Source organism: Streptomyces sp. NPDC001663, from assembly GCF_042893105.1.
Taxonomy (GTDB): domain Bacteria; phylum Actinomycetota; class Actinomycetes; order Streptomycetales; family Streptomycetaceae; genus Streptomyces.
Genome location: NZ_JBIAUR010000012.1, coordinates 112454 through 227000, shown reverse-complemented (window position 1 = coordinate 227000; position 114547 = coordinate 112454). Strand labels below are relative to the sequence as shown.

102 protein-coding genes, 2 tRNA genes and 1 riboswitch (2 of these 105 cut by a window edge) are annotated in these 114547 nt (G+C 68.9%); of the genes, 59 read left to right on the top strand and 45 right to left on the bottom strand.

Annotation, left to right across the window (positions count from 1 at the left end; translation table 11 throughout):
* Positions 1 to 365, bottom strand: the 5' end (the start) of a protein-coding gene (locus tag ACFY1L_RS35100; protein ID WP_388833268.1) for a S1C family serine protease. The gene continues 1111 nt to the left of window position 1, outside the view; 365 of the gene's 1476 nt are visible here — the first part of the coding sequence; the start codon lies at positions 363 to 365; its stop codon lies off the left edge, out of view.
* 257 nt (positions 366 to 622) lie between these two features.
* Between ACFY1L_RS35100 and ACFY1L_RS35095 the strand changes: the two genes are divergently transcribed.
* The 3 genes from ACFY1L_RS35095 to ACFY1L_RS35085 all read left to right on the top strand — a co-directional run bounded on the left by ACFY1L_RS35095 (position 623) and on the right by ACFY1L_RS35085 (position 3335).
* Complete coding sequence (locus ACFY1L_RS35095; RefSeq protein ID WP_388833265.1) at positions 623 to 1450, top strand: glycerophosphodiester phosphodiesterase; 828 nt, start codon at positions 623 to 625, stop codon at positions 1448 to 1450.
* A gap of 156 nt (positions 1451 to 1606) precedes the next feature.
* Complete coding sequence (locus tag ACFY1L_RS35090) at positions 1607 to 2254, top strand: ATP-binding protein (RefSeq protein ID WP_388833262.1); 648 nt, start codon at positions 1607 to 1609, stop codon at positions 2252 to 2254.
* A gap of 91 nt (positions 2255 to 2345) precedes the next feature.
* The gene (locus ACFY1L_RS35085) at positions 2346 to 3335 is read left to right on the top strand and encodes a DUF5926 family protein (protein WP_388833259.1); all 990 of its coding nucleotides are present in this window, start codon (positions 2346 to 2348) and stop codon (positions 3333 to 3335) included.
* 244 nt (positions 3336 to 3579) lie between these two features.
* Here the strand turns inward: ACFY1L_RS35085 and ACFY1L_RS35080 are convergent, their stop codons facing one another.
* Together ACFY1L_RS35080 and ACFY1L_RS35075 are read right to left on the bottom strand one after the other, a co-directional pair.
* Positions 3580 to 4140, bottom strand: a complete 561-nt coding sequence (locus tag ACFY1L_RS35080; RefSeq protein ID WP_388833257.1) for a hypothetical protein — start codon at positions 4138 to 4140, stop codon at positions 3580 to 3582.
* A 56-nt stretch (positions 4141 to 4196) separates the two neighbouring features.
* Positions 4197 to 4862, bottom strand: a complete 666-nt coding sequence (locus ACFY1L_RS35075) for a bifunctional DNA primase/polymerase (RefSeq protein ID WP_388833254.1) — start codon at positions 4860 to 4862, stop codon at positions 4197 to 4199.
* A gap of 495 nt (positions 4863 to 5357) precedes the next feature.
* Between ACFY1L_RS35075 and ACFY1L_RS35070 the strand changes: the two genes are divergently transcribed.
* From ACFY1L_RS35070 to ACFY1L_RS35055, 4 genes are all read left to right on the top strand, one after another.
* A complete protein-coding gene (locus ACFY1L_RS35070; RefSeq protein WP_388833644.1) occupies positions 5358 to 6869 on the top strand; it encodes a PP2C family protein-serine/threonine phosphatase in 1512 nt (503 codons plus the stop codon).
* A gap of 88 nt (positions 6870 to 6957) precedes the next feature.
* A complete protein-coding gene (locus tag ACFY1L_RS35065; RefSeq protein WP_388833251.1) occupies positions 6958 to 8415 on the top strand; it encodes an aminopeptidase P family protein in 1458 nt (485 codons plus the stop codon).
* Positions 8416 to 8495: 80 nt separating this feature from the next.
* Complete coding sequence (locus ACFY1L_RS35060; protein ID WP_388833248.1) at positions 8496 to 9863, top strand: PLP-dependent aminotransferase family protein; 1368 nt, start codon at positions 8496 to 8498, stop codon at positions 9861 to 9863.
* 111 nt (positions 9864 to 9974) lie between these two features.
* A complete protein-coding gene (locus ACFY1L_RS35055; protein WP_388833245.1) occupies positions 9975 to 11207 on the top strand; it encodes an MFS transporter in 1233 nt (410 codons plus the stop codon).
* Here ACFY1L_RS35055 and ACFY1L_RS35050 read toward each other — a convergent pair.
* The 3 genes from ACFY1L_RS35050 to ACFY1L_RS35040 all read right to left on the bottom strand — a co-directional run bounded on the left by ACFY1L_RS35050 (position 11176) and on the right by ACFY1L_RS35040 (position 13540).
* Positions 11176 to 12015: a triphosphoribosyl-dephospho-CoA synthase gene (locus ACFY1L_RS35050; RefSeq protein WP_388833242.1), complete on the bottom strand. Its 840-nt coding sequence runs from the start codon at positions 12013 to 12015 to the stop codon at positions 11176 to 11178. The genes ACFY1L_RS35055 and ACFY1L_RS35050 overlap by 32 nt on opposite strands.
* A 9-nt stretch (positions 12016 to 12024) precedes the next feature.
* On the bottom strand, positions 12025 to 12963 hold the full coding sequence (locus ACFY1L_RS35045; protein ID WP_388833239.1) for an intradiol ring-cleavage dioxygenase: 939 nt from the start codon (positions 12961 to 12963) through the stop codon (positions 12025 to 12027).
* Between the two features lie 130 nt (positions 12964 to 13093).
* Entirely contained in the window at positions 13094 to 13540 is a 447-nt protein-coding gene (locus ACFY1L_RS35040; protein ID WP_388833235.1) for an ATP-binding protein, read from the bottom strand.
* Positions 13541 to 13786: 246 nt separating this feature from the next.
* On the opposite strand from ACFY1L_RS35040, the gene ACFY1L_RS35035 reads away from it, so the two are divergent.
* From ACFY1L_RS35035 to ACFY1L_RS34995, 9 genes are all read left to right on the top strand, one after another.
* Entirely contained in the window at positions 13787 to 14620 is an 834-nt protein-coding gene (locus ACFY1L_RS35035) for a hypothetical protein (RefSeq protein WP_388833232.1), read from the top strand.
* Between the two features lie 150 nt (positions 14621 to 14770).
* Entirely contained in the window at positions 14771 to 15511 is a 741-nt protein-coding gene (locus tag ACFY1L_RS35030; protein ID WP_388833229.1) for a YcnI family protein, read from the top strand.
* 117 nt (positions 15512 to 15628) lie between these two features.
* Positions 15629 to 16282, top strand: a complete 654-nt coding sequence (locus ACFY1L_RS35025) for an SCO family protein (protein ID WP_388833225.1) — start codon at positions 15629 to 15631, stop codon at positions 16280 to 16282.
* A gap of 26 nt (positions 16283 to 16308) precedes the next feature.
* The gene (locus ACFY1L_RS35020) at positions 16309 to 16731 is read left to right on the top strand and encodes a copper chaperone PCu(A)C (protein WP_388833641.1); all 423 of its coding nucleotides are present in this window, start codon (positions 16309 to 16311) and stop codon (positions 16729 to 16731) included.
* Positions 16732 to 16742: 11 nt separating this feature from the next.
* Positions 16743 to 18719 carry a copper resistance CopC/CopD family protein gene (locus ACFY1L_RS35015; RefSeq protein WP_388833222.1) on the top strand — a complete coding sequence of 659 codons (1977 nt, stop codon included), beginning with the start codon at positions 16743 to 16745 and terminating at the stop codon, positions 18717 to 18719.
* An 8-nt stretch (positions 18720 to 18727) separates the two neighbouring features.
* Positions 18728 to 20026, top strand: coding sequence for an iron uptake transporter deferrochelatase/peroxidase subunit (efeB, locus tag ACFY1L_RS35010; protein WP_388833219.1), 1299 nt, complete (start codon positions 18728 to 18730; stop codon positions 20024 to 20026).
* Positions 20027 to 20109: 83 nt separating this feature from the next.
* Positions 20110 to 21042: a prephenate dehydratase gene (gene pheA / locus ACFY1L_RS35005; RefSeq protein ID WP_388833216.1), complete on the top strand. Its 933-nt coding sequence runs from the start codon at positions 20110 to 20112 to the stop codon at positions 21040 to 21042.
* Between the two features lie 531 nt (positions 21043 to 21573).
* Positions 21574 to 22851: a serine--tRNA ligase gene (gene serS / locus ACFY1L_RS35000; protein ID WP_388833213.1), complete on the top strand. Its 1278-nt coding sequence runs from the start codon at positions 21574 to 21576 to the stop codon at positions 22849 to 22851.
* Positions 22848 to 23666: an HAD family hydrolase gene (locus tag ACFY1L_RS34995; RefSeq protein ID WP_388833210.1), complete on the top strand. Its 819-nt coding sequence runs from the start codon at positions 22848 to 22850 to the stop codon at positions 23664 to 23666. The genes serS and ACFY1L_RS34995 overlap by 4 nt, the downstream gene beginning before the upstream one ends.
* Before the next feature lie 37 nt (positions 23667 to 23703).
* Here the strand turns inward: ACFY1L_RS34995 and ACFY1L_RS34990 are convergent.
* From ACFY1L_RS34990 to ACFY1L_RS34965, 6 genes are all read right to left on the bottom strand, one after another.
* Positions 23704 to 23790: transfer RNA gene (locus ACFY1L_RS34990), tRNA-Ser, on the bottom strand.
* Between the two features lie 267 nt (positions 23791 to 24057).
* Positions 24058 to 24258 carry a hypothetical protein gene (locus tag ACFY1L_RS34985; RefSeq protein ID WP_388833207.1) on the bottom strand — a complete coding sequence of 67 codons (201 nt, stop codon included), beginning with the start codon at positions 24256 to 24258 and terminating at the stop codon, positions 24058 to 24060.
* Between the two features lie 115 nt (positions 24259 to 24373).
* A complete protein-coding gene (locus ACFY1L_RS34980; protein ID WP_222812275.1) occupies positions 24374 to 25093 on the bottom strand; it encodes an ABC transporter permease subunit in 720 nt (239 codons plus the stop codon).
* Positions 25094 to 25103: 10 nt separating this feature from the next.
* Positions 25104 to 26015, bottom strand: coding sequence for an ABC transporter ATP-binding protein (locus tag ACFY1L_RS34975; RefSeq protein ID WP_388833204.1), 912 nt, complete (start codon positions 26013 to 26015; stop codon positions 25104 to 25106).
* The gene (locus ACFY1L_RS34970) at positions 26012 to 26920 is read right to left on the bottom strand and encodes an ABC transporter permease (protein WP_388833201.1); all 909 of its coding nucleotides are present in this window, start codon (positions 26918 to 26920) and stop codon (positions 26012 to 26014) included. Before ACFY1L_RS34970 ends, ACFY1L_RS34975 begins: the two co-directional genes overlap by 4 nt.
* Positions 26910 to 27875, bottom strand: a complete 966-nt coding sequence (locus ACFY1L_RS34965) for an ABC transporter ATP-binding protein (protein ID WP_388833638.1) — start codon at positions 27873 to 27875, stop codon at positions 26910 to 26912. Before ACFY1L_RS34965 ends, ACFY1L_RS34970 begins: the two co-directional genes overlap by 11 nt.
* 236 nt (positions 27876 to 28111) lie before the next feature.
* Between ACFY1L_RS34965 and ACFY1L_RS34960 the strand changes: the two genes are divergently transcribed.
* The 7 genes from ACFY1L_RS34960 to ACFY1L_RS34930 all read left to right on the top strand — a co-directional run bounded on the left by ACFY1L_RS34960 (position 28112) and on the right by ACFY1L_RS34930 (position 34851).
* Entirely contained in the window at positions 28112 to 28954 is an 843-nt protein-coding gene (locus ACFY1L_RS34960; protein ID WP_388833199.1) for a M24 family metallopeptidase, read from the top strand.
* Positions 28951 to 30726, top strand: coding sequence for an SDR family oxidoreductase (locus tag ACFY1L_RS34955; protein ID WP_388833196.1), 1776 nt, complete (start codon positions 28951 to 28953; stop codon positions 30724 to 30726). Before ACFY1L_RS34960 ends, ACFY1L_RS34955 begins: the two co-directional genes overlap by 4 nt.
* A 130-nt stretch (positions 30727 to 30856) precedes the next feature.
* Positions 30857 to 31795, top strand: a complete 939-nt coding sequence (locus ACFY1L_RS34950; protein ID WP_388833635.1) for a MerR family transcriptional regulator — start codon at positions 30857 to 30859, stop codon at positions 31793 to 31795.
* 122 nt (positions 31796 to 31917) lie between these two features.
* Positions 31918 to 32466, top strand: coding sequence for an RNA 2'-phosphotransferase (locus ACFY1L_RS34945; protein ID WP_388833193.1), 549 nt, complete (start codon positions 31918 to 31920; stop codon positions 32464 to 32466).
* Between the two features lie 7 nt (positions 32467 to 32473).
* A complete protein-coding gene (locus tag ACFY1L_RS34940) occupies positions 32474 to 32932 on the top strand; it encodes a hypothetical protein (RefSeq protein WP_388833190.1) in 459 nt (152 codons plus the stop codon).
* Positions 32933 to 32984: 52 nt separating this feature from the next.
* A complete protein-coding gene (locus tag ACFY1L_RS34935; RefSeq protein WP_388833187.1) occupies positions 32985 to 33887 on the top strand; it encodes an LLM class flavin-dependent oxidoreductase in 903 nt (300 codons plus the stop codon).
* 76 nt (positions 33888 to 33963) lie between these two features.
* Entirely contained in the window at positions 33964 to 34851 is an 888-nt protein-coding gene (locus ACFY1L_RS34930; RefSeq protein ID WP_388833184.1) for an HAD hydrolase family protein, read from the top strand.
* A gap of 31 nt (positions 34852 to 34882) precedes the next feature.
* On the opposite strand, the gene ACFY1L_RS34925 is transcribed toward ACFY1L_RS34930, so the two are convergent.
* The 4 genes from ACFY1L_RS34925 to ACFY1L_RS34910 form a co-directional block, all read right to left on the bottom strand.
* Positions 34883 to 35941, bottom strand: coding sequence for a peptidoglycan DD-metalloendopeptidase family protein (locus tag ACFY1L_RS34925; RefSeq protein ID WP_388833181.1), 1059 nt, complete (start codon positions 35939 to 35941; stop codon positions 34883 to 34885).
* A 232-nt stretch (positions 35942 to 36173) separates the two neighbouring features.
* A complete protein-coding gene (cydD, locus tag ACFY1L_RS34920) occupies positions 36174 to 39674 on the bottom strand; it encodes a thiol reductant ABC exporter subunit CydD (protein ID WP_388833178.1) in 3501 nt (1166 codons plus the stop codon).
* Between the two features lie 71 nt (positions 39675 to 39745).
* Entirely contained in the window at positions 39746 to 40750 is a 1005-nt protein-coding gene (cydB, locus tag ACFY1L_RS34915) for a cytochrome d ubiquinol oxidase subunit II (protein ID WP_388833175.1), read from the bottom strand.
* A gap of 18 nt (positions 40751 to 40768) precedes the next feature.
* A complete protein-coding gene (locus tag ACFY1L_RS34910) occupies positions 40769 to 42277 on the bottom strand; it encodes a cytochrome ubiquinol oxidase subunit I (RefSeq protein WP_388833172.1) in 1509 nt (502 codons plus the stop codon).
* 235 nt (positions 42278 to 42512) lie between these two features.
* Between ACFY1L_RS34910 and ACFY1L_RS34905 the strand changes: the two genes are divergently transcribed.
* The gene (locus ACFY1L_RS34905) at positions 42513 to 42881 is read left to right on the top strand and encodes a cyclophilin-like fold protein (protein WP_388833632.1); all 369 of its coding nucleotides are present in this window, start codon (positions 42513 to 42515) and stop codon (positions 42879 to 42881) included.
* Between the two features lie 19 nt (positions 42882 to 42900).
* Here ACFY1L_RS34905 and hisC read toward each other — a convergent pair whose 3' ends face one another.
* Positions 42901 to 43980, bottom strand: a complete 1080-nt coding sequence (gene hisC, locus ACFY1L_RS34900) for a histidinol-phosphate transaminase (RefSeq protein WP_388833169.1) — start codon at positions 43978 to 43980, stop codon at positions 42901 to 42903.
* 421 nt (positions 43981 to 44401) lie between these two features.
* Between hisC and ACFY1L_RS34895 the strand changes: the two genes are divergently transcribed.
* The 3 genes from ACFY1L_RS34895 (at position 44402) to ACFY1L_RS34885 (ending at position 47858) form a co-directional block, all read left to right on the top strand.
* Positions 44402 to 45514, top strand: coding sequence for a LacI family DNA-binding transcriptional regulator (locus tag ACFY1L_RS34895; protein ID WP_388833166.1), 1113 nt, complete (start codon positions 44402 to 44404; stop codon positions 45512 to 45514).
* A 201-nt stretch (positions 45515 to 45715) separates the two neighbouring features.
* Positions 45716 to 46798: a metallophosphoesterase gene (locus ACFY1L_RS34890; protein WP_388833164.1), complete on the top strand. Its 1083-nt coding sequence runs from the start codon at positions 45716 to 45718 to the stop codon at positions 46796 to 46798.
* Positions 46799 to 46991: 193 nt separating this feature from the next.
* Entirely contained in the window at positions 46992 to 47858 is an 867-nt protein-coding gene (locus tag ACFY1L_RS34885; protein ID WP_388833162.1) for a hypothetical protein, read from the top strand.
* 135 nt (positions 47859 to 47993) lie between these two features.
* Here ACFY1L_RS34885 and ACFY1L_RS34880 read toward each other — a convergent pair whose 3' ends face one another.
* The 3 genes from ACFY1L_RS34880 to thiC form a co-directional block, all read right to left on the bottom strand.
* Positions 47994 to 48122 (bottom strand): hypothetical protein, encoded by a 129-nt coding sequence (locus ACFY1L_RS34880; protein ID WP_388833664.1) that lies wholly within the window; start codon positions 48120 to 48122, stop codon positions 47994 to 47996.
* A 39-nt stretch (positions 48123 to 48161) separates the two neighbouring features.
* The gene (locus tag ACFY1L_RS34875; RefSeq protein ID WP_388833159.1) at positions 48162 to 49538 is read right to left on the bottom strand and encodes a VWA domain-containing protein; all 1377 of its coding nucleotides are present in this window, start codon (positions 49536 to 49538) and stop codon (positions 48162 to 48164) included.
* 96 nt (positions 49539 to 49634) lie between these two features.
* Positions 49635 to 51455: a phosphomethylpyrimidine synthase ThiC gene (gene thiC / locus ACFY1L_RS34870; RefSeq protein ID WP_388833156.1), complete on the bottom strand. Its 1821-nt coding sequence runs from the start codon at positions 51453 to 51455 to the stop codon at positions 49635 to 49637.
* Positions 51448 to 51637, bottom strand: a riboswitch (TPP riboswitch). (Overlaps the previous gene by 8 nt.)
* 71 nt (positions 51638 to 51708) lie before the next feature.
* Between thiC and ACFY1L_RS34865 the strand changes: the two genes are divergently transcribed.
* Positions 51709 to 53298 carry a YibE/F family protein gene (locus tag ACFY1L_RS34865; protein ID WP_388833153.1) on the top strand — a complete coding sequence of 530 codons (1590 nt, stop codon included), beginning with the start codon at positions 51709 to 51711 and terminating at the stop codon, positions 53296 to 53298.
* Positions 53299 to 53510: 212 nt separating this feature from the next.
* Here the strand turns inward: ACFY1L_RS34865 and ACFY1L_RS34860 are convergent, their stop codons facing one another.
* From ACFY1L_RS34860 to ACFY1L_RS34845, 4 genes are all read right to left on the bottom strand, one after another.
* Positions 53511 to 53948 (bottom strand): SsgA family sporulation/cell division regulator, encoded by a 438-nt coding sequence (locus tag ACFY1L_RS34860; RefSeq protein WP_361267921.1) that lies wholly within the window; start codon positions 53946 to 53948, stop codon positions 53511 to 53513.
* A gap of 98 nt (positions 53949 to 54046) precedes the next feature.
* Positions 54047 to 54895: an IclR family transcriptional regulator gene (locus tag ACFY1L_RS34855; protein ID WP_388833150.1), complete on the bottom strand. Its 849-nt coding sequence runs from the start codon at positions 54893 to 54895 to the stop codon at positions 54047 to 54049.
* 312 nt (positions 54896 to 55207) lie between these two features.
* On the bottom strand, positions 55208 to 55420 hold the full coding sequence (locus ACFY1L_RS34850) for a DUF5326 family protein (RefSeq protein ID WP_190071059.1): 213 nt from the start codon (positions 55418 to 55420) through the stop codon (positions 55208 to 55210).
* Positions 55421 to 55569: 149 nt separating this feature from the next.
* On the bottom strand, positions 55570 to 55887 hold the full coding sequence (locus ACFY1L_RS34845) for a cupin domain-containing protein (RefSeq protein ID WP_361267927.1): 318 nt from the start codon (positions 55885 to 55887) through the stop codon (positions 55570 to 55572).
* A gap of 59 nt (positions 55888 to 55946) precedes the next feature.
* Between ACFY1L_RS34845 and ACFY1L_RS34840 the strand changes: the two genes are divergently transcribed.
* The 5 genes from ACFY1L_RS34840 (at position 55947) to ACFY1L_RS34820 (ending at position 59689) form a co-directional block, all read left to right on the top strand.
* Complete coding sequence (locus tag ACFY1L_RS34840) at positions 55947 to 56324, top strand: phage holin family protein (RefSeq protein ID WP_388833145.1); 378 nt, start codon at positions 55947 to 55949, stop codon at positions 56322 to 56324.
* A gap of 7 nt (positions 56325 to 56331) precedes the next feature.
* Positions 56332 to 56823, top strand: a complete 492-nt coding sequence (locus ACFY1L_RS34835) for a low molecular weight protein-tyrosine-phosphatase (protein ID WP_388833142.1) — start codon at positions 56332 to 56334, stop codon at positions 56821 to 56823.
* Positions 56820 to 57971, top strand: coding sequence for a cystathionine gamma-lyase (locus tag ACFY1L_RS34830; protein WP_388833139.1), 1152 nt, complete (start codon positions 56820 to 56822; stop codon positions 57969 to 57971). Before ACFY1L_RS34835 ends, ACFY1L_RS34830 begins: the two co-directional genes overlap by 4 nt.
* Before the next feature lie 241 nt (positions 57972 to 58212).
* Positions 58213 to 59118 carry a LysR family transcriptional regulator gene (locus ACFY1L_RS34825; RefSeq protein WP_388833136.1) on the top strand — a complete coding sequence of 302 codons (906 nt, stop codon included), beginning with the start codon at positions 58213 to 58215 and terminating at the stop codon, positions 59116 to 59118.
* Between the two features lie 88 nt (positions 59119 to 59206).
* Positions 59207 to 59689 carry an NUDIX hydrolase gene (locus tag ACFY1L_RS34820; RefSeq protein WP_351472992.1) on the top strand — a complete coding sequence of 161 codons (483 nt, stop codon included), beginning with the start codon at positions 59207 to 59209 and terminating at the stop codon, positions 59687 to 59689.
* A 14-nt stretch (positions 59690 to 59703) separates the two neighbouring features.
* Here ACFY1L_RS34820 and ACFY1L_RS34815 read toward each other — a convergent pair whose 3' ends face one another.
* Entirely contained in the window at positions 59704 to 61269 is a 1566-nt protein-coding gene (locus ACFY1L_RS34815) for a globin domain-containing protein (protein WP_388833134.1), read from the bottom strand.
* A gap of 415 nt (positions 61270 to 61684) precedes the next feature.
* A complete protein-coding gene (locus tag ACFY1L_RS34810; protein ID WP_388833132.1) occupies positions 61685 to 62317 on the bottom strand; it encodes an HAD family hydrolase in 633 nt (210 codons plus the stop codon).
* Positions 62318 to 62512: 195 nt separating this feature from the next.
* Here ACFY1L_RS34810 and ACFY1L_RS34805 point away from each other — a divergent pair, with 195 nt between their 5' ends.
* Both ACFY1L_RS34805 and ACFY1L_RS34800 read left to right on the top strand, forming a co-directional pair.
* Positions 62513 to 63379, top strand: a complete 867-nt coding sequence (locus ACFY1L_RS34805) for a GNAT family N-acetyltransferase (RefSeq protein ID WP_388833130.1) — start codon at positions 62513 to 62515, stop codon at positions 63377 to 63379.
* Positions 63380 to 63413: 34 nt separating this feature from the next.
* Complete coding sequence (locus tag ACFY1L_RS34800; protein WP_388833128.1) at positions 63414 to 63866, top strand: GNAT family N-acetyltransferase; 453 nt, start codon at positions 63414 to 63416, stop codon at positions 63864 to 63866.
* A gap of 56 nt (positions 63867 to 63922) precedes the next feature.
* Here ACFY1L_RS34800 and ACFY1L_RS34795 read toward each other — a convergent pair whose 3' ends face one another.
* Complete coding sequence (locus ACFY1L_RS34795; RefSeq protein ID WP_388833126.1) at positions 63923 to 65308, bottom strand: serine hydrolase domain-containing protein; 1386 nt, start codon at positions 65306 to 65308, stop codon at positions 63923 to 63925.
* Between the two features lie 70 nt (positions 65309 to 65378).
* Positions 65379 to 66857 (bottom strand): replicative DNA helicase, encoded by a 1479-nt coding sequence (gene dnaB / locus ACFY1L_RS34790; protein WP_388833123.1) that lies wholly within the window; start codon positions 66855 to 66857, stop codon positions 65379 to 65381.
* A gap of 461 nt (positions 66858 to 67318) precedes the next feature.
* Between dnaB and ACFY1L_RS34785 the strand changes: the two genes are divergently transcribed.
* Positions 67319 to 68656 carry an MATE family efflux transporter gene (locus ACFY1L_RS34785; protein WP_388833120.1) on the top strand — a complete coding sequence of 446 codons (1338 nt, stop codon included), beginning with the start codon at positions 67319 to 67321 and terminating at the stop codon, positions 68654 to 68656.
* 144 nt (positions 68657 to 68800) lie between these two features.
* Here the strand turns inward: ACFY1L_RS34785 and rplI are convergent, their stop codons facing one another.
* From rplI to rpsF, 4 genes are all read right to left on the bottom strand, one after another.
* Positions 68801 to 69247 (bottom strand): 50S ribosomal protein L9, encoded by a 447-nt coding sequence (gene rplI, locus ACFY1L_RS34780; protein WP_250073675.1) that lies wholly within the window; start codon positions 69245 to 69247, stop codon positions 68801 to 68803.
* 18 nt (positions 69248 to 69265) lie between these two features.
* Positions 69266 to 69502 carry a 30S ribosomal protein S18 gene (gene rpsR / locus ACFY1L_RS34775; RefSeq protein WP_003949403.1) on the bottom strand — a complete coding sequence of 79 codons (237 nt, stop codon included), beginning with the start codon at positions 69500 to 69502 and terminating at the stop codon, positions 69266 to 69268.
* Between the two features lie 82 nt (positions 69503 to 69584).
* A complete protein-coding gene (locus tag ACFY1L_RS34770; RefSeq protein WP_388833117.1) occupies positions 69585 to 70178 on the bottom strand; it encodes a single-stranded DNA-binding protein in 594 nt (197 codons plus the stop codon).
* A 77-nt stretch (positions 70179 to 70255) separates the two neighbouring features.
* A complete protein-coding gene (gene rpsF / locus ACFY1L_RS34765; RefSeq protein WP_005482942.1) occupies positions 70256 to 70546 on the bottom strand; it encodes a 30S ribosomal protein S6 in 291 nt (96 codons plus the stop codon).
* A gap of 286 nt (positions 70547 to 70832) precedes the next feature.
* On the opposite strand from rpsF, the gene ACFY1L_RS34760 reads away from it, so the two are divergent.
* The 3 genes from ACFY1L_RS34760 to ACFY1L_RS34750 all read left to right on the top strand — a co-directional run bounded on the left by ACFY1L_RS34760 (position 70833) and on the right by ACFY1L_RS34750 (position 73590).
* Positions 70833 to 71147 carry a hypothetical protein gene (locus ACFY1L_RS34760; RefSeq protein ID WP_388833114.1) on the top strand — a complete coding sequence of 105 codons (315 nt, stop codon included), beginning with the start codon at positions 70833 to 70835 and terminating at the stop codon, positions 71145 to 71147.
* A 179-nt stretch (positions 71148 to 71326) separates the two neighbouring features.
* A complete protein-coding gene (femX, locus tag ACFY1L_RS34755; RefSeq protein ID WP_099930055.1) occupies positions 71327 to 72448 on the top strand; it encodes a peptidoglycan bridge formation glycyltransferase FemX in 1122 nt (373 codons plus the stop codon).
* Between the two features lie 110 nt (positions 72449 to 72558).
* A complete protein-coding gene (locus ACFY1L_RS34750) occupies positions 72559 to 73590 on the top strand; it encodes an alanine racemase (RefSeq protein ID WP_388833111.1) in 1032 nt (343 codons plus the stop codon).
* Positions 73591 to 73703: 113 nt separating this feature from the next.
* Here the strand turns inward: ACFY1L_RS34750 and ACFY1L_RS34745 are convergent, their stop codons facing one another.
* Complete coding sequence (locus tag ACFY1L_RS34745) at positions 73704 to 75212, bottom strand: glycosyltransferase family 87 protein (protein ID WP_388833108.1); 1509 nt, start codon at positions 75210 to 75212, stop codon at positions 73704 to 73706.
* A gap of 131 nt (positions 75213 to 75343) precedes the next feature.
* Positions 75344 to 77971 carry a transglycosylase domain-containing protein gene (locus ACFY1L_RS34740; protein ID WP_388833105.1) on the bottom strand — a complete coding sequence of 876 codons (2628 nt, stop codon included), beginning with the start codon at positions 77969 to 77971 and terminating at the stop codon, positions 75344 to 75346.
* 352 nt (positions 77972 to 78323) lie between these two features.
* On the opposite strand from ACFY1L_RS34740, the gene ACFY1L_RS34735 reads away from it, so the two are divergent.
* The 4 genes from ACFY1L_RS34735 to ACFY1L_RS34720 all read left to right on the top strand — a co-directional run bounded on the left by ACFY1L_RS34735 (position 78324) and on the right by ACFY1L_RS34720 (position 82136).
* The gene (locus ACFY1L_RS34735; protein WP_388833102.1) at positions 78324 to 79007 is read left to right on the top strand and encodes a PadR family transcriptional regulator; all 684 of its coding nucleotides are present in this window, start codon (positions 78324 to 78326) and stop codon (positions 79005 to 79007) included.
* A gap of 44 nt (positions 79008 to 79051) precedes the next feature.
* Positions 79052 to 80134, top strand: a complete 1083-nt coding sequence (locus tag ACFY1L_RS34730) for an inositol-3-phosphate synthase (RefSeq protein ID WP_388833099.1) — start codon at positions 79052 to 79054, stop codon at positions 80132 to 80134.
* A gap of 86 nt (positions 80135 to 80220) precedes the next feature.
* The gene (locus ACFY1L_RS34725) at positions 80221 to 81483 is read left to right on the top strand and encodes an MFS transporter (protein ID WP_388833097.1); all 1263 of its coding nucleotides are present in this window, start codon (positions 80221 to 80223) and stop codon (positions 81481 to 81483) included.
* A gap of 125 nt (positions 81484 to 81608) precedes the next feature.
* Entirely contained in the window at positions 81609 to 82136 is a 528-nt protein-coding gene (locus tag ACFY1L_RS34720) for a hypothetical protein (protein ID WP_388833094.1), read from the top strand.
* A gap of 105 nt (positions 82137 to 82241) precedes the next feature.
* On the opposite strand, the gene ACFY1L_RS34715 is transcribed toward ACFY1L_RS34720, so the two are convergent.
* Entirely contained in the window at positions 82242 to 83684 is a 1443-nt protein-coding gene (locus tag ACFY1L_RS34715) for a CCA tRNA nucleotidyltransferase (protein WP_388833091.1), read from the bottom strand.
* 270 nt (positions 83685 to 83954) lie between these two features.
* Here ACFY1L_RS34715 and ACFY1L_RS34710 point away from each other — a divergent pair, with 270 nt between their 5' ends.
* The 7 genes from ACFY1L_RS34710 to trxA all read left to right on the top strand — a co-directional run bounded on the left by ACFY1L_RS34710 (position 83955) and on the right by trxA (position 93741).
* A complete protein-coding gene (locus tag ACFY1L_RS34710) occupies positions 83955 to 86345 on the top strand; it encodes a DUF6049 family protein (protein ID WP_388833088.1) in 2391 nt (796 codons plus the stop codon).
* 45 nt (positions 86346 to 86390) lie between these two features.
* A complete protein-coding gene (gene murJ, locus ACFY1L_RS34705) occupies positions 86391 to 88676 on the top strand; it encodes a murein biosynthesis integral membrane protein MurJ (RefSeq protein ID WP_388833085.1) in 2286 nt (761 codons plus the stop codon).
* A 138-nt stretch (positions 88677 to 88814) separates the two neighbouring features.
* Positions 88815 to 90533: a serine/threonine protein kinase gene (locus tag ACFY1L_RS34700; RefSeq protein WP_388833082.1), complete on the top strand. Its 1719-nt coding sequence runs from the start codon at positions 88815 to 88817 to the stop codon at positions 90531 to 90533.
* A 31-nt stretch (positions 90534 to 90564) separates the two neighbouring features.
* Complete coding sequence (gene sigM / locus ACFY1L_RS34695) at positions 90565 to 91290, top strand: RNA polymerase sigma factor SigM (protein WP_388833079.1); 726 nt, start codon at positions 90565 to 90567, stop codon at positions 91288 to 91290.
* The gene (locus tag ACFY1L_RS34690) at positions 91287 to 92207 is read left to right on the top strand and encodes an anti-sigma factor family protein (RefSeq protein ID WP_388833076.1); all 921 of its coding nucleotides are present in this window, start codon (positions 91287 to 91289) and stop codon (positions 92205 to 92207) included. Before sigM ends, ACFY1L_RS34690 begins: the two co-directional genes overlap by 4 nt.
* 191 nt (positions 92208 to 92398) lie before the next feature.
* Positions 92399 to 93367 carry a thioredoxin-disulfide reductase gene (gene trxB / locus ACFY1L_RS34685; RefSeq protein WP_388833073.1) on the top strand — a complete coding sequence of 323 codons (969 nt, stop codon included), beginning with the start codon at positions 92399 to 92401 and terminating at the stop codon, positions 93365 to 93367.
* A 41-nt stretch (positions 93368 to 93408) separates the two neighbouring features.
* Positions 93409 to 93741 carry a thioredoxin gene (gene trxA / locus ACFY1L_RS34680; protein WP_003991504.1) on the top strand — a complete coding sequence of 111 codons (333 nt, stop codon included), beginning with the start codon at positions 93409 to 93411 and terminating at the stop codon, positions 93739 to 93741.
* Between the two features lie 52 nt (positions 93742 to 93793).
* Here the strand turns inward: trxA and ACFY1L_RS34675 are convergent, their stop codons facing one another.
* From ACFY1L_RS34675 to rpmH, 9 genes are all read right to left on the bottom strand, one after another.
* The gene (locus ACFY1L_RS34675) at positions 93794 to 94411 is read right to left on the bottom strand and encodes a GNAT family N-acetyltransferase (RefSeq protein ID WP_388833069.1); all 618 of its coding nucleotides are present in this window, start codon (positions 94409 to 94411) and stop codon (positions 93794 to 93796) included.
* 329 nt (positions 94412 to 94740) lie between these two features.
* Entirely contained in the window at positions 94741 to 95841 is a 1101-nt protein-coding gene (locus ACFY1L_RS34670; RefSeq protein ID WP_388833067.1) for a ParB/RepB/Spo0J family partition protein, read from the bottom strand.
* Positions 95838 to 96911 (bottom strand): ParA family protein, encoded by a 1074-nt coding sequence (locus ACFY1L_RS34665; protein ID WP_361268410.1) that lies wholly within the window; start codon positions 96909 to 96911, stop codon positions 95838 to 95840. Before ACFY1L_RS34665 ends, ACFY1L_RS34670 begins: the two co-directional genes overlap by 4 nt.
* 298 nt (positions 96912 to 97209) lie before the next feature.
* Complete coding sequence (gene rsmG / locus ACFY1L_RS34660) at positions 97210 to 97926, bottom strand: 16S rRNA (guanine(527)-N(7))-methyltransferase RsmG (RefSeq protein ID WP_388833064.1); 717 nt, start codon at positions 97924 to 97926, stop codon at positions 97210 to 97212.
* A 119-nt stretch (positions 97927 to 98045) separates the two neighbouring features.
* Complete coding sequence (locus ACFY1L_RS34655) at positions 98046 to 98558, bottom strand: protein jag (RefSeq protein ID WP_388833061.1); 513 nt, start codon at positions 98556 to 98558, stop codon at positions 98046 to 98048.
* Between the two features lie 15 nt (positions 98559 to 98573).
* Positions 98574 to 99872 (bottom strand): membrane protein insertase YidC, encoded by a 1299-nt coding sequence (gene yidC, locus ACFY1L_RS34650; RefSeq protein WP_388833058.1) that lies wholly within the window; start codon positions 99870 to 99872, stop codon positions 98574 to 98576.
* A gap of 3 nt (positions 99873 to 99875) precedes the next feature.
* A complete protein-coding gene (gene yidD / locus ACFY1L_RS34645) occupies positions 99876 to 100253 on the bottom strand; it encodes a membrane protein insertion efficiency factor YidD (protein ID WP_361268001.1) in 378 nt (125 codons plus the stop codon).
* Positions 100250 to 100621, bottom strand: coding sequence for a ribonuclease P protein component (rnpA, locus tag ACFY1L_RS34640; protein WP_078912589.1), 372 nt, complete (start codon positions 100619 to 100621; stop codon positions 100250 to 100252). The genes yidD and rnpA overlap by 4 nt, the downstream gene beginning before the upstream one ends.
* Positions 100622 to 100642: 21 nt before the next feature.
* A complete protein-coding gene (gene rpmH / locus ACFY1L_RS34635; protein WP_015659252.1) occupies positions 100643 to 100780 on the bottom strand; it encodes a 50S ribosomal protein L34 in 138 nt (45 codons plus the stop codon).
* Positions 100781 to 101164: 384 nt separating this feature from the next.
* On the opposite strand from rpmH, the gene dnaA reads away from it, so the two are divergent.
* The 9 genes from dnaA (at position 101165) to ACFY1L_RS34590 (ending at position 114025) form a co-directional block, all read left to right on the top strand.
* A complete protein-coding gene (gene dnaA, locus ACFY1L_RS34630) occupies positions 101165 to 103138 on the top strand; it encodes a chromosomal replication initiator protein DnaA (RefSeq protein ID WP_388833053.1) in 1974 nt (657 codons plus the stop codon).
* 857 nt (positions 103139 to 103995) lie between these two features.
* The gene (gene dnaN / locus ACFY1L_RS34625) at positions 103996 to 105126 is read left to right on the top strand and encodes a DNA polymerase III subunit beta (RefSeq protein ID WP_361268008.1); all 1131 of its coding nucleotides are present in this window, start codon (positions 103996 to 103998) and stop codon (positions 105124 to 105126) included.
* 179 nt (positions 105127 to 105305) lie between these two features.
* Positions 105306 to 106181 (top strand): phosphogluconate dehydrogenase (NAD(+)-dependent, decarboxylating), encoded by an 876-nt coding sequence (gene gnd / locus ACFY1L_RS34620; RefSeq protein ID WP_388833049.1) that lies wholly within the window; start codon positions 105306 to 105308, stop codon positions 106179 to 106181.
* 52 nt (positions 106182 to 106233) lie between these two features.
* Positions 106234 to 107355 (top strand): DNA replication/repair protein RecF, encoded by a 1122-nt coding sequence (recF, locus tag ACFY1L_RS34615; RefSeq protein WP_388833045.1) that lies wholly within the window; start codon positions 106234 to 106236, stop codon positions 107353 to 107355.
* Positions 107352 to 107906, top strand: coding sequence for a DUF721 domain-containing protein (locus ACFY1L_RS34610; RefSeq protein ID WP_388833042.1), 555 nt, complete (start codon positions 107352 to 107354; stop codon positions 107904 to 107906). Before recF ends, ACFY1L_RS34610 begins: the two co-directional genes overlap by 4 nt.
* Before the next feature lie 398 nt (positions 107907 to 108304).
* Positions 108305 to 110365, top strand: a complete 2061-nt coding sequence (gyrB, locus tag ACFY1L_RS34605) for a DNA topoisomerase (ATP-hydrolyzing) subunit B (protein WP_388833039.1) — start codon at positions 108305 to 108307, stop codon at positions 110363 to 110365.
* 42 nt (positions 110366 to 110407) lie between these two features.
* A complete protein-coding gene (gyrA, locus tag ACFY1L_RS34600) occupies positions 110408 to 113002 on the top strand; it encodes a DNA gyrase subunit A (protein WP_388833036.1) in 2595 nt (864 codons plus the stop codon).
* Positions 113003 to 113020: 18 nt separating this feature from the next.
* On the top strand, positions 113021 to 113848 hold the full coding sequence (locus tag ACFY1L_RS34595) for a DUF3566 domain-containing protein (RefSeq protein ID WP_388833032.1): 828 nt from the start codon (positions 113021 to 113023) through the stop codon (positions 113846 to 113848).
* A 100-nt stretch (positions 113849 to 113948) separates the two neighbouring features.
* Positions 113949 to 114025: transfer RNA gene (locus tag ACFY1L_RS34590), tRNA-Ile, on the top strand.
* Positions 114026 to 114328: 303 nt separating this feature from the next.
* Here ACFY1L_RS34590 and ACFY1L_RS34585 read toward each other — a convergent pair.
* A protein-coding gene (locus tag ACFY1L_RS34585) for a DUF6344 domain-containing protein (protein WP_388833030.1) crosses the window boundary here: on the bottom strand, positions 114329 to 114547 show its 3' portion. It continues 102 nt past the right edge of the window; the window shows 219 of its 321 coding nt (coding positions 103-321); the start codon falls outside the window, past its right edge; its stop codon occupies positions 114329 to 114331.

Sequence of the window (114547 nt, the reverse complement as noted above, 5' to 3'; positions counted from 1 at the left end):
CGGCCGGACTTCGGGGAGGACGGCTGCTGCTGGTACGAGGAGCCCCAGCCGGAGTTGGAGCCGCTGCCGCCGTCGGCGTAGGACGGGGTGGCGGGCGGCGGGGGCGGCCAGGAGGCGTCCGGGGCCGAGCCTCCGGAGCCCTGCTGGGCGCCACTGGACTCCGTCGACGCGTACGCGGGCGCGTGCCCGGCGTGTACCAGCTCCTGCTCCTGGGCGCCGGAGGCGCTCGGAGGCGTCGGCGGGAGTGGAGTGGTCGGCGCGCCCCCGTCGGGGACGGCAGGTGCCGAGGGAGCGGGAGCGTCCACCGGCACGGGGGGTGCAGACGGGGCCGGGGGTACCGCGGTGCCCTCGTTCTCGGTGCTCACAGCTTCTCTCCTCGATCCACGGCTGTTGTTCTCGGTCGCACTCGGTCACGCCCGTTCACGTTGGTCGACGGTCCGTGCGCTGCAGCTGTGCATGTTCTCTTTGTATGCCGTCAGCTTTTCCCATGCGCCGTCAGGGCACCATAAGCGGTGCCTGTGGGTCCGCGGCCTTTCCTTATATAGGCCATGACAGGCAAAAGGGACGCAACCTCTGTTCCTCCGGTCGCACGACCACCCCCTCACGGTGGCACCATGACGCGGTGACCCACGCACGGCATCACCGGATTCAAGTCGTCGCCCATCGCGGAGCCTCCGAAGAGGCCCCCGAGCACACCCTGGCCGCGTACAAGAAGGCGATCGAGGACGGTGCGGACGCCCTCGAGTGCGATGTACGCCTGACGGCGGACGGCCATCTCGTCTGTGTTCACGACCGACGCGTCAACCGTACGTCCAACGGGCGGGGTGCGGTCTCGGCGCTGGAGCTCGCCGATCTCGCGGCGCTGGACTTCGGCTCGCGCAAGACGCGCGAGTTCTGGCGAACCCGCGACGAGGAGCCCGACTGGGAGTTCCGGCCCGAGGACCGCGAGGACACCTCCGTACTGACCCTGGAGCGGCTGCTGGAGCTGGTCGCGGACGCGGGGCGGCGGGTGGAACTGGCCGTCGAGACCAAGCACCCGACGCGGTGGGCGGGACAGGTGGAGGAGCGGCTGCTGATGCTGCTGAAACGGTTCGGGCTGGACGCCCCGGCCTCGGCCGCCGAGTCGCCGGTGCGCGTGATGAGCTTTTCGGCGCGGTCGCTGCATCGCGTGCGTGCCGCCTCGCCGACGCTGCCGACGGTCTACCTGCTCCAGTTCGTCTCGCCCCGGCTGCGCGACGGGCGGCTGCCGGCCGGTGTCCGGATCGCGGGCCCCTCGATCCGGATCGTGCGCAATCACCCTGCGTACATCGAGCGTCTGAAACGGGCCGGCCACCAGGTGCACGTGTGGACGGTGAACGAGCCCGAAGACGTGGACCTCTGCGTCGACCTGGGCGTCGACGCCATCATCACCAACCGCCCGCGCGCGGTGCTGCGCCAACTCGGCCGTTGACCGCTCATTGACATGTGTCACTGGTAAAGACCTGTGAAGAACCCTTGACCCTTCCACCCCACTGGCATCATCCTCCGATTCCGGACACCGTCGAAAACCAGCCACACGACTACAGGGAGTGCTCCGGCGCGTTCGGTCCGTATTCGATCGTTGCGAATGCGTCACCGGACCTGGATTGGCCGGTTTCCGGTACAGGCCAATGGGGCATCCACACCGTGGCGTGGGGCAAAGGAGGTCTCGGGGGTGGCGTTGGTGGTGGCACAGGAGGTGCCCACGTCGTCGAGCATGGCCGTACCCCATGGCCCTGCGGGCGTGGGGGAGGCGAGACACCGTATGCGCGAGCAACTGCGCACAGGCGGCGTCTCGGAAGCGGTCATTGACGATGCCGTACTGATTCTTTCCGAACTCTTGAGCAATGCGTGCAAGCACGGCCGGCCCCTGGGCGACGCCCTCGCCGGGGACGGAGACGTCCGGGCCGCGTGGCGCGTGGACGTGAGCGGACGGCTCACGGTGGAGGTGACGGACGGCGGCGGGCCCACCCGCCCGGCTCCGGCCACGCCCTCGGTCACCGCACACGGCGGCCGCGGGCTGAACATCATCACCGCGCTGGCCGACGACTGGGGCGTCCGCGACGACACCCGGGGCGAGGTCACGGTGTGGGTCGTCGTGCACGACGACGTTCATGATCCGGACGCCGGGCGCATCCGTGACAACTTCGCTACGCGCGTCACGACCCCGTCGGTCTCGAGGATTCCGGCCATGCCCGGCCTGGGCTTCGCGGACGCGTTCGACGACCTGGACTGAGCACCTGGCTGTCCACAGGTCCCCGTGGGTCACGGCGTGAACGGCTAGGCTCCCGCCGTACGAGACGAGCCGTAACCGGGAGACACCCACGATGGCCAAGAAGCGACCTCAGACGAAGGCCAAGCGCCCCCAGATCAGCGACGGCGCCCGCGCCGGAGGCGCTGATGGAGACTTTCCGGTTGTCGGCGCACGCGAACCCTGCCCGTGTGGCAGCGGCCGCCGCTACAAGGCCTGTCACGGACGGGCCGCCGCGCACGCCGTGACCGAGCTGGTGCATCGCCCCTTCGAGGGACTTGCGGGCGAGTGCGACTGGGTGGCGCTGCGCGAGCTGGTGCCGGCGGCGACCGTCGAGCTGCCGCTGAAGGGCGGCCTCCCCGAGGGCGTCCCCTCGGTCACGCTCGCGACGGTGCTGCCGATGGCCTGGCCGGCCCTGCGCCGCGACGACGGCTCAGTACTGCTGGGCCTGCAGAACGACACGGCGTCCGGCGACATCAGCCGCGACCTCGCCGACACCCTCCAGCGCGCACTGACTGCCGAGCCGGGCACCCCGGTCGAGGGCCGTCGCGCTCCCGCCGACGGTCCGCGGCTGCAGGATCTGCTCGACCCCGAAGGCGCGTTCGAGCCAGTTGTGCACAGCGGCTTCGAGTTCTGGGTCCCGGACTCCGAGAACGCCAGCCCGGAGGTGACCGCCTCCCTGGAGCGGGCCAACGCCGCGGCCATCCCGACCGCGAAGCTCACGGGCGTGGACGCCGCCTACTGGTGCGAGACGCCGGACAAGAACCACCTGCGCTGGGTCATGCCGCACCCGGAGGAGCAGCTTCTGGACGCCCTCGCGCGGCTGCACGCGGCGGGGCGGTCGAACCTCGGTGAAGGAACCCGCCTCGTGGGTTCCTTCCGCGCTCACGGGCTCACCGTCCCGGTCTGGGACCTGCCGAGCGGGGTCTCGGCGGAGGACATCGAGAAGCCGGCGGCAGAGTTCGCCGAGCGCCTCGCCGCGGCCCTCGCTTCGGACGCGCCGCTGACCCCCGACGAGCGCCGCGCGCGCGGCGGTCTCACCAACCGGCAGGTCACGCTCAGTTGACAGACGGTGACGAGACTCGGTTCGGCTGACCGACCGGTCAGCCGAACCGGATCTTGCGGAATCGGTGAGTCCGGTCACAAGTCCCGCTAGGAACAAGCAAATACGTGACTGGAAAGACCGGATCGAATTTGCGAACCGCGGATCTCTTGTTACCGTTCCAGTAGCCCGGTTGCTGGTGCATCCCCCGTCGCCAGCAACCGGGTCTTTTCATGTGCACGGTTCCTTGACGGAACGCAGCTGTCCGTCAACTGGCCCCCGGTTCCCCGGAGTTGCTCCCGGACCGCAGTAGCAGCGGCCCACTCCCGGCCCGTGGCGCGAATTCCGCAACCGCCGTGTAGGCGTCCAGCGCACCCTTGGTGCGCTTCCGCGGTGTCTCGCACATCTCCGGCTCGTCCCCGGCGCTCACGACGCAGTTCATCTGCAGGGTCCGGCCACCGGGCCCCATGAGGCTCAGTGCGGAGTCCAGGGCGTCACCGGTCGCGTTGCGGTAGTAGGTGCGCGCCCAGGTGTCCTCACCCTGCGTCAGCACACAGGTCTGCGCCTCGATGCCGTCGGGGGAGGTGAGTTGGGGGCCGCAGCGGGCGGCGGTGGCGAGGCCCAGGCCGAGCTGGAGGGCGGAGGCGGTGGGTGTCGCGGGAGGCGCCTTGGCGTCCTCGTCGCGCGGGGAGGAACGTACGGCTTCACGTGCGGGGGCACGTACGACGACGCGGCCTTCGTCACCCACCTGTCCCGCGGATGCCACGGCCAGCGGCAGCGCAATCGCGCACACCACGATGCCCGCGAGAGCGGGCAGACGGAGGTTCATACTCCGGAAGATAACGACCGCATCCGGGCGCGCCGTTCCGTGCGCGCCCGACACCCCTACAACTCGGGCGCGCTCACACCCGTACGAGTGAGGGCCTCGACCGCGGCGTCCACCACGGGCTCGACGTCGGGCACCCAGGGGGAGGCGGAGCCGGGCAGCGGAGCGCGCTCCCAGCGGATCTCGCCCTCGCCGGTCTCGGACGGGGGCAGGGCCAGGTAGCCGCCCTCGCCGTGGAAGCGGAGGGAGCCGGGGACGAAGTCCTTGGCGTAGAGGAGCTCGCCCAACTGCTCCATGGAGTACGGCTTCACCAGGATCGCCCAGCGGCTGGGCGAGGCCACGACCGGGCCGAGGCGCATGCCCATGCGGTCGAGCGCGGTCAGGGCGTGCGACGCGGCGAGCGCCGGCAGGCTCACCGCGCAGGGGGCCTTGCCGCCGGTGGCCAGGACGATCGGCGCGGCGGGCCGGTTGGCCCACCACCAGCGCACCATGCGGGCATCGGTGGTCGCCGCGAGGAGGCCGGGGTCGAAGGGATGCGCGCCGGGCACCGTGCACTCGGGGTCCGGGCAGCCGCAGCGGGAACGCCCCTGCGGGTCCGCCGCCACACCCGGGAGTACGGGCCACTGCCATTCCGTCGCGAAGGTCAGGGCCGCGCTGATCAACTCAGGCCTTCCGTCGCTGCGCTTGGACAGGAGCCTGCGTCGCTTTCCGAGGATCTCGCGCATGAGCGCTCGTTCCTTTCCGTTGCACCGCTGGCAACACCGTGGGGGCCACATCACATCGTGTGTCGATCACTTCACTGTGCGTACCTGTTGGCGCATCACACCCCTGCCTGAGGCAAGGGGAACCCCTATGGGCCGAACGTTGACTGCATCCGCGGCAGCCTCGTCCATGCTGCATCCATCAAAAGCATGGGCGTGGCGTGGGGGTGGCGAAGTCTGGCGTTTTGCCGTCCCGCGTATTTCTCTTCGCCTCCGCCACGGGAGGATGGGGCGCGGTCGTCGGTGGCTAAGACGCCCGGGTCGGTCACCAGGTTCCGGGTGGCTGTCAACCACCCCTGGCCTTCTCCGAGTACGTACCCATCACGACCGCTGTGACGCTCTGTGGAGCAAGGCCAGTCGACCGCAATACCCCGTTACCCGAGTCAGTTTTAAGCCAACTTTGCTTTTTGGCAAGGGGACCACTGGTAGCCCATGGACACCAGGAATCCCGGCAGGACAATGCTGGACATCCCCTCACGAGTGCGTGTACATGTGGAGACACTGCTAGCGGCGCAGAATGACATGGGGGTTTGCGATGCTTTTGAGCAATACGCACCGGTCGGAAAGCCGGACGCCATGAACGCCCCTCACGCTCCGAAAGTGGCCGGAATCGATTCAACGGTTCCCTCGCCCGCACACACTGTCGCGCCCGCGCCCCACACCTCGGGCACCTCTCCGGTCTCCCCGCCGCATCCACCGGGGGCGTTGCTCCAGGACCGGCTCGCCGGCTGGGTCTCCGACCTCACGACACTCCACGAACTCACCGAACGCCTGGCCCGCACGGACAAACTCGCCGACGCCCTGAGCGAACTGCTGCACGCCGGAGCCGCCCTCGTGGGCGCCCGGCGCGGTCTCGTCGTGCTGGAACCGGGCGACGGGCTCGGTCCGGACACGACGATCGGCCTGGGCCTCGCCCGCGCCGACCTCGGTCACATCGAGACCGTGCCGCGCAGCGCCATGTCGTACGGCCGCATCCTGGACGGACTGCCGGGCGCGGACGGTGAGATCGCGCAGCCGGACCTGTTCGCCGAGGACGGCCTCGACCCCCGGCACCGCGAGGTGGCCGCCCGCCTCGGCTACGCCGCCTGCTACGCGCTCCCCCTGGCCACCGAGTCCGCCGACCGTCTCGGCGCCGCCGTATGGCTGTACGACGAGCCCGCCGAGCCGGTCGAGCGCCAGCGGCACCTGGTCGGGCTGTACGCCCGTTACGCCGGTGAACACCTGGCCCGGCTGGTCGAGCTGGAGCGTACGCGCGCGTGCATGGCGACGATGGCCGAGGAGCTGCTGCCGTCCCGGCTCCCCCGCGTCGCCGGAGTGCAGCTCGCCGCCCGGCACCGCACCGGCCCGCGCGGGGGCGGCGACTGGTTCGACGCGCTGCCGCTGCCGGACGCGGCGCTGGGCCTCGCGGTCGGCTCCGTGACCGGTTCCGGGCCGAGCGCGGTCGCCGCGATGGGAAGACTGCGGGCCTCGCTCCGCGCGTACGCCGTGATGGAGGGCGAGGACCCGGTCGCGGTCCTGTCCGACCTGGAGCTGCTGCTCCGCCTCACCGAGCCCGCCCGCTCCGCGACCGCCCTTTTCGCGTACTGCGAGCCCTCTTTGCGCAAGATCACGCTGGCCGGTGCCGGGCACAGCCCGCCGTTGCTGATCGGCGATCGGCGCACCGAGTTCGTGGAGACGTCGGTTTCCGCGCCGCTCGGCATGCTCGCCTGCTGGGAGGCGCCGAGCGTGGAGTTCCAAGTGGAGCCCGGCGAGACGGTGCTGCTGTACACCGACGGCCTGCTGCACCGCACCGGCGACGCCACCGACCGCGCCTTCGCCCGGCTGCACGCGGCGGCGGCCGGCGTGCCGAGGGCACTGCGGCACGACCCCGACGCGATCGTCGACCAGGTGCTGCGGACGGTGCTGCCGGACGGGCTGGACGCGGCGGACGGCGAGGAGGACGTGGTCCTGCTGGCCGCGCGTTTCGAGTAGTCACGGGTAACAGGTCTTCCGGCCCTGGGCCCCCTTCCGTACGACCGTACGATGGAGGGGGTCCAGTGCCGTATCGAGGAGGATGACCGTGGCGGAGGAGCTCACCCCGGAGACCCCGGAAGAGAGCGAAGAGCCGATCAAGCAGCGCAAGAACGGCCTGTACCCGGGCGTGTCCGACGAGCTGGCCGAGAGCATGAAGTCCGGCTGGGCCGACACGGAGCTGCACGACCTGCAGCCGATCGCCCAGGCCGCCGAGACCGCCGCGCGGCGCTCCGCGCTTTCGGCGCGTTTCCCCGGTGAGCGACTGGTGATCCCGGCGGGCAATCTCAAGACCCGCTCGAACGACACCGACTACCCCTTCCGGGCGTCGGTCGAGTACGCGTACCTCACCGGCAACCAGACCGAGGACGGCGTCCTCGTCCTGGAGCCGAACGCCGAGGGCCACGACGCGACGATCTACCTCCTGCCGCGCTCCGACCGGGAGAACGGCGAGTTCTGGCTCTCCGGCCAGGGCGAGCTGTGGGTCGGCCGCCGGCACTCGCTCACCGAGGCGGAGAAGCTGTACGGCATCCCGGCCTCCGACGTACGCGAGCTGGCGGACGCACTGCGCGAGGCGACCGGTCCGGTGCGGGTGGTGCGCAGCTACGACGCGGGCATCGAGGCCGCCCTGACCGACAAGGTCACCGCCGAGCGCGACGAGGAGCTGCGGGTCTTCCTCTCCGAGGCGCGGCTGGTCAAGGACGAGTTCGAGATCGGTGAGCTGCAGAAGGCGGTCGACTCGACCGTGCGTGGCTTCGAGGACGTCGTGAAGGTCCTCGACAAGGCGGAGGCGACCTCCGAGCGCTACATCGAGGGCACGTTCTTCCTCCGCGCGCGCGTGGAGGGCAACGACGTCGGCTACGGCACGATCGCCGCCGCCGGGCCGCACGCGTGCACGCTGCACTGGGTGCGCAACGACGGGCCGGTGCGCTCCGGTGAACTGCTGCTCCTTGACGCGGGCGTCGAGACGCACACGTACTACACCGCCGATGTCACGCGCACGCTGCCGATCAACGGGCGCTTCAGCGAGATCCAGAAGAAGATCTACGACGCCGTGTACGACGCTCAGGAGGCCGGGATCGCGGCCGTGCAGCCGGGCGGCAAGTACCGGGACTTCCACGACGCCGCCCAGCGTGTGCTGGCCGAGCGGCTCGTCGAGTGGGGGCTGGTCGAGGGGCCCGTGGAACGGGTGCTGGAGCTGGGGCTGCAGCGGCGCTGGACGCTGCACGGGACCGGGCACATGCTCGGGATGGACGTGCACGACTGCGCTGCCGCGCGGGTGGAGTCGTATGTCGACGGGACGCTGGAGCCCGGGGTGGTTCTCACGGTTGAGCCCGGTCTGTACTTCCAGGCCGACGATCTGACGGTGCCGGAGGAGTACCGGGGGATCGGCGTTCGGATCGAGGACGACATTCTGGTGACCGAGGACGGGAACCGGAACCTCAGCGCCGGGTTGCCCAGGCGCTCGGACGAGGTCGAGGCGTGGATGGCCTCGCTCAAGGGCTGATACGAGCCGGATGGCCGGGTACCAGTGAGGTGCCCGGCCATTCACGTGCCTGGAATCACGAACCTAGGGGGAGGGTCGTCGTGGACGACTTCTGGTCCGGTGTCGGTGTCGATCTGCATCTGGAGACCGATGACGGTGACGGGCGCCGGGTCGGGCTCGAGCGGGCCCTTCGGGATGCTGTGCGGGACGGGAGGCTGGCGCCCGGGACGCGGCTGCCCGCCACCCGGCGGCTCGCCACCGAACTCGGCGTCTCGCGAGGGACCGCCAAGGCCGCCTACGACCAGCTCGTCGCCGAGGGGTATCTGACTGCTCGGCAGGGGTCGGGGACCCAGGTCGCCTCCTTGCCGTCCGTTGACGCCGATGCGCCGGAGGCGGCGGCACGCGCGCGTACTCCGCGTTTTGATCTGCGGCCGGGGAGTCCCGACGTGGGGGCGTTTCCGGCGGCGGCCTGGTTGCGGGCGCTGCGCCGGGCCATCGCCACCGCGCCGCTGCTTGCGTACGACTACGGGGATCCGCGTGGCCGTATCGAGCTGCGTACGGCGCTGTCGGGGTACCTGGGGCGGGCGCGGGGTGTCATCGCGCCGCCCGAGCGGATCGTGATCACCTCGGGGTATGTGCAGGGTCTCGCGCTCCTCACGCGCGTGCTGGACGGCGCCGAGATCGCCATGGAGGACCCGGGGCTGCCGTTCCACCGGGAGGTGGTGCGGCGCAACGGGGGGAGTCCGGTGCCGGTGCGGGTGGACGAACGGGGTTTGTGCGCAGGGGAGTTGGGCGACTTCAAGGCCGTCGTGGTCACCCCCGCCCACCAGTACCCGACCGGCGTCACACTGCACCCCGAGCGGCGGCGGGCGCTCACGGACTGGGCACGCGCGCGTGGCGGGCTGATCGTCGAGGACGACTACGACGGGGAGTTCCGCTACGACCGCCAGCCCGTCGGGGCGCTGCAGGGGATGGCGCCCGGGCAGGTCGTCTACCTCGGTACGGCCTCCAAGACGCTCGGGCCCGCGCTGCGGCTCGGCTGGATGGTGCTGCCGCCGCACCTGGTCGACGCGGTCGCCGACGCCAAGCTGCACAGCGATCACCACACCGAGTCCATCGGCCAGTTGGCACTCGCCGAGCTCATCGACAGCCATGCATACGACCGTCACGTGCGCGCGTGCCGGCTCAGATACCGCAGACGCCGGGACCAGCTCCTGGACCGGGTCGGCGGCCGGCACACCGTGCGCGGGATCGCCGCCGGGCTGCACGCGCTCGTGGAGGTCGCCGACGAGGCGGCCGTGCTGGAGCGGGCCGAGGCCGAGGGACTCGCCGTCGGACACCTGGGCGACCACTGGCACACGCCCGGTGAGGGACGCCCGCAGGGGCTCGTCGTCGGGTACGGGACGCCGCGGGAGCGGGCTTATCCGGAGGCGCTGGAAGTGTTGGGGAAGGTGCTGGTCGACAGCTGAACCAGGGCTGGGCGATCGCTGAATCAGGGGCTCGGCGAGCTGAATTGGGCCAGCGAAAGGCTCGCCCATTGGGTCTGCCCGTCGGCCCAATGTGCTTCTAGCGTCGTAGGCATGACCAATCGCCTCGTCCCGCCCGCGGGCCCCCAACGCGTCCTGGCTCTCGCCCAGTTGACGAACTCGATCGGCGACGGCGCCTACTACGTGACCTCGGCGCTCTACTTCACGCACGTCGTCGGGCTCGCCCCCGCGCGCGTGGGGCTCGGGCTGACCGTCGCATGGGCGGTCGGGTCGGTGGCGGGGGTGCCGCTCGGGCGGCTCGCCGACCGGCGCGGGCCTCGTGGGACGGCCGTACTGCTGGCGCTGGGAACTGCGGCGGCGGTCGGTTCGTTCCTGGTGGTGCGGGGGTTCGTTCCGTTCGTCCTCGCCGCCTGCGCCTACGCGACGGCGCAGTCGGGTCTGGCGGCGGCCCGGCAGGCGCTGCTGGCGGGGTTGGTGGCGGCCGGGGAGCGGACGGGACTGCTCGCGCATCTGCAGTCGACGCTCAACGCCGGGCTGGCGGTGGGCGCGGGGCTCGGCGGGCTGGCGTTGCAGGCCGGGACACGGGCGGCGTATCTCGCGGTGTTCGCGTTGGACGCCGTGAGCTTCCTGGTGTGCGCGGGCGTGCTGTCGCGACTGCCGGCGGTGGCGCCCGTGGCCGTACGGAAGCGGGACGCGCGCGGGGTGCTCCGCGACCGGCCGTACGCGGTCGTCGCGCTGCTCAACACCGTTCTGCTGCTGCGGATGCCGCTGCTCAGTCTGGGGCTGCCGCTGTGGATCGCGGAGCGGACCGCGGCGCCGGCCTGGCTGGTGTCCGCACTGTTCGTCCTCAACACCGGGGCGGTGATGGTGTTCCAGGTGCGGATGGCGCGAGGTGTCACCGGGCTCGCGTCCGCCACGCGTGCGGTGCGGCGGTCGGGGTGGGTCATGCTCGCGGCGTGCGCGGTGTTCGCGCTGTCGGCCGGTGCGTCGCCGTGGGTGGCGGTGGGCGCACTGGTGGCCGGGGCGGTGCTGCAGGTCGTCGCCGAGATGGGGCAGTCGGCGGGTTCCTGGCAGCTGTCCTTCGACCTGGCGCCGGCCGACCGGGTGGGCGAGTACCAGGGGTTCTTCGGGACCGGTGTGACGGTGGCGCGGACATTGGGGCCGCTCGTGCTGACGTCACTGCTGGTGGGGTGGGGGACGCCGGGGTGGCTGCTGCTGGGCGGCGCGACGGTGGTGGCGTCGTACGCGATGGGGCCGGCGGCGCGCAGGGCCGCCGGCCGGTCGGACCGGGCCGTCAGGCAGCCCGAGCCCGCGCTTGTGCGCTGAGGGGGAGGGAGTCCAGGAACAGGGCTCCCGCGAGCAGGCCCGCACTCCCCCGCGGGCTCCACGCGCGCGCGTGCAGGTCGGCGTCCAGCGCCACCAGCGCCCGCGCGCCCGCCTCGGTCGCCGCACCGCCCGCTTCCAGCACTCCCCGGGCGCCCGCCTGGACGTGCCGCAGCCCCAACGGGCCCGCGGTGTACAGCAGTTCCGTGTCCTGGAGGGTGGACATCACGGTGAGCAGGGCGTCCAGCCGTGCCTGTGCCTCGGTGGCGCCGGCCGAGCGGGCCGCGGCGAGCGCGTCCAACGCCCGCCGTACGTGCGGGAATCCGGCACGAGCCTCGCCCCGGGCACCGGCGGCACCGTACTTCGCGGAGATCGACGAACCGCGCGAGGGCCTTCGCGGGGCCCCCTTGTCGTTGAAGGCGGCGATCTTCTTCGCGGCGGCGGCCACGTCCCGAGCCCCGGCGCGGGGGTCGAGGGCGGCCGCCGCGACGAGGAAGCCGAGCGCCCACAGGGCGCCCCGGTGGCCGCCGCCCGCCAGGCCCACCGCGTGCTCGGTTGACCGCCCGATCGAGCCCAGCTCCGCGCGCAGCTGCGGGGTGGGCTCGCCGGTGCGGCGGGCGGCGGCGGCCATCGCCGCGAGGCCGGGCGCCAGCGCCTTGGCCGACCAGCGCAGGGAACAGTGATCTCGACGTCCGGCGGGTACCCCGAGGTCACGTGGGTCGGGCAGGCCCGGCTTGGGGGCCAGGGCCAGCTGCCCGGTCAGCGCCGTCACGGCGGCCTGCGCGAGCGTCTCGTCCTCGCGACTGCTCATGGCCGCGCCTTACGAGGAGGACGCCGAGGCCGAGGGGCCGGCGCTGTCGCTCGGGGCGTCGCTGGGCGGCGTACCCGTCGGGGCGTCGCTCGGCGGGGTGCCACCGCCGCCGCTGCCCGCGCCCGTGCTCTCGGCGTCCGGGTCGACGCCGAGGGTGAGGAAGCCCTTGTAGCCCTTGGACGGGTCCTTCTTGTGCACGGCCTTGAGGGTCAGCAGACCGCTGGAGGCGCCGCCGCCGTCGTAGACCATGTCGTCGGCGAGGACGGTGTAGCTGCCGGTGTGCTTGGAGTACGGCTCGAGCGTGAAGATCTCCTCGGCGATGTCGTCGGCGAAGAAGAGCTGGCCGGTGTAGTTGACCTTGCCGCCCTCGTAGGTGCCGTCCTCCTTCTCACCGCCCGTGTGCACCTTCACGTGGATGTGGCAGGTGCGCGGGGTGTACCAGCCCGGGAAGATCGTCTCGAACTTGACGACCCCGTTGGCGTTGGCGACCTGGTAGCCGCGCAGATAGGTGTTGTCGTTCGCGGAGTCGCCCTCCTCGCTCTCCGCGGGCGCGGAGCCGCCGGGGTTGGCGGTGGTGTAGCCGGAGTAGTAGCCCCAGGCGTCGCAGTGCCAGATCTCCACGGCCGCGCCGGAGACCGGCGTACAGCCGTCGGTGGCGTCGACGACCGTCAGACGCAGCGTCAGCGGGACGCCGGCCTTGCCCTCGGTGATGTCCTTCCGCACGAGCGCGCCGTCGAGGTAGTAGGGGCCCTCCGTGACGCTGGTCATCAGCGTCATGCACTCGCTGCTGGTGGAGGTGGCCGACGCGGTGGCCTCGGCGTCCGTGGTCGTGTCGGCGAACGCCGACTGGTAACCGGCGACGGCGAGCCCGCCCGCCGCGACCGTGCCGCCGGTCACCGCGATGGCGCGGCGCCGGCTGATCGACTTGTCTCTGTGGTTTCCCGTCATGATCCGGAACGTATGGACGCCGGCCGTCAGGGGTGTATGGCGGGCCTTGGAAGGAGCTGTGAATGCTGAGGAAGCTGAAGTTCCGGTTACCGCCGGGTGGTTACGGGGCTTTGTTTGAGCTTTGCGTGCTTCACACCGCCATCAGCGGTGCGTCCTCCCGCCACTTGAGGATCTTGTCGAAGCTCACCACCGCGCCGGCCCGCCCCGGCTTGTTGCCGATGTGGACGTGGTCGGCGAGCTCCCGGATCAGGCCCAGCCCCCGGCCGTGCTCCGCGTCGGGGCGGGCGGGACGCGGCGGCAGGGCGGCCGCGAACCCCGGGCCGGAGTCGGCCACTTCGATACGGCACTTCTCGCCGTCGAGGTAGGCGGTGACCCGGTACGCCTCCGAGGGCGCGCCGTGGGCGCCGACCGCGCCGTGCTCCACGGCGTTCGCGCAGGCCTCGCTGAGGGCGACGGAGAGGTCGTAGGAGATGTCGGGGTCGACGCCCGCCGTCTCCATCGTGCCGAGCAGCAGGCGTCTGGCGAGCGGGACGCTCGCAGCTTCACGCCGGAGATGGAGTGACCACCAGATGCTCATGCTCCAGCCTCCCGGCCGCGACTCGACATACCGTTTCTTATTGCCGCGAGTGGCCGGGTGTAAGCACGGAGTTGACGTGATGCCGCCCATATGGGCGATGCGTCCGGAACGGAATCGGTGTATGCACCGGAACGGAAACGGCGTATGTACGGGCGGTTCGTACCAGAAAGTGACCTTCCGGTTCGTACGGCATCTTGCGGACCTGCCGTATGGCACCCATAAGGCCAGTGCGATGATGAGCCCGCCATGACTGCCCCCCACCAGCGCACGGCGCGCTCCGGAAGGGATCTCCGGATACTGAGGGCCGCGGTGTTCGCCGCGGTCTGCGTCGTGCTGGCCGCGGCCGGTCACACACTCGCCTCCTGCGCCACGGTGCCGCTGTGGACGCTGGGCGCGGGATTCGTGGGGACCGCCCTGGTCGTGGTGCCGCTCGCCGGACGCGCACGCTCGCTGCCGGGGATCGCGGCGCTGCTCGCGGGCGGGCAGACCGTGCTGCACACGCTGTTCGGGCTGGGGCAGCACACGACGTCGGCCGGCGGGATGTCGATGCCGTCGATGTCCGACGCCTCCCTGGTCGAGCGGGCCGCGCGGCTCGTGTGCGGGACCACCGCGGCGGCGATCAGCCCCGCCCAGGCCCGCAGGATCCTCGCCGACGCCCGGCTCTCCCCGGACACGGCCATGGACATGAGCTCCATGCACCACCCGGCGGACGCCGTCTCCACCACCGCGACGTCCCCGGCCTCGCTGCTGCCGTCCCTGCCGATGCTGCTCGGCCACGTCCTCGCGGCGATCGCCGCCGGCTGGCTGCTGCGCCGCGGAGACCTGGCCCTGCTGCGGCTCGTCGAACTGTCCGCGCTGTCGGCGCATTCGGTCGCCGAAGGGGCGCTCGTACGCTCCCTGCGCGGGGCGCTCGCGCTGGTACGCGCCCTGCGTGCCGGGCTCCCCGGCGCGCCCGATGCGAGCCCGCGACCACCGCGCACCGCCCTGTTCGAGCCGCCGAAGCCCCGTGGCTGCGCACTCCAGCACACGGTGATCAGGCGCGGCCCGCCGGCCGCCGCCGCACTCGTCATCGCCGCCTGACGCGACGCGACCGCCACTCCGTGATTCCGGGGTCGAGGGGCCGCCGTCGTGCGGCACGCGCGCGTGCCCGTTGCTGACCGGCAGGTCATCTCCACGCACGCGTACCCCTCTTCAGCACCAGACCTCACTCGAAGTGGAGTGCACCCGTTCATGAAGGCTTCCCGTCTCGCCGCCACCGGCGCCGTCGCCGCCTCTGCCGTCGTCGTCCTGTCCTCGCCCGCCTTCGCGCACGTCAGCGTGCAGCCCGAGGGCACGGCCGCCAAGGGCGGTTACGCAGTCGTCGACTTCAAGGTCCCCAACGAGCGCGACAACGCGTCGACCACCAAGCTCGAGGTCAGCTTCCCGACCGACCACCCGCTGGCCTCGGCGATGCCGGAGCCGATCGACGGCTGGGACATCAAGGTCACCAAGGCCAAGCTGGCCAAGCCGATCGAGATGCACGGCGAGAAGATCAACGAGGCCGTCTCCAAGATCACTTGGACCGCGAGCGGCGACGGCATCAAGCCCGGCTTCTTCCAGAAGTTCCCGGTCTCCGTCGGCACCCTCCCCGAGGACGCCGACCAGCTCGTCTTCAAGGCACTCCAGACGTACGACAACAAGGAGGTCGTGCGCTGGATCGAGGAGACGAAGGAAGGAGAGGACGAGCCCGAGAACCCGGCCCCGGTCCTCGCCCTGTCCGCCGCCTCCGACAGCGAGCACTCGCACGGCTCGTCGGGCACCGAAGAGGCCAGTGACGACTCCAAGGACACCGAGAACACCGCCGCGGACACCTCCGTCTCCGCCGACAGCAGCGACACCACCGCGCGCGTGCTGGGCGTCGTGGGCATCGTCGTCGGCGCACTGGGCGTGGCGTACGGCGTGCTCGCCGGCCGTCGACGCACCAACGCCTGAGTTTCGTCCGCCGTGTGCACCGGAGTCGTTCGGCCGCGTACACCCTCGTACGAGGGCCTGCGCCCCGCCGTCCGACCCCGGTGCACACCGGATCTTTCACATCTGGGACATTTTTCTATGCGCAAGAAGACGTTCGCCGCGGCCGCTCTGCTCGCCGCAGCCTCCCTGACCCTCTCCGCCTGCGGCAGCGGCGACGACAGCAACTCGCCCGTCGCCGTGGTCTCCGAGGACACCTCGCAGAAGGCCGCGACGATCCTCGACAAGCCCTTCGAGAAGCCGGACCTCGTCCTCACCGACACGCACGGCAAGAAGTACGACTTCCGCAAGGAAACGGCGGGCAAGCCGACCTTGATCTACTTCGGTTACACCCACTGCCCCGACATCTGCCCCACGACGATGAGCAACCTCGCCGTCGCCAAGAAGCAGCTGCCCAAGGCCGAGCAGGACAAGCTTCAGGTGGTGTTCGTCACCACCGACCCCAAGCGCGACACCCCGTCCGAACTCGGCAAGTGGCTCAAGGGCATCGACCCCCAGTTCATCGGCCTGACCGGCGACTTCTCCACCATCCAGGCCGGCGCCCGCACCCTCGGCATCTCCATCGAGCCGACCCACAAGGACAAGAAGACCGGCAAGACGGTCTCGGTGCACGGCACCCAGGTCATCGCCTTCTCGCCGAAGACCGACGGCGGTTACGTCCTCTACGGCGAGGACACCAACGTCGACGACTACACCAAGGATCTCCCCAAGATCGTCAAGGGGCAGAACCCGTGAGGCGGCTCGCCCCCACTGCTCTGGTGATGACCGGTGCCCTCGCCCTCGCCGGCTGCGGCGGCTCCGGCGACGACAAGCCCGAACTGGCCGTCAGCGCCTCCTACATGCCCCAACCGGTGACGGACGAGATGGCCGCGGGCTTCTTCACCGTCGCCAACAAGGGCGGCGCCAAGGACGAGCTGACCTCCGTCACCAGCGGCGCGGCGGGCAGCGTCACCATGCACACGACCGTCGGGCAGTCCATGGAGGAGGTCGAGTCCCTCGATGTCCCCGCACATGGTCAACTCGTGTTCAAGAGCGGCGGCAATCACCTGATGTTCGAGAACCTGAAGCGGAAGCTGAAGCAGGGCGCGACGGTCACCGTCGAACTGCACTTCGCCAAGTCCGGCCCGATCAAGGTTGAGATGCCGGTCAAGTCGGCCACGTACAACCCCGCGACCGGCCACTGAGGGAGACCACCGTGACGCAGACCATCACCCCCCGCCGTGTGCGGACCCTGGTGCTGCTGTTCCTGGCCGTCGTCGGAGCGCTCCTCGCCGGTGCCGCACCGGCCTCCGCGCACGCCGCGCTGACCGGCAGCGACCCCGCACAGGGGGTGGTGGTCGACAAGGCACCCACCCAGGTCTCGCTCACCTTCTCCGAGAAGGTCGCCACGTCCGGCGACTCGGTGCGCGTGCTCGACCCCAAGGGCAAGCGCGTCGACAACGCCAAACCGACCGACGTCAGCGGCACGACGTACGCCGTGCAACTCAAGAGCGGCCTGGCCGACGGCACCTACACCGTGGCCTGGCAGGTCGTGTCGGCGGACAGCCACCCCGTCGCCGGCGCATTCACCTTCTCGATCGGCGCCCCCTCCAAGACCACCGTCGCCGCCTCCGGCCAGGAGGTCGGCGGCGGGGTCGTCGGCTGGCTGTACGGATTCGGGCGATATGTGTCGTACGCCGGCTTCATCGTCATGGTCGGCGGCGCCGCCTTCGTACTCGCCTGCTGGCAGCGCGGCTCGGGCGTCAAGGCCCTGCAGCGGCTCGTCGTCTCCGGGTGGCTCGCGCTCACCTCGGCGACCCTGCTGCTGCTGCTCCTGCGCGGCTCCTACACCAGTACCGGCAAGGTCGGCGACATCTTCGACCTGAACCTGCTCAGCCAGGTGCTGCAGACCAAGTCGGGCGCGGCACTGGTCTCCCGGCTGCTGCTGCTCGCCGCTGCGGCACTGTTCATCGCCGTGCTCTTCGGCGCGTACGACAAGCGGGAGGACGAGGAGAAGCGGGACCTGACCTTCGGGCTGGCGATCGGCGGATTCGTCGTGGCCGCCGGTCTCGCCGCGAGCTGGGCCATGGCCGAGCACGCCTCCACCGGGCTCCAGCCCGGCGTCGCGATGCCCGTCGACGTCGTCCATCTGCTGGCCGTCGCCGCCTGGCTGGGCGGGCTCACCGCGCTCCTCGTGGCGCTGTACCGCTCCGACACCCCGATCGAGTCGACAGCCGTACGGCGCTTCTCGCAGGTCGCGTTCTACAGCGTCCTCGCGCTGGTCGCGACCGGCGTCTACCAGTCGTGGCGCCAGCTCGGCTCCTGGTCGGCGTTCACCGACACCGCGTACGGGCAGCTGCTGCTCGTCAAGATCGGGCTCGTGGCGCTGCTCGTGGGCATCGCCTCGATCTCGCGGCGGTGGACGGCACGGCTGGCGGACACGGCCGTCGCGAAGCCGCGCAAGGCGAAGGGCGCCGCCGACGACGCCGCATCGGGCGCCGCTTCGGGCGAGAAGGAGCACGCCGCCGCCCGCGCCGGTGCCGCATCGGCCAAGAAGTCCGCGTCCGCCAAGACCTCCGGCGGCCCGGCATCCGGCGGCGACTCCAAGCGCGCCACACAACTCGCCCGGCAGCAGGCCGCCATCGACACCACCCGCCAGAAGCGGCAGCGCGACGCCGACCCCGACCGGTTCGGACTGCGCCGCACCGTGCTCGCCGAGGCCGGCGTCGCCGTCGTCCTGCTCGCCGTCACCACCGTGCTGACCCAGACCGAGCCCGGACGCACCGAACAGGAGGCCAAGGCGGCCGCCTCCTCCTCGTCCTCTTCTTCCTCCACGGCCGACTCGTCGTCCGGGGCGCTCACGCTGACCATGTCCTTCGACACGGGCGGCACGGACGGCAAGGGCGTCGTCTCGGTCGACCTCGACCCCGCGCGCGTGGGCGGCAACGAGATGCACGTCTACGTCCAGCGGCCCAACGGCCGCGCCTTCGACGTCCCCGAGGTGAAGGTCGCCTTCACCCTCGAGGCCAAGAAGATCGGGCCGTTGCCCGTCAACCCCGACCACGTCACCACCGGACACTGGACGGCGAACGGGGTCCAGATCCCCATGGCCGGCGACTGGAAGGTCGCCGTGACCGTGCGGACCTCCGACATCGACCAGGTGACCGTCTCCAAGAACGCGCAGATCGGCTGAACCGCACCATGGCTGACCAGTCCATCCCGGAAGCACCCACTCCCGAGGCGCCTCCCCAGGACACCGCCTCCCGGAACACGCCTTCCGGGGACGGCATTTCGCGGCGGAAGCTGCTCGGCACCGCAGGCGCCACCGGCCTCGTCCTCGGCGCGGCCGGTGGGGCCGTGGGCTATGCCGCCGCGCCCTCCGAGGCCACTCCGCTCAGCTCCCTCGGCGCGGACATGGCAATGTTTCACGGGAAACATCAGCCCGGCATCACCGACGGACTCCAGGCCAAGGGCCACCTCGTCGCCTTCGACCTGGCAGCGGGCGCGGGCCGCAAGGAGGCGGCAGCCCTGTTGCGCCGCTGGTCGGCCACGGCCGAGCGGTTGATGACGGGCGAGGCGGCCACGCACGACGACACGGACGTCGCCCTGGACGCCGGCCCGTCCTCGCTCACCCTCACCTTCGGCTTCGGCCACACCTTCTTCGCCCGCACCGGCCTGGAGAAACAGCGGCCCGTCTCCCTCGACCCGCTGCCCGACTTCTCCTCCGACCACCTCGACAAGGCGCGCTGCAACGGCGACCTGTGGGTGCAGATCGGCGCCAACGACGCCCTCGTCGCCTTCCACGCCCTGCGCGCGATCCAGAAGGACGCGGGCAGCGCGGCCCGCATCCGCTGGCAGATGAACGGCTTCAACCGCACACCGGGCGCCACGGCCCACCCCATGACGGCCCGCAACCTCATGGGCCAGCTGGACGGCACCCGCAATCCGAAGCCGACGGACTCCGACTTCGACAAGCGGATCTTCGTGCCCGCGTCCGGCTCGAGCGACCCGTCCTGGATGGCGAACGGCTCCTACGCCGTCGTACGCCGCATCCGCATGCTCCTCGACGACTGGGAGAAGCTGTCGCTCCAGGCCCAGGAGAACGTCATCGGGCGTCGGAAGTCCAACGGGGCGCCGCTGTCCGGCGGTTCCGAGACAACCGCGATGGACCTCGACAAGGCGGACGCCAAGGGCGAGTACGTCGTCCCCATCAACGCCCACGCCCGCATCACGCGGCCCGACCAGAACGGCGGGGCGGCGATCCTGCGCCGCCCGTTCTCGTACCACGACGGCTTCGACGCGGACGGTGTCCCGGACGCCGGTCTGCTCTTCGTCTGCTGGCAGGCCGACCCGCTGCGCGGCTTCGTGCCCCTCCAGCGCAAGCTCGACCGCGGCGACGCCCTGTCGAAGTACATCCGGCACGAGGCGAGCGCCCTGTTCGCGGTGCCGGGCGGGGCCGCGAAGGGAGAGTACGTGGGGCAGCGGCTGCTGGAGGGGTGAGACCCCGCCGGTTCGGAGCCGGTCGGGAGAGGCTGTCGTGAGATGCGTGAGCCCCGGTTCCGCAAGCCCATTAGGGTGAGGTCATGCCAGCGAGCTACGCGTATCTCGGCCCCGAGGGCACCTTCACCGAAGTCGCCCTGCGCACCCTTCCCGAAGCAGCCACCCGGGAACTGATCCCGTACGTGTCGGTGCAGTCCGCGCTCGACGCGGTCCGCGCCGGCGAGGCCGAGGCCGCCTTCGTGCCGATCGAGAACTCCGTCGAGGGCGGCATCACCACCACCCTCGACGAACTCGTCGCGGGCGCACCGCTGATGATCTACCGCGAGGTGCTGCTCTCGATCACCTTCGCGCTGCTGGTCAGGCCGGGCACGAAGCTGTCGGACATCAAGACGGTCTCCGCCCACCCGGCCGCCCAGCCCCAGGTGCGCAACTGGCTCAAGAACAACCTCCCGGACGCCCACTGGGAGTCGGCCGCCTCGAACGCGGACGCCGCACGCCTGGTCCAGGAGGGCCAGTACGACGCCGCGTTCGCCGGAGAGTTCGCCGCCGCCCGGTACGGCCTGGAGGCCCTGGAGACCGGGATCCACGACGCCGAGAACGCGCAGACCCGCTTCGTGCTGGTCGGCCGGCCCGCCCGGCCCGCGGCGCCGACCGGCGCGGACAAGACGTCCGTCGTGCTGTGGCAGCGCGACGACCACCCCGGCGGTCTGCGCGATCTGCTGGGCGAGTTCGCCACCCGCGGCATCAACCTGATGCTGCTGCAGTCCCGCCCGACCGGCGCCGGCATCGGCAACTACTGCTTCTGCATCGACGCCGAGGGCCACATCTCCGACCGCCGGGTGGCCGAGGCGCTGATGGGCCTCAAGCGGATCTGCCTGGAAGTGCGCTTCCTCGGCTCGTACCCGCGCGCGGACGTGGGCGTCGAGGACATCAGCGCACCGCGGCTCGGCACCTCGGACGAGGCGTTCGTCGCGGCCTCGGACTGGGTGGCGCGCTGCCAGGACGGCCGGTTCTGACCCCGGTCTTACCTGCAGATTTTAGTTATCCACAGAAGTTATCCACAGGTTTGCTTCTCGACCTGGGGACAAGTCGACAGTGAAGCGTGACCCTGTCGACAAATCGGCCCTCAGCCCTCCCTCGGGTTCACCGGCGTGCACATCACCCTTCGTCCACTCTTTTCCTTTGAGCAATCCTTTGGGGTGACCCATTTACACTCGAAAGTGAGGGTAAATGCGGTTTGCCCTGGGAATCCTTGGGTTCACGGCCACGTTTCGGATTGATCAATTCCGAAGTCCACAGATCATCCACACACCCTGTGGATAACTCTGGAGAGGGTGTGGATCGCTGTGGACAACCCGGCGCCAAGTCCCGTTCCCCACAAGGGAATCAGGTCAACCCGGCGCCCGGAGCCTCCCTCGTCCCAGGGAGTGAGACACTTTTTATTGACACGCTCGGCAATTCCCTCATGACGGAACGTAAGCCTCATTTCGGAACGGCTGGGAATGGTGAGTCGTGGGCCGTATCCCCGCACCGGTAGCCTTGACCGCGTGATTGACCTTCGCCTGCTCCGTGAGGACCCCGACCGTGTGCGCGCGTCCCAGCGCGCCCGTGGAGAGGACGTCGCGCTCGTCGACTCTCTCCTGTCTGCTGACGAGCGGCGCAGGTCGTCCGGCGTCCGCTTCGACGAGCTGCGTGCCGAGCAGAAGCAGCTCGGCAAGCTCATCCCCAAGGCCTCCGGCGACGAGAAGGCCGAGCTGCTGAAGAAGGCGGGCCAGCTCGCCGCCGACGTCAAGGCGGCCGACGCCGAGCAGACGGAGGCCGACGAGGAGACCAAGCGCCTCGCCCTCCAGCTCGGCAACCTCGTGCACCCCGATGTCCCGGTCGGCGGCGAGGAGGACTTCGTCGTCCTCGAGACGCACGGCACCATCCGTGACTTCGCCGCCGAGGGCTTCGAGCCCAAGGACCACCTGGAGCTCGGCGAGGCGCTGGGCGCGATCGACGTCGAGCGCGGCGCCAAGGTGTCCGGCTCGCGCTTCTACTACCTCACCGGTGTCGGCGCCCTGCTGGAACTGGCGCTGGTCAACGCGGCGATCGCGCAGGCCACCGAGGCCGGCTTCATCCCGATGCTGACCCCGGCGCTGGTCCGCCCGCGCGCCATGGAGGGCACCGGCTTCCTCGGCCAGGCCTCGGAGAACGTGTACCACCTGGAGAAGGACGACTACTACCTGGTCGGCACCTCCGAGGTCCCGCTCGCGGCGTACCACATGGACGAGATCCTCGACGCCGAGAAGCTGCCGCTGCGCTACGCCGGCTTCTCCCCGTGCTTCCGCCGCGAGGCCGGCACGTACGGCAAGGACACCCGCGGCATCTTCCGCGTGCACCAGTTCGACAAGGTCGAGATGTTCTCCTACGTCGCCCCCGAGGACGCGGAGAACGAGCACCGGCGCCTCCTGGAGTGGGAGAAGCAGTGGCTGACCGGCCTGGAGCTGCCCTTCCAGGTCATCGACGTGGCCTCGGGCGACCTGGGCGCGTCGGCCTCCCGCAAGTACGACTGCGAGGCGTGGATCCCGACCCAGGGCAAGTACCGCGAGCTGACGTCGGCCTCCAACTGCGACAGCTTCCAGGCCCGTCGGCTGTCGGTGCGGCTGCGTGACGGCAAGAAGGTGCAGCCGCTGGCGACGCTCAACGGCACGCTGTGCGCCGTACCGCGCACGATCGTGGCGATCCTGGAGAACCACCAGCAGGCCGACGGCTCCGTGTACGTGCCGAAGGTGCTGCGCCCGTACCTGGGCGGCCGGGAGGTCCTGGAGCCGGTCGCCAAGTGAGCGCCGCGTCTCCCTCCGGACCGTTCCCGTACAAGCTGATCGCGACCGACCTCGACGGAACGCTCCTGCGCTCCGACGAGTCGGTCTCGCAGCGCACCCGTGACGCCCTCGCCGCGGCCACCGCGGCGGGCGCCTCGCATATCGTCGTCACCGGCCGCGCGGTCCCGTGGACCCGGCACATCCTCGACGACCTCGGCTATGAGGGCCTCGCGGTCTGCGGCCAGGGCGCGCAGGTGTACGACGCCGGGGCGCACCGCCTGCTGACGTCGGTGACCCTGGACCGGCAGCTGGCGGGCGTGGCCCTGGCCAAGATCGAGGCGGAGGTCGGCCCGCTGTATCTGGCGGCCAGCCGTGACGGCCTGGAGGGCGAGGTGCTGGTGGGCCCGGGTTACGCGGTCACCGGCACCCTCCCGTCGACCCCGCTCACGGACGCGTCCGACCTCTGGGCGGCCCCGCTGAACAAGATCTACATACAGCACCCTCAGCTGTCCGACGACGAGCTCGCCGACGCGGCCCGCGAGGCCGCGGGCGGATTCGTCACGGTCGCAATGGCGGGCGAGGGCATCGTCGAACTACTGCCGCTGGGCCTGTCGAAGGCGACCGGCCTCTCGCTGGCGGCCCGGCGGCTGGGGCTGAAGGCAGCGGACACGATCGCCTTCGGTGACATGCCCAACGACATCCCGATGTTCGCGTGGGCGTCCCGGGGCGTGGCGATGGCCAACGCACACGAGGAACTGCGGGCGGTGGCGGACGAGGTGACGTCGTCCAACGAAGAGGACGGGATCGCGGTGGTGTTGGAGCGGTTGCTCGCCTGAGCTTCGTGGTTCTCTGCGCCTGAGCGCTCGGGACTTGCGGAGGATGCACGGATCGAACGTGCGCGGGGTGTGACCCCCGACCAAGGCTTAGCAAGCCAGTGCCTTACCACTCGGCCAATCCTCCGGGTGGGCGACCCACGCGAGAGCGACATCGCGTGCTCGAAGCGGTCGCCCCGGGCAACTCCGTGTGCGGAGCGGGTTCGACGGTGGGGTAACTACACCGGAGCCCGCCGCGGGCTGCCCTGACGGGAGCTGGACGTACTGTCGTGCATGGACATCGCCCGGCTCCTCTCCCAGAACGTGGCGCCGGAGTCGACGTCCGGCGGTGTGGACACAACCACTGTGCCTGTACGACGAGTTGGACGCCACCGAATAAATCGGCCGTACGAGGTCAGCGGCGCCGCCACCGTCGGCGGCGCCCCTTGCTGAAGAACCACCCGGCGGGCGGCTCGTCGGAGCGCCACGGCTGGGGCTCCGGCTCCTCGTTGCGCCAGCGGGCGGCGAGCATGCGGGCCCGGGCTGAGGGCTCGGTCGACTCGGCGGACCGTATGAAGTCGTCGTCCAGGACGAGGTCGTCCCAGTTGTCTGCCATCCCCGTTCCTCTCAGCCCAGCATTCCGTTTTGCCCAGTGTGCCCGTACAGAGGTGAAGCCTCCGTCAAAACCAGGGGCGCCCTCACAGGAACCGGGCGCCCCCCTCAGGAAGCCGTCACTCCTCTCCGGCCAGCGTCAGCGACCGCAGCTTCTGTCCCGCGTACCAGGTGGCCAGCACGGTCACCGCGATCAACAGCACCGTCGCGGTGGTGAGTCCGACGTCCGAGGTGACCAGGTCCCCGCCGGCGACCTTGTGGGCGACGGCCAACGACCACTGCTGGACACTGAGCGTGCGCGCGCCCGGCACCAGGGAGCCGAACAGCGCCTCCCAGACGAGCGCGTACACCAGCCCGAAGACCACCGCGTGCCGGGACACCGTGCCCAGCAGGAGGAACAGTGCCGCGTAGGCGATGGAGGAGACCAGGGCCGCGACCGTGTAGGCGACGGCGATCTGCTGGCCGTTGCCGTTGAGGATGAAGCCGGCGATCAGGGTGGGCAGCGCGGAGAACACCATGGTCACCGCGATCGCCACGATCAGCTTGGTGAAGATGATCGTCGGCCGCTTCAGCGGCTTGGACAGCAGGTACACCACCGAGCCGTCGTCGATCTCCGGTCCGATCGCGCCCGTACCGGCGATGACGCCGATGATCGGCACCATCGTGGCGAGCGCGAGCCCGCCCAGCAGGTCGGAGGCCGTCTGGTCGTCGGCGCCCGCGAGGCCGCGTACCACGACGGAGATCGCGATCAGCAGCAGGGGCAGGGCGCCCAGGATGAGAGCCCGGCGACGGCCGAGCAGGGCTCGGTAGGTAAGTCGGGCGACTGTGGGGTCGTACATCTTCGGCCTCCTACGCCGCGACCAGATACGAGAACACGGACTCGAGGGACTCGTCGGACGGCGAGACCGTCAGCAGCCGGATGCCGTGGTCGCGGGCGACCCGGGGCAGCAGCGCGGTGAAGCGGCCGAAGTCGACGGCCTGGATGCGCAACGCGCCCTCGGCGAGGTCGACTTCGATGCCCGACGTCGACGCGTCGGCGATCAGCGCGGCCGCGAGGGCGCGGTCGTCGCTGGAGCGCACCAGGTAGCGGTGCGGGCGGTCGGTCATCAGGCGGCGGATCTTGCGGAAGTCACCGCTGGCCGCGTGCCGTCCGGCGACGACGACCTCGATGTGCCAGGCGAGTTGCTCGACCTCTTCGAGGATGTGCGACGAGAAGAGCACCGTGCGGCCCTCGTCGCCCATGCGCCGCAGCAGCTCCATGAGCTGCATGCGCTGGCGCGGGTCCATGCCGTTGAAGGGCTCGTCCAGCAGGAGCAGCGACGGGTCGTGGACCAGCGCGGACGCCATCTTCACGCGCTGGCGCATGCCCTTGGAGTACGTCGAGATCTTGCGGTCCTGCGCGTACTCCATCTCGACCGTGGCCAGGGCCCGCCCGGCGGCCTTGGCGCCCAGGCCGTGCAACTCGGCGTTGGCGACGACGAATTCGCGCCCGGTGAGGAAGTCGTACATCGCCTCGCGCTCGGGGACGATGCCGATGTGCTTGTAGATCGACTCGTTGCGCCATACCTGCTGGCCGTCGAGGGTGACGGTGCCGGTGGAGGGGGCGAGGAAGCCGCCCATCATGTTGATGAGGGTGGACTTTCCGGCGCCGTTCGGGCCGAGCAGGCCCGTGACGCCGGGGCCGATCGTCATGGTGACGTCGTTGACGGCGACCACGTTGCCGAACCAGCGGGAGACGTGGTCGATGCTGAGCGTGGTCACAGTCCCACCTTCTTGTAGCGGCGCAGCAGGAGGCCGTAGCAGGCGGCGATCAGGCCCAGGACGACCAAGACGTAGACCGCGCCCTCGCTGTTGCTCGGGCCGACCGCTCCGGGGAACGCCGAGCTCGCGCCGAGGAAGGCGGACTGGACTCCGTCGATGAGCGTCACGGGCGAGAAGAGGCCGATCCAGGGGATGGCGCTCGTGCTGTTCTGGTTCTCGGCGATGGCCTGGAGGGTGGAGACGGCACCGTAGGAGATGGTCAGGACGGCGATGACGGCCGCGATGCCGAAGCCGCGGCGCGGGGTCACCGAGGCGATGACCAGGCCGATGCCGGCGAAGAGCAGTGAGAGCAGTGCCACGGACACGAGTCCCTGCGCGAATCCCTTGGTCTGGTCGGCGAAGTCGAGCTTGGCCAGCAGCGCGCCCGCATAGAGCACGAGCAGCGGGGCCGCGGTCAGGATGAACATCGCGGAGGCCAGCGCCGCGTACTTCGCGCGTACATAGTCGGCGGTCTCGATGGGCCGCGAGAAGTACAGCGGCACGGTCTTGAAGCGCAGGTCGCGCGAGACGGACTGGGGCGCCTGCGAGGCGACGTACAGGCTGATGACGGCCTGCATGATGATCGCGTAGCGCGTGTAGTCGACCGGCAGGTCCTTGGCCTTCGTGGCGACCGCGACGGCGACCATGATGGCCGCGGGCACGCACATCACCACGAACAGCAGCATCGGCAGCACCTTGGACTTGATGGAGCGTCCGAGGCCGTAGGAGCCGCGCAGGGACTGCGAGTAGAGGGAGCGGGTGGCGTAGGAGCGGCCCAGGCGGGGGCCGTCGTAGTTGCGGTAGCCGATGTTGTGGATGCGGGTCTGGTCGCCCGAGGGGGCGGTGACCGGGTGCTCAACTGCCATGGCCGACGGCCTCCTTCCGCTGCTCGTCGCTGTCCTTGAAGACCTCGGAGATGTGGTGCCTGCGCTGCTCCATGCGGACCAGGCCGAGACCCAGGTCGGCGACGACGTCGCGCACGAGGTCGTAGGTGTCCTCGCCCTGTGCGGTGAGCAGCAGGATGTGTCCGGCGCCCGGCAGGCCGTTGCTGCCGTCGAGAACCTCCACCCCGCGCGCGTCGAGCGCCTCGCGCACCGCGCGCGTGCCGTCCGGGTGCTCGTCGGTGTCGGTGACCTCGATCGCGAGGGTGGTCGTGGTCTGCGTGAAGTCCGTGGTGGAGCTGGAGCGCAGGAGCTTGCCGCCGTCGATGACGACGACGTGGTCGCAGGTGCGCTCGAGCTCGCCCAGCAGGTGCGAGGTGACCAGGACCGAGATGCCGAAGTCCGTGTGGATACGGCGGATCAGGCCGAGCATCTCGTCGCGGCCGACCGGGTCGAGGCCGTTGGTCGGCTCGTCCAGGAAGACCAGCTGCGGGTCGTGGACCAGGGCCTGGGCCAGCTTCACGCGCTGCTTCATGCCGGTCGAGTAGCCGCCGATGGGGCGGTAGCGCTCCTCGTACAGACCGACGTGGCGCAGGGTGTCCGCGGTGCGCTCGCGGGCGGCCGTGGGCGGCAGGCCGGACATGCGCGCCATGTGGACGACGAACTCGGTCGCCGAGACGTCCGGCGGCAGGCAGTCGTGCTCCGGCATGTACCCGACCCGCTCACGGATGTCGGCGCCCTTGGTGGCGACATCGAGTCCGAGCACTTCGGCGCGGCCCTCGGAGGCGGGGGACAGACCCAGCAGGATCTTGATCAGTGTGGACTTGCCGGCTCCATTGGCTCCGACGAGTCCGGTCACACCGGGCCCGACGTCCACGGAGAGCCGGTCAAGCGCGGTCACCCTGGGGAACCGCTTGCTCAGGCTTTCGGTCGCGATCACAGTCACGTCTTCGAAGGTAGTGACCTGGACCACGCCAGTCGTCAGACCGCAGAGCTGTCTTGGCCTCAGACTCCAGATGTACGGGTCCGTAGGGGAAACCCCTACCTGAGAGCTACGCAGAGTTATCCACAGCCCGGACCCCGCCTATTGACGCAGCCTCTAACAACTGTCACATTCACCAGTGTCAAGTTACGGGCACGTACCGCAGTCGAGGTGGACGAGGGTGGGGCGGTGGCATGACGACGGCAGTGGCAGGTGAACTCTCCGCGCGGCTGCGGGGGTTCAGGCAGGTGCAACGCCTCGCCTACGAGTGCGCGGAGGCGGTCGCCGCCCAGCTGCAGCCGGGCGTGACCGAGCGCGAGGCCGCCGGAATGCAGCGCGCCTGGCTGCGCGAGCGGGGCGTGCGGGACTGGTTCCATCTGCCCTTCGCCTGGTTCGGTGACCGCACGGCGTTCGTGAACTTCCGCATCCCGCTCCAGTTCTTCCCGACGAACCGGCGACTCGAGCCCGGGATGCCCTTCATCCTCGACATGGCCCCTGTGTACGAGGGCTGCACGGCGGACATCGGCTACTCGGGCTCCTTGGGGATCAACCCCGTGCAGGACAAGCTCATGGCCGACCTGGAGGCACACCGCGAGCTGATCCTGCGCGAGGTCCGCGAGCGGCGCCCGCTGCGCACGATCTACGAGGACGTCGACCGCCTCATGGTCCGCCAGGGCTACGCCAACCGGCACCGCGCCTACCCCTTCGGCGTGATCGCCCACAAGGTCGACCGGGTCAGGCAACGCCGCTGGTCACCCCACCTGTTCGGATTCGGCGCCCAGTCCCTGAAGGGGCTAGCGAGCGACGCTCTCCACGGCCACCGCGACGGCTGGTCCCCGCTGTGGTCGCCCTACCGCTTCTCCGACCATCCGCCGCAGCCGGGCCTGTGGGCGGTCGAACCCCACCTCGGCTTCCGGGGCACCGGCGCGAAGTTCGAGGAGATCCTGGTCGTCACCGACTCCAAGGACCCCGGGGAGAGCGCCTTCTGGCTGGACGACGATCTGCCGCACGTGCGGCGCTGGGCGGAGGACAAGTGACGGTGGCGCGGGAGGACGGCGGGTTGACGGGCGCGCGGGAGCGCCGGGTGCGGACCGGCGGCATCGAGCTGTGCGTCGCCGAACTGGGCGACCCCGGGCAGCCGACGGTGGTGCTGGTGCACGGGTATCCGGACAGCAAGGAGGTCTGGTCCGAGGTCGCGTCGCGGCTGGCCCCCCGCTTCCATGTCGTGTCGTACGACGTCCGGGGGCACGGCAGGTCGACGGCGCCGCAGCCCCTGCGCGGCGGCTTCACCCTGGAGAAGCTGACGGACGACTTCCTGGCGGTGATCGACGCGGTCAGCCCGGACCGGCCCGTGCACGTCGTCGGACACGACTGGGGCTCGGTGCAGTCCTGGGAGTTCGTCACCGTCCAACGCACCGAGGGGCGCATCGCCTCCTTCACGTCGATGTCCGGGCCGTCCCTCGACCACTTCGGCCACTGGATCAACGAGCGCCTGAAGAAGCCCACCCCGCGCCGCGTCGGCCAACTCCTCGGCCAGGGCGCCAAGTCCTGGTACGTGTACGCGCTGCACACGCCCGTGCTGCCCGAACTGGCCTGGCGCGGCCCCCTGGGCAAGCGCTGGCCGCGCATCCTGCAGCGCCTCGAGAAGATCCCCGGCGGCGGCTACCCGACCGCCTCACTGCCCCGGGACGCGGCGAACGGGGCGTGGCTGTACCGGGACAACGTACGTGCACGTCTGCGCCGACCGCGCCCCGACGCGTACGCACACGCGCCCGTGCAGCTCATCACGCCCCTGGGAGACGCGTTCCTTTCGGAGAGGCTCTACGACGAACTGGAGTCCTGGGTTCCGCAGTTGACCCGTCGCACGCTCCCGGCCAAGCACTGGATACCGCGCACCCGGCCCGACCAACTGGCCGCCTGGATCACCGAGTTCGTGACATCCGTCGAGGGAGGGAAGAGCGAGGTGAGGGCCACCGGCAAGTACGCCGACCGCTTCGGCGGGCAGCTCGTCCTGGTCACCGGCGCGGGCAGCGGCATCGGGAGGGCCACCGCGTTCGCCTTCGCGGAGGCCGGCGCGCGCGTGGTGGCCGTCGACCGGGATGCCGAGGCCGCCGCCCGCACCGCCGAACTGTCCCGCCTGCTCGGCGCCCCCAAGGCCTGGGCGGAGACCGCCGACGTCTCCGACGAGCAGGCCATGGAGAAGCTCGCCGACAAGGTCTCCGCCGAGTACGGCGTGGTGGACGTCCTTGTGAACAACGCCGGCATCGGCCTGTCCGGCTCCTTCTTCGACACCAGCCCGGAGGACTGGAAGAAGGTCCTCGACGTCAACCTGTGGGGCGTCATCCACGGCTGCCGACTCTTCGGCAAGCAGATGGCCGAACGGGGACAGGGCGGCCACATCGTCAACACCGCGTCCGCGGCGGCCTATCAGCCCTCCAAGGCGCTGCCCGCCTACAGCACCTCCAAGGCGGCCGTCCTGATGCTCAGCGAGTGCCTGCGTGCGGAGCTGGCCGGGCAGGGGATAGGCGTGAGCGCGATATGCCCCGGCTTCGTCAACACCAACATCACCTCGACCGCCCGCTTCGCCGGGGTCGACGCCGACGAGGAGAAACGGCGCCAGAAGAAGTCGGCGCGGCTGTACGGCCTCAGGAACTACCCGCCGGAGAAGGTGGCCGACGCGATCCTGCGGGCAGTCGTGCGCAACGGGGCCGTCGTACCGGTCACTCCGGAGGCCCGCGGCGCCCACCTCATGTCCCGCTTCACCCCGCGCGCGCTGCGGGCGATCGCACGGCTGGAGCCACCGCTGTGAACGCGCGAGGGGCCGCCGTCGTGCGCCGACGGGAGCACCGCGGCGGCCGTGGCGCGGTCCGCCGCTTCCGGTGGCGCAGGCTGACGGCGGACTCCCCGCGACGCAGCTCACCGGCCGCGGGGACAGCCGCGTGAGCGAGGCGGCCGCCTACCGGATAGAGGACCTCGCCCACCTCAGCGGCGCCACGGTCCGCACCATCCGCGCCTACCAGGACCGCGGCCTCCTCCCCCGCCCCGAGCGGCGCGGCCGCGCCAACCTCTACTCCGACGCCCACCTCGACCGCCTGCGCCGGATCGCCGACCTTCTCGACCGCGGCTACACCCTGGCCTCCATCAAGGAGCTCCTGGAGGCGTGGGACGCGGGCCGTGGCCTCGGCGGGGTGCTCGGGCTGGTCGTCGAGGTCGACGGCCCCTGGTCCGACGAGGAGGCGGTACGGATCTCCCGGGCCGAGCTGGACGAGCGCTTCGGCGGCTCCCCCGATGACGCGGCAGTCACCGATGCCGTCGAACTCGGCGTGCTCGAGCCGGTGCCCGGCGACGCGGACTCCTTCCTCGTGCCGAGCCCCCAAGAGCTCGCCGTGGCCGTCGAGTTGCACGCCGCGGGCGTCCCGCTGTCCGCGATCTCCGGCCATCTGCGGGAGTTGAGGGGTCAGGTCGAGCACATCGCGGCGCGTTTCCTGGAGTTCACCACCGAGCACGTCTTCGCCCGCTACCTGGAGGGACCGCACCGTCCGAGCGACGCGGAAGCGACCGAAGCGGCCGCACTCGTACGCCGGCTGCGACCGCTCGCGCAGAAAACGGTGGATGCCGAACTGGCGCGGGCCATGCGGCTGTTGGCGGTCCGGCAGCTGAGGCAGCACCTCGGCACCGGGGACGCCTCGCAGACCCGCCCGAGGTCACGCTCCGTGTCCGTGCCCGAAGAGACAATTCGGGAAGTGGAGCGGCTGGTTGGGCCGGAGCAAGCGGCGGAGTTCATCGCGCTGGCGGCTGAACGGGAGGTGCGGGCAAGGGCGTTGGACGCGCTCACGTCAAGGGAGGTGCCCCCAGTCGACCTTGACGAACGGGGCTGACATGTCGGGGAGTTGTCCACAGAACCGCCAACTAGCCTGTGGATAACTACAGTTGGTTGTGGATCAAACCTCCGCACCAAAACAAAATGCGTGATCCCCGTCTCTCGCGTCATGCTGATCGGATGGACGAAAGACGCACCGTGAAGGTGTCGAAGTACCTCTCCAAGCATTTGCGCCACCAGCCCGAGCGGATCGGGCTGACGCTCGACGAGGCCGGCTGGGTCGAGATCGACGAACTGCTCGCCGCGGCCGCAGCGCACAACTTCCGCATCACCCGGGACGAGCTGGACCACGTGGTCGCCGCCAACGACAAGAAGCGTTTCGCGATCGAAGGCACCCGGATCCGCGCCAGCCAGGGACACAGCATCGACGTCGAGCTCGGACTGCCCCCGGCACCCCCGCCGCCGTACCTCTACCACGGGACCGTGGCCCGGAACCTGGACGCGATCCGGGCCGAGGGGCTGCGCCCCATGAACCGGCACGACGTGCACCTCTCGCCCGATCGTGAGACCGCGACCCGTGTCGGTGCCCGCCGGGGCCGTCCGGTCGTGCTCTCCGTGGACGCGGGCGCCATGCACCGCGACGGCCACATCTTCCACGTCAGCGCGAACGGGGTGTGGCTGACGCAGGCCGTACCGCCGCAGTACCTACGGTTTCCCGAGCCGCACTGACTCCGGCATGATCAGTGGTATGGACCACTTGCCCACCACCGAGGCCGCCGTCACCTCCCTGCGCGCCATCGCCGCGGAGTACGTGCGTGAGATCGAGGTCACCCACGACATCGGCGCCGACCGGACCTCCCGCCGCAGCGCCGCGGGCGTCGGCGTCACCGCCGACCCGGACGGCTCCCTCCCGCACGAGGCCTACGTCGAGTTCGGCGGCCTGCCCCGGGTGAGCGTCCGCCTCTACCCCGACGACGACGCGCTGATCACCGTCGAGGGCGTCGAATGCCCCGACATCGCACGTGACGACGTGCCCGCCTTCGTCCGCTCCGTCTTCGACGACCGCGCCTTCGTGAAGGTACGCCGCTTCCCGCCCGGGCGCTTCCTGATCGTGCCGCTGCCCGAGGACCGTACGCACCGGGAGTACATGCCGATGCTGAGCCTCACTCCGTGGCTCAGCGGTCGCGTGCGATGACCGTCGGTGACTGTTTCACGTGAAACCCATTCGGCCGCTTACGCTCGAGGGCATGAGTCTGCGTCTGAGCACCGTGATCCTCCCGTACCGCCGATGGCACGAGGGGGCGCGTGAGGCATGGCAGCGCGCGGAGCAGCTCGGTTTCCACACCGCGTACACATATGACCACCTGTCCTGGCGCAGCTTCCGGGACGGCCCGTGGTTCGGTGCCGTGCCGACGCTGAGCGCGGCCGCTGCTGTCACCGACCATCTGCGCCTGGGCACGCTGGTGACCTCGCCGAACTTCCGGCATCCGGTGACGCTGGCCAAGGAGCTGATCTCCCTCGACGACATCTCCGGCGGCCGGGTCACGCTCGGTATCGGCGCGGGCGGCACCGGCTTTGACGCCACCGCGCTCGGCCAGGAGCCGTGGACGCCGCGCGAGCGCGCCGACCGGCTCGCCGAGTTCGTCCCGTTGCTCGACCGGCTGCTGACCGAGGACTCGGTGTCGTACGAGGGCGATTTCTACTCAGCGCATGAGGCACGCAATATTCCCGGCTGTGTGCAGCGGCCCCGTCTGCCTTTCGCCATCGCCGCGACCGGTCCGCGCGGGCTGCGGCTCGCGGCACGGCACGGGCAGGCGTGGGTGACCACCGGCGACCCGAAGCTGTACGAGAACGGCACTCCTGAACAGTCGATTCAAGCCATTCGTGGGCAGGCCGAGAAGCTGGCCGACGCCTGCGCCGGGATCGGCCGGGACGCGGCCGCGATGGACAAGATCCTGCTCACCGGTTTCACGCCGGACCGCGGCCGCCCGCTGGAGTCGCTCGACGCGTTCGTGGACTTCGCGGGCCGGCACCGCGAACTGGGCTTCACCGAGATCGTCGTCCACTGGCCGATCCCCGACTCGCCCTTCGCCGCCGACGTGAAGGTCTTCGAGCAGATCGCCATGGAGGCCCAGGTTCAGCTCGACTGAGCCGACGGGACACAACCATGCAGATGAGGACGGCAGCCACTCACATGTGCGGACTCCCGCACGGCCGTGCAGGCATATGCGGGAGAATGGGCCGGTGACCTCAGCGACTCGACAGCCCGAGACCCCGGCCGCCACCATCCCTCCTCGGCTCATAGCCACGGATCTCGACGGCACCCTGCTGCGGGACGACAAGTCGGTCTCCCCGCGCACGGTCGCCGCCCTCGCCGCCGCCGAGGAGGCGGGCATCGAGGTCTTCTTCGTCACCGGCCGCCCGGCCCGCTGGATGGACGTCGTCAGCGACCACGTACACGGCCACGGGCTCGCGATCTGCGGCAACGGCGCGGCCGTGGTCGACCTGCACGGCGGCCCCGGCGCCCACCGGTTCGTGAAGGTGCGGGAGCTGGCGCGGGACAACGCGCTGGATGCCGTACGGCTGCTGCGCGACGCGGCGCCGGGGACGGTCTACGCGGTGGAGCAGACATACGGCTTCTACCAGGAGCCGGAGTATCCGAAGCTGCACATGGAGATCCCGGACAACCTCGCTCCGGCCGAGGAGCTGCTGGCGCCGGACGGCCCCGGTGCCGCCGAGCCCGTGCTCAAGATCCTCGCCTACCACCCCTCGCTCGACCCGGACGGCTTCCTCACCACCGCCCGCCTCGCCATCGGCGACCGTGCCAACGTCACCCGCTCCAGCCCCAGCGCGCTGCTGGAGATCAGCGGCCCCGGCGTCTCCAAGGCCAGCACGCTGGCCCTGTGCTGCGCCGAGCGCGGCATCTCGCACGAGGAAGTCGTCGCGTTCGGGGACATGCCGAACGACGTCGAGATGCTCACCTGGGCCGGTCAGTCGTACGCGATGGGCAATGCGCACCCGGACGTCATCGCCGCGGCCTCGGGCCGGACGGTCGCGAACAACGACGACGGTGTGGCGGTCGTGATCGAGCGGATGCTGGCCGAGCGGCTGTAGGCCGCCCCCTTCGGTCGTCCGACGGGAACACTCATCCGACGGGAACACCTCGTGCCGCCAGCCACGGCACCGGATCCACCGCGGAGCCCGCCTCCGGCGTGACCCGCACCTCGAAGTGCAGATGTGGACCGGTGGAGTTGCCGGTGGTGCCCGACTGGCCGATCCACTGCCCGGTACGCACCTGTTCTCCCTCGTCGACGGTGACGGCGGCGAGATGGGCGTACTGCGTGCAGTAGCCGTCCCCGTGCTGGATCACGATCGCGATGCCGAAGGGGCCTCCGCACGCCACGCTCACCACGCGTCCAGCGCCGACCGCGCGCACCGGCGTCCCGATGGGCACCGCGAAGTCCTGCCCGGTGTGCCGGTTCACCCACCGTTCGCCGCCGCTGCCGAAGCCGGCGGACAGTTGGTAGGTCTCCACGGGCGCGACCCACGGCTGCGTGAAGGCGGTCTGCGGCTGGTCGAGCCGGACCGCGCCGCGGCAACTGCCGGCCGCGACCGAGGCGTTCGCCTCACCCTGCAGGCGGCCCCGCGCCTCCTCGAGTTTCTGGTCGATGGTGGCCTTCAAGGTGGCGAGTTCGTTCTTCCGCTGCTCCAGCGCCTGCCATGCCGCCGAGGCTTTCGACTCGTCCGCGGCGAGCCGTGCTTCGGCCCGGCGGTTCTTTCCGAGGGAGTTGGCGAGGGCCAGATTCGCCTGCGAGAAGATGTGCTGACCTCGCATCAGCGCGTCCGGAGTGTCCGCGAGGACGAGCTGCGCGGCCACCGGGAGGCCGCCGCCGTCGCGGTACTGGGCGCGCGCGATACGGCCCAGATCCTCGTGCAGAACTGCGATCTCCCGCCGCTGCCGGTCCAGCAACGTCTCGGCCCGCTCGGCCCGAGCCCGCTGCACATCAGCCTCCTGCCGGCCCGCCTCGTACTGCTGCGCCGCCAGGGCCGCGTCCTCGTAGAGGTTCGCGACCTGGGCACTGATCCCGGAGCCGGCGCCGCTGCCGTCGTCCTCGCCCGTCGCGTCGGTCGCCACGGAGGCGAACACGGCGAGCGCGCACAACAGCACCGGAACAAGCAGCCGACGTCGGCGGGATGAGCGCATGTCAGCGATCCTGGCCCGGTCCTGCTGCCAGAGTCCTGTTCAGGTCATTCGGCTGGGGGACCCGTTGCCACGGATGGCTCAGTACGGCGCCTGCCACACCACCTTCGTGCCACCGCCGCCTGCCCCGATGCCCGGTCCGTGCCGGCTGTCGCCGCCGAGGGATTCGGCGCGCCGCCCGAAATACCCGTGGCGGGCTAATCGGGGCCTCGCAATCCGCCGACGCATGCTGCCGCTACCCCGCCCCCACCAGCGACTCCGCCTCCGCTTCCCGTTCCACCATGCCCCACAGCGGCCCGGGCACGGCGGCCAGTTCCGCATAGGTCCCGCGCTGCACGACCCGCCCCTCGTCCAGTACGACGACCTCGTCCACCGCCTCCAGCCCGGCCAGCCGGTGGGTGATGAGCAGTGTCGTACGGCCCGCGGTGGCTGCCAGCAGGTCGGCGGTGAGCGCGTCGGCCGTGGGTAGGTCGAGGTGTTCGGCGGGCTCGTCGAGCACGAGGACGGGGAAGTCGGCGAGCAGCGCGCGGGCCAGCGCGAGTCGCTGCCGCTGCCCGCCGGACAGCCGGGCCCCGTGCTCGCCGACCAGCGTGTCGAGTCCGTCGGGCAGGCTGTCCGCCCAGTCCAGCAGCCGGGCCCGCTTCAGCGCGTCGCGCAACTCGTCCTCGGTGGCGTCCTTCTTCGCCAGCAGGAGGTTCTCCCGCACCGAGCTGTCGAAGAGGTGCGCGTCCTGCGCACACATCCCCACGAGTCGTCGTACGTCGTCGCCGTCGAGCGCGTACGCGTCCACACCGGCGAGTGTGTACGAGCCCGCGTCCACGTCCAGGAAGCGGAGCAGCACCTGTGCGAGGGTCGTCTTGCCGGACCCGGACGGCCCGACCACGGCGATCCTGCGCCCCTGGTCGAGCGTCAGGTCGAGGCCGGCGAGCGCGTCCCGCTCCTGCCCCGCATGCCGAGCGGTCAGGCCCTTGAGGAGGACCGGGAAGGGGGAGGCGGGCGCCTGCCGCGGCCGCTCCGGCTCCCGCACCGGCTCGGGCGCGTCCAGGACCTCGTACACGCGCTCCGCGCTCCTGCGCACCCGCTGCCGGTACTGCACGGCGAGCGGCAGCCCGAGGACGGCCTCGAAGGCGGCCAGCGGGGTGAGGACCACGACGGCCATCGTCACGCCGCCCAACCGACCGTCGGCGACCGCCTGCGCGCCCACGAGTGCCGTGGCAGCGACCGTCAGGCCCGAGATCAGCGCGGTGAGCCCGTCGCCGAGCGCGGTGGCGGTGGCGGCCCGCGAGGCGATCCGGGTGAGCGTGCCGTCAGCGCGCCGTGCCTCGGCGGTACGGGCGGGCAGGGCGCCGGCGACGGTCAACTCCGCGGTGCCGGTGAGCAGGTCGGTTACGCGCGTCGCCAGCGCTCCTCGGGCGGGGGCCAGCCTGTGCTCCGCGAGCCGGGCCACGGCGCTGGTGACCAGGGGGACACCGACACCGGCGGCCACCAGGCCGACCGCGAGGGCGGCGCCCGCCTCGGGCAGCAGCCACGCCGTGAAGGCGACGGATGCCGCGGACACGATCGCGGCGGCACCGGCGGGCAGCAGCCAGCGCAGCCAGTAGTCCTGCAGGGCGTCCACGTCGGCGACGAGCCGCGAGAGCAGGTCACCCCGGCGCGTACGGCGCAGTCCGGCGGGCGCCAGCCGCTCAAGTCGCCGGTAGACGGCGACCCTGGTGTCGGCGAGCATCCGCAGCACGGCATCGTGCGAGACGAGACGCTCGGCGTACCGGAAGACGGCCCGCCCGATCCCGAAGGCCCGCGTCGCCGTCACGGCCACCATCAGATACAGCACGGGCGGCTGCTGCGAGGCCCGCGAGATGAGCCACCCGGAGGTGGCCATGAGCCCGACGGCACTGCCGAGCGCGAGACTGCCGAGCAGCAGAGCAAGGGCGAGACGGCTGCGGCGGGGCCCGGACATGGCACGGACGCGGGCGAGGACACTGCCGCCGCTCTCCGCCGGCTCGGTGGTTGCGGACTCGCGCGGAGCGGCGACTCCGAGCGCCTCCTGTGCGGCCGGATGCACCGCGGGCGTCCTGCTCACGGCAGTAGCGGGAGTCGTCGGCTCCTCCAGTCGCACCACCCGGTCCGCCACTCCCAGCAGCGCCGGCCGGTGCACCACCAACAGCACCGTCCGCCCCACCGCCAGCCGCCGCACGGCCTGCACGACCTCGGCCTCGGTGGCCCCGTCCAGCGCGGCCGTCGGCTCGTCGAGGAGCAGGACCGGCCGGTCCGCGAGGAACGCCCGGGCCAGCGCGAGCCGCTGCCGCTGCCCGGCCGACAGTCCGGCACCGTCCTCACCGAGCACTGTGCCGGCCCCGTCGGGCAGCGCGTCCACGAACTCCAACGCCCCGGCATCCCCGAGCGCTCTCCGTACGGCGGCGTCGTCGGCGTCGGGACGCGCGAGCCGTACGTTCTCGGCGATCGTCCCGGCGAACAGGTGCGGCCGCTGCGGCACCCAGGCGATCCGCGACCGCCACTGCTCCCGATCGACGTCCGCGAGATCGGCTCCGCCGACTCGCACCCGCCCCGCGATCGGCGGCACGAACCCCAACAGCACATTCAGCAGCGTCGACTTGCCCGCACCGCTCGGCCCGACCAGCGCGACGGTCTCCCCGGGCTCGACGGCGAAGGACACATCCGCCACGGCCTCCTCGGACTGCCCGGGATACCGGACCGTCACCCCGTCGAAGGCGATGCGCCCCGTCGGTGCAGCCGCCGTACCCGACGCCGGCACGGGCGTCTCAAGGACGGCGAAGATCTCCTCGGCGGCCGCCAGCCCCTCCGCCGCCGCGTGATACTGCGCTCCGACCTGACGCAACGGCAGATACGCCTCGGGCGCGAGGACCAGGATGACGAGCCCGTTGTACAGATCCATCTCGCCGTGGACCAGCCGCATGCCGATCGTCACGGCGACCAGCGCCACCGAGAGCGTGGAGAGCAGCTCGAGCGCGAAGGACGAGATGAAGGCGATCCGCAGCGTCCGCATGGTCGCCTGCCGGTACTCGCCGGTGATGCGCTTGATCGACTCAGCCTGCGCCTTGGCTCGCCCGAAGACCTTCAGGGTCGGCAGTCCCGCGACCACGTCCAGGAAATGGCCGGACAGACGGGACAGCAGCCGCCACTGACGGTCCATCCGGGACTGCGTTGCCCAGCCGATCAGAATCATGAAGACGGGGATGAGCGGCAGGGTCCCCACAATGATCGCCGCGGAGACCCAGTCCTCGGTGACGATCCGGGCCAGCACCGCCACCGGCACGACCACCGCCAGCCCCAACTGCGGCAGATAGCGCGAGAAGTAGTCGTCGAGGGCGTCGACACCACGGGTGGCGAGGGCCACGAGCGATCCGGTCCGCTGCCCGCTCAGCCATCCGGGACCCAGCTCGACCGCACGCTCCAGCAACCGCCCCCGCAGCTCCGACTTCACCGCCGCGCTCGCCCGGTGAGCGGCGAGTTCAGTGAGCCAGGAGACCAGCGCGCGGCCGCAGGCGACCGCCGTCAACAGCAGCAGGGGAGTGCCGAGTTCAGCGACGGACAGCCCGTGCTGGAAGGCACCCACGACCACTTCGGCGATGAGCATCGCCTGGGCGATGACCAGTCCGGCGCCGACGGCCCCCAGGCCGACGACCGCTATCAGGAAGAGCCGGGTGGCTCGGGCGTATCGGAGCAGTCGTGGATCGATTGGTTTCACGTGAAACATGCCCTTCGGTCCAGGGAGGGTGTTTCACGTGAAACATCGTGGATCACCGTGAATCACCCTCCCGCCCGGACTCAGTGAGCGGCTTCGGCGATGTGCTGCGTGCCGATCCGCTTGCGGAACACCCAGTAGGTCCACCCCTGGTAGAGCAGGACGATCGGCGTGGCGATCGCCGCGCACCAGGTCATGATCTTCAGGGTGTACGGGCTCGACGAGGCGTTGGTGACCGTGAGGCTCCAGTTCTCATTGAGCGACGACGGCATGACGTTCGGGAAGAGCGACAGGAAGAGCATCGCCACAGCGGCCACGATCGTGACCCCGGACAGTGCGAACGACCATCCCTCACGCCCTGCCTGATTCGCCACCAGGGCGGCGACCAGCGCGGCCACAGCCACGATCAGCGCGACGAGGCTCTTGCCGTCGCCGCTTTCGACCTGCGTCCACAGCAGGAAGATCAGCGCCACAACGGCGGTGGCGAGACCGACCACCGTCGCCAGCCTCCGCGCCCGCTCCCGGATGTCACCGACCGTCTTGAGCGCCGTGAACACCGCCCCGTGGAAGGTGAACAGCGTCAGCGTCACCAGGCCGCCGAGCAGCGCGTACGGGTTGAGCAGGTCCCAGAAGTTGCCGACGTACTCGAAGTTCCGGTCGATCTTCACGCCCCGCACGATGTTGCCGAACGCCACGCCCCACAGGAACGCCGGGAACAGCGAGGTCCAGAAGATCGCGGTCTCCCAGTTGCGCTGCCAGTTCTCCTCGGGCCGCTTCGCCCGGTACTCGAAGGCGACACCGCGCACGATCAGGCAGACCAGGATGATCAGCAGCGGCAGGTAGAACCCGGAGAAGAGCGTGGCGTACCACTCGGGGAAGGCGGCGAAAGTCGCGCCGCCGGCCGTGAGCAGCCATACCTCGTTGCCGTCCCAGACGGGCCCAATGGTGTTGATCAGGACCCTCTTCTCCAGCCGGTCACGGGCGAGCAGCTTGGTGAGGATGCCCACCCCGAAGTCGAAGCCCTCCAGGAAGAAGTAACCGGTCCACAGGACGGCGATGAGCACGAACCAGACGTCGTGAAGTTCCATGACTCGATCTCCCTCGGCCTAGTACGAGAAGGCCATCGGCTTGTCGGCGTCACGGTCGTCGCCGCCGATCTTCGTGGGCGGGTTGAGGTCGGCCTCGGTGAGCTCGGGCGGTCCGGCCTTGACGTACTTCACGAGCAGCTTGACCTCGACGACGGCGAGGATGGCGTACAGCGCAGTGAAGGTGATCATCGAGGTGAGAACCTCGCCCTGAGAGACACCGGGGGAGACCGCCTGACGGGTCTGCAGGACGCCGTAGACGACCCACGGCTGACGGCCCATCTCGGTGAAGATCCAGCCCCAGGAGTTGGCGATCAGTGGGAAGCCCAGGGTCCAGATCGCCACGAGCCAGTACAGCTTGCTGAGCTTGGGGTTGAGGGCGTTGTTGCGGAAGAGGACCAGATGCGGCACCTCGTCCTCACCCACCCTCAGATGCTGCGGCAGCATGAACTTCTTGCGGGTCAGCCAGAGTCCGAGGATGCCGATGGCGAAGGACGCCATCCCGAAGCCGATCATCCAGCGGAACGCCCAGAAGGTGACGGGGATGATGGGCCGGTAGTCGCCGGGACCGTACTTCTCCTGCTCGGCCTTGTTGGTGTCGTTGATGCCGGGGACGTACGAGTTGAAGTTGTCGTCGGCGAGGAACGACAGTATCCCTGGGATGGACAGCTCGACGGTGTTGTGCCCCTTGCTGACATCGCCGTAAGCGAAGATCGAGAACGGCGCCGAGTTCTGGCCGTCCCACAGCGCCTCGGCGGCGGCCATCTTCATCGGCTGCTGCTTGAACATGACCTTGCCGAGGGTGTCGCCGCTGATCGCGGTGAGCAGACCGGCGATGACGACGGTGACCAGACCCAGCCGCAGCGAGCTCTTCATGACGGAGACGTGCTTCTTGCGGAACAGGTGGAAGGCCGCGATGCCGACCATGAACGCGCCGCCGGTCAGGAAGGACGCGCTGAGCGTGTGGAACGCCTGGGCCAGCGCGGTGTTCTGGGTCAACACATGCCAGAAGTCGGTCAGTTCGGCACGTCCCTTGGCCTTGTTGATCCGGTAGCCGACCGGGTGCTGCATCCACGAGTTGGCCGCGAGGATGAAGTACGCCGACAGGATCGTGCCGATCGAGACCATCCAGATGCAGGCCAGATGGATCTTCTTGGGCAGCTTGTCCCAGCCGAAGATCCACAGACCGATGAAGGTCGACTCGAAGAAGAAGGCGATCAGGGCCTCGAAGGCGAGCGGGGCACCGAAGATGTCACCGACGAAGCGCGAGTAGTCGGACCAGTTCATACCGAACTGGAACTCCTGCACGATGCCGGTGACCACACCCATCGCGATGTTGATCAGGAAGAGCTTGCCCCAGAACTTGGTCGCTCTGAGGTACTTCTCCTTCTCCGTGCGCACCCAGGCGGTCTGCAGGCCGGCCGTGAGGGCGGCGAGCGAGATCGTCAGCGGGACGAACAGGAAGTGGTAGACGGTGGTGATGCCGAACTGCCATCGCGCCAGTGTCTCCGGCGCCAGAGCCAATTCCACGTCGCAGTCTCCTTACGTCGCCGTGGTAGCGGCAGTTTGCCCCTTTTGTCACACACATCATTGGAGCAACCGGGACACGCTTGTGAACGCGTTCACATTCACAAGAAAATTATGACGCACCGATTATCGAAGCTCGAAGGGGGGTCCCACATAGGCCTCAAGGGTGCTTCGCCTGGGCCGTTCGGCACCCTCTTGGCATCGACTTCAACATCTTGTTGAATTGCCTGCCGTGTAGATACGGATCTCGTGGCCCGCCGGCCACCTCACCGCAACCCTCGACGACACCCCGACCGCCCAGGCCCTCGCCGAGGCGCTTCCTCTCGCCTCCACCGCCCGCACCTGGGGCGAGGAGGTCTACTTCGACGTGGGCGTCACGGTTCCACGTGAAACAACCGCCCAACAGGTCGTGGAACCGGGCACCGTGGCCTTCTGGGCGGACGGCGACGCCCTCGCACTCCCCTACGGGCTCACGCCGATCTCGCGAGGCGACGAGTGCCGCCTCGCGAGCCCGTGCAACCTCCTGGGCCACCTCGACGGCGACCCCCGGCTCCTCGCCACGGTCCGCGACGGCGACCCCGTGCGAGTGGAGTGGGTCGACGGCTAGGTCCACGACCCACGGACGCCTAGAGCTCCTTGCGGAACCCTTCCGCCACCTTCAGGAAGATGTCGTTCGCCTCGGTCTCCCCGACCGTCACCCGCACACCCTCGCCGGGGAATGGCCGGACCACCACGCCGTGCTGCTCGCATGCCTGCGCGAACGCGACCGTGCGCTCCCCCAGCCGCAGCCACACGAAGTTGGCCTGGGTCTCGGGCACCGTCCAGCCCTGGGCGCGCAGCCCGTCGACCACACGGGTCCGCTCGCACACCAACGAGCCGACCCGGCCGAGCAGTTCGTCCTCGGCCTGCAGAGAGGCGATCGCCGCGTCCTGCGCGAGCTGGCTCACCCCGAACGGCACCGCCGTCTTGCGCAGCGCGGCGGCCACCGGCTCGTGGGCGATCGCAAAGCCCACGCGCAGGCCCGCAAGGCCGTACGCCTTGGAAAAGGTACGCAGCACGCAGACATTCGGCCGCTCGCGGTACAGCTCCACGCCGTCCGGCACCTCGGCGTCGCGGATGAACTCGCGGTAGGCCTCGTCCAGCACGACGAGCACATCGCTCGGCACGCGGTCGAGGAACCGCTCCAGCTCGGCCCGCTTCACAACCGTGCCGGTCGGGTTGTTCGGGTTGCAGACGAAGATCAGGCGCGTCCGGTCGGTGACGGCGTCCGCCATCGCGTCCAGGTCATGCACGTCGCCCGGCGTCAGCGGGACCTGCACCGAAGTCGCGCCGCTGATCTGCGTGATGATCGGGTACGCCTCGAACGACCGCCAGGCGTAGATCACCTCGTCGCCGGGGCCGGCGGTGGACTGGATCAGCTGCTGGGCGACGCCGACCGAGCCGGTGCCGGTGGCCAGGTGGGTGAGCGGGACGCCGAAGCGGTCCGACAGCTCGTTCATCAGGCCCGTGCACGCCATGTCCGGGTAGCGGTTGAAGGACGAAGCCGCGGCCGTCACGGTCTCCATCACGCCGGGCAGCGGCGGATAGGGGTTCTCGTTGGAGGACAGCTTGTAGGCCACCGGGCCACCGGCCGCGGCGGGCTTGCCCGGCTTGTAGGTGGGGATACCCTCCAGCTCGGCGCGCAGCTTGGGGCTCGTCTCGCTCACCGCAGTCCTCCTCGTGACCACCACCGGCTTCCAATACTGCTCACCTTATGAGGATTGGGCGCCGCTGCGTACAGCTGAGGGCAGACCTCCTCTGCCGGGAAGCTCCACCCCACCCGTCACATGCGCATCAGGGGCATCACGCACCAAGGCGCACGAATCGGGGGGCGCGATCACATATATCTGCGCGCCGGTGGCTCACGCCCTGGCGCGCATCACCCGTGCAGGTGAGTTGAGACCTCTTCGAAACATCGGACACTTGGCAGGCTCATGCGTGCCGACAAGTCACGTAGCACCATTGGATCGTTCAACTGACTTTGTTTCAAAGGTAGTTGACGGTAAATGACCATGCAGAAACGTGCCTGTCAACGCGTGCATATGCGTCCGCCCTACCCCACTGCATGAGCCCTACTATCGGCTCGCCATGACAGCAGCAGGGAAGCACCAGGTGAGCCGCGCGGAAACCTCACGTCGAGGCAGCCGGCCGGGCCGGGCGGGCATCAGAGACGTGGCCGCCGCCGCCGGAGTCTCCATCACGACCGTCTCCGATGCCCTAAACGGCAAGGGCCGGCTCCCGGACGCCACCCGACGCCACGTCCGCGAGGTCGCCGACCGGCTGGGCTATCGCCCGTCGGCGGCGGCCCGAACCCTCCGTACCGGCAAGTCCGGCCTCATCGGCCTGACCGTGACGACGTACGGGGATGAACCTTTCACCTTCACCGAGTTCGCGTACTTCGCGGAGATGGCGCGCGCCGCCACCTCGGCCGCGCTCGCCCGCGGTTACGCCCTCGTGATCCTCCCCGCGACTTCGCGCCACGACGTGTGGTCGAACGTCGCACTGGACGGCACGGTGGTCATCGACCCCTCCGACCAGGACCCGGTGGTCAGCGAACTGGTCCGGCAGGGTTTACCGGTCGTCTCCGACGGCCGCCCGGCCGGCTCGCTCCCGGTCACCGCGTGGGTCGACAACGACCATGAAGCCGCCGTACTCGGCATCCTCGACCACCTGGCCGACGCCGGCGCCCGCCGCATCGGCCTGCTGACGGGGACGACGACGGACACGTACACCCATCTGTCGACCACGGCGTACCTGCGCTGGTGCGAACGCGTCGGCCAGGACCCAGTGTACGAGGCCTACCCGGCGCACGACCCGTGCGCGGGCGCCGTCGCCGCCGACCGGCTGCTCGCCCGGCCCGACCGGCCCGACGCGGTCTACGGACTGTTCGACCCGAACGGCACCGACCTGCTCGCCGCCGCCCGCCGCTACGGTCTGCGCGTACCGGACGACCTGCTTCTGGTGTGCTGCAGCGAGTCGACCGTGTACGCCAACACCGAACCGCCCATCACCACGCTCTCACTGAAGCCGCGCCGGATCGGCACGGCCGTGGTCCAGCTCCTCATCGACGCCATCGAGGGGGTCGAATCGGACCAACCGGTCGAGCAGGTGATACCGACGGAGCTGATCGTGCGCACCTCGTCCCAGCGGCGTTCGCCGCGGACGACCGTCAGCCCGCCCCGATCGCCCGAAGAGGAATAGAACAAGCGCTGTCAGCAGGCGGTCGAAGCCCTGCCCAATCGGGGCGAAAGCCGCGGTGAACAGGACTCTTGCTCCGATTCACCACCCCTGGGTCATCACATGGCGCGATCCACATTCCTATGATGGGCCCACGACACCGCGGGCCGCTGCGACCAGGCAGTCCGATGCGGTGCAGATGCGGCGCGATGGTGGAGGGGTCTGATGACTCAGGGGGCCGGTCAGGGACCCGAGGTGGAGCGGACGGCGACGTTGCGCGACTTCCGGGTACCTGCGTACGTCCACGAGACCGGTCCGTACGGCCACAGCACGCTCCCCGGCGACGTCGCCAGACCCTTCGACGGGTCGGCAGACGTCCCGGAGGGATACACGCCGACGCAGCGCGACCTGCCCGTCGTCAACCGCGGTGACACGCTTCAGGTGAGCGTCGATCCCGCGTCCCTGGCGGCCCCTCAGCAAGGAGAGGGCGCAGGTGCGTTGTACGTCGTCGGAGACGTGCACGGCTATCTCGACGAGCTGGTGGCCGCCCTCCAGCAGCAGGGCCTCATCGACGCCGCCGGGAACTGGAGCGCGGGCACCTCCCGACTGTGGTTCCTCGGTGACTTCACCGACCGCGGTCCCGACGGCATCGGCGTCATCGACCTCGTGATGCGGCTGTCCGCGGAGGCCGCCGCGGCCGGCGGCTACTGCAAGGCCCTCATGGGCAACCACGAGCTGCTGCTGCTCGGCGCCAAGCGGTTCGGCGACACCCCCGTCAACTCCGGTGCGGGCACTGCCACCTTCCAGGCGGCCTGGCTGCTCAACGGCGGCCAGAAGACCGACATGGACCGCCTCCAGGACCACCACCTCCAGTGGATGGCCCGCCTCGACGCCGTCGAAGAGGTCGACGGCTATCTGCTCGTCCACTCCGACACCACCGCCTACCTCGACTACGGCGACTCGATCGAGGCGGTCAACGACACGGTCCGCGAGACGCTCACGCGCAACGACGCGGACGAGTGCTGGGACCTGTTCCGCAAGTTCACCAAGCGGTTCTCCTTCCGCGACGAGGGTGGTGCAGACGCCGTACGCTCCCTGCTGAATACGTACGGCGGCGCCCGCATTGTTCACGGTCACAGCCCCATTCCGTATCTGCTGGGCGAGGTCGGTTCCGAGGACGGCGAGGACAGCGCGGGGCCCGTGGTCGAAGGGCCGCACGTCTACGCAGATGGCCTGGCCATCGCCATGGACGGCGGAGTGACCATGGCCGGAAAGCTGCTGGTCCAGCAACTTCCCCTGGATATCTGAACGTTCACAGGGCAGGCGACCCCCCACGGAGGAATCGCGATAAACGGCCCAGGCCAGGGCCCAATTTCCGGAAACCCCCTGTCACCGCGTGCCGTCACCGCTCTACCATCGGCTTATCCGTAGCAGGCTCCCCTCCGTTTCTGCCCGACGGCTCGTTGTCATGCGAGCCCCAAGCCCTACGGAGCATCGGGGGATGCACATGAACAGCGTTCCGCAGCACCTGCTGAGCGAGGACCGCCAGGAGTACGAGCGGGTCCTCGATGAGGCGCTGCGCTCCGCCCCAAACCGCCCGGAACTGGCCGCTGTAGGTCAGCGGCTCAACCCCGAACAGCTGCGCACCATGGCGCTGAACGCCACCGCACTCATCACGGTGGCCGCGGCGACGGAGTACCAGCACTACGTGAAGGTTCGCGAGGAACTGCGCCAGCCGGCGTCGTCCACCCCGCCGTCCACCCGTGAATCCGGCTCCGCGGAGTCGGGTGCGGGCGCGATGGGGCTCGCCACCACCCTCGGCGAGGCAGCCGAGCCCGCCGGTGCGGGCGCCGTCGCCGTCGCCGCCGTCCTCACCCCCGTGCTGGCCGGCACGGCCGCGGTGATCTTCCTGCTCGTCGGCTACATCATCAAGTCGCTCGACTCCAAGCAGGTGTTCGGCAAGACCATGATCACCGCCGGATGGGTGTTCGGCGCGATGACCGCTGCCGCGATCCTCGTCGCCGCCGTCGGGCTGCTGCTCACCGCCCTGCGCAACAGGCCCTCGCTCGAGGCCGGGCCGTACGGGGAGCTGAGCGGGGAGGTCGCCCGGGCCAGGGAAGCCTGGCGCGAGGCGCTTCTGGAGCGCGGCGTCCTGCCGTTCCTCCGGGAGGCGCTCGCCGACCCCGGCGCCGCGGCGGCACTGCACAGCACGACACCGCCGGCGCCGAGCCGCATCCCGCACCTCGGCTACAACCGCCCGGGCTTCAGCAGCCCGGACGACGGCCCGGCCCCCGGCCCGCGCCCGAGCTTCACGAGCCCGGACTACACCAGCCCGGACTTCGGAGGCCCGGAACACCAGCCGGAGTAACGCTCGGCTTGCGCCCTCCGCAACAGGGAGGCCCGTGAGGGTCCGCCGGGGGAGCGCAAGCCGAACACCCGGGCCCGCGCCGCCTCCCCGAGTCCAGGACGGTTCGGGGGCGCGAGCCCTCTCGGCTGCCCTGGCTCAGTTCGCGATCGGCAGGTACACCCTGTTGCCGGCCGCCGCGAACTCCTTCGACTTCTGGGCCATGCCCTCCTCGATCTCCTCCTGGCTCCCGCCGTGCTCACGGCGGATGTCGTGGGAGATCTTCATCGATGACAACCACACGCCTGAGATATCCGGGGCGCAGGATCAAAGAATGCCTGCCCGACCGGCAGCAGCAACCCAGGTCGGGAACTCGGACAGAAGCCGATCGTAGAGGTCCTGGTCGGGGACTGAACTGATGTCGTCAACGGCGAAGAACCCCACGTTGTCGACGCGGCGGCCGGGCAGGGTGTCGAAGCGTTCCAGCACTCCGTAGTTGGACCGTCCCAAACCCACGAACTGCCAGAAGATCGGTTCCTCAACCGCTTCCCGGAGCTCCCGCTCGATCGCGGAGTTGCGGTAGACGCCTCCATCGGAGAAGAACAGCACCAGGGTGGGGACAGGGGCCGGTTCTTCCCGGACATACGCACGGACTTCGGCGATCGCCTTCTGTTCTTCGTTCTGGATGCCGACCGTACGCATGTCGACCTGACCGGCTTCCAGTCCCTTACGGGGTTTCTTGCTTCTGCGGAAGAGGCTCAGTTCTCCTACCCGGACGTGAAGCCGCAGCCATTCGGGAAGGTCTCTCAGACGCAGGTCAGGCAGCCGTGCCGCGTTCGAAGCGAACGTCCAAGCCTGCATCTCACCATCATCGTCAAGCTGTGCGGCAACAGCCGCCATACGCTCGACTACGTCGGCCACGACACCCTTGGAATACAGGAAAGACATGGAACCGGATGCGTCCAGGACCAGGATGACGCGTGCGGTGACCCCGACTGCTCCATGCTTCCTCAGACTGACCGCCACCTGCTCCTTGCGCAGGGAGAGACGCTTGCGCATGTCGACGGGCAACTGCTCTTCGCCGTTACCAAGGTGCGGGCCGGCAGGCGTCTTGGCAGGGAGGGGTGATGCGAGAACAGGTGCCGTCGGCAGAGCGGACGTGTCCGGAGGGGCATCGTCAACAGTGATCCCGAAATCGGTGGCCAGCCCAGCGAGCCCGGAGGCATAGCCCTGCCCGACTGCTCGGAACTTCCACCGCCCCGCTCGTAGGTACAGCTCACCGCCGATGAACGCGGTCTCCGTCCCAGCCTCCATGTGGAACCGCGCGATCTCGGTCCGCGTCGCGGGGTCCAGCAGTCTCAAGGTCAGTCCAGGCACCTGACCGAACGTTCCGCCGTCGGCCGACGCCCCCAGTACGACCCGTTCGACGGCCGGTTCTAGCGAGCTCAGATCCACCTCGATCGCGTCGGTCAGGACACCCCCGGCACTCTGCTTCCCGAGATGCGTCACCGCGTTCGATGCATGTCGCGGCTGGTTGTAGAAGACGAAGTCACCATCGTCACGAACGCGGCCTGCCGCAGTGAGCAGCAACGCCGATGCGTCGACATCGGGCACATCAGGTCCCTCGGACCAAGCCAGCTCAACGCGCACTGCCGGAACATCGACGGGAAGGTTGGCGCCCTTGCTCAGTGCTCTCGCTGTCATGGAGTCAGTCTGCCCAGCCGAGAGAGCCGAAGGGCCGGCTTCCCGAGGTCTCAAGGGAAGCGATGCCCCGGAGAGCCGGGGCATCGAACCCTGTTCTCAGTCCGCAATCGGCAGGTAAACCCTGTTCCCGCTGGCCGCGAACTCCTTCGACTTCTGGAGCATCCCCTCAGCGACCTCCTCAGCCGTCGCCCCCGCAGCCGCCGTACCGCCGAACTGCGCTGTGATGCTTTGGCTGATCTTCATCGAGCAGAACTTCGGCCCGCACATCGAGCAGAAGTGGGCGGTCTTGGCCGGCTCCGCAGGCAGGGTCTCGTCGTGGAACTCCCGTGCCGTGTCCGGGTCCAGGGCGAGGTTGAACTGGTCCTCCCACCGGAACTCGAAGCGGGCGTCGGACAGCGCGTCGTCCCACTCCTGCGCACCGGGGTGCCCCTTGGCGAGGTCGGCCGCATGGGCGGCGATCTTGTAGGTGATGACGCCGGTCTTGACGTCGTCCCGGTTGGGCAGGCCCAGGTGCTCCTTGGGCGTGACGTAGCAGAGCATCGCCGTGCCCCACCAGGCGATCATCGCGGCGCCGATGCCGGAGGTGATGTGGTCGTACGCCGGCGCGACGTCCGTCGTCAGCGGGCCGAGCGTATAGAACGGAGCTTCATCGCAGATCTCCTGCTGAAGGTCGATGTTCTCCTTGATCTTGTGCATGGGGACGTGTCCCGGGCCCTCGATCATGGTCTGTACGTTGAAACGCTTGGCGATCGTGTTGAGTTCCCCGAGCGTCCTCAACTCCGCGAACTGCGCCTCGTCGTTGGCGTCCGCGATCGAACCCGGCCTGAGGCCGTCGCCCAGCGAGTAGGTGACGTCGTAGGCGGCCAGGATCTCGCAGAGTTCCTCGAAGTTCTCGTACAGGAACGACTCCTTGTGGTGCGCGAGGCACCACGCGGCCATGATCGAACCGCCGCGCGAGACGATGCCGGTCTTGCGGTTCGCGGTGAGCGGGACGAACGGCAGGCGGACACCCGCGTGGACGGTCATGTAGTCCACGCCCTGCTCGGCCTGCTCGATGACCGTGTCCTTGTAGATCTCCCAGGTCAGCTCCTCGGCGCGACCGTCGACCTTCTCGAGGGCCTGATAGAGCGGCACCGTGCCGATGGGGACGGGGGAGTTGCGCAGCACCCACTCGCGGGTGGTGTGGATGTTGCGGCCGGTGGACAGGTCCATGACGGTGTCAGCGCCCCAGCGGGTCGCCCAGGTCATCTTCTCGACCTCTTCCTCGATAGAGGAAGTGACCGCGGAGTTGCCGATGTTGGCGTTGACCTTCACCAGGAACCGCTTGCCGATGATCATCGGCTCGATCTCCGGGTGGTTGACGTTGGCCGGCAGCACCGCGCGCCCCGCCGCGATCTCCTCGCGGACCACCTCGGGCGACACGTTCTCGCGGACGGCCACGAACTCCATCTCCGGCGTGATCTCACCGCGGCGCGCGTACGTGAGCTGGGTGACCGCCTTGCCGTCGCGGCTCCGGCGCGGCTGGCGCGGCCGCCCCGGGAAGACCGCGTCGAGGTTGCGCAGACCACCTCGCGGTGAGGTGTGCTTGATCCCGTCGTCCTCGGGACGGACGGGGCGGCCCGCGTACTCTTCGGTGTCGCCGCGAGCGATGATCCAGTTCTCCCGCAGCGGAGCGAGCCCCCTGCGGACGTCGGTCTCGACGAGCGGATCGGTGTACGGGCCCGACGTGTCGTACAGCGTGACCGACTGCCCGTTGGTGAGGTGCACCTGACGGACAGGCACGTGCAGATCGGGGCGTGAGCCCTCGACATACGCCTTGTGCCAGCCGATGGACTTCCCGGCCTCCTGGGACTTTTCACCCGCGATGGGCTGTTCGTCCTGGCTGGAGGCAGGCGTGCGTGCGTCCTTGTTGGTCATGAGACCTACTCCCTACGCCGGCATTACCCGGTAACAGGTTCGGCGGTCGACGCAGCGGTTTCCGTCTGCCGACGTTTCGTGGGGAACATCACTCGACTTCGGTGATGTTCCACGTGAAACATCGCTGGGACGGAGGTCAGCGCCCTCTCAGCCCGGTGCTCCGAGCTCCCGCGTGTGCAAAGGTGCCTCCACGCTAGCGTCAATTCGGGCGCGGTGAACAGGGGGCCCCTGTCGTTCTTGCGATGATCGGGCGGTGACCACGACACATCAGCCCCCGTACCCACCACCCGAGCCGCCCCGCCGGCCCGGCTATGGCAGCGGCCCCGGACACGGCAGCGGCCGTGCCGACAGCCGCGGATACGGCAGCGATTTCGACGGTGCACACGATCACGATTCGGGACACGGCCACGAGTCCGGACACGGCCATGGATCCGGACACGGCCATGGATCCGGGCACGGTCACGGACCCCGGTCGGACGGCGGACACGGGCACGATCACGGCGACCATGGACACGGTCCCGGCTCCGGCGGCGGGCACGGGCACAGTCACAGCCACGGTCCGGCAGCTCCCGTCTCCAAGCACCTGCGCAAGGTCATCGCGGCGATCCTCATCCCGTTCGCCGCGGCCGTCGTGGTCGGGCTCGTCGTGCTGTGGCCCGGCGGTGCCCCTTCGCACGAGCGCACCGGAGTGGGCTTCGACCGGCAGACCCAGCAGGCGACCGTCACCAAGGTCGTGAGCGTGAGCTGCAAGTCGGTCAACGCCTCGGGCGAGACCCCGACCGGCGACACCTCCACCGCCGAGGGCTCCTCCGCGAAGCAGGAGGCGAACGGCACCTGCAAGAAGGCGACGATCCGCGTCGACTCCGGCAAGGACAAGGGCCGTACCTTCACCGAGATCGTGCAGCCGGACCAGTCACGGCAGTTGCACGAGGGTGAGAAGGTCGTGGCCGCCTACGAGCCCTCGGCGCCCAAGGACCTGCAGTACTCGGTCACCGACGTGAACCGCAGGTTCCCGATGGCGCTGCTCGCCGGCATCTTCGCGCTCGCCGTCGTGGTGGTGGGCCGGATGCGCGGCGTCATGGCACTGGTCGCGCTGGCCGTGAGTTTCCTGGTGCTGACGTTCTTCATCCTGCCCGCGATCCTGCAGGGTTCGAATCCGCTGCTGGTGGCGGTCATCGGGGCGAGCGCCATCATGCTGATCGCCCTCTACATGTGCCACGGCCTGTCGGCTCGTACGTCCGTGGCCGTGCTGGGCACGCTGCTCTCGCTGGTACTGATCGGCTTCCTGGGATCGGGGTTCATCGGCTGGGCCGCGCTCACCGGCAACACCGACGACAACACCGGCCTGATCCATGGCCTGTATCCGTCGATCGACATGAGTGGTCTGCTGCTCGCGGGCGTCATCATCGGCTCGCTCGGTGTCCTCGACGACGTGACGGTCACGCAGACGTCGGCGGTCTGGGAGCTGCACGAGGCCAATCCGTCGATGGGCTGGCGGGGGCTGTACCGGGCGGGCATCCGCATCGGCCGCGACCACATCGCGTCCGTCGTCAACACACTCGTTCTCGCCTACGCGGGCGCCGCGCTGCCGTTGCTGCTGCTGTTCTCCATCGCGCAGAGCAGTGTGGGGACGGTCGCCAACAGCGAGCTCGTCGCGGAGGAGATCGTGCGCACGCTGGTGGGCTCGATCGGCCTGGTCGCCTCCGTGCCGGTCACAACGCTGCTCGCGGCGCTGGTGGTCGCGGCCGACCGTCCGGGACCGGAGCAGGCCGCGACGGCGGCCGTCACGGCACCGGCTCAGGCGCAGACCCGCACGGGGCACGGCCGCCGCCGCAAGCGCTGAGGCGAACGGCACGTGCGCCGCCGGGGCGCGCGGGTGGAAGCGGTCCGACAACTGCCGCCCGGGCAACCGAGGAAAGGCGTCCGACGGCCGCCGAGGCACCCGGGGAGAGGATCCGGTGGCCGCCCGGCCCCGGCTCGAGGAGAAGCGTTACTGCACACCCCCAAAGCCCGCGCTGAAGCGTTCCGCCGACTCCGCGTCGTGCCGCTGCCGTTTCAGCCCGCGCTCTGCTCCTCCGCCAGGATGCGGTCCAGCGCCTCGTCGAGGTGGGCGTCGAAGTCCGCGAGGGAGCCCTCCTGACCGAGCGGCACCAGCTTGTCGGTGCGGTCGAGGAAGGCGATGAGAGGCGCCGTGGACGAGCGGAACAACGCCTGGTCGCAGCCGACCTGAAGCCGGATCAGTACCTCTCCCAGCGAGTCGGGTTCGGCGGGCGAGACGCGCACGTCGCCCTCTCCGCACGGCCTACCGACCCCGTCGATCAGCAGCTCGCGACCGAACGCCCAGGTCACCGGGGCATCACCGGGGAGATGGAAGGTCAGCCGTACGGCATAGGGATCGCAGGTCTCGTAACGCAGTTCCACCGGGATGCGGAAGGAGAGCTCCTCGGAGACGAGGAAGCTCATCATGACCTCTGCCTGTACGGACTCGCGCATCGCCTACCCCGTCATTGTGAAGCCGACTGGCTGGGAATGATCCCGGACACTGGTGGAATCTTGCTGAACGTACACGGCAGATCACAAGGAGTGAGTTTTCAGATACTGATAGAGATCGCGAGCGATCCCAGCAGTCGTCCCACTTCGCTCTGCAACTGCTGCGCCGCGGAAAGCAGCCGATCAGCCTGATGAGAAGGCAGCGAAATGGCCATCGTCGCGGCCGTGGTGCCCACGGTGATCGGAATCGCCGCGCACACCGTCCCCAGCGCGTACTCCTGCCGCTCCGTGACCGGTTCCATGCGCCGCATCCGCTCCAGCCGGCGGAGCATGGTGTGGTTGTCACGCACCGTGTACGGGGTGATGGACTGCACGGGGTACCGGTCGAGGTGGTCGCGCCGGGCGTCGTCGTCCAGCTGGGACAGCAGGCACTGCCCGATCGCGTGCGCGTGCGCGGTCTCGCGGAAGTCGGCCCACTCCTCGACCGCCGGGTTGCCCGGGGTGTCGGAGACGCACCTGAGGTCGATCTCGCCGTCCCGGTACAGGGCGTAGTAGACGGGCACGCCGATCGCGTCCCGCCAGTGGGCGAGTGCGTCGACGATCACGCTGCGACGTTTCTGCTCGGCTCCGCTGCTGCTCAGCCGCGCGGCGGCTTCACCGAGGAAGAACAGCCCCTTGTCGCGATGCAGATACCCCTCGTGCACGAGGGTGCGCAGTAGGTGGTACGCCGTGGGGAGCGCCAGGCCGGTCTCGCGGGCCAGCTGTTTTGCAGGTGCTCCGTGTTCGTGTCCGGCAACGCATTCCAGGAGGCGCATGGCCCGCTGGACGGATCCGATGAGGGTCGCGGACTGTGCGGGTGCGGCAGGAGGCGCCGGGTGCGTCGGTGCCGGGTGTGCGGTCCGCTGTGACGGCGCCCGAGGTGCCGACGCTGCCGTCGCACGCTCCTGCATGGAGGGGCCCGGCTGCTCGGGGGGCCGGATGCGGCGTCCCGGAGGCGGGACTTCGGCCCGGGCCGGGGTTGGGGGTACGTGGGGATCCGTGAGTGCGGTGTCTACCGTGGCCAAGGGTCACTCCCGAAGCGCGAGGGGGCAGCCCGTGCTGGGGGAACACGGGAGGGGGTGTACGCCGCTCGCGGGGTCGTCCCCGCGTCGAATTCCGGACTCTAACCGCCCACCACCGCCTGGGGACGGCCTGCCCGGAAAACTTCCCTCGCGCGAGGGAACCGGTGATTCCTGTTACCGGTCACCGGTTTCCCAGGGCCCTCACCAGTCGCTGCGTGACGAGGAGCTCGACATGAACTTCCGTACGACGTAGATCAGTCCGCCGACCAGTGCCACGAAGACCAGCAGCTTGAAGAGCAGTCCGATGACGAAACCGACGACGCTCGCTATCAGCCCGCCGAACACAACCAGGGCGATGACCGGCACCGCGATCCACTTCACCCACCACGGCAGTCCCGCGAAGATTTCTCCCATTGCCCTAGTCCTTACCTCTCCGCCCAACTGCTGTGCAGGGGCCCATTGATGTCCTGCACTCGATGCTAGGGCCGGGAGGGGTCCCGGCGGGGGCCTCGCACCCCTTGTCCTCCCCTGATCGATCCCCTAGGGAACCCCGAGACGGCGGCTCAGCTTTCCGGCGGAGAGAACACCACGAGCACCCGCAGGTCCTCGCTGATGTGATGGAACTTGTGGGCGACACCGGCCGGCACATAGATCACGCTTCCGCGCGCCACCTGGGTGGTCTCCAGGCCGACGGTGATCGCGGCGCGGCCGCTCACAACGAAGTAGACCTCGTCCTGGTTGTGAGGCTTTTGTGGATCATGCTCGCCCGCGTTGAGCGCGTACAACCCGACCGACATGTTCCGCTCACGCAGAAACTGCAGGTAGGCACCCTCGTTGGCGGCGCGCTCCGCCTCCAGTTCGTCCAGCCGGAATGCCTTCATCGCCGTTGCCGCCCTCGTCCCACTGCTCGTAGCCGATCTCGTCTGCCACGATCAGACACATGAAGAATTTCGTAGTCAAGACGATCGCCAACGCGGGTGCCCTGGCGGTCGCCGTATGGCTGCTCGACAAGATCACCCTGACCGGTGACAGCACGGGCAAGAAAGCCGGCACCCTGATCGTGGTGGCGCTGATCTTCGGTCTGGTGAACTTCCTGGTCAAGCCGATAGTGAAGCTCCTGAGCCTTCCGCTGCTCATCCTGACCCTCGGCCTGTTCACCCTGATCGTCAACGCCCTGATGCTGCTGCTGACCTCGTGGGTGGCCGACAAGCTCGACCTGAGCTTCCACGTCGAGGGCTTCTGGACCGCGGTCCTGGGCGGCCTGATCATCTCGATCGTCTCCTGGGCGCTGCACGTCGTCCTGCCCGACGAGGACTGACCAGGTCATGACCTACCGCGTCTGCTTCGTCTGCACCGGCAACATCTGCCGCTCCCCGATGGCCGAGTCCGTCTTCCGCGCACGCATTGCGGAGGCCGGGCTCGACGGCCTGGTCGAGGTCGACAGTGCCGGCACCGGCGGCTGGCACGAGGGCGACGGCGCCGATCCCCGCACCGTCTCCGTCCTCGAGGGGAGCGGCTACGACAGCGGTCACAGGGCCCGCCAGTTCCAGGCGTCCTGGTTCGCCCGCCTCGATCTCGTGATCGCCCTCGACTCCGGCCACCTCAAGGCCCTGCGCCGCCTCGCGCCCACCCCGGAGGACGCGGCGAAAGTGCGACTGCTTCGTTCCTACGACCCTGCAGCGGGCGACGACCTCGACGTACCGGACCCGTACTACGGGGGCAGGGACGGCTTCGAGGAGTGCCTTGAGATGGTGGAGGCGGCGAGCGAGGGTCTGCTCGCCGCGGTGCGCGAGCAGGTGGAGGGATGTGCGGCATGAGTGATTCCGCTGCGGGCAGGTCTTCGGGCGACGGTGACGGCACACGCGTGGTGCGCGCCGGGCTGCCCGAGCCGGTGAAGTACGAGCCGACCCTGCCCGGCCCGGCGTTCGCCGCTCACTACCATCTGCCGGGCGAGCCGACCGGGCCCTACACCTACGGCCGCGACGAGAACCCGACGTGGACCCTGCTGGAGCGCGCCGTCGGCGAGCTCGAGGCGCCCGGTCAGGACGGCGTGGAGACGCTCGTGTTCGCCTCCGGGATGGCCGCCATCTCTGCGGTGCTGTTCTCGCAGCTGCGCGCCGGCGACACGGTCGTACTGCCCAGCGACGGCTACCAGGCGCTGCCTCTGGTTCGCACGCAACTGGAGGCGTACGGCATCGAGGTGCGCACCGCACCGACCGGGAACGACGCCCAGCTCGGAGTCCTCGACGGCGCGAAGCTGGTGTTGCTCGAGACGCCGTCCAACCCCGGGCTCGACGTGTGCGACATCCGGCGCCTTGCGGAGGCGGCACACGCGCATGGCGCGCTCGTCGCCGTCGACAACACGCTCGCGACCGCGCTCGGACAGCGCCCGCTGGAGCTCGGCGCCGACTTCGCCGTGGCCAGCGGCACCAAGCAGCTCACCGGGCACGGGGACGTCCTGCTCGGCTACGTCGTCGGTCGTGACGCCGAGGCCATGGCCGCCGTACGCCGCTGGCGGAAGATCGTCGGCGCGATTCCGGGGCCCATGGAGGCCTGGCTCGCGCACCGTTCGATCGCCACGCTGCAGCTGCGCGTCGACCGGCAGAGCTCGACCGCCCTGGCCGTTGCCGAGGCGCTGCGGGAGCGGCCCGAGGTGACCGGCCTGCGCTACCCGGGGCTGCCCGACGACCCCTCGTACAAGGTCGCTTCGCAGCAGATGCGCCGTTACGGATGCGTCGTCTCCTTCACGCTGCCCACGCGCGCACGTGCCGACCGTTTCCTCGACGCGCTGCGGCTCGTGGACGACGCGACGAGCTTCGGCGGGGTGCGGTCCACGGCCGAGCGGCGCGGACGGTGGGGCGGGGACGCGGTGCCGGAGGGCTTCATCCGGCTCTCAGTCGGTGCCGAGGACCCCGAGGACCTGGTGGCGGATGTGCTCCGCGCGCTGGACGAGTCGGCGGAATGACCACTTCAGGGCCTGCTTCACGGACGCCCCGCCGGTGTCCGGCTACGCACAACGGACGGTCCGAGCCTCCCCCCTCGTGGCTCGGACCGTCCTCGGTTCTGCGCGCGAAGAACCGCGCGAACAAGGCTAGTTGACTCTGTGTCAGTGTCCAATCACAGTAGCGACAGAGACCTATCGACTTATTTATAGTTGGGCCCTGCCTGGGGCCGGGAGAAGGGCAGGGAACTGGGGAGGGCGAACCATGGATCTGGCCTTGCTGCGCACTTTCGTCACGGTGCACCGGGCCGGCTCCTTCACCCGTGCCGCCGCGTTGCTCGGCCTGTCACAGCCGGCCGTGACCTCCCAGATCCGCACGCTGGAGCGGCAGCTGGGCCGCCCCCTGTTCCTGCGGCAGGCCCGCGGAGTGACCCCGACGACCATCGGGGACGAGCTCGCGCACAAGGCCGCCCCACATCTCGACGCCCTGGTGGAGATCGCCGAGACCGGCCTCGACGACGAGTCCTCCTTACGGACCCTGCATCTCGCCGGCCCCCCCGAGTTCACCGCCGCACGGGCCCTGCCCGCCCTGACGGAGCTGACCGGCGAGGACGGCCAGGGCTTCGCGCTGCGCGCATCCTTCGGGAACGCCGAGGAGGCCCTGGAGGGACTGGCCGCCGGGCATCATGATCTGGCCATCAGTACGGCCCGTCCGCGCGGCGCCCTGCTCACGGCGACTGCGCTCTGCGACGAGGAGCACGTCCTGGTCGCCTCCCCGGGCCGGGCCGAGCAGATCGGCCCGGGGAAGCCGCGCCACAAGGGGGCGCCCGCGCTGGAGGACGTCCCCCTCATCGAGGTGCACGAGTCGCTGCCCTTCGTCTCCCGCTACTGGGCCTCCGTCTTCGACTCCCGGCCTGCCGCCCCGGGCACGGTCATCGTGCCTGATCTGCGCGCGGTACTGGCCTGCGCCGTCGCGGGCGCGGGGCTCGCGGTGCTGCCCCGCTATCTGTGCCGGACCGCGCTGGAGCGCGGCGAGGTCGTCGCCCTGCACGACCCCGCGGTGCCGCCGCTGCGGACGTACTTCCTGGTGGTCCGTACCGGCACGCTCGCGATGCCGCACATCGCGCGGGCTCACGAATGGCTGCTGCGGGCGGCTGCCGACTGGTGCTGACCAGCACTTTTCCGGCCGTCACGGGGCGAGTTCGACCGGTGACATCCCGCGATGTTTCACGTGGAACCAACCGGGCCACATTTCTCCCATGACCGTCCGACCCGTGGTCAAGCGCACCGCTCGTGCCGTTCTGCTGGACGGCGACAACCTGATCCTGATCAAGCGCACCAAGCCCGGTGTCGATCCCTACTGGGTCACGCCCGGTGGCGGGGTCGAGCCCGGGGACACGACCGTCGTCGACGCCCTGCACCGCGAGGTGTACGAGGAGCTGGGCGCCAAGATCACCGATGTGGTGCCCTGCTTCGTGGACACCGTGGAGCACATCGGGGAGGACGGCGGCGCGACCGGCGTGAAGGTGCAGCACTTCTTCGTCTGCCGTCTGGAGTCGATGGACCCGTCCCTGCGGCACGGTCCAGAAGTCGATGAGCCCGCCGGCGAGTACGAGATCGTGCGGGTGCCCTTCACCCGCGTCGGTATCGCCTCTGTCCATCTCGTACCGCTGTCCCTGCGGCACTACCTGGACGGCAACATCGAAGGCGTACGCGCCATGCACGCCCCGGACCTGGGCTGACACCCGGCGGCGCGTCAGCTTCCGGTGGCGACCAGTTCCTCCACCGAGTCGTGCCGTATGCGCTCCGACGGGATGCCGATGTTCCTGAGGGCGTCCACACCGCTGCGGATCATGCCGGGCGGGCCCGAGAGATAGGCGTCGTACTCGTTCCACGGGCCGTACTCGCGTATGGCGTCAGGGAGCTGGAGATGGGCCTGCTGGTCGATGACCGCCCGGACCGAGAGCCAGGGGTGGGACTGCTGGAGCCTGAGCATCGTGTCGATGTCGTACAGGTCGTGGTCGGTTCGGGCACCGTAGAACACCTCCACCGGCCGCCGTTCGCCGTGCTCGGCGACGTCCTCGACCAGTGCCTTGATGGGGGCTATGCCGGTGCCGCCGCCCAGGCACAGCAGACCACTGTCCGAGGTGTGGTCGACGGTCATCGAACCGGCCGGCGGGCCGAGGCGGATGATGTCGCCGGGCCGGGCGCGGTGCACCAGGGCGTTCGACACCCAGCCCGCGGGGACGGCCTTCACGTGAAACGTCAGCAGGCCGTCGGAGCGGGGTGTCGAGGCGAAGGAGTAGTGCCGCCAGATCCTCGGCCACCACGGCGTCTCCAGGCTCGTGTACTGGCCTGCGAGGAAGGGGTAGGGCTGGTCGGGCCGGACGGTGAGCACGGCGACGTCCGGGGTCCTGAGGTCGTGCGCGACGATCTCGGCGTACCACCAGGCGGGAGCGCGCAGTTCGTCCGCGGCCGCGGCGTCGATCATGACCTGCGAGATCGTCGTGTACGCCCGCACCCAGGCCGCCTCCATCTCGGCGTCCCAGATGCCGGAGGCGTACTTGCTCAGCGCGCCGATGAGGCACTCGCCGACTGCCGGGTAGTGCTCGGCCTTGGTGCCGTACTTGCGGTGACCGCGACCCAGGTTCTGCAGATACGCGACAAGGACCTCGGTGTTGTCGATGTGTTCGGCGGCCGTGAGCAGCGCCTTGAGCAATCGGTCCCGCTGGGTGTCCATGGCGGCCGGGAACAGCGACCGCAGTTCCGGGTGGCGCACGAAGAGCAGCGCGTAGAAGTACGAGGTGACCTTGTCGGCGATCGGGGCGACCTCGGCCATGGTCCGGCGGATCAGGAGGGCGTCCGGTGACGCGTTCTCTGCCTGGGCATGCACGCCGGCCTGTGGCTGCGGTGCTGACGGGGTGGACCGCTGGGCAGGCACGTGCAGGCCGTCCGTGAGCGCCTGCGTGGCCGTCGGCTCTGACGCAGGGGGCTGAGCGGCAGTCTCGGTTGCAACGGGGTGGGCCGAGGCACCGGTTGAGGCGGACGAGGACGCTCCTGCGGTCGCGGCGGACCGGCCTGTCTCAGCAGTGAAGGCGAGCTCGGCAGGTCGTGCGGCCTGCGTGGTGTCCTGCGCCGACTGCTCGTCGTCGGTGTCCGTCGTGGTCCGGCCCACCGGGCGCATCGCGGCAAGGCGGCTGCCCTCGGCCGCCTCGCGCCCGCTGCCCGGAGTCGTCTCCGGCTGCTTGTGCGGCGTGAACCAGCCGCCGCCCCCGCCGCCGGAAGTGCCGTTGTCGGCCGACGCGGTGGTCGGAGCGTCCATGGTGTGCCTCGCCTCGAACATCTTTCGGTCGGTCTGCGCACTTCCTCGGTCGGAAGATGCCTGCTTTCCCCCGTAGACGGCTTGCTTTCCCCGTTTCGTTCCGCGGCCAATGCGGCCACATTCAACCCGTATTCGTGATCCGTACGGACAAGTAAGGCGAGAGTGTGACATTGGCCGCAGTGCTCTCACCGCAGCATCCCATCCACGTGGACGCCTCGGCCGCATAACCGAAAATGCGGGTCTTCGATCTCTCCGTCCCGTTAGGCTGCGTTGCCCTGCTCTCGGTCCGCACCGGGTGGGTCCATCTCTCGCCCGGAGGCGAACCGGAGTCGACCCTACCGGCCACCGCTCCGATCACAAGTCCCCCCTGCCTCCACCACGAATGTGACAGGGGGCGAACCATCAATTCCTTCAATTACCGGGCGCGGCGCACCAATTCATAGGCTTCCCACAGATCCCCGCCCATGTACGAGTGTGTAGCGAGACCGGACAGATGGCGGTCCGCATTGACCGCTACGGAGACCGGCACCACACCGAACAGGTCCCTGTCCGACATCGAGTCGCCATAAGCAATGCAGTCGGCACGCGTGACCCCGAACTCCCTGCACAGCCGGTCTGCGATTTCGACCTTGGCCGCGGCACTGAGCACTCCGGCCGGATCCACGGGCTCGGTGAACGGCACTGCGGGAAAACGGGATCCGAACGCCGCGTGCGCTCCCCAGCCGGTCAGCCGCTCCACGAAAAAGGATGGCGAGAGGGATACGACGGCGCAGTAGTCGCCCCGCTCACGGATCTCCGCCCAGACGTCGCGAATGCGCTCCAGCCACGGAGCTCCTTCGAAGGCTGCCGTCACATGCGCCTCGGTGAGATCCGCCCAGAGCGCATACACCTGAGCTGCATACTGCGGCGGGTCTATGAGTCCCGCGGAGATCGCCTGATCGAGCGCGACCGTCTCGGCTTCCAGCCCCAGTTGCCGTGAGATCTCCACAGGAGACGAGGTGCCGCGCAGCAGTGTGCCATCGAGGTCGAAGAGGTGAAGTCTCGCCATGGGAGCCGAGGTTAATGGGCCCGACGTCCGACTCCTCTGGCACACCCCCGGATGCCCGGCGTTCGCCGGTGTTTCACGTGAAACACCCAGCTACTGTCGGCACGCTGTGCGCCAGGCCATGACATGGCCAAAAGCTCTTGCTTCTCACTGGAAACGGGTGGACGCCGAGGGCACCTGTCGGACAGCCTGACCTGCGTGTCGACTCCTTCCCTCGCCGCTCTCCCCATCCGCCGTCTGACGCCTCGCGATCTCACCGCCTGCGCCGACTTGTCCGAGGACCGGGGGTGGCCGCGCGAGGAGCACAAGTGGGGCTTCCTGCTCACGGCCGGGAAGGGATACGGCATCGACGATCCGAACGGCGGCCTGGTGAGCGCCTGTGTGGTCACCGAGTACGGGCCGCAGGAGCGCCCTGATCTCGGAGCCATCGGCATGGTGCTCGTCGCCGAACGGCACGCCCGTCAGGGCATCGGACGTCACCTGATGCGGCACGTCGTCTCGGCGATGGGCAGCACCCCACTCACGCTGCACTCGACGCCGTACGGCCGTCCCCTCTACGAGGAACTCGGCTTCAAGGCCACAGGCCGGGCCGAGATGCTGCGCGGACACTTCACTCCCGGCGGGACGGTGCCCGAGGTCGCCACGCGTGCCGCCACGGCCGAAGACCTGACCGCGATCCTCCGGCTCGACGAGGAGATCTTCGGGGCCGACCGCACCCACATCATCACGCGGCTGCCCGCCTTCGCCGACCAGTTGCGCGTCGCCGAGGAGAACGGCCGACTCACCGGGTACGCGGCCGCCTGGCCCAACATGGAGACCCATGTCGTCGGTCCGCTGATCGCCCGGGACACGGAGACGGCAAAGGCGCTCATCGCCTCGCTCGCCGCCCATACCGACCGCCCCCTGCGCACGGACATCGACGTACGGCACGAGGAGCTGCTGGCGTGGGCGAAGGAGCGGGGCCTGGTCTCCGTCGCGTTCAACTCGGTCATGACCTACGGGATCCCGGAACTGCCCGGCGACTGGACCCGGCGATTCGCTCCACTGACGGTGGCCGCAGGCTGAACTCCCTACGCCCGGCCGTACGTAAGGTGGAGCCATGGGAGATCTTGAAATTCGGCCCGCCGAAGCGGACGACGTGCCCGCGATCGTCGCCATGCTCGCCGACGACCCGCTGGGCGTCCAGCGCGAGTCACCGGACGATCTGACCCCGTACTTGGCCGCGTTGGAGCGACTCACCTCCGACCAGAACCAGCATCTGGTCGTCGCCGTCCGCGACGACCGAGTCGTCGGCACGCTTCAGCTCACGATCATCCCCGGTCTGTCGCGACGCGGTGCCACCAGGTCGATCATCGAGGGTGTCCGCATCCATGCCGATGAGCGCGGCAGCGGTCTGGGCACGCAGCTCATCGAGTGGGCGATCGACGAATCCCGGCGCCAGGACTGCCAGTTGGTCCAGCTGACCTCCGACAAGACCCGCACCGACGCCCACCGCTTCTACGAACGGCTTGGTTTCACGGCCTCACACGTGGGCTTCAAGCTCCAGCTGTGAGGCCATGAACCGAAGTCATGTTTCACGTGAAACAGGGCGCCCGTCGGCGACGGTGACTAGCCGATCCCCCGCCATCCGTCCGGGTCCACCCCACCGGGCACGGAAGCCTCCTCGTCGTACGGCTGACGCGTGAACACGAACGACCCGAGGTCCAGATGGCTCACGGTCCCGTCCGGGCGCCGTACGGCCCTCAGGAGCTCTCCGGCGTAGTAGCCCTCGAGTCCGGTCCAGGTGCCCTCGCCGTTCGCTCTGAAGCGCGAGCGGCGGCCGCTGCCGGCGAGCGGCTCGAGCGAGACGCCTCCGTCGGCCCCGAGCCGGAGGGCGAACGCATGCGTTCCCCAGTACCACGGTCCCGCCAACTCCAGTACGGACGGGTCGACTTCGGGCAGTGGCTGCCAGGGTTCGGGAATCCGCGGCTCGGCCTCGGCGACGATCCGTACGAGGTCCGCTCCGACGGCGCCCATTAGAGGGCCGGACGTGCAGTTGGCCAGCACGACGGCCGCGACATCGTCCTCCACGCTGATCGTGAGGTTCGCCAGAAAGCCCGGCAGTGACCCGGAGTGCCCCACGAGCAGCCGCCCGTCCCGATGCTGGATCTGCAGCCCGAGTCCGTACGCCGCTCCGTCCACGACATCCGCTGCCTCGGCCGGCGCCGCAGGTGTCCGCATCTCTCTCACGGTCTCGGCGCTCAGCACCCGGTCGTCCCCCTGCGTCAGGAAGGCGGCGAAGCGCGCCAAGTCACCTGTGGTGGACCAGAGTTGACCGGCCGGTGCCATGCGTCCTAGATCCTCGGCCGGTTCGGGCAGCATGACGTCGGCCCAGGGGTGCACGGCCCAGCCACCCGCATGGGGTGCCTGCGGGTGAGCGCTCGTACGGTCGAGGCCCAGGGGTTCGAGCACTTCACGCCGAAGTACCTCCTCCCACGGTGACCCTCGCAGCTTCTCCACGAGTGCACCCAGCACGGTGTAGCCGGGGTTGGAGTAGTGGAAACGACGGCCCACGGGATGCAGGAGAGGCTGCTCGCCCAGGACATCGGCGAGTTCGGGGCGAAGAGATCCCGGCGTGCGCTCCCACCAAGGCGCGGGCGACTCCGCCGCCAAACCGCTCGTGTGGGCGAGGAGGTCGGCGATGGTGGCCTCCCCCGCACCGGTGCCCGGCAGATGCTTCTCCAACGGGTCACCGAGGTCGAGGGCGCCCTCGTCGCGCAGCCGCAGTACGAGCACGGCCGTGAAGGTCTTGGTGATCGAGCCGATGCGGTACTGCACGTTCTCGTCCGGCCCGTGTCCGTCCACCGAGGTCCGCGCCCCGTGCCACACCGCCTGTCCGCCCCGCACCACCGCCGCGACCAGCGACGGTGCACGCCCTTCGGCCTGGGCCACGGCGATCCGGTGCAGCAGTGCCCGACGTGTACCGGGAAGCAGCTCTTCCTGAGATGTCGTCATGCTCCCAGTCCATCCCGCCGGACGCTCGGCCGTCGAGCGCATTTGCCCCGGGGGACGCCGGACCGGCCGATCAGGTCTGTGCCATGTCCACGAACCGCGAGTAGTGACCCTGGAAGGCAACCGTGATCGTCGCCGTCGGGCCGTTACGGTGCTTGGCCACGATCAGGTCGGCCTCGCCCGCTCGCGGCGACTCCTTCTCGTACGCATCCTCACGGTGCAGCAGGATGACCATGTCGGCGTCCTGCTCGATGGAACCGGACTCACGCAGGTCGGAGACCATCGGCTTCTTGTCGGTGCGCTGCTCGGGGCCACGGTTCAGCTGGGACAACGCGATGACCGGGATCTCCAGCTCCTTGGCCAGGAGCTTGAGGTTACGGGACATGTCCGAGACCTCCTGCTGACGGTTCTCGGCACGCTTGGAGCCGCCGGACTGCATCAGCTGGAGGTAGTCGATGACGACAAGCCTGATGTCGTTGCGCTGTTTCAGGCGGCGGCACTTGGCGCGGATCTCCATCATCGACAGGTTGGGCGAGTCGTCGATGAAGAGCGGTGCGGCCGAGACGTCCGGCATGCGCCGGGCCAGGCGTGTCCAGTCCTCGTCCGTCATCGTGCCGGAGCGCATGTGGTGCAGAGCGACACGGGCCTCGGCGGACAGCAGACGCATCGCGATCTCGTTGCGGCCCATTTCGAGGGAGAAGATGACGCTCGGCAGGTTGTGCTTGATGGACGCGGCCCGGGCGAAGTCCAGCGCGAGCGTGGACTTACCCATGGCGGGACGGGCCGCGATGACGATCATCTGGCCCGGGTGCAGGCCGTTGGTGAGCGAGTCGAAGTCGGTGAAGCCCGTGGGCACACCGGTCATCTCGCCGCTGCGCGAACCGATCGCCTCGATCTCGTCGAGCGCGCCCTCCATGATGTCGCCGAGCGGCAGATAGTCCTCGCTGGTGCGCTGCTCGGTGACCGCGTAGATCTCGGCCTGCGCCCGGTTGACGATCTCGTCGACGTCGTCGTCGGCCGCGTATCCCATCTGCGTGATGCGCGTGCCCGCCTCGACCAGGCGGCGCAGGACCGCCCGCTCGTGGACGATCTCCGCGTAGTACTCGGCGTTGGCCGCCGTCGGCACGGTCTGGACGAGCGTGTGCAGATACGATGCGCCGCCGACCTTGTTGATCTCACCGCGCTTGGTGAGCTCCGCGGCGATCGTGATGGGGTCGGCAGGCTCGCCCTTGGCGTAGACGTCGAGGATCGCCTGGAAGATCGTCTCGTGCGCCGGCTTGTAGAAGTCGTGGCCCTTGAGGATCTCGACGACGTCCGCGATGGCGTCCTTGGACAGGAGCATGCCACCGAGGACGGACTGCTCGGCATCGAGGTCCTGCGGCGGGACGCGCTCGAAGGAGGTGCCCCCACCCTCCCACTCGCCGTTGTCCCGGCCACGGTCGTGCTGGTCGTCTCGCCCCCGGCCCCCGTCGCCGCGTCGGCGGGAGGCAGGCAGACGATCGCTTGGACCGCTGTCGGCCCACGGGTCGTCCAAGGGCTCGGAAATACTCACCGAGCCACCTCCTCCCGTCCGCCGCCGAGCGGACCTAGCCGTGCCATCTTTTCTACGGCACGGCACTGACAAATGAGAGGCCCAACTCCGGTTCTGGCACGTCGGTTTTCTGGCGGTTTCCCGGCCGACGCGAGGAGTGGGCGCCGGACCACGTTAGGCCTGCGGGCACCGTCAGCCAATCTGGTTATCCACAGGCCATGTGGACGACGGCCCGGATGCTGTGGAGAACTCCGCAAAACCTGTGCACGACACGGTGGACAGCCCTGTGAACAAGCCTCACCATCTCCGGTTACACCCATCTTGAACTGCAACTTTCCCGTCCACCGGTTGTGCAGAAGAAAAACTTCCCCAGTCGGACCAAGATCCCTTCGAACGGTATGCGAAAGAGCACACGACGACAGGAGAGGTAAGGACCACAAACCCTTTGCATCTCTTACCTGTGGACGATTAGATTGATGCTCATGACACAGGCTCCCGCGATCCCCAAGGCCACCCGGCGGCAGCACGACCGAGAGATCGTCGCACTGGCCGTCCCGGCCTTCGGCGCACTCGTCGCCGAGCCTCTCTTCGTCATGGCCGACAGCGCGATCGTCGGTCATCTCGGCACGGCACAGCTCGCCGGATTGGGCGTCGCCTCGGCCCTCCTCACGACAGCGGTCAGCATCTTCGTCTTCCTCGCCTACGCCACCACGGCAGCCGTCGCCCGACGCGTCGGCGCCGGCGACCTCCAGGCCGCCATACGCCAGGGCATCGACGGCATCTGGTTGGCGCTCCTTCTCGGTGCCGCCGTCATCGCCTTCGTCCTCCCCACGGCACCGTCCCTTGTCGAACTCTTCGGCGTTTCCGACACGGCCGCCCCGTACGCGACCACGTATCTGCGCATCTCGGCCCTCGGCATCCCCGCCATGCTCGTGGTCCTTGCCGCGACCGGTGTCCTGCGCGGCCTGCAGGACACCAGGACGCCGCTCTACGTCGCCGTCGCGGGCTTCGTCGCAAACGCCGGACTCAACGCCGGTCTGGTCTACGGCGCCGACCTCGGCATCGCGGGCTCCGCCTGGGGAACCGTCATCGCGCAGTGCGGCATGGCCGCGGTCTATCTCACCGTGGTCGTCCGCGGAGCCCGTAGACACGGCGCCTCACTACGCCCCTACGCGGCGGGGATCAGGGCCTCCGCACAAGCCGGCGTGCCCCTGCTGGTCCGCACTCTCTCGCTGCGAGCGATCCTGATGATCGCCACTGCCGTCGCCGCCCGCCTCGGCGATGCCGACATCGCGGCACACCAGATCATTCTTTCCCTGTGGAGCCTGCTCGCCTTCGCCCTCGACGCCATCGCCATCGCCGGTCAGGCCATCATCGGGCGCTATCTCGGAGCCGGGGACTCCCAAGGTGCCCGTGATGCCTGCCGCCGCATGGTGCAGTGGGGAACCGCGGTGGGCATCACCCTCGGCGTGCTGGTGGTGCTCGCCCGGCCGGTGTTCCTGCCGTTGTTCACCAGCGATGGTTCGGTGAAGGACGCTGCGCTTCCCGCCCTGCTCGTAGTGGCCCTCTCCCAGCCGATCTGTGGCGTCGTCTTCGTCCTGGACGGCGTCCTGATGGGAGCGGGCGACGGGCCGTATCTGGCCTGGGCCATGGTGGTCACCCTTGCCGTCTTCACCCCGGTGGCGCTGCTCATCCCGGCACTCGGCGGCGGTCTCACCGCGCTCTGGGGCGCCATGACGCTGATGATGGCGGTGCGCATGCTGACCCTCTGGGTGCGGACGCGCTCGGGCGGCTGGATCGTCACGGGCGCCACCCGCTGACTGTTTCACGTGAAACCGACGTTTCACGTGAAACATGCGCGCTGTCGTACCAAGCCCGAGCACAAAGGGCTGGGGTACGAAGAAGGGGCCGCACCCATGACGGGCACGGCCCCTTCTCTCAGCTGTTCAAGCCGAGCGCGGCGATCAGGCCGCGACAACCTCGATGTTGACCTTGGCGGCAACCTCGGGGTGCAGACGCACGGACGTCTCGTGGGCGCCCAGGGTCTTGATCGGCGAACCGAGCTCGATGCGACGCTTGTCGACCTCGGGGCCGCCCGAAGCCTTGATCGCGGAAGCGATGTCGGCCGGGGTGACGGAGCCGAAGAGACGGCCGGCGTCGCCGGAGCGGACGGCCAGGCGGACCTTGACGCCCTCGAGCTGGGCCTTCACAGCGTTGGCCTGCTCGATGGTCTGGATCTCGTGGATCTTACGAGCACGACGGATCTGCTCGACGTCCTTCTCGCCACCCTTGGTCCAGCGGATCGCGAAGTTCCGCGGGATCAGGTAGTTGCGAGCGTAACCGTCCTTGACGTCGACGACGTCGCCCGCGGCACCGAGGCCGGAGACCTCGTGGGTGAGGATGATCTTCATGTGTCGGTCACCCTTCCCTTATCGCGCGGTGGAGGTGTAGGGCAGCAGCGCCATCTCACGGCTGTTCTTGACGGCCGTGGCGACGTCACGCTGGTGCTGCGTGCAGTTGCCGGTCACGCGGCGGGCACGGATCTTGCCGCGGTCGGAAATGAACTTCCGCAGCATGTTCGTGTCCTTGTAGTCCACGTACGTGACCTTGTCCTTGCAGAAAGCGCAGACCTTCTTCTTAGGCTTGCGCACAGGCGGCTTCGCCATGGTGTTTCTCCTGTGTGATCAAGAAGTTTGGGTGCGACCCACCCTCGCCCCGATCAAGCCCGGCAACCCGGGCCCGAAGGGCTTAGAAGGGGGGCTCGTCCGAGTAGCCGCCGCCACCGCCGCCGCCGGAGTTTCCACCCCAGCCGCCGCCACCGCCGCCGCCCTGGTTGCCACCGGCGGGAGCGCCGGTCGCCCACGGGTCGTCGGCGGGAGCACTGCCGCCCTGCTGACCGCCGCCGGAGCCACCGCCCCAGCCGCCGCCACCCTGGCCGCCACCGCCGCCGTAACCGCCCTGGCCCTGCCCACCGCGGCCAGCGGTCTTGGTGACCTTGGCCGTGGCGTTGCGCAGGCTGGCGCCGACTTCCTCGACGTCCAGCTCGTAGACCGTGCGCTTGACGCCCTCACGGTCCTCGTAGGACCGCTGCTTCAGCCGGCCCTGCACGATGACGCGCATGCCTCGCTGGAGCGACTCGGCGACGTTCTCCGCCGCCTGACGCCAGACCGAGCAGGTCAGGAACAGGCTCTCGCCGTCCTTCCACTCGTTGGTCTGACGGTCGAAGGTACGGGGAGTGGACGCGACACGGAACTTCGCGACCGCCGCACCGGAAGGGGTGAAGCGCAGCTCGGGGTCATCGACAAGATTGCCGACGACCGTGATGACGGTCTCGCCTGCCATGGGGAACCTCTCGGCGGGTTTGCTCTGGCTGCTTGGTTGCTGCTACTCGAATCCCGAGATCAGCTGAGCTGGAGAGCTCAGTGGGTCTCGGGGCGGAGGACCTTGGTCCGGAGGACCGACTCGTTCAGGTTCATCTGGCGGTCGAGCTCCTTGACGACCGCAGGCTCGGCCTGCAGGTCGATGACCGAGTAGATGCCCTCGGGCTTCTTCTTGATCTCGTACGAGAGACGACGACGGCCCCAGGTGTCGACCTTCTCGACCTTGCCGTTGCCCTCACGGACGACGGAGAGGAAGTTCTCGATCAGGGGGGCGACGGCGCGCTCCTCCAGATCGGGGTCGAGGATGACCATCACCTCGTAGTGACGCATGTGGAACCCACCTCCTTTGGACTCAGCGGCCACGGTCGTTCCGTGGCAGGAGGGTTGTGATGCGTACGCAACGGTATCGGTCGCCACTGACAATCGGGGGTCGGTGAACGACATCCCCGGGCTGGCCTGGGCATATCCCTGGCTCTGTCTGGGCAAACACCGGTGCAGACGGTACAGAGTACCCGCACACCGGCTTCCGGTTGAAATCCGGCCGCGGGGACCGTCAATCTGTACACATCGGGTGTGTATGGCGCTACGATGCGCCGCCTTTCGCAGGAGGTGCCCTATGGCACAGGCATTGCGACCCAACACCGTCGGAGGCCTCTTCGCCACGGACGGCAAGCCCCACCCGCTCCAGGACACGCTGCTCGCGGTGACCCTGGTGCTCGGTGTGACGGCGTTCGTGACGGGCTTCTTCGACAGCCTGCACCTGCTCAGCTCCTGGACCGGCCTGGTGGGAGTCCTCACCGGCGCGTACGGCCAGTGGATCTCGGTGACGACCCGCGAGCGCTTCGGACTCATCCTGGGTCTCGGCGCCTCAGCGGTCGGCTTCTTCCTCGGCATGGCGCACGGCGGCCTCTTCGGCGGGGTCATCGGCTGACGCCAGGGACACCGTCTCCCGAACTCCACATAAAGGACCACGCAACGCCTCGGCGGCCCCCGGGCCGGGGCGCAGGTTCCGTACGCCCAGTCGGGGCGCTCGCAAGGCGCAGTAGGCTTCGGCGCGAGAGCCGGAGCCCCTGTACCCATGGGGACACACCAGCCCGAGGAGCGCCCCGAATGAGCCTGACCCTGAGGACGATCAGCCGCGAGCAGCATCTGGCATACATCCAGAGCCTGCCCTCGGCGAGCCACATGCAGGTTCCGGCCTGGGCGGACGTCAAGGCGGAGTGGCGCTCCGAAAGTCTCGGCTGGTTCGACGAGCGCACCGGCGAGATGGTCGGCGCGGGCCTCGTCCTCTATCGCCAACTGCCCAAGATCAAGCGCTACTTGGCCTATCTGCCCGAGGGCCCGGTCATCAACTGGTTCGCGCCGAATCTGACCGAGTGGCTGGAACCGATGCTCGCGCACCTCAAGCAGCAGGGCGCCTTCTCCGTGAAGATGGGCCCGCCGGTGATCATCCGGCGCTGGGAGGCCGGCTCCATCAAGCAGGGCATCCAGAACCCGGACGTGAAGCGGCTGCGCGACATCGAGGCCGACTTCATCGAGCCGCGTGCCTTCGAGGTCGCCGACAAGCTGCGCCGGATGGGCTGGCAGCAGGGCGAGGACGGCGGGGCCGGCTTCGGTGACGTACAGCCCCGCTACGTCTTCCAGGTGCCGCTGGCGAACCGCTCCCTGGAAGAGGTCCACAAGAACTTCAACCAGCTGTGGCGCCGCAACATCAAGAAGGCCGAGAAGGCCGGCGTCGAGGTCGTCCAGGGCGGCTACCAGGACCTCGAGGAATGGCAGCGGCTGTACGAGATCACGGCTGTGCGCGACCACTTCCGGCCCCGCCCGCTGTCGTACTTCCAGCGCATGTGGACGGCCCTCAACACCGAGGACCCCAACCGCATGCGGCTGTACTTCGCCCGGCACAACGGCGTGAACCTGTCGGCGGCGACGATGCTGATCGTCGGCGGGCACGTCTGGTACTCCTACGGTGCCTCCGACAACATCGGCCGTGAGGTCCGGCCCTCGAACGCGATGCAGTGGCGGATGCTGCGCGACGCCTACGCGCTCGGCGCGACCGTCTACGACCTGCGCGGCATCTCCGACTCTCTGGACGAGACCGACCACCTCTTCGGCCTGATCCAGTTCAAGGTGGGCACGGGCGGTCAGGCGGCCGAGTACCTCGGTGAGTGGGACTTCCCGCTCAACAAGCTGCTCCACAAGGCGCTCGACATCTACATGTCGCGCCGCTGAGCCCCACCGGCCCCGGCCGTTTGCTTCGATAGCTCCGACAAGTCCGACAGCTTCGTTCGCTTCCATACCTCTGATACACCGCAGCCACGAGAAAGGTTCCAGGTCCGGCCATGGCGCTCACGCTCTACGTCGACACCGCGCGCTGGCGTGCGCACCACAAGCACGTGCAGGACCAGTTCCCGGGCCTCGTCCCGGTCTGCAAGGGCAACGGCTACGGCTTCGGGCACGAGCGGCTGGCGGAGGAGACCACACGGCTGGGCTCCGACATCCTCGCCGTCGGCACCACCTACGAGGCCGCGCGCATCAAGGACTTCTTCGGCGGAGACCTGCTGGTGCTGACGCCGTACCGCCGTGGCGAGGAGCCCGTCCCGCTGCCCGACCGGGTCATCCGCTCGGTGTCGTCCATCGACGGCGTGTACGGCCTCGTGGGAGCCCGCGTGGTCATCGAGGTGATGTCCTCGATGAAGCGGCACGGCATCAGCGCCCAGGACCTCCCGCAGCTGCACGCCGCCATAGAGAACGTCCGTCTCGAGGGCTTCGCCATCCACCTGCCGCTGGACCGCACGGACGGCTCGGACGCCGTGGAGGAGGTCATCGGCTGGATGGACCACCTGCGCGCGGCCCGACTGCCGCTGCACACGATGTTCGTCAGCCACCTCAAGGCCGAGGAACTCCACCGGCTGCAGCAGCAGTTCCCGCAGACCCGCTTCCGCGCCCGCATCGGCACGCGGCTCTGGCTGGGGGACCACGAGGCCACGGAGTACCGCGGGGCGGTCCTGGACGTCACTCGCGTCGCCAAGGGCGACCGCTTCGGCTACCGCCAGCAGAAGGCGGCCTCCGACGGCTTCCTGGTGGTCGTGGCGGGCGGAACGTCGCACGGGGTGGGCCTGGAGGCCCCGAAGGCGCTGCATGGCGTCATGCCGCGCGCCAAGGGCGTTGCCCGGGCCGGCCTCGCCACGGTCAACCGGAACCTTTCTCCGTTCGTCTGGGGAGGCAAGCAGCGCTGGTTCGCGGAGCCGCCGCACATGCAGGTCTCGATCCTGTTCGTGCCGTCGGACGCCCCCGAGCCGAAGGTCGGCGAGGAGCTGGTGGCCCATCTGCGGCATACCACCACGCAGTTCGACCGGCTCGTCGACTGCTGAGCGACACGCAGACAGCCGAAAGGCCGTACACGGAACCTTCCGTGTACGGCCTTTCGCTTGAGCCGATGCGGACCTCTACCTGGTTCGACTACGGCCGCCCACACCCCGTTCGCTCAGAGCGAACTGTCCGTGGACGACGCCGTTCCGCGATTGCCCCACTCCACCTGCGGCCCGTCGAGGTAGGCCGCGTGCCGCGGTGGATGGGACGCCGCGCCGAGGACGAAGACGTCCTCTGCCCCGTCCAGCACGCCCCCTGACGGGTCGTCGTCGCCGGCCCGGCGTACGGGATCCCGCTCCGGCATCAGGATGTCGCGCACGACGACGACGCACAGGTACAGCGTCCCCAGCAGGTGCACGCCGATCGCCCAGTGGTAGCCGTCCTGCGGCAGTCCCTTGTGGGCGTCACCGCTGGTCGTGTACGCGAGGTACATCCAGATCCCGAGGAAGTACGCGACCTCGCACGCCTGCCAGATCAGGAAGTCCCGCCACTTGGGCCTGGCCAGCACGGCCAGCGGGACCAGCCACAGGACGTACTGCGGCGAGTAGACCTTGTTGGTGAGGATGAATGCCGCGACGATCAGGAACGCGAGCTGCGCGAACCGCGGACGGCGTGGAGCGGTCATCGTGAGCACCGCGATACCCACGCAGCAGAGCACCACCAGCGCCGTGGCGAGGTTGTTCACGGTGTCGGTGGTGAGCGGGTCGGTCGAGTTCTGGGCCATGATCAGCCAGAAGGACCCGAAGTCCACGCCCCGGTCATGGCTGAACTTGTAGAACTGCGACCAGCCGTCCCAGGCGAAGAGCATCACCGGCAGGTTCACGACGAGCCAGGCGACGATCGTTCCGCTGAGGGCCTTGCCGAAGTCCCGCCACTTGCCCGCACGCCAGCACAGCAGGAACAGCGGGCCGAGCAGGAAGACGGGATAGAGCTTGGCGGCCGTGGCGAGCCCCAGGAGGACTCCGAAGGCCACGGAACGGCCCCGGGACCACGTCAACATCGCCGCGGCCGTCAGAGCGACGGCCAGCAGGTCCCAGTTGATGGTGGCGGTCAGTGCGAAAGCGGGCGCCAGGGCGACCAGTAGACCGTCCCACGGCCGCCGGGCGTGCGTACGGGTCACGCACACGGCGATGACGGCCGTGCACACCATGAGCATCCCGGCGTTGACAATCCAGTACCACTGCTCCTGGTCCTGGATGCTGCCGCTGCCCGGCGTGAGCCAGGAGGCGACCTCCATGAACACACCGGTCAGCACCGGGTATTCGAGGTACGGCATGTCGCCGGACAGCTTGTCGAAGTACGGCACGAGACCGTCGGCGAAACCGCGCCCCTGATAGAGATGCGGGATGTCCGAGTAGCACGCCTTCGTGTACTGCGAGCTGGCGCCGAAGAACCAGGCACCGTTGTAACAGGGCGCCTTCTGGACTAGGCCGAGGGCGAACATGCCGATCGCGACGAGCGCGACGACCCGGACGGGAGTCCACCAGGACGTCCCGAGCAGGGCGCGCCGCCCGAGGGGGCCGCCGATCAGCTCGCTGCCGGACCTGGCGACCTCGTCCTCCTTGGTCGGCCGCACCGGCTCCGGCTCGTGCACGCTCGCTTGCGTCGATTCTGCGCTGGGCATGCCGCACATCCTGCCGTACATGTCTAGGAATACGCCGAGGGCCGTCGCACCCACTCAGGTGCGACGGCCCTTGTTTCACGTGAAACGTGTGGATGTTTCACGTGAAACACCCGTGCTGGGCATTTGGGCGGCTAGCCGGTCGAGCCTCCGAAGAGGCCTCCATTGCCGTTCCCTCTGGTGTTGCCGTTTCCGGACGTCTCCGTGGCCGTCGGTGTCGACGTCACGCCTCCGTCCGTCCCTCCGGTGTCCGTGCCTCCTGTGTCGGTGCACTGCCAGCTGAACTTGCAGGACTCACTCGCCGTGGGCGTCGGACTCGTCAGCGTCTCACTGGGCGTCGGAGTCGGCGTCGGGCTCGTCAGCGTCTCGCTGGGCGTCGGGGTCGGCGTCGGGCTCGGAACGTCGTTGATGACCTCGCCGATGGGCTCGGGCGTCGGGAAGTCCTTCACCGGCTCGTTCTTCAGCGCGTCCGCCATGTAGTCGTGCCAGATCTGCGCCGGGAACGAAGCACCGTGGATCTTCTTCTGCCCGCCCGTTCCGTACATCTCCAGGAAGGTGCGGTTCTTCTTGGTCTCGTCGTCGTCGTACCGGAACATCGTGATCGACGTGGACAGCTGCGGGGTGTAGCCCACGAACCAGGCGGACTTGTTGCCGTCGGTGGTACCGGTCTTGCCGGCCACCTGCCGTCCGGGCAGCTGGGCGTTGGTACCCGTACCCTTCTCGACCACGGTCTTCAGCACGTCGGTGACGTTGTCGGCGACCTTCGGGGTGAACGCCTCAACGGGCTTGTCCTCGTGCGTGAAGATCGTGCCGTCCTTGCTCGTCACCTTGGTGACGGAGAACGGATCGTGCCGCTCACCGCTGGCCGCGAAGGTGGCGTACGCCCCCGCCATGCGGATCGCGCTCGGGTCGGAGATGCCGATGGAGAAGGACGGGTAGTTGGTGCCCGCCAGGCTGTCCTTTTTGAGGCCGGCGTCCATCGCCGCCTCCTTGACCTTGTCCAGCCCGACGTCCATGCCGAGTTGCACGAAGGCGGAGTTCACCGATTCCCGCATCGCCTCACGCAGGGTGATCCGGTACTTGGGCGGAGTGCCGTACGACTCGTTGCCGTCGTTGGTCTGCAGCCACTCCTCGCCCTTCTCGTTCTTCCAGGTCGTTTTGTCGTAGTCCTGGATCTTCAGCTTGTTCTTGCCGCTGTACAGGCTCTGTGGTGAGACCTGGGTGCGCTCGTCCTGCGCCTGTTCCGTTCCGAGGCTCGGGTCCTTGACACCCCACTTCATCGCCGCGGCCAGCACGAACGCCTTGAAGGTCGAACCGACCTGGGCGCCGGTCACGTCGGCGTTGTTGGTGAAGTGCTTGGTCGCGTCCTCACCGCCGTAGATGGCCTTGATGGCACCGGTCGTCGGCTCGACGGAAGCACCGCCGAACTGGACGTGGGTGTCCGTCTTCGGGCGCTCCTTGGGCTTGATGTTGGCCTTCTGCACGTTCTCGACCGACTTCTCGAGCTCCTTGACCTTCGTCCTGTCGAAGGTCGTGTAGATCGAGTAGCCACCCCGCTGTAGGTCGTCGGCGGAGATGGTCGTGTTGTTGACCAGATACGCCTTGGCGAGGTCGACGAGATAACCGACCTGGCCACTCAGTTCGTTGTTCGAGCGCGGGTTCTGCCATTTGGGGAGCTTGGTGAACTTGGCTCGTTCCGTGGCGCTCAGATGGCCGTACTCGACCATCTTGTCCAGGGTGTTCTGCATCTGCACCAGGGCCCGCTTGCTGTTGGCCTGGGAAGTGGCGGACGAATCGAGGGACGTCGCGCCCGCCGGGTCGTAGTACGTGGCGCCCTTGAGCATCGCCGCCAGGAAGGCGCACTGGCCGGCGTCCAGGTCGACGGCATCCTTGTTGAAGTACGCACGCGCAGCCGCCTGGATCCCGTAGGCCCCACGGCCGTAGTACGCGGAGTTCAGGTAGCCGGCCATGATCTCGTCCTTCGACTTGGTGGTGCCCACCTTGATCGAGACGAAGATCTCCTTGAACTTCCGCGAGATCGTCTGGGACTGGTCGTCCAGCATCGCGTTCTTCACGTACTGCTGCGTGATGGTGGAGCCACCCTGCGTCTCACCGCCCCTGGCCATGTTGAACATGGCGCGGGCGATGCCCTTCGGGTCGATGCCGCTGTCGGTGTAGAAGGTCTTGTTCTCCTGCGAGATGACGGCGTACTGCATGTTCTTGGGGATCTGCGAGAGGTTGACGATCTGACGGTTCGTCTCACCACCCGTGGCGACCATCTCGCTGCCGTCGGACCAGTAGAAGACGTTGTTCTGCGCCTTCGCGGTCTTCGCGAGGTCCGGAACACCCACCATGGCGTAGGCGATGCCTGCGACGGCCACGATGCTGCCGAAGAACGCGATGAACAGGCCGGTCACCAGCTTCCACGACGGCAGCCAGCGCGCCGCGCCGTACTTGCCAGCCCGCGGATAGTCGATGATCCGCTTCTTGCCGGGAGGCGCCGCGCGCCCCCGGCCCCGGCCGGGTTCGGGCGCTCTGCGGCGACCGCCCCCACTTCTCTGTGCCGCGCGGCGGGCTTCGGCACGGCCGCCGTACGGCCGTCCCTCGTCAGTCGACCCCTGGCCCAGTCCGTAATCGGCCGGGGACCCGGTGGCGCCTCGCGGTGCCGCGCGGCGGCCGGAGGACGAGCCGGACTGGCCGCGTCGGGCCGCGGCACGTCCGCCTCCCTGCGGCTGCGGCGGTTTGCGACGGTGCTCGCTCATCGAACGACTACTCCTCGGGCAGGCGCACCTTTGCGCGCCTGGAAACGGCGGCTGGTTTCCGGTCCCCCCGAAGTACGGATGTGGTCGATCCCGCATTCATCCGTACGGCACCCGGGACGCCGACGCCCCCTCGCGTCACTCGGCTCCCGGTGGTGTGCATGGCGCACAGACTACGCACCGTCAAACCACACCGAGCCTCGAAGTTCACCCCAAATCAGGCAACTCGCCTCGGATGAATAAGTGATGTGATCCCGTTCACCGTCTCCCCACTTGTCGCATCCGGAAGGCCGTTCTATCGTCTTGATGTATCGAGTCGATACATCGGAGCGAGATAAGACGAGGAGGCGAGGGGATGAGCCGGCGTTCCGGGATCCTCGAGTTCGCCGTACTCGGCCTCCTCCGCGAGTCCCCGATGCACGGCTATGAGCTGCGCAAGCGGCTCAATACGTCACTGGGTGTGTTCCGTGCCTTCAGCTACGGGACGCTGTACCCCTGCCTCAAGACGCTGGTCGCCAACGGCTGGTTGATCGAGGAGTCGGGGAACGCTCCTGAGGACGCCCTCGCCGCACCACTCGCAGGGCGTCGCGCCAAGATCGTCTACCGGTTGACGGCGGAAGGTAAGGAGCACTTCGAGGAGCTGCTCTCACAGACGGGCCCGGACGCGTACGAGGACGAGCACTTCGCCGCCCGCTTCGCCTTCTTCGGGCAGACATCGCGTGACGTACGCGTGCGCGTTCTGGAAGGCCGCCGCAGCCGGCTGGAGGAGCGTCTGGAGAAGATGCGCCTCTCCTTCGCGCGCACCCGGGAGCGCCTCGACGACTACACGCTTGAGCTCCAGCGCCACGGGATGGAGTCCGTGGAGCGCGAAGTGCGCTGGCTGAACGAGCTCATCGAGAGCGAGCGGGCCGGACGGGACCTTCGTGGTTCCGCCTCCGGGGGGTCCGCTCAACATGACAACACCACTGGAGCGCCGGGCGTCCTGCCCCGGCCCGGGGACACCCCCGGGCCGGATACGCCCGACGACACCGCCACGTGAGAGCCCAGTCGGGGCCTCACTCGCACACACAGGGAGCAACCGGAATGGGTTCGGTTCGCGTAGCCATCGTCGGCGTGGGCAACTGCGCCGCGTCGCTGGTGCAGGGAGTCGAGTACTACAAGGACGCCGACCCGGCGTCGAGGGTCCCCGGCCTGATGCACGTCCAGTTCGGCGACTACCACGTTGGTGACGTCGAGTTCGTCGCCGCCTTCGACGTCGACGCCAAGAAGGTCGGCCTCGACCTCGCGGACGCGATCGGCGCCTCCGAGAACAACACCATCAAGATCGCCGACGTGCCCACCACCGGTGTCACGGTCCAGCGCGGCCACACCCTCGACGGCCTCGGCAAGTACTACCGCCTCACCATCGAGGAGTCCGCCGAGGAGCCGGTCGACGTCGTCCAGATCCTCAAGGACAAGCAGGTCGACGTCCTCGTCTGCTACCTGCCCGTCGGCTCCGAGGACGCGGCGAAGTTCTACGCCCAGTGCGCCATCGACGCCAAGGTCGCCTTCGTCAACGCCCTTCCGGTCTTCATCGCCGGCACCAAGGAGTGGGCGGACAAGTTCACCGCGGCGGGCGTCCCGATCGTCGGTGACGACATCAAGTCGCAGGTCGGCGCAACCATCACGCACCGCGTGATGGCAAAGCTGTTCGAGGACCGCGGCGTCGTCCTGGACCGCACGATGCAGCTGAACGTCGGCGGCAACATGGACTTCAAGAACATGCTCGAGCGCGACCGCCTGGAGTCCAAGAAGATCTCCAAGACGCAGGCCGTCACCTCCCAGATCCCCGACCGGGACCTCGGCGAGAAGAACGTCCACATCGGCCCGTCCGACTACGTCGCCTGGCTCGACGACCGCAAGTGGGCGTACGTCCGCCTCGAGGGCCGCGCCTTCGGCGACGTCCCGCTGAACCTGGAGTACAAGCTCGAGGTCTGGGACTCCCCGAACTCCGCGGGTGTCATCATCGACGCCCTGCGCGCCGCGAAGATCGCCAAGGACCGCGGCATCGGCGGCCCGATCCTGTCGGCCTCCAGCTACTTCATGAAGTCCCCGCCGGTCCAGTACTTCGACGACGAGGCCCGCGAGAACGTCGAGAAGTTCATCAAGGGTGAGGTCGAGCGCTAAGCGCTGACAAAACTGCTCCTGCCAGGGCGTCGAGGGTCCCCGGGGTGTACACCCGGGGACCCTCCCCGTATGTGAGGCTGTGCCCCATGGCCGTCGTCCGTGACCTGCGCGTTCTGCTCCGTTTCCAGAACTTCCGACGCCTGCTCTCCGTACGACTGCTCTCCCAGGGCGCCGACGGCGTGTACCAGGTCGCGCTCGCCGCCTATGTCGTCTTCTCACCGGAGAAACAGACCTCGGCCACCGCGATCGCCTCCGCAATGGCCGTCCTGTTGCTCCCGTACTCCCTCGTCGGCCCTTTCGCCGGCGTCCTCCTCGACCGCTGGCGCCGCCGTCAGGTCTTCCTCTACGGCAACCTGCTGCGCGCCGTGATGGCGTCGGCAACGGCCGTTCTGATCCTCAGTCACGTCCCGGACTGGCTCTTCTACGTCTCCGCGCTGTGCGTCACCGCCGTCAACCGCTTCGTCCTGGCCGGACTGTCCGCCGCGCTGCCACGCGTCGTCGACGACGAACGCCTGGTGATGGCCAACTCCCTTTCCCCGACCGCCGGTACGCTCGCCGCGACCGCGGGCGGCGGGCTCGCCTTCGTCGTACGGCTGGTGGTGGCGGACTCCGACGCCGCCGTGGTGCTGGTCGGCGCCGTCCTGTACCTGTGCGCGGCACTCGCCTCGCTGCGCCTGGCACCGGAACTGCTGGGGCCGGACACCGAGTTGGTCCAGCCGAAACTGGCCACTGCGCTCGCCGGAACGGCCCGCGACCTCACCGCAGGTGTACGTCACCTCGCCTCACCGCCACGCCGGGCGGCCGCGTGGGCGCTCGCCGCGATGACCCTGATGCGGTTCTGCTACGGCGCCCTGCTGGTGATGCTGCTGATGCTGTGCCGGTACGCCTTCTCCTCCAACACGGACGACGGACTGCGCCTGCTGGGGCTGGCGTTGGGGACTTCCGCCGCCGGCTTCTTCGCGGCGGCCGTGGTGACACCCTGGGCAGCGGGACGGCTCGGCCCGATTCGCTGGATCGCCGTGTGCGCCGCAGCCGCCGCAGTGCTGGAACCCGCCCTCGGCCTCCCGTTCGCCACCGTCCCCATGCTGGTCGCGACGTTCGTCCTCGGCCTGACCACCCAGAGCGCGAAGATCGCGACGGACACGGTCGTGCAGTCCTCGGTCGACGACGGCTTCCGCGGGCGGATCTTCTCCGTCTACGACGTGCTGTTCAACATCGCCTTCGTCGGCGCCGCGGCGGCGGCTGCCCTGATGCTCCCACCTGACGGCCGCTCAGTGACGCTGGTGGTCACAGTCGCCGTTATCTACGGGGCAGTTGCTGGGGCTATGGCCCGCTTTGAACGTCGGTAAGTGTCACATCAAAGCCACAGAGTTCCCCCTAGTCGCAGAAGTGTCAGTGCGGGCCTGTAACTTACCTGCGTCTTATGCGCCTCTTATGTGCGCCGCTCACCTACCTGTTCTAGGGGGACCCCTAAGTGACCACTCCGCCGCCTCAGGGCCAGAACCCGTTCGCACAGGGCCAGCAGCCCTACGGCCAGGCCCAGGGCCAGGCCCCGTACCCGCCCCAGGGTGGCCAGCCGCAGCCCGGTCAGCCGGGGGTTCCCCAGCAGGCGCCCTACGCGCCGTTCCCCAACCAGGGCGCACCGGTTCCGGCCGCCGCCCCGGCTGGCCGTCGCCTGGGCAAGAAGGCCATACGCTTCATCGGCATCATCGTCGTCGCCGTCATCGTCGGCCTCCTCAAGTTCGGCGCGGGCTGGTTCCTGACCCGCGACGACGCGGAGACGACGTCGGTGGGCTCCTGCATGCACAACGACGGCTCCAACACCAGCCCTGACCTCAAGGAAGTCGACTGCTCTTCCACGGACGCCCAGTACGAGGTCGTCCAGAAGTTCGACGGTTCCAGCGACGACAGCAAGTGCGAGGCCGTCACGGCGGCGACGATCTCGTACATCCAGTACGGCGGCGGCCACGACGTGGTGCTCTGCCTGAAGGAAACCAAGTAACACCGGAGCCGGCATGCGCTGAGGGGTGGTGTTTCACGTGAAACACCACCCCTCAGCGCATCCGGACGTCATGTTTCACGTGAAACATGACCCCGCTTCGCAGGCTCAGCTCTGCTCCGCCCACCACTCCTTGAGCGCAGCCACCGCCGCGTCGTATTCCATCGGCCCGTTCTCCAGCCGTAGTTCCAGCATGTGCTTGTACGCACGGCCGATGACCGGTCCAGGCCCCACGTCCAGGATCTCCATGATCTGGTTGCCGTCGAGGTCCGGGCGGATCGCGTCCAGCTCCTCCTGCTCCTGGAGTTGAGCGATGCGCTCCTCCAGGCCGTCGTACGCGCGCGACAGCGCCGCCGCCTTGCGCTTGTTCCGTGTCGTGCAGTCCGAGCGGGTCAGCTTGTGGAGGCGGTCGAGGAGCGGGCCGGCGTCACGGACATAGCGGCGGACCGCCGAGTCCGTCCACTCGCCGGTGCCGTAGCCATGGAAGCGCAGGTGGAGTTCGACCAGACGCGAGACGTCCTTCACCAGTTCGTTGGAGTACTTGAGCGCTGTCATGCGCTTCTTCGTCATCTTCGCCCCGACCACCTCGTGGTGGTGGAACGAGACCCCGCCGTCCTTCTCGAAGCGGCGCGTGCGCGGTTTGCCGATGTCGTGCAGGAGCGCGGCCAGGCGGAGGGTCAGGTCGGGGCCGTTCTCCTCCAGGGCGATCGCCTGCTCCAGGACGATCAACGTGTGCTCGTAGACGTCCTTGTGACGGTGGTGCTCGTCGCTCTCCAGCCGGAGGGCCGGCAGCTCGGGCAGCACATGGTCGGCAAGGCCAGTGTCGACCAACAGCGTCAGGCCCTTGCGCGGATTGGAAGACAGGATCAGCTTGTTCAGCTCGTCCCGTACCCGCTCCGCCGAGACGATCTCGATCCGCCCCGCCATCTCCTTCATCGCCGTCACGACCTCGGGAGCCACCTCGAAGTCGAGCTGCGCGGCAAAGCGCGCGGCCCGCATCATCCGCAGCGGGTCGTCGGAGAAAGATGCCTCGGGCGTGCCCGGGGTGCGCAGCACTCGCGCCGCGAGGTCGTCGAGTCCACCGTGCGGGTCGATGAACTTCTTCTCCGGCAGCGCCAGCGCCATGGCGTTCACGGTGAAGTCGCGCCGGACGAGGTCTTCTTCGATGGAATCGCCGTACGACACCTCGGGCTTGCGCGAGGTCCGGTCGTAGGCCTCCGACCGGTAGGTCGTCACCTCGATCTGGAAGCCATCTTTCTGGGCCCCGACAGTGCCGAAGGCGATGCCGACCTCCCACACGGCGTCCGCCCACGGCCGGACAATCTTGAGTACGTCCTCGGGGCGGGCCTCGGTCGTGAAATCGAGGTCGTTGCCGAGGCGGCCGAGCAGTGCGTCCCGGACCGAGCCGCCGACCAGCGCGAGCGAGAACCCGGCCTCCTGGAAGCGGCGGGCGAGGTCGTCGGCGACAGGGGCTACTCGCAGCGGTTCACTCGGCACGCGGAGCTGCTCCTGACTCAGGGCACTGGAAGTGGCTTCGTTGGCGTTCGGCACAACAAAAGAGGGTACGTGGCCCGGGCTACGGCGAGCGCCTCCATTAAACGTGCACATCTACGCTTGGACGCATCCGTCCCAACGTGCACAAGGCCAGCCCTTGGGCACGTACGAAAGCACTCATCTTCATACGTGTACATACCGGACGGCGGGGCGCTGTCCCCCCGATCTTGTGGACCAGTCCGCGGCACTTACCCTCAGCGCGCATCGTTACCATGCGTGGACGCACATTCCGACGACCACTGACGACGACGAGGGACGGGCGAGCGCGTGGCCGAGGCGGCAGACTTCCTGAGGACGAGTCCCTCACCTGCCCGCCGCTGGCTGCGGCGCACCGGAGCACTGCTCGCAGGGGCGCCTCTGCTGGTCGGCCTGTTCCAGCTGCCCTCCGCCGGTTCTGCTGCCGCGGTCGGCCGGACGTCGTTGAAGGACGCCTCCGGCTCGGGCTCGGTGGCCGTAGCCCTCGACTCGCTCAGCCCCGGCGTCCCCACGGACGGGGACACAGTGACCGTGTCGGGCACGGTGACCAACAACGGCAAGCAAACGGTCACAGGCGCCCACGTGGGACTGCATGTGGGCCCCCGGCTGAGCACGCGCTCGTCCGTCGACAGCGTCGCCAAGGACAGCGACGACGTGCAGGGTGCGACGAGCCCGGAGGTCGGCGGCAAGTACGTCGAGAAGTTCTCCAAGCTCACTCCGGGGGTCGCCGAGCACTTCAGCATCTCCGTGCCGGTCGACAAGCTGAACCTCGGCGGCGACGGCGTCTACCAGTTCGCCGTCTCGCTCTCCGGCCAGACCTCTGCACAGCCGTGGAACCAGGTCCTCGGCAGCCAGCGGACCTTCCTGCCGTGGCAGCCCGACGAAGCCGACACGAAGACCAAGACGACGTTCCTGTGGCCGCTCATCTCGACCGTCCACATGACGGCAGAGACGGCGTCGAACGAGCAGCAGACGCCGGTCTTCCTCAACGACGACCTCGCCGAGGAGATCTCCCCGGGCGGCCGTCTGGACGAGATGCTGTCGCTGGGCAAGGACCTCGACGTCACCTGGGTGATCGACCCGGACCTGCTGGCCTCCGTCGACGCGATGACCCGCAGCTACAAGGTCCGGACCGACAGCGGCGCCACCACGGCGGGAACGCACCAGGCGATCGCCAAGCAGTGGCTCGCCGAACTGCAGGACACGGTGGCCGGCCAGGAGGTCGTCGCCCTGCCCTTCGCCGACCCGGACCTGGCCTCCCTCGCCCACAACGGCACGAGCGTCACCGGCTCGCTGAGCCATCTCAAGGAAGCCACCGACGTCGCAGCCACCACGGTGAAGACGGTCCTCCACGTGACACCGAGCACCGACTTCGCCTGGCCGGTGGAGGGCGCCGTCGACCCGTCGATCGTCAAGGTCGCCACCTCGGCCGGCGCCGACAAGGTGATCGCGCGCAGCGACAGCCTCCAGGAGACCGGCGGCCTGCCCTACACTCCCTCGGCGGCCCGCCCGATCGGCGGCGGTACCACAGCGGTGGTCTCGGACGCGCGCCTGTCGACGGTGTTCCAGGGCGACCTCACGAAGGCGTCCACATCCACACTCGCCGTGCAGCAGTTCCTCGCCCAGAGCCTGACGCTCAACGCCCAGAGCGACAGGCAGCGCAGCATCGTCGTCGCCCCGCAGCGCATGCCGACGGCACGCCAGGCCCAGGCGATGGCGGAGGCACTGACGGACCTCCAGGGTGGGAACTGGTCCGAGGCCCAGAAACTCACGTCGGCCGCCAAGGCCAAGCCGGATCCGGGCGCCACGACAAAGGTGCCGTCGACATCCGCGTACCCCTCGTCGCTGCGCAAGCGGGAGCTGCCCCGCGCGGCCTTCGCGGAGATCGGTACCACTCAGGACAAGCTCGACAACTTCAGGGTGATCCTCACCGACGAGTCCCGGGTGGTGACCCCCTTCGGCCGTGCCATGAATCGCGAGATGTCCTCGTCGTGGCGCGGCCGCCCGACCGACGCGGAGAACTTCCGCACCAGCGTCGAGGCACATCTCAACGAGCTCAAGAACCAGGTCAAGCTGATCGACAAGTCCGACACCAAGCTGTCCGGACGCAGCGCCACCATCCCCGTCACCGTGCAGAACAACCTGGTGCAGGGCGTCGACCGCCTGACGCTACGCCTCACCTCGACGAGCCCCACCCGCCTCCAGATCGGCGGCGAAGACTACGACGAACAGCCCGTGGCGGTCTCCGGCGGGCACAGCCAGACGGTGAAATTCACCACGTCCGCGAAGGCCAACGGCCAGGCGACGGTGGTCGCCCAGCTGTACACACAGGACGGCCAGAAGTACGGCGACCCCGTCAAGTTCGACGTGAAGGTCACCGAGTTCACGGCCACCGTGATGCTGGTCATCGGCGGCGGCTTCCTCCTGCTCGTCCTCGCCGGCTTCCGCATGTACACCCAGCGCAAGCGGGCCGCCGCCCGTGAGGCCGAGGAGGACGGTCCCGACGAGGCGGGCGAGGGCGCCGACGGGCCGGAGAACCCGGACGGGCCCGAGGATCGTCTCAAGGAGGAATCCGGCACCGACGCCCGGGCAGACGACCCGGAGCAGCCGAGTGACCCAACACCGGACACCGCAGCGGAAAGCGCCGACCCGTCCGGCACGGGTGAGAGAGTGGACCGTTGAGCGATGTCGTGGCCGGTGGGCCGGGGACGATGAGGTGGGGTAACCATGAACGCGCCGTACGACGGTGACCGCGGCCAGGCCGCGGGCAGCTCGGGCCGCCCCGAGGGCCCGCCGCCCGAGCCCGGCCAGGTGCCGCCGCAGCCACCGGCCGACATGTACCTCCAGGACGCCTACGACCAGGACCCCTACCGGTCCCAGGACCTCTCCGCCCAGGACCCGGTCGCCGAGGCGCTCTACGACCGCGCCGCGCACCCCCCGCCGCCCCCGGGCACGTACCAGCCTCAGCAGCCCCTGTACGCCCAGCCGCCCCAGTCGCCGTACGCCCCCGACCCGCGCATGTGGGCCCAGACGCCGGCCCCGGAGCCGGAGGGCCCGACCCAGTACTTGCCGTACGGAGACGACCCCAGGACGACCCAGTTCGTCGGCGTCGACGACCTCGTCAGCCAGGCCGGCGAGCAGCGCCACGAGCCGGACGCGTTCGCGCACCTCTTCCGCGACCAGCAGCAGGGCGGATACCTGCCGTCGGATCCCCCGTCGGTACCTGGTCCGGCAGCCGCCCCGGGCGGGCCGTCATCGGCTCCGCAGCACCAGGCTCCGACGGCCCCCACACCCCCGGCCGACCAGACCCTGAACCTCGGCGCCACACCCGCCGCGGCCCCGGCGCCGACTCCCGCGCCGGCTTCCCCTGCTGCGAAGAAGGGCGGGAAGGCCGCGGGTCTGCTCAAGTCCAGTGCGGTGATGGCCGCCGGCACGATGGTCTCCCGCCTCACCGGCTTCATCCGCTCCGCGCTGATCGTCTCGGCGCTCGGTGTCGGCCTGCTCGGTGACACCTTCCAGGTCGCGTACCAGCTGCCGACGATGATCTACATCCTGACCGTCGGTGGCGGCCTCAACTCCGTGTTCGTGCCGCAGCTCGTGCGCGCCATGAAGGAGGACGAGGACGGCGGTGAGGCGTACGCCAACCGGCTGCTGACCCTGGTCATGGTGGCCCTCGGTGTGCTGACCGCACTCGCGATCCTCGGCGCCCCGTTCCTGATTCGCCTGCTGTCCGACTCGGTGGCCAGCGACCCGGCGGCCAACGAGGTCGGCATCACCTTCGTCCGCTACTTCTTGCCCTCGATCTTCTTCATGGGCGTCCACGTGGTGATGGGGCAGATCCTCAACGCCCGCGGGAAGTTCGGCGCGATGATGTGGACGCCGGTCCTCAACAACATCGTCATCATCGTGACGCTCGGCATGTTCATGTGGGTGTACGGCACCGCGGCCGACTCCGGCATGAAGGTCACGAACATTCCGCCGGAGGGTCAGCGGCTCCTCGGCATCGGCGTCCTGCTCGGCCTCGTCGTCCAGGCCCTGGCGATGATCCCGTATCTGCGCGAGACCGGGTTCCGACTGCGGCTGCGCTTCGACTGGAAGGGGCACGGCCTCGGCAAGGCCGTGACCCTCGCCAAGTGGACCGTGCTGTTCGTCCTCGCCAACCAGGCCGGCGCGATTGTCGTCTCCCAGCTGTCCACCGCGGCGGGCAAGAACTCGCCCGTCGACGGCACCGGTTTCGCCGCCTACGCCAACGCCCAGCTGATCTGGGGCCTGCCGCAGGCGATCATCACCGTCTCTCTGATGGCCGCCCTCCTGCCGCGCATCTCGCGCTCGGCGGCCGAGGGCGACTGCGGCGCCGTTCGCGACGACATCTCCCAAGGCCTGCGCACCACGGCCGTCGCCATCGTGCCGATCGCCTTCGGCTTCCTCGCTCTCGGCATCCCGATGTGCACACTGATCTTCGGCTCCTCGGGCATCAGTGAGGCCACGAACATGGGCTTCATGCTGATGGCCTTCGGCCTCGGCCTGATCCCGTACTCCGTGCAGTACGTCGTCCTGCGTGCGTTCTACGCCTACGAGGACACTCGGACGCCCTTCTACAACACGGTCATCGTGGCGGCCGTCAACGCGGGTGCCTCGGCGCTGTGTTACTTCGTGCTGCCGCCCCGCTGGGCCGTGGCCGGCATGGCCGCCTCCTACGGCCTCGCCTACGCGATCGGCGTCGGTGTCGCCTGGAACCGGCTGCGCAAGCGGCTGGGCGGCGATCTGGACGGCGCACGGGTCCTGCGGACATACGCCAGGCTCTGCATCGCCTCGGTGCCCGCGGCCGTTCTGAGCGGCGCGGCCTGCTACGGGATCGGCCACACGCTCGGCCAGGGTGTCGTCGGATCCTTCGCGGCACTTCTCGCCGGCGGGGCGGTCCTTCTCGGGATCTTCTTCGTCGCCGCCCGCAAGATGCGCATCGAGGAACTGAATTCGCTGGTCGGCATGGTCCGCGGGCGTCTGGGACGCTGAGGCGGGGGTACGCGCACAACCATCGTCCGCCACCGTGTGTCGTGCATAGCGGCGGACTGTGGGCACAATTGGTTTCGGCGTCGGACGGCGCGCACGGATGTCGGTCGGCGCGCAATGAATGGGGAGGCAGGAACGACGGTGGCAGAACGGAGCACGGCTGCCGTCGACGTGGCAGACAACAGCGGCGACGAGCCGCTGACCGCACAGGCGGACCAGTCCACGGCCGACGGGGTGGCCCAGAACCGGGAGCGGGACACGGAGATCGACGAGGCACAGGGGAGTGGCGGGACCGAGGGTCCCGGGAAGGCCTCACCACCCGAGCTGCACAGCGGCCACAAGCTGGCCAGACGGTACCGGCTCGAGGAGTGCGTCACCCGTCTGGACGGATTCAGCAGCTGGCGTGCGGTGGACGAGAAACTCCGGCGTGCCGTCGGCGTCCACATCCTGCCAGCGGACCATTCGAGGGCACGTTCCGTCCTGGCGGCGGCCCGTTCCTCGGCGCTGCTGGGTGATCCCCGCTTCGTCCAGGTTCTCGACGCGGTCGAGGAGAACGACCTCGTCTACGTCGTCCACGAGTGGCTGCCCGACGCCGTCGAGCTGACCACGCTGCTCGCCTCCGGTCCGCTGGAGCCGCACGACGCCTACCAGATGGTCAGTCAGATCGGCTCCGCGATGGCTGCCGCGCACCGCGAGGGACTCGCCCATCTGCGGCTGAACCCCAACGCTGTGCTGCGAACTTCCAGCGGTCAGTGGCGCATCCGCGGTCTCGCCGTCAACGCCGCGCTGCGCGGCATCAGTTCCGACACCCCGCAGCGCACCGACACGGAAGCCGTCGGCGCGCTCCTGTACGCGGGGCTCACCCAGCGCTGGCCGTATGAGAGCGACGCGTACGGCCTGTCCGGTCTTCCCAAGGACGTCGGCCTCATCGCGCCCGACCAGGTGCGTGCCGGGGTCCACAGGGGCCTGTCCGAGCTCTCCATGCGTGCCCTCGCCAACGACGGAGCCACCGCGTCCCGTCACGAGTCCCCGTGCACGACGCCGGAGGAGCTGGTGAAGGCAGTCGGCGAGATGCCCCGCATCCGCCCGCCGGAGCCCACGTTCACCGCGCCGCCGGAGTACCAGCGCACGACGTACCAGCAGGGCACCTACGGCCGCCCCGCACCGCACCCCGGCGCCACGCAGCCCGTGCCGGCCCCTCCGGCACCACTGCAGAGCCGCACCGGAAAGGCCCTGAAGTGGGCCGTCTCGGCTCTCCTGATCGCCGCGCTGGGCCTGGGCAGTTGGCAGCTCGCCGACGCCCTGATGGACAGCGGCAACAAGTCGGACGACACGAACAAGACGCAGACGACCGACGGGAACGACAAGAACGGCGGCAACACGAAGCCAGTCAAGTCGATCAAGATCGAGAACGCGCAGGAGTACGCCGTCGAGGGCTCTCTTCAGGCCCCCGGGGACGTCGAGAACACGTACGACGGCAACAGCTCGACCTACTGGCGGACCAAGAGCTACAACGCCGGCCCCAAGCTCGCGCCGTACAAGCCGGGCGTGGGCATCGTCTACGAGCTCGGCTCGGCCCAGACGATCTCGACGGCGACCATAGGGCTCCGGTACGGGGGCGACCACACGACGGTCCACGTGTACGCCACCGACTCGCTGTCCCCCTCGACTTCGGTCGACGGGATGGAGGAGATCGGAACCGCGACCACGAGCGGCACCTCTCTCACGGTGAAGGCCTCGAAGAAGCTCAAGGCCCAATACCTCTTGCTGTGGATCACGGACGTGCCGAAGGCGCCCGGGGATTCCTACAGCAGCGCCGGCTACAAGCAGGCCGTCACCGACGTGAAGTTCACCGGCTGACCACGCACCGCATCCCAGGGGAGGGGGTCCGATGGCAGATGAGACCGCATACGGCGACGCAAGCGATCAGGACCTCCTGGCCCGCCATGTAGAGGGCGACCCCGACGCCTTCGGCGAGCTCGTACGGCGTCATCGCGACCGTCTCTGGGCGGTGGCCCTGCGGACGCTGGGCGACCGCGAGGAGGCCGCTGACGCCGTTCAGGACGCCCTCGTGTCTGCCTACCGGGCCGCCCACACCTTCCGCGGCCAGTCGGCCGTCACGACATGGCTGCACCGGATCACTGTGAACGCCTGTCTCGACCGCGCACGGAAGGCGGCCTCGCGGAAGACCTCCCCGGTCGACGACACAGAGCGGCTGGAGCAGCTGCTGGAGCCGCACGAGGAGGCATCGGCTCCCGCTGAGCGCAACGATCTGCACCGGCAGCTGCTGGAGGCCCTGGGCACGCTTCCCCCCGACCAGCGCGCCGCGCTCGTCCTGGTGGACATGCAGGGATACCCGGTCGCCGAAGCCGCCCGCGTGCTCGACGTCCCGACCGGCACAGTGAAGAGCCGCTGCGCTCGCGGCAGAGCCAGACTCCTGCCCCTCCTCACTCATCTGCGGCCGGAAAACGCTGGCGGCAGCAAAGAAGGAGGCGAGGGGCGGAACCGGACTCAGGGGACATCCGTCCCACCGGCAGCGGGACCGCCGACTGCCGGTCCACGCGATACCGGGCCAAGCGATTCAGCTGCTGTGAAGGGCGGAGGTGGGCGAGCGTGACATCCACGACGGACATGACCGGACACCCGGACGTCGCCGAGATCTCCGACCTCACCGAGGGACTGCTCCCGCCGTCCCGTACCGCGGATGTACGTCAGCACCTGGACGAGTGTGAACTCTGCACCGACGTGTACGCCTCGTTGGAGGAAATCCGAGGGCTGCTGGGCACGCTTCCGGGTCCGCTCCGCATGCCCGACGACGTCGCCGGACGCATCGACGCCGCCCTTGCCGCCGAGGCCCTCCTGAACGCCACGGCGCCTGAAGCCGAGGACGCCTCGTTGCTCGTGAGCACATCCCGCCCGTCGACCGAGGCGGACGACAGTGCTCATGTTTCACGTGAAACATCGGTCGCTGCCGACCGGCCTTCCGGACGCGCGCGCTCTTCGACCACCGGGCCGGGCCGCAAGGACCGCAAACGAGCCGGGCGTCGAAGGATCGCCGTGCTCGGCAGCGTCTTCGCCGTCGCTGCCCTCGGGCTCGGTTCCGTGCTGATCGCGACGCTCGACGACGGCAAGCCCTCCAGCAATGAGGCCGGCGGTCAGCAGACCGCCACTTTCTCCGGGCAGAAGCTCGACAAGCAGGTCTCCGACCTCCTCTCCACGCGCCAGGAGTCGGGGCGCGGCTCCGTCGCACCTCACAACAGTGTCGGCGTGGAGGGAAACAACGGCATCGTGTCGCCCAAGATCGACCGCATGCTCTCGGTTCCTCCCTGCATCCAGAACGGCATCGGACGCACCGACGAGGCACTGGCGATGAAGAAGGGCACCTACGAGGGAACCCGCGCCATGCTCGTGGTCCTCTCCGACAGGTCCGACAGCACCAAGGTGGACGCGTACATCGTGGACTCGTCCTGCGTGAACCACTCGTCGATCAACAAGGCGAAGGTTCTGCTGACGGAGACCTACGCCAAGCCGTAGAGCCCGACGCTTGATGCCCCTCCTGCGTGGTATCCCGTACGGTGTCGCGTCCTCGTGTGCCCGGACACAGAGCCCCGTGTGCCCGGACACAGCGGGAATGCGCGCCCCTTAGGATCCGTTGGGTGGGGTGAGAGTTCTGAGAGGGGCTCCCACCGGTCCGACGATGCAGTCCAGAGACGAGGAAACAAGCCGTGAGCGACGTCCGTAACGTGATCATCATCGGCTCCGGGCCCGCCGGCTACACGGCGGCGCTCTACACCGCGCGCGCGTCGCTGAAGCCGCTGGTGTTCGAGGGCGCCGTCACCGCCGGTGGCGCCCTGATGAACACCACCGACGTGGAGAACTTCCCTGGCTTCCGGGACGGCATCATGGGCCCCGAGCTCATGGACAACATGCGCGCCCAGGCCGAGCGCTTCGGCGCCGAACTCGTCCCGGACGACGTCGTCTCCGTCGACCTGACCGGTGACATCAAGACCGTCACGGACACCGCCGGCACCGTGCACAAGGCGAAGGCCGTCATCGTCACTACCGGCTCCCAGCACCGCAAGCTCGGCCTGCCGAACGAGGACGCGCTCTCCGGGCGCGGTGTCTCCTGGTGCGCCACCTGTGACGGCTTCTTCTTCAAGGACCAGGACATCGCCGTGATCGGCGGCGGTGACACCGCGATGGAGGAGGCCACCTTCCTCTCCCGCTTCGCCAAGTCCGTGACGATCGTCCACCGCCGGGACACCCTGCGCGCCTCCAAGGCGATGCAGGAGCGCGCGTTCGCCGACCCGAAGATCAAGTTCGTCTGGGACAGCGAGGTCGCCGAGATCCAGGGCGACCCCAAGCTCTCGGGTCTGAAGCTGCGCAACCTCAAGACCGGCGAACTCTCGGACCTGGCGGTCACCGGCCTGTTCATCGCAATCGGCCACGACCCTCGCACCGAACTCTTCAAGGGCCAGCTCGACCTCGACGAGGAGGGCTACCTCAAGGTCGCCGCTCCCTCGACCCGCACCAACCTCACCGGTGTCTTCGCCGCCGGTGACGTGGTCGACCACACCTACCGGCAGGCGATCACCGCGGCCGGCACCGGCTGCTCCGCCGCCCTCGACGCCGAGCGCTTCCTCTCCGCCCTTGCGGACGAGGAGCAGGCCGAGCCCGAGAAGACCTCTGTCTGACCCCCATCCGCCCCACGCACCAACCAGTTAAGGAGCCCGCCGTGGCCGGCACCCTGAAGAATGTGACCGACGACTCCTTCGAGCAGGACGTCCTCAAGAGCGACAAGCCCGTACTGGTGGACTTCTGGGCCGCCTGGTGCGGTCCGTGCCGCCAGATCGCGCCGTCCCTCGAGGCGATCGCCGCCGAGTACGGCGACAAGATCGAGGTCGTCAAGCTCAACATCGACGAGAACCCGGGTACGGCCGCCAAGTACGGCGTCATGTCCATCCCGACGCTGAACGTCTACCAGGGCGGAGAGGTCGCCAAGACCATCGTCGGCGCCAAGCCGAAGGCCGCGATCGTCCGCGACCTCGAGGACTTCATCGCCGAGTGACGTTTCACGTGAAACACGAATGGGCCAACCCCCGCGGGTTGGCCCATTTGCTTTAGAGCGGCCGCAGCGCCGGTTCCTTCTGTACGGCCCCCAGCAAGCGGTCGAGCGCCATCTCCACGTCTTCCTTCCAGGAGAGCGTCGTGCGCAGCTCCAGTCTCAGACGCGGGTATGTCGGGTGCGGGCGGACCGTCTTGAAGCCCACGGCCGTCAGATGGTCGGCCGGCAGGACGCAGGCGGGTTCCTTCCAGCGCGCGTCCCCGAAAGCCTCGATGGCCTTGAAGCCTCGTCGCAGCAGATCCTTGGCAACCGTCTGGACCATGACCCGCCCCAGTCCCTGCCCCTGATACCCCGGCATGATGAACGCGGTCATCAGCTGCACCGCGTCCGGCGAGACGGGGCTCGTCGGGAAAGCCGTGGAACGGGGTACGTAGGCCGGAGGGGCATAGAGGACGAAGCCCACCGGTGCATCGTCGACGTAGACGACCCGGCCGCAGGATCCCCAGTCCAGCAGGACGGCCGAGATCCACGCCTCCTTCTCCAGGGCGGGTGTGCCCGCCTTTACCGCGGCCTCACCGCTGACTGGGTCCAACTCCCAGAAGACGCACGCGCGACAGCGCTTGGGAAGGTCCTGAACGTTGTCCAGCGTGAGCGGTACGAGCCGACGCCCCATGAAGGCTGTTCCTCGCTTCCTTCGCCCGCAGCATCGCGGGCGGCTGTCAGAGCGCTCCGTTCCCTCAGCAGGCTGCCGACGAAGCCGCCGACCGCGCCCAGCCCCAGGCCCGCGCTCACCAGTCCGCTGCGGCTCATCGTTCGCATGGCCCCTGTCTCCCTCTCAGAGGTACTGCCAGGTGGATGCGCTCTACCCGAACGCATCGTATCCACGAAGCGATTGCATCGATACCGCCTGAAAGCAAAGAGGGGGCCGTGTTCCGGTACACACCGGACACGGCCCGCTCTTTCGGCCGAGCGAGGACATCCGCCCTTCCGCTCACAGGCGCTTCAGTCCTCGGTCTCCTCGGATGCGCCCTCAAGAAGACTCGTCTGCAAGACTGGTCCCTCGCCGGGGGCGAGGGTGCTGAGGATCCGCTCGAGGTCCTCCATGGAGGCGAACTCGACGGTGATCTTGCCCTTCTTCTGCCCCAGGTCGACCTTCACTCGCGTCTCGAAACGGTCCGAGAGCCGTCCCGCGAGGTCGGACAGCGCCGGGGAGACCCGGGTGCCGGCCCGCGGTCCCTTGGAGCGCTGGGCCGTCTGAGGCCGCGAGCCCATGAGGGTCACGATCTCCTCGACGGCACGGACTGAGAGCCCTTCGGCCACGATCCGATGGGCCAGGCGGTCCTGCTCCTCCGAGTCCTCAACGGAGAGCAGCGCCCGTGCGTGCCCGGCGGAGAGAACCCCGGCGGCCACGCGGCGCTGGACCGCCGGCGAGAGCTTCAGCAGACGCAGGGTGTTGGAGACCTGCGGCCGGGAGCGGCCGATGCGGTCGGCCAGCTGGTCGTGCGTGCAGTTGAAGTCCTTCAGGAGCTGGTCGTAGGCGGCGGCCTCTTCCAGCGGGTTCAGCTGCGCCCGGTGCAGGTTCTCCAGGAGAGCGTCCAGGAGGAGCTTCTCGTCCTCCGTGGCCCGCACGATCGCCGGGATCGCCTCCAGCCCTGCCTCACGGCAGGCCCGCCAGCGCCGCTCGCCCATGATGAGCTCGTACCGGGCGGGGCCCAACTGGCGTACGACAACCGGCTGGAGGAGACCGACCTCCTTGATGGAGGTGACGAGTTCCTGCAGTGCGTCCTCGTCGAAGACCTCACGCGGCTGTCGTGGGTTCGGCGAGATGGAGTCGAGGGGGAGTTCCGCGAAGTGGGCACCGATGGGAGCCGCGGGCGTCTCCACGGCGCCGTTCAGCGACGGTTCCTCGGTTTCATGTGAAACAGGCGGCAGCGTGGCCACCTTCGCCGCGGCCACTCCGCGGTCGGAAGTCAGCACCGGCACGGTGCTCGGGGACGCGGAACCTGCGCCTCCCACCGCCGCCGGGGCCGGCGTCTTCTCCGTCGGGGCAGCGGGGATCAGTGCGCCGAGTCCACGGCCCAAACCCCTCCGTCGCTCGCTCACTGAATCCCCTCCACCATGCTCGGGTTGCTCTGGGCGCCGATATGGGCCTGCGTCGGGTCGTAGCTGACGCCGACACCCTTCAGCGCGATTTCTCGTGCCGCCTCAAGATAGGACAGGGCGCCGCTCGATCCGGGATCGTAGGTCAGCACGGTCTGGCCGTAGCTCGGTGCCTCGGAGATACGGACCGAGCGGGGGATGCTCGTCCGCAGCACCTCGTCACCGAAGTGGGTGCGCACCTCTTCCGCGACCTGGGACGCCAGGCGCGTCCGGCCGTCGTACATGGTGAGCAGGATCGTCGATACATGCAGGGCGGGGTTGAGGTGCCCCCGCACCAGATCGACGTTGCGCAGCAGCTGACCCAGACCCTCGAGCGCGTAGTACTCGCACTGGATCGGGATGAGGACCTCGGCGCCGGCGACCAGCGCGTTGACCGTCAGCAGACCGAGCGAGGGCGGGCAGTCGATGAGGATGTAGTCCAGGGGGTGCTCGTAGGCCTGGATCGCCCGCTGCAGTCGGCTCTCACGTGCCACCAGGGACACCAGCTCGATCTCCGCACCGGCGAGATCGATCGTGGCGGGCGCACAGAAGAGCCCCTCGACATCCGGGACGGGCTGGACGACTTCGGCCAGCGGCTTGCTGTCGATCAGCACGTCGTAGATGGATGGCACTTCGGCGTGATGGTCGATCCCCAGGGCCGTGGACGCGTTGCCCTGCGGGTCGAGGTCGATCACGAGGACTCGGCCCCCGTGCACAGCCAGCGATGCGGCGAGGTTGACCGTAGTCGTCGTTTTGCCCACGCCACCCTTCTGGTTGGCGACCACGATGACGCGGGTCTGCTCGGGCCGTGGCAGGCCCTCGCCGGCGCGGCTCAGAGCCTCCACCGCCAGTTGGGCAGCACGACCGATCGGAGTGTCGTCCATCGGGGGCGGTGTTTCACGTGAAACATCCTCCCCCATCGACTCGGTACGGGGACCGGGGACCGGATCGGTCATCGGTCCCGCGATGTTGGCGTCGGACCGCAAGGATTCACTCTCCTCGACTTCAGGCTCGCAATGAACAGAGCCTCCCATGCCTTCGGGGTCGTGAACCAGTGAGGCCTGTTGTTCTGTGGAGAAATCCACCTCTGTGGACAACTCCGTGCCCCCCGCGGGGGACTGAATGGCGTCGGATGCGGGTGCCTCTCCAAGTGAACCGAGAGGCTTGCGGTCGCGGGGTTCGGCCGCGCGGCCGCGGCTGATGATGCCGTGCAGCAGTGAGCGACGTTTCACGTGAAACACGATGCACAGCAGCCGTGGCCGAACTGTCGCGACACTCCGGCGTGCGTAGGTTTGGCAGCTTGTGTGGAGTACGTCTCGTCGTCAGGGCGGATCAGCGGCGGCGACGCGCTCGCCCTGTACGAGCAGCCTTGGCCTTCTTGGCCGCGAAGCGCACACCCCCGGGGCTCTCCCCGACCTCGACCCGCACGACCGTGGACAGAGGATCCACCACGCCTGCGCCGACATGCAGGATGGACGTCTCCACGGCACCAAGCTTGCTCAGCGCCGTCGCCGCGGCCTTGAGCTCCTCCTCAGCCGTATCGCCCTTGAGCGCCAGCATCTCCCCGTACGGCCGCAGCAGCGGAATCCCCCACGCGGCAAGTCGGTCCAGCGGCGCCACGGCCCGTGCCGTCACCACATGGACCGGCGGCACCTTGCCCATGACCTCCTCAGCACGGCCACGGACGACCGTCACATGGTCCAGGCCCAGCAGCTCGACGACCTCGGTGAGGAAGTTCGTACGCCGCAGCAGGGGCTCCAGCAGCGTGATCTTCAGGTCCTCGCGAACGAGCGCCAGGGGAATGCCCGGCAGGCCGGCGCCAGAGCCGACGTCGCACACCGTCACACCCTCGGGCACGACCTCCGAGAGGACCGCACAGTTCAGCAGGTGCCGCTCCCACAGGCGGGGCACCTCACGCGGGCCGATCAGACCGCGCTGCACACCCGCCTCGGCGAGCAGCTCCGCGTAGCGGACCGCGTCCGCGAAGCGATCGCCGAACACCTCGCGCGCCTGCTCGGGCGCAGGGGGAAGCTCCGCTGCCTCCGTCACGGGGGACCGTCCTTCCGTACCGCATCAGCGCACCGGGCGCCGACCACCAGAACTATCAGGCTGACAAAGACCGGCCCCGTCTGCGCTACAGACGGGGCCGGAGGAACGTATGAACCGAATCAGGCGGGAAGCACGACGACGAAGCGCTGCGGCTCCTCGCCCTCGGACTCGCTGCGCAGACCCGCGGCCTTGACCGCGTCGTGCACGACCTTGCGCTCGAACGGCGTCATCGGGTTCATCTTCACGGGCTCGCCCGTGCTCTTGACCTCGGCGGCGGCCTTCGCACCCAGCTCGGAGAGCTCGGCGCGCTTCTTGGCGCGGTAGCCCGCGATGTCCAGCATCAGCCGGCTACGGTCCCCGGTCTCCCGGTGCACGGCCAGGCGCGTGAGCTCCTGGAGTGCCTCCAGCACCTCACCGTCACGGCCGACCAGCTTCTGCAGGTCGCGGCTGCCCGCGTCGCTGATGATCGAGACAGCGGCGCGGTCGGCCTCGACGTCCATGTCGATGTCGCCGTCGAGATCAGCGATGTCCAGCAGACCCTCGAGGTAGTCCGCCGCGATCTCGCCCTCCTGCTCCAGGCGGGTCAGGGTGTCTGCACCCTCGGCAGCGGCGGAGGTGGTGCCTTCCGTCACGGGATGGGCTCCTTCTTACTTCTTGGACGGGGACTTGGGGCGCTGCTGGCCCTTGCGCTGCCCGGACTGGGCCTTGCTGCGGCCGCCACTGCCGGACTGCTGAGCGGGCTTCTTGGCGGCTGAGGCAGGCTTGGCGTCCTCGGGCTCATCAGACTTGCTCAGCGACGTGGACGAACCGGAGTCCGACGCGGACGATCCGGTGTCCGCCGGCTTCGCACCACCGGACTGACGCTGAGCCTTGCTCTGACGCTTGGGCTGCTGGCGCTTGGGGGCGGCACTGCCGGTCGTCGGCGTACCGTCCTCGGTCTCGGCAGCGACGGCGCTGTCGCTCTTCACCACGGTGCCGTCGGTCTGGGCCGCGAGGCCCGCCTTGGTCAGACCGTTGATGAACTTGCGCTCGAACTCGTTGCGGTCGCGTCCCTTGGCGACGATCGCCTTGATGATGGTGCGCTCGCTGCGCTTGCGGGCCTTGCCGTGGTTCGTGACGTGCTTGGTCAGCCGCTCCAGGTAGGCGGCCTGGGCCTTGGAACCCGGGGTCGGGTTGTTGTGGATGACGTACATCTGCTGGCCCATGGTCCACACGTTGGTGGTCAGCCAGTAGACGAGGACACCGACCGGGAAGTTGATGCCGAAGACGGCGAACATGACCGGGAAGACGTACATCAGCATCTTCTGCTGCTGCATGAACGGCGTCTTCACCGTGGTGTCGACGTTCTTCGTCATCAGCTGGCGCTGCGTGTAGAACTGCGACGCCGACATCAGGACGATCATGATCGCGGTGACGACCCGTACGTCCGTGAGGGAAGCGCCGAGCGACTCCACCTTCGCCGAGCTGTCGGTGAACTTCGCCGCCAGCGGGGCACCGAAGATGTGCGCCTTACGGGCACTGGCGAGCAGCGAGTCGTTGATGACGCCGATCGTCGAGCCCGTCGCGATGCCGTTGAGCACGTGGTACAGGGCGAAGAAGAACGGGGACTGCGCCAGGATGGGAAGGCACGAGGAGAGCGGGTTGGTGCCCGTCTCCTTGTACAGCTTCATCATCTCTTCGGACTGACGCTGCTTGTCGTTCTTGTAGCGCTCCTGGATCTTCTTCATCTCGGGCTGGAGCGTCTGCATGGCCCGGGTCGACTTGATCTGCTTCACGAAGAGCGGGATCAGGCAGATACGGATCAGAATCACCAGGGACACGATGGACAAGCCCCAGGCCCAGCCCGTGTCGGGACCGAAGATCTTCCCGTACATCGAGTGGAACTGGACGATGACCCACGAGACGGGTGTCGTGATGAAGCTGAAGAGGCTGGCAATCGTGTCCACTAATCATGCTCCTTGGGCATGGGACGAGGTCTCTGCGGCCGGGCTCGAAGGAGGATTCTCTTCGGTGCTCGAAACAGGATTCTCTTCGGGGGCCGGTTCGGCGGCGGAGGACCCGCCCCTGCGTGCACGCCACGCGTCACGCAGCATTTCGTGCCACCGCGGGCGCTTGCGCGGCGGGACATGGTCCACACCGCCCAGCGACCACGGATTGCACCGCAGGATGCGCCAGGCGGTGAGCGCCGTGCCCTTGATCGCACCGTGCCGGTCGATGGCCGTGTAGCCGTAGTGGGAACACGACGGGTAGTACTTGCACACCGGCCCGAGCAGCGGACTGATCGTCCACTGGTACAGCTTGATCAGAGCCAGCAGCGGGTACTTCATCGCGCGCCCCCTCCCAGCAGCCGCTCGATGGCGGCATCCAGGTCTCGGGCCAGTTGTGCATGGTCGGCGTCACCCGCACCGGGCAGCGCTCGTACGACTACCAGGCTACCGGGGGGCAACAGAGCTACTCGGTCGCGCATCAGATGACGCAGTCTGCGCTTCACCTTGTTGCGTACGACCGCTCCGCCCACGGCTTTGCTCACGACGAAACCCGCACGCGTCGGGGGAGCGCTCTCCCCAGGCGCGTGCGGGTCCGTGGCACCGCTACGAAGATGGACGACGAGAGACGGGCGTCCGGCCCGGCGCCCTCGTCGTACCGCGGTCGCGAAGTCCTCGCGCCGCCTCAGCCGGTTCTCGGTGGGCAGCACGACGGCATGACCTGACCGGAATCAGGCGGACAGGCTGGCGCGACCCTTGGCACGACGGTTCGCGAGAATCGCGCGACCGGCACGGGTACGCATCCGCAGGCGGAAGCCGTGGGTCTTCGCGCGACGACGGTTGTTCGGCTGGAAGGTGCGCTTGCTCACTCGGGGGCTCCAGAAATCAAATCGGTGGTGGCGGGTGCCGTACTGGCTGTCACCGTGCGCCCACGAGTAGCTCGCAGTTACGCCCGAGTGCACCGCTTCCCGATCACCTGACGTGATCTGTGCCCATCGGAGGCAGGCGGCAGCAGCCATCGACAACTCGACCTGGTTACGGTACGCGGGGCTACGCCATCCGGTCAAACCAACGGTCACCGAGAGACACTATCCACAGGCTGGGGACAACAACTTGAACCGCACCGGTCGCCCTGACTACCGTGGCTGAACTCCGATTCGTTCCCTTGACCCCTTGTTCTTGGCTCCACCCCACTTGAATCCCAACCCGTCCCACAACCACACGTTCGTGGGACCCGTGAGAGAGCGTGCCCTGTGGCTGACGTACCTGCCGATCTTGCCGCAGTGTGGCCACGAGTACTCGAGCAGCTCCTCGGCGAGGGCCGTGGGCAGGGCGTGGAGACGAAGGACGAGCACTGGATCCGCCGCTGCCAGCCGCTCGCGCTGGTCGCGGACACCGCACTGCTCGCCGTACCGAACGAATTCGCGAAAGGCGTGCTCGAAGGCCGCCTCGCCCCCATCGTCAGCGAGACCCTGAGCCGCGAGTGCGGCCGCCCGATCCGCATCGCGATCACCGTCGACGACTCCGCGGGCGAACCCCCCGCGCCGCCGGCCCCGCCGTCCCGCCCCCAGCCGCGCTACGAGGAGCCCGAACTCCCCTCCGGCCAGTACGACAACAACCAGTACGACGGCTACGGCCGCCACCGCGCCGACGACCACCGGCCGAGCCGCCCCGAGCACCTCCCCGGCGCCCCGGGCGACCAGTTGCCGCCGCCCCGCGCGGATCAGCTCCCCACCGCCCGCCCCGCCTATCCCTCGGAATACCAGCGCCCCGAGCCCGGCGCCTGGCCGCGCTCTTCGCAGGACGAGTACAGCTGGCAGCAGCCTCGCCTCGGCTTCCCGGAGCGCGACCCCTACGCCTCGCCGCCGCAGGACTCGTACCCGCCCTCGCCCCAGGACTCGTACGCCCCGCCGTCCCAGGACTACCGTCCGCAGTCGGTGGAGCGCCCGTCGTACGACGCACCGCGTCCCGACTACGACCAGCCTCGCCCGGACTACGACCAGCAGCGCAACGAGTACGAGCAGTCCCGCTCCGACTACGACCAGCGCGACGCCCGCCGGGAGCGGCCCGAGCCGCCGTCCGGCTCCGGGCACGTCCACCGCGGCGGCCCGGTCGGCTCCTCGCTGCCCGCCCCCAGCGGCGCCCCCGGCCCACTGGCCGCCAAACCCGCGCCGGCGACCGGCCCCGGCGAGCCCACCGCACGCCTCAACCCGAAGTACCTCTTCGACACCTTCGTCATCGGCGCCTCCAACCGCTTCGCGCACGCGGCCGCGGTCGCCGTCGCCGAGGCACCGGCGAAGGCGTACAACCCCCTGTTCATCTACGGGGAGTCGGGGCTCGGCAAGACGCACCTGCTGCACGCGATCGGGCACTACGCGCGCAGCCTCTACCCGGGAACGCGCGTGCGCTATGTGAGCTCGGAGGAGTTCACCAACGAGTTCATCAACTCCATCCGCGACGGCAAGGGCGACAGCTTCCGCAAGCGCTACCGCGAGATGGACATCCTGCTCGTCGACGACATCCAGTTCCTGGCGGACAAGGAGTCGACGCAGGAGGAGTTCTTCCACACCTTCAACACGCTCCACAACGCCAACAAGCAGATCGTGCTCTCCAGCGACCGGCCGCCCAAGCAGCTGGTGACGCTGGAGGACCGCCTGCGGAACCGTTTCGAGTGGGGTCTGATCACCGACGTCCAGCCGCCCGAGCTGGAGACGCGCATCGCGATCCTCCGCAAGAAGGCGGTCCAGGAGCAGCTCAACGCCCCGCCGGAAGTACTGGAGTTCATCGCCTCCCGCATCTCGCGCAACATCCGTGAGCTGGAGGGCGCGCTGATCCGGGTGACGGCGTTCGCGTCGCTCAACCGGCAGCCGGTGGACCTGGGCCTGACGGAGATCGTCCTCAAGGACCTGATCCCAGGAGGCGAGGACTCGGCTCCCGAGATCACCTCCACGGCCATCATGAGCGCGACGGCGGACTACTTCGGGCTGACCGTCGAGGACCTGTGCGGCACCTCCCGCGGCCGCGCGCTGGTGACCGCCCGCCAGATCGCCATGTACCTGTGCCGCGAACTGACGGACCTCTCTCTGCCGAAGATCGGCGCGCTCTTCGGCGGCCGCGACCACACCACGGTCATGCACGCCGACCGCAAGATCCGCAATCTGATGGCCGAGCGGCGCTCCATCTACAACCAGGTGACCGAGCTGACGAACCGCATCAAGAACGGCTGACAGCCACAGACGTACGTCGTCGAGGGCGCCCCGGGACTCCTTCCCGGGGCGCCCTTCTTCGTGCCGGGGATGCTCGCTGTTCGATTAACTGCCGCGTTACGGCCACTCTCCACAGATTCCAAGACTTTCTGCCGTCCACATCCTGGGGACTGCGAAGTTGTCCAGATCGCGATCCACAGGTTGCCTGTTGAGAGACCATAAGCGCAGCTCAAGTGGCTGTGGATTGGTGGATGAAGGATCTCCACAGACTGTGGACAGCCGAATGATCCACAAGCTGTGCACGAAGTTGTCCACCGGCAACCCACAGGCTGAGCCTGATTGTCCCCAGCGATCACCACCTTCTCCACATCGCTGTCCACTGTTCGGCAACGCGACGCGCCTGATCACCGTGTCGAGTGAAAGGCGTCACACGAAGCTGCCAGGTTGGGCTGTGGGAAACGTGGGTAAAGCTGGGGACGCCGCTGGGGAGAAGTCACCTCAGGCTGTGCACGGGGTGTGCAGAACTTTCCGTTCTCCACAGAGCCACCGAGTTGTCCACCGCCATCGCCCACAGGGCACGTGGACAAAATTTCCGGCCTGACCTGCGCAAACGGGGTTATCCACGGTTTCCACAGCCCCTACTACTACTTCCAACTAGAGAGAGCGAGAAGTTCGTTTCGAAGGGGGTCCTGTGCACAACTCGCTGTCCGGCTCCCGGCTGCCCCTCGTCACGACTTGACCCCGAGAGGCACCTACTGTCAGTGCGGTGCGTCAGACTGTTCCCCGGTGTCCTTCCCTTCACAGCGGACGACGACACCGAGACAGACGACGAAGCCAGGCAGGGCGAGAAGCGCCGGCAACAGCAGGAGGCGGCAACAGTGAAGATCCGGGTGGAACGCGACGTACTCGCGGAGGCAGTGGCCTGGGCGGCGCGCAGCCTCCCGGCCCGTCCGCCGGCGCCTGTCCTCGCCGGCCTTCTGCTGAAGGCCGAGGACGGCGCTCTGAGCCTCTCCAGCTTCGACTACGAGGTCTCCGCGCGCGTGTCCGTCGAGGCGGAGGTCGAGGAGGAGGGCACCGTCCTCGTCTCCGGCCGACTGCTCGCCGACATCTCGCGGGCGCTCCCCAACCGCCCGGTGGAGATTTCCACAGACGGTGTACGGGCGACGGTGGTGTGCGGCTCCTCGCGGTTCACACTCCACACCCTGCCTGTGGAGGAGTACCCGGCTCTGCCGCAGATGCCGAACGCCACGGGCACGGTCCCCGGTGAGGTCTTCGCCTCCGCGGCCGCGCAGGTGGCCATCGCAGCCGGCCGTGACGACACGCTCCCCGTCCTCACCGGTGTGCGTATCGAGATCGAGGGCGACACCGTCACGCTGGCTTCGACCGACCGCTACCGCTTTGCGGTCCGTGAGTTCCTGTGGAAGCCGGAGAACCCGGACGCGTCCGCGGTCGCCCTGGTGCCCGCGAAGACGCTCCTGGACACCGCCAAGGCTCTGACAAGCGGCGACAGCGTGATCCTGGCGCTGTCCGGCTCGGGCGCGGGCGAGGGTCTCATCGGCTTCGAGGGTGCGGGTCGCCGGACGACAACGCGTCTGCTCGAGGGTGACCTCCCGAAGTACCGCACGCTGTTCCCGACGGAGTTCAACTCGGTCGCGGTGATCGAGACCGCTCCCTTCGTGGAGGCCGTCAAGCGTGTTGCCCTGGTCGCCGAGCGGAACACCCCGGTGCGCCTGAGCTTCGAGCAGGGCGTGCTGATCCTGGAGGCCGGTTCCAGCGACGATGCACAGGCTGTGGAGAGGGTGGACGCGCAGCTGGAGGGCGACGACATCTCGATCGCCTTCAACCCGACGTTCCTGCTGGACGGCCTGAGCGCCATCGACTCCCCGGTGGCCCAGCTGTCGTTCACGACGTCCACGAAGCCCGCGCTGCTAAGCGGCAAGCCGGCGCTGGACGCGGAGGCGGACGAGGCCTACAAGTACCTGATCATGCCGGTGCGCCTGAGCGGCTGAGCATCCCACCCGGTTGTCCACAGGGCGTGGACAACCGGGTGTCCCTTTGGGGAGAAGGTGCAGGTCGGGGCGTACGTATGAGCGGGTATGCCCACAGGTGTGCGCGAGCGTCCGGGTTTAGGCTCGGACGCAGGTACGAAAGTGCCCCACACGCCACACAGCAACCTAAGGAACAACTGATGGAGCTCGGTCTCGTCGGCCTCGGCAAGATGGGCGGCAACATGCGCGAGCGGATACGCCGCGCAGGCCACACCGTCGTCGGATACGACCGCAACCCGGATCTCGCGGATGTCCACAGCCTCGAAGAGCTTGTGGGCAAGCTCAACGGTCCGCGCGTGGTCTGGGTGATGGTGCCGGCCGGTGCCCCCACCCAGTCGACGATCGACGAGCTGGCCGAGCTGCTCGAGCCGGGTGATGTCGTCGTGGACGGCGGCAACTCCCGCTGGACGGACGACGAGAGGCACGCCGAGGAGCTGGCGGCCAAGGGCATCGGTTTCGTCGACTGCGGTGTCTCCGGCGGCGTCTGGGGCCTGGAGAACGGCTATGCACTGATGTACGGCGGCGACGCGGAGAACGTTGCCAAGGCGCAGCCGGTCTTCGACGCCCTGAGGCCCGAGGGGAAGTTCGGCGCGGTGCACGCCGGCAAGGTCGGTGCCGGGCACTTCGCGAAGATGGTCCACAACGGCATCGAGTACGCGATGATGCAGGCCTACGCCGAGGGCTGGGAGCTGCTGGAGAAGGTCGACTCGGTCACGGACGTGCGCGAGGTCTTCCGTTCCTGGCAGGAGGGCACGGTCATCCGCTCCTGGCTGCTGGACCTCGCGGTGAACGCCCTCGACGAGGACGAGCACCTGGACAGGCTCAAGGGTTTTGCACAGGACTCCGGCGAGGGACGCTGGACTGTGGAGGCGGCCATCGACAACGCGGTGCCGCTACCCGCGATCACGGCCTCCCTCTTCGCGCGGTTCGCGTCGCGCCAGGAGGACTCGCCGCAGATGAAGATGATCGCTGCGCTGCGCAACCAGTTCGGCGGCCACGCCGTAGAGAAGAAGTAATCCACAGGGTCGTTCCGCGATCCACAGGTCTGGGGGAGGTCGGCGAACGACCATGCACGTCACGCATCTGTCGCTGGCCGACTTCCGCTCGTACGCCGGGGTCGAGGTTCCGCTCGACCCCGGCGTGACCGCCTTCGTGGGCCCCAACGGACAGGGCAAGACGAATCTCGTCGAGGCGGTCGGCTATCTCGCCACTCTCGGCAGTCACCGCGTCGCCTCCGATGCCCCCCTTGTCCGTATGGGCGCCGATCGCGCGGTGATCCGGGCGCAGGTCAGGCAGGGCGAGCGGCAGCAGCTGGTCGAGCTGGAGCTGAACCCCGGGAAGGCCAACCGCGCCCGCATCAACAGGTCCTCGCAGGTCAAACCACGTGATGTGCTCGGGATAGTGCGCACTGTGCTGTTTGCGCCCGAGGACCTCGCCCTGGTCAAGGGCGACCCGGGTGAGCGGCGTCGCTTCCTCGACGAGCTGATCACCGCCCGTTCCCCGCGGATGGCCGGCGTGCGCTCCGACTACGAGCGGGTCCTGAAGCAGCGCAACACACTTCTGAAGACGGCCGCGCTGGCCCGTCGCCACGGCGGCCGCTCCATGGATCTGTCCACACTCGACGTCTGGGACCAGCATCTCGCGCGCGCGGGCGCCGAGTTGCTCGCCCAGCGGCTCGATCTGATCGCCTCGATCCAGCCGCTCGCCGACAAGGCGTACGAGCAGCTGGCACCCGGCGGCGGCCCGGTCGCCCTGGAGTACAAGCCGTCCGCGCCCGGCGAGGCGCACACGCGCGAGGACCTCTACGAGCAGCTGATGGCGGCGCTTGCGGAGGCGCGCAAGCAGGAGATCGAGCGCGGCGTCACGCTCGTGGGCCCTCATCGGGACGATCTGCTTCTCAAACTCGGTCAGTTGCCCGCCAAGGGGTACGCCTCGCACGGCGAGTCCTGGTCGTACGCGCTGGCGCTGCGGCTGGCTTCCTACGACCTCCTGCGGGCCGAGGGCAATGAGCCGGTGCTGGTTCTCGACGACGTCTTCGCCGAGCTCGACACCCGGCGCCGTGAGCGTCTGGCGGAGTTGGTCGCGCCCGGTGAGCAGGTGCTGGTGACGGCCGCGGTCGACGACGACGTACCGCATGTGCTGACGGGTGTGCGGTATTCCGTGTCGGGCGGGACGGTGGAGCGGGCATGAGCACGGACGAGCCGAATCCCCAACAGCCGCCGCAAGCCCCCGAGAAGACCCCCGAGCCGTCCGGTGTCGACCTCGCGCGCGTGGCGCTCAGGGCGGCGAAGGAGCAGGCACGCGCGCGTGGGGACGCGGCGCAGCAGAAGAAGCAGGCGCGGCGTGGTGGCCTGCGCTCCGGCGCTCGCGCCGACGGGCGCGACCCCATGGCGCTCGGTGCTGCGATCAACCGGCTCATCACCGAACGCGGTTGGGAGACCCCGGCCGCGGTGGGCGGGGTGATGGGCCGCTGGCCGCAGATCGTCGGTGAGGACGTCGCCAAGCACTGCGAGCCGGAGAAGTACGACGAGGACGAGCGCGTGCTGGTGGTGCGCTGCGACTCCACGGCCTGGGCGACGAATCTGCGCCTGCTCGCGCCGACGCTCGTGGCCCGCCTGAATGAGGATCTCGGGCACGGCGCGGTGAAGATGATCAAGGTGAACGGCCCCGCTGGCCCCGCCCGTCGCTACGGTCCCCTGCGTGCTCCGGGCAGCACGGGCCCCGGCGACACGTATGGGTGACAGACCTCACACCGGCGGCCGGTCGAGGGTCCTCCCGTGCCGCCGGCGGCTGCTGAGTCGTACACAGGCACGCGGTTGCGAATCCCGACCTGACTCCCAAGTAGCCAAGGGTTGACAGCCGGAAGCGCTGAGTGCCTCTGTGAGCCTCTTGGAGCCCCGCTCCGCATATGGGGAGTCGGGAGAGACCGGTTGAGGGCGCCACATGCGGACTCAGGTACCGGCAAACCCCCATCACTGTCGGCGCTACCGGTAGACTGGAAGCTAATCCCGCCCCACTCGTGGGGACCGTCCGGGAAAAGCTGAGCAACGCTGAACAAGGCTTACCAACGCAACATGCCGCAGCCGCTCCGGCAACCCGCCGACGAGCCTGGCTCGTGCTGTGCCAGAAAGGGCGCTTCGTGGCCGATTCCGGCAACCCCAACGAGAACATCCCGTCCACCGACGCCGGCGAGAACGGCGCGGTGACCTCGTCGAACGGCGAGGTCACCGCCTCGTACGACGCCAGCGCCATCACCGTCCTCGAGGGCTTGGACGCGGTCCGCAAGCGCCCCGGCATGTACATCGGCTCGACCGGTGAGCGAGGGCTGCACCACCTTGTGCAGGAGGTCGTCGACAACTCGGTCGACGAGGCACTGGCCGGCCACGCGGACACCATCGACGTCACGATCCTCGCCGACGGCGGCGTGCGCGTCGTCGACAACGGCCGGGGCATCCCGGTCGGCATCGTGCCCTCCGAGGGCAAGCCGGCCGTCGAGGTCGTGCTGACGGTCCTGCACGCGGGTGGAAAGTTCGGCGGCGGCGGATACGCCGTCTCCGGCGGTCTGCACGGCGTGGGTGTCTCCGTCGTGAACGCCCTGTCGACCAAGGTCTCCGTCGAGATCAAGACCGACGGCCACCGCTGGACGCAGGACTACAAGTTGGGCGTGCCGACGGCCCCGCTTGCCAAGCACGAGGCCACGGACGAGCACGGCACCACGGTCACCTTCTGGGCCGACCCGGACATCTTCGAGACCACCGAGTACTCCTTCGAGACGCTCTCGCGGCGTTTTCAGGAGATGGCGTTCCTCAACAAGGGGCTGAGGATCAACCTCACCGACGAGCGTGAGTCGGCGAAGGCCACGGCTGGGGCCGACGAGGCGGGTGAGGACGAGAAGCACGAGGTCAAGAGCGTCTCGTACCACTACGAGGGCGGCATCGTCGATTTCGTGAAGTACCTCAACTCCCGCAAGGGAGAGGTGGTGCACCCCACCGTGATCGACCTCGAGGCCGAGGACAAGGACAAGAGCCTTTCCCTCGAGCTCGCCATGCAGTGGAACGGCGGTTACAGCGAGGGTGTGTACTCCTTCGCCAACATCATCCACACGCATGAGGGCGGTACGCACGAAGAGGGCTTCCGCGCGGCGCTGACCTCGCTGATCAACAAGTACGCGCGTGACAAGAAGCTGTTGCGCGAGAAGGACGACAACCTCACGGGTGACGACATCCGCGAGGGCCTGACCGCGATCATCTCGGTGAAGCTGAGTGAGCCGCAGTTCGAGGGCCAGACCAAGACCAAGCTGGGCAACACCGAGGTGAAGACCTTCGTGCAGAAGGTCGTCTACGAGCACCTCAACGACTGGCTGGACCGCAACCCGGTCGAGGCCGCGGACATCATCCGCAAGGGCATCCAGGCGGCCACCGCGCGCGTGGCGGCCCGCAAGGCGCGCGACCTGACGCGTCGTAAGGGCCTGCTGGAGTCGGCGTCGCTGCCGGGCAAGCTCTCCGACTGCCAGTCGAACGACCCGATCAAGTGCGAGATCTTCATCGTCGAGGGTGACTCCGCCGGCGGCTCGGCCAAGTCCGGCCGAAACCCGCAGTACCAGGCGATCCTCCCGATCCGAGGAAAGATCCTCAACGTCGAGAAGGCGCGGATCGACAAGATCCTGCAGAACCAGGAGATCCAGGCGCTGATCTCGGCCTTCGGCACGGGCGTGCACGAGGACTTCGACATCGAGAAGCTCCGCTATCACAAGATCATCCTGATGGCGGACGCCGACGTCGACGGCCAGCACATCAACACCCTGCTGCTGACCTTCCTGTTCCGCTTCATGCGGCCGCTGGTCGAGGCCGGGCACGTGTTCCTGTCGCGTCCCCCGCTCTACAAGATCAAGTGGGGCCGGGACGACGTCGAGTACGCGTACTCGGACCGCGAGCGGGACGCGCTGCTCGAGATGGGCCGCCAGCGCGGGAAGCGGGTGCGCGAGGACTCCATCCAGCGCTTCAAGGGTCTCGGCGAGATGAACGCCGAGGAACTGCGCATCACGACGATGGACCAGGAGCACCGGGTTCTCGGCCAGGTCACCCTGGACGACGCCGCGCAGGCCGACGACCTGTTCTCGGTCCTGATGGGCGAGGACGTCGAGGCGCGCCGCCAGTTCATCCAGCGCAACGCCAAGGACGTCCGGTTCCTCGACATCTGAGTCGGTCTCAGCTGACCGCACCAGGAAGGATCTTCACCAGCAATGGCCGACGAGAACACTCCCCTCACGCCTGAAGAAGGCGGCGACATCGCCCAGCGTGTCGAGCCCGTCGGGCTCGAGACGGAGATGCAGCGCTCGTACCTGGACTACGCGATGTCCGTCATCGTGTCCCGCGCGCTGCCCGACGTCCGCGACGGTCTCAAGCCCGTCCACCGCCGTGTCCTGTACGCCATGTACGACGGCGGCTACCGCCCCGAGCGCGGCTTCTACAAGTGCGCGCGCGTGGTCGGCGACGTCATGGGCAACTACCACCCCCACGGCGACAGTTCGATCTACGACGCTCTGGTCCGTCTCGCCCAGCCGTGGTCGATGCGCATGCCGCTCGTCGACTCCAACGGCAACTTCGGCTCTCCGGGCAACGACCCCGCGGCCGCCATGCGCTACACCGAGTGCAAGATGGCGCCGCTGTCCATGGAGATGGTCCGTGACATCGACGAGGAGACCGTCGATTTCACGGACAACTACGACGGCCGCTCGCAGGAGCCGACCGTCCTGCCGGCCCGCTTCCCGAACCTGTTGATCAACGGCTCGGCCGGTATCGCGGTCGGTATGGCGACCAACATTCCGCCGCACAACCTGCGCGAGGTCGCGGCCGGCGCCCAGTGGTACCTGGAGAACCCGGAGGCCTCGCACGAGGAGCTCCTTGATGCGCTCATCGAGCGCATCAAGGGCCCCGACTTCCCGACCGGCGCGCTCGTCGTCGGCCGCAAGGGCATCGAGGAGGCGTACCGCACGGGCCGCGGCTCGATTACCATGCGTGCGGTCGTCGAGGTCGAGGAGATCCAGAACCGCCAGTGCCTGGTGGTCACGGAGCTGCCGTACCAGGTCAACCCCGACAACCTCGCGCAGAAGATCGCCGACCTGGTGAAGGACGGCAAGATCGGCGGGATCGCGGACGTCCGCGACGAGACCTCGTCCCGCACGGGCCAGCGACTCGTCATCGTCCTCAAGCGGGACGCGGTCGCCAAGGTCGTGCTGAACAACCTCTACAAGCACACCGACCTGCAGACGAACTTCGGCGCCAACATGCTGGCGCTGGTCGACGGCGTTCCGCGCACGCTGTCGCTCGACGCGTTCATCCGCCACTGGGTGACGCACCAGATCGAGGTCATCGTCCGCCGTACGCGCTTCCGCCTGCGCAAGGCGGAGGAGCGGGCGCACATCCTGCGCGGTCTGCTGAAGGCCCTGGACGCCATCGACGAGGTCATCGCGCTGATCCGCGCCAGTGACACCGTCGACATCGCCCGCACGGGCCTGATGGACCTCCTGGAGATCGACGAGATCCAGGCGAACGCCATCCTCGAGATGCAGCTTCGCCGACTGGCCGCCCTGGAGCGCCGGAAGATCATCCAGGAGCACGACGAACTCCAGGCGAAGATCACCGAGTACAACGAGATCCTCGCCTCCCCGGTCCGCCAGCGCGGCATCGTCAGCGAGGAACTCGCCGCGATCGTCGAGAAGTACGGCGACGACCGCAAGACGATGCTGGTGCCCTTCGACGGCGACATGTCCATCGAGGACCTCATCGCCGAAGAGGACATCGTCGTCACCATCACGCGCGGCGGTTACATCAAGCGCACCAAGACGGACGACTACCGGGCGCAGAAGCGCGGCGGCAAGGGCGTACGCGGCACGAAGCTGAAGCAGGACGACATCGTCGACCACTTCTTCGTCTCGACCACGCACCACTGGCTGCTGTTCTTCACCAACAAGGGCCGCGTCTACCGCGCCAAGGCGTACGAGCTTCCGGACGCCGGTCGTGACGCGCGCGGCCAGCACGTGGCGAACCTGCTCGCCTTCCAGCCGGACGAGGCGATCGCCGAGATCCTCGCGATCCGTGACTACGAGGCAGTGCCCTACCTGGTGCTCGCCACCAAGGGCGGTCTGGTCAAGAAGACGCCTCTGAAGGATTACGATTCGCCGCGTTCCGGTGGTGTCATCGCGATTAACCTTCGGGAAACTGAGGATGGATCAGACGACGAACTGATCGGAGCCGAACTCGTTTCGGCCGAGGATGATCTGCTTCTGATCAGCAAGAAGGCACAGTCGATCAGGTTCACCGCTACCGATGAGGCTCTGCGGCCCATGGGCCGTGCCACCTCGGGTGTCAAGGGCATGAGTTTCCGCGAGGGCGACGAGCTGCTCTCGATGAATGTTGTTCGACCCGGTACGTTCGTGTTCACTGCCACAGACGGTGGGTACGCGAAGCGGACCGCCGTCGACGAGTACCGCGTCCAGGGTCGCGGTGGCCTCGGCATCAAGGCCGCCAAGATCGTCGAGGACCGCGGTTCGCTCGTCGGCGCGCTGGTGGTCGAGGAGAGCGACGAGATCCTCGCCATCACGCTGTCGGGCGGTGTGATTCGTACGCGAGTCAGCGAGGTCAGGGAGACGGGCCGTGACACCATGGGCGTCCAACTGATCAACCTGGGCAAGCGCGATGCCGTGGTCGGTATCGCACGTAACGCCGAGGCGGGACGCGAGGCGGAGGAGGTCGACGGTGACGATGCCGTGGACGAGACCGCCGAGGGTGCCGCGACCACCGGCACGGACGAGGGTGAGTCGCCCTCGGCCGAGTAGCACGAGGAGTGAGTCATCGTGAGCGGAGCCACGGGCGCCGGATCGTCCAGTACCTCGACCGGTACGGACAAGGACGGCGGCGGCCGTGGCTCCGCCGCGGGTGCGACAGATTCGCACACGACCCAACTGCGCAAGGTCGAGGCGGACACGGCCGGTCCGCCCTCGCCCGACGCGCATGGATCCCAGGGGGGAACTGTGACGGACACCCGCGGTCCGCAGACCCGGCAGCACGAGGCCGGAGCGGGTCCGGCCGCTCCCGGCGCCCAGCCGCAAGCCCAGGCGCAGCCTCCGGTCGCCCAGCCCGCACCGCCGCAGGCGGCCTCCCCGCTCCCCGGTGAGCGGCAGCCGCAGCAGCCCACCGGGCCGTACCACCCGCCGCAGGCCTACCAGAACCAGGCCCAGGCCCAGGCCGCCCCTGCTCAGTCACCGGCGGGCGCCGTACGCCGGCCGCGCACCGGCGCGCGCACCACGCCCCGCATCCGCAAGGCACGTCTGCGCGTGGCCAAGGCCGACCCGTGGTCGGTCATGAAGGTGAGTTTCCTGCTCTCCATCGCGCTGGGCATCTGCACGATCGTCGCGTCCGCCGTGCTGTGGATGGTCATGGACGCGATGGGCGTCTTCTCCTCGGTCGGTGGCACGATCTCGGAGGCGACCGGCTCGAACGAGTCGAACGGCTTCGACCTGCAGTCCTTCCTGTCGCTTCCGCACGTCCTGACGTTCACGTCGATCATCGCGGTCATCGACGTCGTCCTCGCGACGGCTCTCGCGACGCTCGGCGCGTTCATCTACAACCTCTCCGCGGGCTTCGTCGGCGGCATCGAGCTGACGCTCGCCGAGGACGAGTGACGGACGTCGCTGATCAGCTCCGGATTACCGATTTTGGGACTGCGCACGTCGTGCGCTAATCTTCAGGAGTCAGCGCGCGGGACATACCGCAGAGCGCGGCGGGGCTATAGCTCAGTTGGTTAGAGCGCATCCCTGATAAGGATGAGGCCACAGGTTCAAATCCTGTTAGCCCCACCACCACGAAGACCCCCAGCCAATCATGGTTGGGGGTCTTCGGTATCTCTGCGGGGAATCATCGACGCCGTGATGACGTGGACGTGGTCGGACCATGGCGTCGTGCCTTCCGTGGGGGTTCATCTGCCCGGAGGATGGGTCCGCTCGCTGCGCCGACGCAGTGTTCGGACACGAGGCCAGGGGCATGGGCGGCTGGGTTGGCTCCGCCACAACGAAGACCCCCAACCGATTCCGGTTGGGGGTCTTCTGCGTGGGCGGTTGTGTACGCAAGATCGCCGTTGCGTCGGGGATGTGCGAGGCGGTGTCTCAGAGCTGAAGAGGAGCGGTCGGTGCGGGCGCCTCGGCGTCCGTCTGCATCTCGTCGAGCGGGCGCTGGCGGCAGCTGGGGGACTTGCCGTGGGCTTCGGCGCGGATGCGCTGTTTCATCGTGGGGGGCAGGGCCCTGGCGTAGCACGAGGACCAGTGGGACACCGTCGGCATGGTCACGGGCGCGGTGCGGTTGCCGGTCGCCTCGGTCTGAGGTAC

Excerpts from the sequence above, each read along its gene's own strand:
- ACFY1L_RS34610 (WP_388833042.1), top strand. The coding sequence starts at position 107,352 with ATGAGCACGGACGAGCCGAATCCCCAACAGCCGCCGCAAGCCCCCGAG.
- ACFY1L_RS34810 (WP_388833132.1), bottom strand. The coding sequence starts at position 62,317 with ATGGCGAGACTTCACCTCTTCGACCTCGATGGCACACTGCTGCGCGGC.
- ACFY1L_RS34760 (WP_388833114.1), top strand. The coding sequence starts at position 70,833 with ATGGCACAGGCATTGCGACCCAACACCGTCGGAGGCCTCTTCGCCACG.
- ACFY1L_RS34675 (WP_388833069.1), bottom strand. The coding sequence starts at position 94,411 with ATGGGGCGTCGGCTCGTACCGCTCACGCTGGACAACGTTCAGGACCTT.
- ACFY1L_RS35035 (WP_388833232.1), top strand. The coding sequence starts at position 13,787 with ATGACTGCCCCCCACCAGCGCACGGCGCGCTCCGGAAGGGATCTCCGG.
- ACFY1L_RS35090 (WP_388833262.1), top strand. The coding sequence starts at position 1,607 with ATGCGTCACCGGACCTGGATTGGCCGGTTTCCGGTACAGGCCAATGGG.
- ACFY1L_RS34740 (WP_388833105.1), bottom strand. The coding sequence starts at position 77,971 with ATGAGCGAGCACCGTCGCAAACCGCCGCAGCCGCAGGGAGGCGGACGT.
- cydD (WP_388833178.1), bottom strand. The coding sequence starts at position 39,674 with ATGTTTCACGTGAAACCAATCGATCCACGACTGCTCCGATACGCCCGA.
- ACFY1L_RS34855 (WP_388833150.1), bottom strand. The coding sequence starts at position 54,895 with ATGCAGGAGCGTGCGACGGCAGCGTCGGCACCTCGGGCGCCGTCACAG.
- cydB (WP_388833175.1), bottom strand. The coding sequence starts at position 40,750 with ATGGAACTTCACGACGTCTGGTTCGTGCTCATCGCCGTCCTGTGGACC.
- efeB (WP_388833219.1), top strand. The coding sequence starts at position 18,728 with ATGGCTGACCAGTCCATCCCGGAAGCACCCACTCCCGAGGCGCCTCCC.
- ACFY1L_RS34725 (WP_388833097.1), top strand. The coding sequence starts at position 80,221 with ATGGCCGTCGTCCGTGACCTGCGCGTTCTGCTCCGTTTCCAGAACTTC.
- ACFY1L_RS35020 (WP_388833641.1), top strand. The coding sequence starts at position 16,309 with ATGACCGGTGCCCTCGCCCTCGCCGGCTGCGGCGGCTCCGGCGACGAC.
- ACFY1L_RS34970 (WP_388833201.1), bottom strand. The coding sequence starts at position 26,920 with ATGGCAGTTGAGCACCCGGTCACCGCCCCCTCGGGCGACCAGACCCGC.
- ACFY1L_RS34895 (WP_388833166.1), top strand. The coding sequence starts at position 44,402 with ATGACAGCAGCAGGGAAGCACCAGGTGAGCCGCGCGGAAACCTCACGT.
- ACFY1L_RS34785 (WP_388833120.1), top strand. The coding sequence starts at position 67,319 with ATGACACAGGCTCCCGCGATCCCCAAGGCCACCCGGCGGCAGCACGAC.
- ACFY1L_RS35030 (WP_388833229.1), top strand. The coding sequence starts at position 14,771 with ATGAAGGCTTCCCGTCTCGCCGCCACCGGCGCCGTCGCCGCCTCTGCC.
- sigM (WP_388833079.1), top strand. The coding sequence starts at position 90,565 with ATGGCAGATGAGACCGCATACGGCGACGCAAGCGATCAGGACCTCCTG.
- femX (WP_099930055.1), top strand. The coding sequence starts at position 71,327 with ATGAGCCTGACCCTGAGGACGATCAGCCGCGAGCAGCATCTGGCATAC.
- ACFY1L_RS34935 (WP_388833187.1), top strand. The coding sequence starts at position 32,985 with ATGAGTCTGCGTCTGAGCACCGTGATCCTCCCGTACCGCCGATGGCAC.
- recF (WP_388833045.1), top strand. The coding sequence starts at position 106,234 with ATGCACGTCACGCATCTGTCGCTGGCCGACTTCCGCTCGTACGCCGGG.
- ACFY1L_RS34850 (WP_190071059.1), bottom strand. The coding sequence starts at position 55,420 with ATGGGAGAAATCTTCGCGGGACTGCCGTGGTGGGTGAAGTGGATCGCG.
- pheA (WP_388833216.1), top strand. The coding sequence starts at position 20,110 with ATGCCAGCGAGCTACGCGTATCTCGGCCCCGAGGGCACCTTCACCGAA.
- ACFY1L_RS34795 (WP_388833126.1), bottom strand. The coding sequence starts at position 65,308 with ATGACGACATCTCAGGAAGAGCTGCTTCCCGGTACACGTCGGGCACTG.
- ACFY1L_RS34835 (WP_388833142.1), top strand. The coding sequence starts at position 56,332 with ATGACCTACCGCGTCTGCTTCGTCTGCACCGGCAACATCTGCCGCTCC.
- ACFY1L_RS34840 (WP_388833145.1), top strand. The coding sequence starts at position 55,947 with ATGAAGAATTTCGTAGTCAAGACGATCGCCAACGCGGGTGCCCTGGCG.
- ACFY1L_RS35075 (WP_388833254.1), bottom strand. The coding sequence starts at position 4,862 with ATGCGCGAGATCCTCGGAAAGCGACGCAGGCTCCTGTCCAAGCGCAGC.
- yidD (WP_361268001.1), bottom strand. The coding sequence starts at position 100,253 with ATGAAGTACCCGCTGCTGGCTCTGATCAAGCTGTACCAGTGGACGATC.
- thiC (WP_388833156.1), bottom strand. The coding sequence starts at position 51,455 with ATGACCAACAAGGACGCACGCACGCCTGCCTCCAGCCAGGACGAACAG.
- ACFY1L_RS35085 (WP_388833259.1), top strand. The coding sequence starts at position 2,346 with ATGGCCAAGAAGCGACCTCAGACGAAGGCCAAGCGCCCCCAGATCAGC.
- gnd (WP_388833049.1), top strand. The coding sequence starts at position 105,306 with ATGGAGCTCGGTCTCGTCGGCCTCGGCAAGATGGGCGGCAACATGCGC.
- ACFY1L_RS34735 (WP_388833102.1), top strand. The coding sequence starts at position 78,324 with ATGAGCCGGCGTTCCGGGATCCTCGAGTTCGCCGTACTCGGCCTCCTC.
- ACFY1L_RS35025 (WP_388833225.1), top strand. The coding sequence starts at position 15,629 with ATGCGCAAGAAGACGTTCGCCGCGGCCGCTCTGCTCGCCGCAGCCTCC.
- ACFY1L_RS34825 (WP_388833136.1), top strand. The coding sequence starts at position 58,213 with ATGGATCTGGCCTTGCTGCGCACTTTCGTCACGGTGCACCGGGCCGGC.
- ACFY1L_RS34750 (WP_388833111.1), top strand. The coding sequence starts at position 72,559 with ATGGCGCTCACGCTCTACGTCGACACCGCGCGCTGGCGTGCGCACCAC.
- ACFY1L_RS34880 (WP_388833664.1), bottom strand. The coding sequence starts at position 48,122 with ATGAAGATCTCCCACGACATCCGCCGTGAGCACGGCGGGAGCCAGGAG.
- ACFY1L_RS34860 (WP_361267921.1), bottom strand. The coding sequence starts at position 53,948 with ATGCGCGAGTCCGTACAGGCAGAGGTCATGATGAGCTTCCTCGTCTCC.
- gyrA (WP_388833036.1), top strand. The coding sequence starts at position 110,408 with ATGGCCGACGAGAACACTCCCCTCACGCCTGAAGAAGGCGGCGACATC.
- ACFY1L_RS35055 (WP_388833245.1), top strand. The coding sequence starts at position 9,975 with ATGACCAATCGCCTCGTCCCGCCCGCGGGCCCCCAACGCGTCCTGGCT.
- ACFY1L_RS35080 (WP_388833257.1), bottom strand. The coding sequence starts at position 4,140 with ATGAACCTCCGTCTGCCCGCTCTCGCGGGCATCGTGGTGTGCGCGATT.
- ACFY1L_RS34875 (WP_388833159.1), bottom strand. The coding sequence starts at position 49,538 with ATGACAGCGAGAGCACTGAGCAAGGGCGCCAACCTTCCCGTCGATGTT.
- ACFY1L_RS34830 (WP_388833139.1), top strand. The coding sequence starts at position 56,820 with ATGAGTGATTCCGCTGCGGGCAGGTCTTCGGGCGACGGTGACGGCACA.
- rplI (WP_250073675.1), bottom strand. The coding sequence starts at position 69,247 with ATGAAGATCATCCTCACCCACGAGGTCTCCGGCCTCGGTGCCGCGGGC.
- murJ (WP_388833085.1), top strand. The coding sequence starts at position 86,391 with ATGAACGCGCCGTACGACGGTGACCGCGGCCAGGCCGCGGGCAGCTCG.
- ACFY1L_RS34665 (WP_361268410.1), bottom strand. The coding sequence starts at position 96,911 with ATGGGAGGCTCTGTTCATTGCGAGCCTGAAGTCGAGGAGAGTGAATCC.
- ACFY1L_RS34985 (WP_388833207.1), bottom strand. The coding sequence starts at position 24,258 with ATGGCAGACAACTGGGACGACCTCGTCCTGGACGACGACTTCATACGG.
- ACFY1L_RS34925 (WP_388833181.1), bottom strand. The coding sequence starts at position 35,941 with ATGCGCTCATCCCGCCGACGTCGGCTGCTTGTTCCGGTGCTGTTGTGC.
- rpsF (WP_005482942.1), bottom strand. The coding sequence starts at position 70,546 with ATGCGTCACTACGAGGTGATGGTCATCCTCGACCCCGATCTGGAGGAG.
- ACFY1L_RS34770 (WP_388833117.1), bottom strand. The coding sequence starts at position 70,178 with ATGGCAGGCGAGACCGTCATCACGGTCGTCGGCAATCTTGTCGATGAC.
- ACFY1L_RS35045 (WP_388833239.1), bottom strand. The coding sequence starts at position 12,963 with ATGACGGGAAACCACAGAGACAAGTCGATCAGCCGGCGCCGCGCCATC.
- ACFY1L_RS34815 (WP_388833134.1), bottom strand. The coding sequence starts at position 61,269 with ATGGACGCTCCGACCACCGCGTCGGCCGACAACGGCACTTCCGGCGGC.
- ACFY1L_RS34960 (WP_388833199.1), top strand. The coding sequence starts at position 28,112 with ATGACGACGGCAGTGGCAGGTGAACTCTCCGCGCGGCTGCGGGGGTTC.
- ACFY1L_RS34800 (WP_388833128.1), top strand. The coding sequence starts at position 63,414 with ATGGGAGATCTTGAAATTCGGCCCGCCGAAGCGGACGACGTGCCCGCG.
- ACFY1L_RS34845 (WP_361267927.1), bottom strand. The coding sequence starts at position 55,887 with ATGAAGGCATTCCGGCTGGACGAACTGGAGGCGGAGCGCGCCGCCAAC.
- ACFY1L_RS34885 (WP_388833162.1), top strand. The coding sequence starts at position 46,992 with ATGCACATGAACAGCGTTCCGCAGCACCTGCTGAGCGAGGACCGCCAG.
- ACFY1L_RS34940 (WP_388833190.1), top strand. The coding sequence starts at position 32,474 with ATGATCAGTGGTATGGACCACTTGCCCACCACCGAGGCCGCCGTCACC.
- ACFY1L_RS34730 (WP_388833099.1), top strand. The coding sequence starts at position 79,052 with ATGGGTTCGGTTCGCGTAGCCATCGTCGGCGTGGGCAACTGCGCCGCG.
- ACFY1L_RS35070 (WP_388833644.1), top strand. The coding sequence starts at position 5,358 with ATGCTGGACATCCCCTCACGAGTGCGTGTACATGTGGAGACACTGCTA.
- ACFY1L_RS35040 (WP_388833235.1), bottom strand. The coding sequence starts at position 13,540 with ATGAGCATCTGGTGGTCACTCCATCTCCGGCGTGAAGCTGCGAGCGTC.
- ACFY1L_RS34890 (WP_388833164.1), top strand. The coding sequence starts at position 45,716 with ATGACTCAGGGGGCCGGTCAGGGACCCGAGGTGGAGCGGACGGCGACG.
- ACFY1L_RS34930 (WP_388833184.1), top strand. The coding sequence starts at position 33,964 with ATGCGGGAGAATGGGCCGGTGACCTCAGCGACTCGACAGCCCGAGACC.
- ACFY1L_RS34945 (WP_388833193.1), top strand. The coding sequence starts at position 31,918 with ATGGACGAAAGACGCACCGTGAAGGTGTCGAAGTACCTCTCCAAGCAT.
- rpsR (WP_003949403.1), bottom strand. The coding sequence starts at position 69,502 with ATGGCGAAGCCGCCTGTGCGCAAGCCTAAGAAGAAGGTCTGCGCTTTC.
- ACFY1L_RS34980 (WP_222812275.1), bottom strand. The coding sequence starts at position 25,093 with ATGTACGACCCCACAGTCGCCCGACTTACCTACCGAGCCCTGCTCGGC.
- ACFY1L_RS35050 (WP_388833242.1), bottom strand. The coding sequence starts at position 12,015 with ATGAGCAGTCGCGAGGACGAGACGCTCGCGCAGGCCGCCGTGACGGCG.
- ACFY1L_RS34820 (WP_351472992.1), top strand. The coding sequence starts at position 59,207 with ATGACCGTCCGACCCGTGGTCAAGCGCACCGCTCGTGCCGTTCTGCTG.
- ACFY1L_RS34745 (WP_388833108.1), bottom strand. The coding sequence starts at position 75,212 with ATGCCCAGCGCAGAATCGACGCAAGCGAGCGTGCACGAGCCGGAGCCG.